The sequence below is a fragment of the Leeuwenhoekiella sp. W20_SRS_FM14 genome (assembly GCF_052119605.1).
Classification (GTDB): domain Bacteria; phylum Bacteroidota; class Bacteroidia; order Flavobacteriales; family Flavobacteriaceae; genus Leeuwenhoekiella.
In genome coordinates this window covers 57672-173014 of the sequence record NZ_JBGQOK010000007.1, presented here as the reverse complement: position 1 = coordinate 173014, position 115343 = coordinate 57672, and the positions used below count along the sequence as shown (strand labels likewise).

General features: G+C 36.2%; 94 protein-coding genes and 2 tRNA genes (2 of these 96 cut by a window edge). 68 read left to right on the top strand and 28 right to left on the bottom strand.

The annotated features are described in order from the left end of the window. On the bottom strand, positions 1 to 1130 hold the 5' portion of the coding sequence (locus ACEN25_RS13385; RefSeq protein ID WP_441803349.1) for a TolC family protein. 250 nt of this gene lie to the left of the window's left edge; 1130 of the gene's 1380 nt are visible here — the first part of the coding sequence; it begins with the start codon at positions 1128 to 1130; the stop codon falls past the left edge of the window. Beyond that, the gene (locus tag ACEN25_RS13380) at positions 1130 to 1735 is read right to left on the bottom strand and encodes a TetR/AcrR family transcriptional regulator (RefSeq protein ID WP_441803348.1); all 606 of its coding nucleotides are present in this window, start codon (positions 1733 to 1735) and stop codon (positions 1130 to 1132) included. Before ACEN25_RS13380 ends, ACEN25_RS13385 begins: the two co-directional genes overlap by 1 nt. 161 nt (positions 1736 to 1896) lie before the next feature. On the opposite strand from ACEN25_RS13380, the gene ACEN25_RS13375 reads away from it, so the two are divergent. Continuing rightward, complete coding sequence (locus tag ACEN25_RS13375; RefSeq protein WP_441803347.1) at positions 1897 to 2871, top strand: polyprenyl synthetase family protein; 975 nt, start codon at positions 1897 to 1899, stop codon at positions 2869 to 2871. Between the two features lie 9 nt (positions 2872 to 2880). Next, positions 2881 to 3222: a hypothetical protein gene (locus tag ACEN25_RS13370; protein WP_441803346.1), complete on the top strand. Its 342-nt coding sequence runs from the start codon at positions 2881 to 2883 to the stop codon at positions 3220 to 3222. On the opposite strand, the gene ACEN25_RS13365 is transcribed toward ACEN25_RS13370, so the two are convergent. After that, positions 3203 to 3718 carry a hypothetical protein gene (locus tag ACEN25_RS13365; RefSeq protein WP_441803345.1) on the bottom strand — a complete coding sequence of 172 codons (516 nt, stop codon included), beginning with the start codon at positions 3716 to 3718 and terminating at the stop codon, positions 3203 to 3205. The genes ACEN25_RS13370 and ACEN25_RS13365 overlap by 20 nt on opposite strands. Positions 3719 to 3883: 165 nt before the next feature. Here ACEN25_RS13365 and ACEN25_RS13360 point away from each other — a divergent pair, with 165 nt between their 5' ends. Both ACEN25_RS13360 and odhB read left to right on the top strand, forming a co-directional pair. Then, the gene (locus ACEN25_RS13360) at positions 3884 to 6658 is read left to right on the top strand and encodes a 2-oxoglutarate dehydrogenase E1 component (RefSeq protein ID WP_441803344.1); all 2775 of its coding nucleotides are present in this window, start codon (positions 3884 to 3886) and stop codon (positions 6656 to 6658) included. 66 nt (positions 6659 to 6724) lie between these two features. After that, positions 6725 to 8020: a 2-oxoglutarate dehydrogenase complex dihydrolipoyllysine-residue succinyltransferase gene (gene odhB / locus ACEN25_RS13355; protein ID WP_441803343.1), complete on the top strand. Its 1296-nt coding sequence runs from the start codon at positions 6725 to 6727 to the stop codon at positions 8018 to 8020. A gap of 65 nt (positions 8021 to 8085) precedes the next feature. Here the strand turns inward: odhB and ACEN25_RS13350 are convergent, their stop codons facing one another. Next, positions 8086 to 8391 (bottom strand): hypothetical protein, encoded by a 306-nt coding sequence (locus tag ACEN25_RS13350; RefSeq protein WP_441803342.1) that lies wholly within the window; start codon positions 8389 to 8391, stop codon positions 8086 to 8088. Between the two features lie 297 nt (positions 8392 to 8688). On the opposite strand from ACEN25_RS13350, the gene polA reads away from it, so the two are divergent. Next, complete coding sequence (gene polA / locus ACEN25_RS13345; RefSeq protein ID WP_441803341.1) at positions 8689 to 11541, top strand: DNA polymerase I; 2853 nt, start codon at positions 8689 to 8691, stop codon at positions 11539 to 11541. 60 nt (positions 11542 to 11601) lie between these two features. Here the strand turns inward: polA and ACEN25_RS13340 are convergent, their stop codons facing one another. From ACEN25_RS13340 to ACEN25_RS13325, 4 genes are all read right to left on the bottom strand, one after another. After that, entirely contained in the window at positions 11602 to 12408 is an 807-nt protein-coding gene (locus tag ACEN25_RS13340; protein ID WP_441803340.1) for a hypothetical protein, read from the bottom strand. 270 nt (positions 12409 to 12678) lie between these two features. Continuing rightward, the gene (locus ACEN25_RS13335; RefSeq protein WP_441803339.1) at positions 12679 to 15312 is read right to left on the bottom strand and encodes a DUF5916 domain-containing protein; all 2634 of its coding nucleotides are present in this window, start codon (positions 15310 to 15312) and stop codon (positions 12679 to 12681) included. 275 nt (positions 15313 to 15587) lie between these two features. After that, positions 15588 to 17072 carry a RagB/SusD family nutrient uptake outer membrane protein gene (locus ACEN25_RS13330; protein ID WP_441803338.1) on the bottom strand — a complete coding sequence of 495 codons (1485 nt, stop codon included), beginning with the start codon at positions 17070 to 17072 and terminating at the stop codon, positions 15588 to 15590. Positions 17073 to 17081: 9 nt separating this feature from the next. After that, on the bottom strand, positions 17082 to 20243 hold the full coding sequence (locus tag ACEN25_RS13325; protein ID WP_441803337.1) for a SusC/RagA family TonB-linked outer membrane protein: 3162 nt from the start codon (positions 20241 to 20243) through the stop codon (positions 17082 to 17084). A gap of 662 nt (positions 20244 to 20905) precedes the next feature. Between ACEN25_RS13325 and rplM the strand changes: the two genes are divergently transcribed. The 15 genes from rplM to ACEN25_RS13250 all read left to right on the top strand — a co-directional run bounded on the left by rplM (position 20906) and on the right by ACEN25_RS13250 (position 36656). Then, positions 20906 to 21361, top strand: coding sequence for a 50S ribosomal protein L13 (gene rplM, locus ACEN25_RS13320; protein WP_028377401.1), 456 nt, complete (start codon positions 20906 to 20908; stop codon positions 21359 to 21361). After that, positions 21362 to 21748, top strand: a complete 387-nt coding sequence (gene rpsI / locus ACEN25_RS13315) for a 30S ribosomal protein S9 (protein ID WP_028377402.1) — start codon at positions 21362 to 21364, stop codon at positions 21746 to 21748. A gap of 199 nt (positions 21749 to 21947) precedes the next feature. Beyond that, positions 21948 to 22742, top strand: coding sequence for a 30S ribosomal protein S2 (rpsB, locus tag ACEN25_RS13310; RefSeq protein WP_028377403.1), 795 nt, complete (start codon positions 21948 to 21950; stop codon positions 22740 to 22742). Positions 22743 to 22839: 97 nt separating this feature from the next. Beyond that, positions 22840 to 23805: a translation elongation factor Ts gene (gene tsf, locus ACEN25_RS13305; protein ID WP_028377404.1), complete on the top strand. Its 966-nt coding sequence runs from the start codon at positions 22840 to 22842 to the stop codon at positions 23803 to 23805. Between the two features lie 120 nt (positions 23806 to 23925). Next, the gene (gene pyrH, locus ACEN25_RS13300; RefSeq protein WP_028377405.1) at positions 23926 to 24633 is read left to right on the top strand and encodes a UMP kinase; all 708 of its coding nucleotides are present in this window, start codon (positions 23926 to 23928) and stop codon (positions 24631 to 24633) included. 47 nt (positions 24634 to 24680) lie between these two features. Further along, on the top strand, positions 24681 to 25244 hold the full coding sequence (gene frr, locus ACEN25_RS13295) for a ribosome recycling factor (RefSeq protein ID WP_028377406.1): 564 nt from the start codon (positions 24681 to 24683) through the stop codon (positions 25242 to 25244). 118 nt (positions 25245 to 25362) lie between these two features. Next, entirely contained in the window at positions 25363 to 27510 is a 2148-nt protein-coding gene (locus ACEN25_RS13290) for a DUF5686 family protein (RefSeq protein ID WP_441803336.1), read from the top strand. A 65-nt stretch (positions 27511 to 27575) separates the two neighbouring features. Beyond that, positions 27576 to 29987: an efflux RND transporter permease subunit gene (locus tag ACEN25_RS13285; protein ID WP_441803335.1), complete on the top strand. Its 2412-nt coding sequence runs from the start codon at positions 27576 to 27578 to the stop codon at positions 29985 to 29987. Between the two features lie 107 nt (positions 29988 to 30094). Next, on the top strand, positions 30095 to 31534 hold the full coding sequence (gene asnS, locus ACEN25_RS13280) for an asparagine--tRNA ligase (protein WP_441803334.1): 1440 nt from the start codon (positions 30095 to 30097) through the stop codon (positions 31532 to 31534). A gap of 167 nt (positions 31535 to 31701) precedes the next feature. After that, on the top strand, positions 31702 to 32349 hold the full coding sequence (locus ACEN25_RS13275) for a hypothetical protein (RefSeq protein WP_441803333.1): 648 nt from the start codon (positions 31702 to 31704) through the stop codon (positions 32347 to 32349). A gap of 11 nt (positions 32350 to 32360) precedes the next feature. Beyond that, positions 32361 to 33080 carry a hypothetical protein gene (locus tag ACEN25_RS13270; RefSeq protein ID WP_125411791.1) on the top strand — a complete coding sequence of 240 codons (720 nt, stop codon included), beginning with the start codon at positions 32361 to 32363 and terminating at the stop codon, positions 33078 to 33080. A 4-nt stretch (positions 33081 to 33084) separates the two neighbouring features. Next, a complete protein-coding gene (locus tag ACEN25_RS13265) occupies positions 33085 to 33843 on the top strand; it encodes a sensor histidine kinase (RefSeq protein WP_028377412.1) in 759 nt (252 codons plus the stop codon). 3 nt (positions 33844 to 33846) lie between these two features. Then, positions 33847 to 34482, top strand: a complete 636-nt coding sequence (locus ACEN25_RS13260) for a response regulator (protein WP_441803332.1) — start codon at positions 33847 to 33849, stop codon at positions 34480 to 34482. Positions 34483 to 34592: 110 nt separating this feature from the next. Continuing rightward, a complete protein-coding gene (gene rpoN, locus ACEN25_RS13255) occupies positions 34593 to 36047 on the top strand; it encodes an RNA polymerase factor sigma-54 (RefSeq protein ID WP_441803331.1) in 1455 nt (484 codons plus the stop codon). Beyond that, positions 36048 to 36656: a hypothetical protein gene (locus ACEN25_RS13250; RefSeq protein ID WP_441803330.1), complete on the top strand. Its 609-nt coding sequence runs from the start codon at positions 36048 to 36050 to the stop codon at positions 36654 to 36656. On the opposite strand, the gene ACEN25_RS13245 is transcribed toward ACEN25_RS13250, so the two are convergent. The 9 genes from ACEN25_RS13245 to ACEN25_RS13205 form a co-directional block, all read right to left on the bottom strand. Next, a complete protein-coding gene (locus tag ACEN25_RS13245) occupies positions 36644 to 37369 on the bottom strand; it encodes a porin family protein (protein WP_441803329.1) in 726 nt (241 codons plus the stop codon). The genes ACEN25_RS13250 and ACEN25_RS13245 overlap by 13 nt on opposite strands. A gap of 140 nt (positions 37370 to 37509) precedes the next feature. After that, positions 37510 to 37989: an ExbD/TolR family protein gene (locus ACEN25_RS13240; protein WP_441803328.1), complete on the bottom strand. Its 480-nt coding sequence runs from the start codon at positions 37987 to 37989 to the stop codon at positions 37510 to 37512. A gap of 28 nt (positions 37990 to 38017) precedes the next feature. Then, complete coding sequence (locus tag ACEN25_RS13235; protein ID WP_441803327.1) at positions 38018 to 38617, bottom strand: ExbD/TolR family protein; 600 nt, start codon at positions 38615 to 38617, stop codon at positions 38018 to 38020. An 8-nt stretch (positions 38618 to 38625) separates the two neighbouring features. After that, entirely contained in the window at positions 38626 to 39066 is a 441-nt protein-coding gene (locus tag ACEN25_RS13230; protein WP_035899950.1) for a hypothetical protein, read from the bottom strand. A 27-nt stretch (positions 39067 to 39093) separates the two neighbouring features. After that, entirely contained in the window at positions 39094 to 39891 is a 798-nt protein-coding gene (locus ACEN25_RS13225; RefSeq protein ID WP_028377420.1) for a MotA/TolQ/ExbB proton channel family protein, read from the bottom strand. A 73-nt stretch (positions 39892 to 39964) separates the two neighbouring features. Then, a tRNA-Ser gene (locus ACEN25_RS13220) sits at positions 39965 to 40052 on the bottom strand. Between the two features lie 96 nt (positions 40053 to 40148). Then, positions 40149 to 41174 (bottom strand): asparaginase, encoded by a 1026-nt coding sequence (locus tag ACEN25_RS13215; protein ID WP_441803326.1) that lies wholly within the window; start codon positions 41172 to 41174, stop codon positions 40149 to 40151. After that, the gene (locus ACEN25_RS13210) at positions 41167 to 42297 is read right to left on the bottom strand and encodes a 1-acyl-sn-glycerol-3-phosphate acyltransferase (protein ID WP_441803325.1); all 1131 of its coding nucleotides are present in this window, start codon (positions 42295 to 42297) and stop codon (positions 41167 to 41169) included. The genes ACEN25_RS13215 and ACEN25_RS13210 overlap by 8 nt, the downstream gene beginning before the upstream one ends. A gap of 46 nt (positions 42298 to 42343) precedes the next feature. After that, the gene (locus ACEN25_RS13205; RefSeq protein ID WP_441803324.1) at positions 42344 to 43114 is read right to left on the bottom strand and encodes a TatD family hydrolase; all 771 of its coding nucleotides are present in this window, start codon (positions 43112 to 43114) and stop codon (positions 42344 to 42346) included. 103 nt (positions 43115 to 43217) lie between these two features. On the opposite strand from ACEN25_RS13205, the gene ACEN25_RS13200 reads away from it, so the two are divergent. Beyond that, positions 43218 to 43655, top strand: coding sequence for a retropepsin-like aspartic protease (locus ACEN25_RS13200; RefSeq protein ID WP_028377423.1), 438 nt, complete (start codon positions 43218 to 43220; stop codon positions 43653 to 43655). Between the two features lie 696 nt (positions 43656 to 44351). On the opposite strand, the gene ACEN25_RS13195 is transcribed toward ACEN25_RS13200, so the two are convergent. Next, complete coding sequence (locus ACEN25_RS13195; protein WP_441803323.1) at positions 44352 to 45350, bottom strand: isoaspartyl peptidase/L-asparaginase family protein; 999 nt, start codon at positions 45348 to 45350, stop codon at positions 44352 to 44354. Between the two features lie 132 nt (positions 45351 to 45482). Here ACEN25_RS13195 and ACEN25_RS13190 point away from each other — a divergent pair, with 132 nt between their 5' ends. The 3 genes from ACEN25_RS13190 (at position 45483) to ACEN25_RS13180 (ending at position 48610) form a co-directional block, all read left to right on the top strand. After that, positions 45483 to 46697: a metallophosphoesterase gene (locus tag ACEN25_RS13190; protein WP_441803322.1), complete on the top strand. Its 1215-nt coding sequence runs from the start codon at positions 45483 to 45485 to the stop codon at positions 46695 to 46697. Positions 46698 to 46811: 114 nt separating this feature from the next. Next, on the top strand, positions 46812 to 48224 hold the full coding sequence (locus ACEN25_RS13185) for a hypothetical protein (RefSeq protein WP_441803321.1): 1413 nt from the start codon (positions 46812 to 46814) through the stop codon (positions 48222 to 48224). An 89-nt stretch (positions 48225 to 48313) separates the two neighbouring features. Further along, positions 48314 to 48610 (top strand): thioredoxin family protein, encoded by a 297-nt coding sequence (locus ACEN25_RS13180; protein ID WP_028377426.1) that lies wholly within the window; start codon positions 48314 to 48316, stop codon positions 48608 to 48610. On the opposite strand, the gene ACEN25_RS13175 is transcribed toward ACEN25_RS13180, so the two are convergent. Beyond that, positions 48607 to 49260 (bottom strand): polysaccharide deacetylase family protein, encoded by a 654-nt coding sequence (locus tag ACEN25_RS13175; protein WP_441803320.1) that lies wholly within the window; start codon positions 49258 to 49260, stop codon positions 48607 to 48609. The genes ACEN25_RS13180 and ACEN25_RS13175 overlap by 4 nt on opposite strands. Then, complete coding sequence (locus tag ACEN25_RS13170; protein ID WP_441803319.1) at positions 49260 to 52541, bottom strand: glycosyltransferase family 117 protein; 3282 nt, start codon at positions 52539 to 52541, stop codon at positions 49260 to 49262. Before ACEN25_RS13170 ends, ACEN25_RS13175 begins: the two co-directional genes overlap by 1 nt. A 200-nt stretch (positions 52542 to 52741) precedes the next feature. Here ACEN25_RS13170 and ACEN25_RS13165 point away from each other — a divergent pair. Further along, positions 52742 to 52814, top strand: a tRNA-Gln gene (locus tag ACEN25_RS13165). Between the two features lie 57 nt (positions 52815 to 52871). Here the strand turns inward: ACEN25_RS13165 and ACEN25_RS13160 are convergent. Then, complete coding sequence (locus ACEN25_RS13160) at positions 52872 to 53207, bottom strand: hypothetical protein (protein ID WP_441803318.1); 336 nt, start codon at positions 53205 to 53207, stop codon at positions 52872 to 52874. A gap of 280 nt (positions 53208 to 53487) precedes the next feature. On the opposite strand from ACEN25_RS13160, the gene rimP reads away from it, so the two are divergent. From rimP to infB, 3 genes are read left to right on the top strand one after another with little or no spacing between them, the layout of a single operon-like run. Continuing rightward, complete coding sequence (gene rimP / locus ACEN25_RS13155) at positions 53488 to 53952, top strand: ribosome assembly cofactor RimP (RefSeq protein ID WP_028377430.1); 465 nt, start codon at positions 53488 to 53490, stop codon at positions 53950 to 53952. A gap of 9 nt (positions 53953 to 53961) precedes the next feature. Beyond that, entirely contained in the window at positions 53962 to 55194 is a 1233-nt protein-coding gene (nusA, locus tag ACEN25_RS13150) for a transcription termination factor NusA (RefSeq protein WP_028377431.1), read from the top strand. Positions 55195 to 55246: 52 nt separating this feature from the next. Beyond that, the gene (infB, locus tag ACEN25_RS13145; RefSeq protein ID WP_441803317.1) at positions 55247 to 58093 is read left to right on the top strand and encodes a translation initiation factor IF-2; all 2847 of its coding nucleotides are present in this window, start codon (positions 55247 to 55249) and stop codon (positions 58091 to 58093) included. An 80-nt stretch (positions 58094 to 58173) separates the two neighbouring features. Here the strand turns inward: infB and ACEN25_RS13140 are convergent, their stop codons facing one another. Further along, positions 58174 to 58560 (bottom strand): SPOR domain-containing protein, encoded by a 387-nt coding sequence (locus ACEN25_RS13140; protein ID WP_028377433.1) that lies wholly within the window; start codon positions 58558 to 58560, stop codon positions 58174 to 58176. Positions 58561 to 58780: 220 nt separating this feature from the next. Between ACEN25_RS13140 and ACEN25_RS13135 the strand changes: the two genes are divergently transcribed. From ACEN25_RS13135 to ACEN25_RS13080, 12 genes are all read left to right on the top strand, one after another. Then, the gene (locus ACEN25_RS13135) at positions 58781 to 60127 is read left to right on the top strand and encodes a c-type cytochrome (protein WP_441803316.1); all 1347 of its coding nucleotides are present in this window, start codon (positions 58781 to 58783) and stop codon (positions 60125 to 60127) included. Between the two features lie 57 nt (positions 60128 to 60184). Continuing rightward, a complete protein-coding gene (locus tag ACEN25_RS13130) occupies positions 60185 to 63277 on the top strand; it encodes a TAT-variant-translocated molybdopterin oxidoreductase (protein WP_441803315.1) in 3093 nt (1030 codons plus the stop codon). A 31-nt stretch (positions 63278 to 63308) separates the two neighbouring features. Further along, positions 63309 to 65096: an NrfD/PsrC family molybdoenzyme membrane anchor subunit gene (gene nrfD / locus ACEN25_RS13125; protein WP_441803314.1), complete on the top strand. Its 1788-nt coding sequence runs from the start codon at positions 63309 to 63311 to the stop codon at positions 65094 to 65096. Positions 65097 to 65099: 3 nt separating this feature from the next. Beyond that, the gene (locus ACEN25_RS13120; protein ID WP_028377436.1) at positions 65100 to 65639 is read left to right on the top strand and encodes a DUF3341 domain-containing protein; all 540 of its coding nucleotides are present in this window, start codon (positions 65100 to 65102) and stop codon (positions 65637 to 65639) included. A gap of 3 nt (positions 65640 to 65642) precedes the next feature. Beyond that, a complete protein-coding gene (locus tag ACEN25_RS13115; protein WP_441803313.1) occupies positions 65643 to 66326 on the top strand; it encodes a c-type cytochrome in 684 nt (227 codons plus the stop codon). Between the two features lie 23 nt (positions 66327 to 66349). After that, the gene (locus tag ACEN25_RS13110) at positions 66350 to 67708 is read left to right on the top strand and encodes a quinol:cytochrome C oxidoreductase (RefSeq protein WP_441803312.1); all 1359 of its coding nucleotides are present in this window, start codon (positions 66350 to 66352) and stop codon (positions 67706 to 67708) included. A 26-nt stretch (positions 67709 to 67734) separates the two neighbouring features. Continuing rightward, complete coding sequence (locus ACEN25_RS13105; protein ID WP_028377438.1) at positions 67735 to 68808, top strand: cytochrome c oxidase subunit II; 1074 nt, start codon at positions 67735 to 67737, stop codon at positions 68806 to 68808. 27 nt (positions 68809 to 68835) lie between these two features. Then, entirely contained in the window at positions 68836 to 70665 is a 1830-nt protein-coding gene (locus ACEN25_RS13100; RefSeq protein WP_028377439.1) for a cytochrome c oxidase subunit I, read from the top strand. A gap of 121 nt (positions 70666 to 70786) precedes the next feature. Beyond that, positions 70787 to 71809: a Holliday junction branch migration DNA helicase RuvB gene (gene ruvB, locus ACEN25_RS13095; RefSeq protein ID WP_441803311.1), complete on the top strand. Its 1023-nt coding sequence runs from the start codon at positions 70787 to 70789 to the stop codon at positions 71807 to 71809. A 12-nt stretch (positions 71810 to 71821) separates the two neighbouring features. Next, the gene (locus ACEN25_RS13090; RefSeq protein WP_441803310.1) at positions 71822 to 73150 is read left to right on the top strand and encodes a cytochrome P450; all 1329 of its coding nucleotides are present in this window, start codon (positions 71822 to 71824) and stop codon (positions 73148 to 73150) included. Further along, positions 73147 to 74076, top strand: coding sequence for a tRNA epoxyqueuosine(34) reductase QueG (queG, locus tag ACEN25_RS13085; RefSeq protein WP_441803309.1), 930 nt, complete (start codon positions 73147 to 73149; stop codon positions 74074 to 74076). Before ACEN25_RS13090 ends, queG begins: the two co-directional genes overlap by 4 nt. 177 nt (positions 74077 to 74253) lie before the next feature. Then, a complete protein-coding gene (locus ACEN25_RS13080; RefSeq protein ID WP_441803308.1) occupies positions 74254 to 75603 on the top strand; it encodes an MFS transporter in 1350 nt (449 codons plus the stop codon). Between the two features lie 7 nt (positions 75604 to 75610). On the opposite strand, the gene ACEN25_RS13075 is transcribed toward ACEN25_RS13080, so the two are convergent. Continuing rightward, positions 75611 to 76642: a LacI family DNA-binding transcriptional regulator gene (locus tag ACEN25_RS13075; RefSeq protein WP_441803307.1), complete on the bottom strand. Its 1032-nt coding sequence runs from the start codon at positions 76640 to 76642 to the stop codon at positions 75611 to 75613. Positions 76643 to 76800: 158 nt separating this feature from the next. Between ACEN25_RS13075 and ACEN25_RS13070 the strand changes: the two genes are divergently transcribed. The 27 genes from ACEN25_RS13070 (at position 76801) to tsaB (ending at position 110755) form a co-directional block, all read left to right on the top strand. After that, complete coding sequence (locus ACEN25_RS13070; protein WP_441803306.1) at positions 76801 to 79431, top strand: TonB-dependent receptor domain-containing protein; 2631 nt, start codon at positions 76801 to 76803, stop codon at positions 79429 to 79431. 93 nt (positions 79432 to 79524) lie between these two features. Beyond that, positions 79525 to 80694, top strand: coding sequence for a glycoside hydrolase 100 family protein (locus ACEN25_RS13065; RefSeq protein WP_441803305.1), 1170 nt, complete (start codon positions 79525 to 79527; stop codon positions 80692 to 80694). After that, entirely contained in the window at positions 80691 to 81620 is a 930-nt protein-coding gene (locus ACEN25_RS13060) for a carbohydrate kinase family protein (RefSeq protein WP_441803304.1), read from the top strand. The genes ACEN25_RS13065 and ACEN25_RS13060 overlap by 4 nt, the downstream gene beginning before the upstream one ends. Positions 81621 to 81692: 72 nt before the next feature. Then, the gene (locus ACEN25_RS13055) at positions 81693 to 83999 is read left to right on the top strand and encodes an NADP-dependent malic enzyme (protein WP_441803303.1); all 2307 of its coding nucleotides are present in this window, start codon (positions 81693 to 81695) and stop codon (positions 83997 to 83999) included. Between the two features lie 71 nt (positions 84000 to 84070). Beyond that, complete coding sequence (gene ruvA, locus ACEN25_RS13050; protein WP_441803302.1) at positions 84071 to 84652, top strand: Holliday junction branch migration protein RuvA; 582 nt, start codon at positions 84071 to 84073, stop codon at positions 84650 to 84652. A 39-nt stretch (positions 84653 to 84691) separates the two neighbouring features. Then, positions 84692 to 91978 (top strand): cell surface protein SprA, encoded by a 7287-nt coding sequence (sprA, locus tag ACEN25_RS13045; RefSeq protein WP_441803388.1) that lies wholly within the window; start codon positions 84692 to 84694, stop codon positions 91976 to 91978. A 13-nt stretch (positions 91979 to 91991) separates the two neighbouring features. Then, positions 91992 to 92372, top strand: coding sequence for a glycine cleavage system protein GcvH (gcvH, locus tag ACEN25_RS13040; protein WP_028377451.1), 381 nt, complete (start codon positions 91992 to 91994; stop codon positions 92370 to 92372). Further along, complete coding sequence (locus ACEN25_RS13035; protein WP_441803301.1) at positions 92365 to 92748, top strand: VanZ family protein; 384 nt, start codon at positions 92365 to 92367, stop codon at positions 92746 to 92748. Before gcvH ends, ACEN25_RS13035 begins: the two co-directional genes overlap by 8 nt. A gap of 55 nt (positions 92749 to 92803) precedes the next feature. After that, a complete protein-coding gene (locus ACEN25_RS13030; protein WP_028377453.1) occupies positions 92804 to 93532 on the top strand; it encodes an energy transducer TonB in 729 nt (242 codons plus the stop codon). Positions 93533 to 93643: 111 nt separating this feature from the next. Next, the gene (locus tag ACEN25_RS13025) at positions 93644 to 94420 is read left to right on the top strand and encodes an energy transducer TonB (RefSeq protein ID WP_441803300.1); all 777 of its coding nucleotides are present in this window, start codon (positions 93644 to 93646) and stop codon (positions 94418 to 94420) included. Positions 94421 to 94574: 154 nt separating this feature from the next. Then, positions 94575 to 96698 (top strand): gliding motility protein RemB, encoded by a 2124-nt coding sequence (locus ACEN25_RS13020; RefSeq protein WP_441803299.1) that lies wholly within the window; start codon positions 94575 to 94577, stop codon positions 96696 to 96698. Positions 96699 to 96702: 4 nt separating this feature from the next. Beyond that, positions 96703 to 97104 carry a Dabb family protein gene (locus tag ACEN25_RS13015; RefSeq protein ID WP_441803298.1) on the top strand — a complete coding sequence of 134 codons (402 nt, stop codon included), beginning with the start codon at positions 96703 to 96705 and terminating at the stop codon, positions 97102 to 97104. Positions 97105 to 97540: 436 nt separating this feature from the next. Continuing rightward, on the top strand, positions 97541 to 98434 hold the full coding sequence (gene cyoE, locus ACEN25_RS13010) for a heme o synthase (RefSeq protein ID WP_441803297.1): 894 nt from the start codon (positions 97541 to 97543) through the stop codon (positions 98432 to 98434). Then, positions 98434 to 99027 (top strand): cytochrome c oxidase subunit 3, encoded by a 594-nt coding sequence (locus tag ACEN25_RS13005; protein WP_441803296.1) that lies wholly within the window; start codon positions 98434 to 98436, stop codon positions 99025 to 99027. The genes cyoE and ACEN25_RS13005 overlap by 1 nt, the downstream gene beginning before the upstream one ends. Positions 99028 to 99158: 131 nt before the next feature. Continuing rightward, positions 99159 to 100139 carry a cytochrome c oxidase subunit 3 gene (locus ACEN25_RS13000; protein WP_441803295.1) on the top strand — a complete coding sequence of 327 codons (981 nt, stop codon included), beginning with the start codon at positions 99159 to 99161 and terminating at the stop codon, positions 100137 to 100139. Between the two features lie 45 nt (positions 100140 to 100184). Further along, complete coding sequence (locus tag ACEN25_RS12995) at positions 100185 to 100544, top strand: cytochrome C oxidase subunit IV family protein (protein WP_028377459.1); 360 nt, start codon at positions 100185 to 100187, stop codon at positions 100542 to 100544. Between the two features lie 127 nt (positions 100545 to 100671). Then, positions 100672 to 101304 carry a hypothetical protein gene (locus tag ACEN25_RS12990; RefSeq protein ID WP_441803294.1) on the top strand — a complete coding sequence of 211 codons (633 nt, stop codon included), beginning with the start codon at positions 100672 to 100674 and terminating at the stop codon, positions 101302 to 101304. A 3-nt stretch (positions 101305 to 101307) separates the two neighbouring features. Then, positions 101308 to 102063, top strand: coding sequence for an SCO family protein (locus ACEN25_RS12985; RefSeq protein ID WP_441803293.1), 756 nt, complete (start codon positions 101308 to 101310; stop codon positions 102061 to 102063). Further along, positions 102064 to 102639 carry a DUF420 domain-containing protein gene (locus ACEN25_RS12980; protein WP_441803292.1) on the top strand — a complete coding sequence of 192 codons (576 nt, stop codon included), beginning with the start codon at positions 102064 to 102066 and terminating at the stop codon, positions 102637 to 102639. A gap of 9 nt (positions 102640 to 102648) precedes the next feature. Beyond that, complete coding sequence (locus tag ACEN25_RS12975) at positions 102649 to 102864, top strand: hypothetical protein (RefSeq protein ID WP_441803291.1); 216 nt, start codon at positions 102649 to 102651, stop codon at positions 102862 to 102864. A gap of 120 nt (positions 102865 to 102984) precedes the next feature. Continuing rightward, entirely contained in the window at positions 102985 to 103686 is a 702-nt protein-coding gene (locus tag ACEN25_RS12970) for an ABC transporter ATP-binding protein (protein WP_396510679.1), read from the top strand. Further along, on the top strand, positions 103679 to 104923 hold the full coding sequence (locus ACEN25_RS12965) for an ABC transporter permease (RefSeq protein ID WP_441803290.1): 1245 nt from the start codon (positions 103679 to 103681) through the stop codon (positions 104921 to 104923). The genes ACEN25_RS12970 and ACEN25_RS12965 overlap by 8 nt, the downstream gene beginning before the upstream one ends. A 14-nt stretch (positions 104924 to 104937) precedes the next feature. Then, entirely contained in the window at positions 104938 to 106197 is a 1260-nt protein-coding gene (locus tag ACEN25_RS12960) for an ABC transporter permease (RefSeq protein WP_441803289.1), read from the top strand. 27 nt (positions 106198 to 106224) lie between these two features. Beyond that, positions 106225 to 107376: an efflux RND transporter periplasmic adaptor subunit gene (locus ACEN25_RS12955; protein ID WP_441803288.1), complete on the top strand. Its 1152-nt coding sequence runs from the start codon at positions 106225 to 106227 to the stop codon at positions 107374 to 107376. A gap of 67 nt (positions 107377 to 107443) precedes the next feature. Then, positions 107444 to 108769, top strand: a complete 1326-nt coding sequence (locus ACEN25_RS12950; protein WP_441803287.1) for a TolC family protein — start codon at positions 107444 to 107446, stop codon at positions 108767 to 108769. Positions 108770 to 108816: 47 nt separating this feature from the next. Continuing rightward, the gene (locus ACEN25_RS12945; RefSeq protein WP_441803286.1) at positions 108817 to 110076 is read left to right on the top strand and encodes an efflux RND transporter periplasmic adaptor subunit; all 1260 of its coding nucleotides are present in this window, start codon (positions 108817 to 108819) and stop codon (positions 110074 to 110076) included. A 4-nt stretch (positions 110077 to 110080) separates the two neighbouring features. Then, the gene (gene tsaB / locus ACEN25_RS12940) at positions 110081 to 110755 is read left to right on the top strand and encodes a tRNA (adenosine(37)-N6)-threonylcarbamoyltransferase complex dimerization subunit type 1 TsaB (protein WP_441803285.1); all 675 of its coding nucleotides are present in this window, start codon (positions 110081 to 110083) and stop codon (positions 110753 to 110755) included. Positions 110756 to 110761: 6 nt separating this feature from the next. On the opposite strand, the gene ACEN25_RS12935 is transcribed toward tsaB, so the two are convergent. From ACEN25_RS12935 to ACEN25_RS12925, 3 genes are all read right to left on the bottom strand, one after another. Beyond that, a complete protein-coding gene (locus ACEN25_RS12935) occupies positions 110762 to 111619 on the bottom strand; it encodes a mechanosensitive ion channel family protein (protein ID WP_028377471.1) in 858 nt (285 codons plus the stop codon). 196 nt (positions 111620 to 111815) lie between these two features. Beyond that, positions 111816 to 112016: a dodecin family protein gene (locus ACEN25_RS12930; protein ID WP_028377472.1), complete on the bottom strand. Its 201-nt coding sequence runs from the start codon at positions 112014 to 112016 to the stop codon at positions 111816 to 111818. 91 nt (positions 112017 to 112107) lie between these two features. After that, a complete protein-coding gene (locus ACEN25_RS12925) occupies positions 112108 to 113013 on the bottom strand; it encodes a NifU family protein (RefSeq protein ID WP_441803284.1) in 906 nt (301 codons plus the stop codon). Positions 113014 to 113155: 142 nt separating this feature from the next. Here ACEN25_RS12925 and ACEN25_RS12920 point away from each other — a divergent pair, with 142 nt between their 5' ends. Beyond that, entirely contained in the window at positions 113156 to 114148 is a 993-nt protein-coding gene (locus tag ACEN25_RS12920) for a PorP/SprF family type IX secretion system membrane protein (RefSeq protein WP_441803283.1), read from the top strand. Here ACEN25_RS12920 and murI read toward each other — a convergent pair. After that, positions 114145 to 114939, bottom strand: coding sequence for a glutamate racemase (gene murI / locus ACEN25_RS12915; RefSeq protein WP_441803282.1), 795 nt, complete (start codon positions 114937 to 114939; stop codon positions 114145 to 114147). The genes ACEN25_RS12920 and murI overlap by 4 nt on opposite strands. A gap of 71 nt (positions 114940 to 115010) precedes the next feature. Further along, positions 115011 to 115343, bottom strand: the 3' portion of a protein-coding gene (locus tag ACEN25_RS12910) for an OmpH family outer membrane protein (RefSeq protein WP_028377476.1). The gene runs 180 nt beyond the window's last position; only the last 333 of its 513 coding nucleotides appear in the window; its start codon lies off the right edge, out of view; its stop codon occupies positions 115011 to 115013.

The window sequence follows — 115343 nt, the reverse complement described above, 5'->3', positions numbered from 1 at the left end:
TTACGCGCAGTAGCCATTTGTAATTTTACCTGATTGCGAGTCTGCTCAAGATCCTCAAGACTTTTCTTGTAGGCCAGTTCTTTTTGAGCGGTTTTTGCTGCACGCATTCCGCTACTAAAAATAGGTACTGTAAGCGATACGCCTACAATAGACTGTTCAAAATAACGCTGCTCATCGCTAAGAAAACTAAAATCATTGCTCGCACCTGAAGCACCATAATTTACATAGGCACTCAGTCTGGGTAAAGCTTTACTTTTTTCTAGTTTAACTTCAGTCTGTGCAAGATTTGTTTGATCTGCGGCAATACGATAATCAATATTATTTTCTGGGTTTATAGACTGGGTAAGTAAGCTTAGATCATAGTATTGCATAGCTAAATCTTCAAGACTATCTGTAACCTGTAGTTTGCTGTCTATTGGGATGCCTAAGGTGAGCTTAAGCATATCATAAGCGATAGCGAGTTGACGTATGGTATTGTTTAATTGAGTTTCAAGACCTAAATAGGTAATTTGTAATTGCTCTACATCTTCCTCTTCCGTAAGGCCATTTTCAAAAATCTTCTGGGTGTCAGATAAATTTTTATCTAATGTTTTTAGGTTTTTCTGAAGTATTATAACACTTTCTTCAGCAAGTAAAACATTACCATAAGCCTCTATAACAGCTTGTTTTACCTCTAAGTCTGTTTTAACCTTTGCATTTTCAGAAATCTGAAGCAAGGTTTTTGAAGACTGAACACCTACAATATAGGAACCGTCAAAAATTAGTTGATTCCAGGTTGCGGTTGCGGCAGCACTTTGTTTTGGGCTAAACTGTACCGGGATAAAGGTTCCTGCAGCTGCATTAGGGTCAAAAAACTGAGCGGGAATAAAAGACGTAGGCTGTATCAACTGGTTTTGATAGGTTACTTCGCCCGTTATTTGGGGAAGTCCCTGTGCTATGATTTCCCATTTTTGTTTAAGGGCAATCTCAACATCTGTCTGTGCATTTTTTGCACTATAACTGTTGTTTAAGCCATAAATTATGGCGTCTTGTAAGCTCAGCGCATACGATTGTACCTCTGTACTGTCTTGTGCATGACTATAATTTAAGAAGCCAAATACACACGCTAAGAGAATTAGGGATTTTCGCATTAGTCTTGATTTGAGTGAATTATTTGATTGAGAATTTTTCGGCCTTCGGGAGTGACAATCCCACGTAAATGATATTCAAGATACATCTCATACAAAGTAGCGTGAGGGAATTTTTCTTGCGGAAAAATACTGTCATCTTTGATGTTAGTCATTCCTATATGATACATTCTGGAAACAAACTCGACATCTAGATTATTACGAAATAAACCCATATTTATGCCTTTAGTTATGTTCTCTTCCATACAGCCTTTCATAAAATCAAATTGCTGAAGTTGGAGCTCATTGAAAATTTTAGGGTAATATTTCAATAGTTGTTGAATAGATGAGGATTTCTCACCTTGTAAATGTTGTATTACATACTTTTTAATCTCATAAAGCTCTTCAATAGGGTTTTTGTGCTTGTTTATAAGTTTAGTTACTGCGGTCTGTACAGTGGTCATCATTTGATGACTTACAGCATAAACTAATTCTGTTTTATGTGAATAGCTGGCATAAATGGTTTTTTTTGAAATGCCCATATGCGTAGCTATATCATCCATAGTGACACTCTTAAAGCCCTGCTTTATAAAAAGTTGTGTGGCGGTATCTAAAATTTCTTGTTTCATATTACGGCGCAAAGATACTTCGGAAACTTTAAAAACGAATTAAGTTTCCTAAGTTTATTGGTGACTTAACGTAATAATAACATTGTGAATATAATTGAGCTTATTTGAGTTTGAGAGTAGAGTTAGAATTTAGAGTGTTATTTTAGCCAAAAATTTGAACTATGTTGCGTATTGATCAATACACAGATGTATTTGTTGACTATTTAAACGAGCGAATTAAAAGTAGAGAACCTAAAAATCTTTATGATCCTATTCTTTACATTTTACAATTGGGCGGTAAGCGTTTACGTCCCGTGTTAACGTTAATGGCTACAGATATCTTTGAGTCAGATTATAAAAAGGCGCTCGATGCTGCACTGGCAGTTGAAGTATTTCATAACTTCTCTTTAGTTCACGATGATATTATGGACGATGCTCCACTACGCAGGGGTAAAGAGACCGTTCACGAAAAGTGGGATATAAATACCGGTATTCTCTCTGGGGACGCCATGCTCATAAATGCCTATCAGCTTTTTGAAAATTACGAGGGAGATACTTTTAGAAATCTGGCAAAACTTTTTAGTAAAACGGCTATAGAGGTTTGTGAGGGGCAGCAATACGATGTTGATTTTGAAACTCGCGACGATGTTACGTTACCGGAGTATCTAAAAATGATCGAATATAAAACTGCTGTTTTAGTAGGTGCTGCTTTAAAAATGGGAGCGATTGTGGCAGCGGCTTCTAAAACTAATTGTGACCTTATTTATGAATTCGGTAGAGATTTAGGAATTGCTTTTCAGCTTCAGGATGATTATTTAGATGCTTTTGGTGACCCTGAAACGTTTGGAAAGCAGGTAGGTGGTGATATCATAGAGAATAAAAAAACCTTCCTGTACTTAACTGCTTTAAAACGTCTCGACCCGGCACACAGTATACAGTTAAGTCATTTGTACAGTATTAGTCCGCAAGATCCTAATGGTAAAATAGAAACCGTTAAGCAGCTCTTTTTAGATTCCGGCGCAGCCGAAGCGATTAAAGAAGAAATTGAAATATATACTAATAAGGCTCTTAAAGTGCTGAATGATCTCGATGTTAAAGAAGAAAACAAGCAACTCCTAAGAGAGTTTGCTCAAGCTTTAATGCGAAGAAAAGTTTAATAACTTTCTATGAAAACGGCTCAGGAAATCTTAAAATTATCAATTGCAAATCAACTTTATGTTGCATTAGTAAATCAATTAAATAAAGATTTTAGGCGAGTTGGGATAGAAGCCTCTTTTGGCCTGGAATTAAAACCTGAAGCCGTCGTTAGAAACCTTACTGCTACAATTTATGAACTTATCGTTTCTGACTTTGAGGCGTATCTAAATTTGCTATATGCTATAGATGTTTCTGAAGCTAAAATAAAAGATTTGCCTGTTCAAGAGGTTCATGAACTTGCAACAGCAGTAACACAATTAATTCTTGAACGTGAATTTTTAAAAGTTTCTTTTAAAAATAAACACGAATAAAGGGTTGGATCGCGCTTGAGTAAACCGCATCACGATCACTGTAAAGAACATTATATCGCGCACCAAGTGTAACAGGGCCATTTCGGTATCCCAATCCTAAAAATAGGGCAGCGTTCCAAAAGTCATCACTAAATGTTCCTCCATCTAAATTTGCCCTTTGAGAAACGTAGAGTTCTTCAAATTCTGCAGACAGCTGTATGATGGGTAGTGGGTTTGCTAAGGCAATTATACTACCTCCTACAATTGAAGATTTTAATGACCTATCTTTTACATATGAGTAACTCAAACCGGGACCCATCGCAAAATACGGATTGAAGTTATAAATGGCACTTGGAGCGATGCTTGCTGCAAAGTATTCTCTTCCAAAATTTAAACCAAAACCGCCACCTACATCTACCTTGTCCCAAAAATCAGAGCCTTGTGATTGTGCCTGTAATGAGATGTTTATTGCTAAAAATAACATCGCAAAACCACAGACTTTTAGTAGTGAATTCATAAACTTAGATTTAAGTGATTAATTGGTGATTTGACAACTTCATAAACACCTCATTTAAAATGTTAATGATAAGCATAAAATTAGTAAACCAAAGGTCTTGTGCCATCGAAAAATTGTACTTTTGACAAATTATTGCTTAAAAAATCGACAGATTTAAATTATAAAATGGATAGATTTTCATTTCTCAATGCAGCAAACACTGCATATTTCGCAGAACTTTACGATAAATACCTACAGCATCCTGATAGTGTGGAGCCTAGTTGGAGAGCATTTTTTCAAGGTTTCGATTTCGGTATGGAAGAGAGTGGTGTACAGCCAGACAGCCCCATATCTGAGGTAAAATCAACAACTACAGTGACTTCTGTTCCTGATAATCTTCAAAAAGAATTTCAGGTAGTAAAGTTAATAGACGGGTATCGTACACGTGGACATTTGTTTACAAAAACAAATCCTGTACGTGAACGCCGCCAGTATACACCCACGCTAGAGTTAAAAAACTTTGGTCTTAGTGAAAACGATTTAGATATCACGTTTTCGGCAGGTGAGATTCTAGGTATAGGTAGTACGACATTACGCGAGATCGTAAGTCACCTTGAAAAAATATACTGTGAGTCTATAGGTGTTGAATATATGTTCATTCGCAAACCTGAAGAAATACAGTGGATTCAGGATAAGCTGAATATCAACGACAATCACCCAAAATTTTCAGCAGATGTTAAGAAGAAAATTTTAAAGAAACTCAATGAGGCTGTTTCTTTTGAGACTTTTCTTCATACAAAATACGTGGGTCAAAAGCGATTCTCTCTCGAAGGAGGTGAAAGCTTTATCCCGGCAGTTGATGCTATTATTGAAGCAGCAGCAGATCGCGGTGTAAAAGAATTTGTAATGGGTATGGCACATAGAGGTCGTTTAAATACCCTTACTAATATCTTTGGTAAAAATGCAAAAGACATCTTTAGCGAATTTGACGGTAAAGATTATGATCAGGAAGTTTTTGATGGTGATGTAAAATACCATTTAGGTTGGACGTCTAGCCGCAAAACAGATAGCGGTAAAGAAATAAATATAAATATAGCACCCAATCCCTCTCACTTAGAGACTGTAGGTGCTGTTGTAGAAGGTATCGCCAGAGCAAAACAAGACTTGCATCATTTTGACCAACCTAACCAGGTATTGCCTATCGTAGTTCACGGGGATGCTGCAATTGCAGGGCAGGGTATTGTTTATGAAATAATACAAATGGCTCAGTTAGATGGCTATACCACAAAGGGTACCATACATATTGTCATAAATAACCAGATTGGTTTTACTACAAATTATCTTGATGCACGTTCTTCTACTTATTGTACAGATGTTGCAAAAACCACACTTTCGCCGGTACTGCACGTTAATGCAGATGATGCAGAGGCTGTAGTTCACGCTTCATTATTTGCATTAGATTTTAGAATGGAGTTTGGTCGTGATGTATTTATAGATCTTTTAGGGTACAGAAAATACGGTCATAACGAAGGTGATGAGCCACGTTTTACCCAGCCTAAATTGTATAAAGCAATAGCAAAACACGATAACGCTCGAGATATCTACGCAGAAAAGTTAAGAGCAGAAGGTGTTATTGATGAGAATTATGTAAAACTTCTTGAAGAAGAATACAAGGAGAAACTAGAAGAAAAATTAGAGAAATCTAGGGAAGAAGATACCACACGTATTACTGCAATTATGCAGGATGAGTGGGAAGGCTTTGAGCAGGCTACTGAGGTAGAAATGATGAACCCTATAGATACTTCTTATGATCTTGAGGCACTTGATGAAATTGCAGACGTAATCACCAGGCTTCCTGAAGATAAAAAGTTTATGCGTAAAATTCTTAAGATTATTGAAGGGCGTCGTACGATGTACTTTGATGATAATAAGATAGATTGGGGTCTTGCAGAGTTACTTGCATACGGTTCTTTACTTAAAGAAGGATTTGATGTACGTATGACAGGTCAGGATGTGGAGCGAGGTACTTTTTCGCACAGGCACGCGGTTACTAAAGTAGAAGATAGTGAAGAAGAAATTGTGCTCTTGAATAACCTAAAAGGCGATCAGGGTCATATGTATATTTTTAACTCTTTATTATCTGAATATGGTGTTGTAGGTTTTGATTACGGTTATGCAATGGCGAGCCCCAAAACACTTCCTATTTGGGAAGCACAGTTTGGTGATTTTAGCAACGGAGCTCAGATTATGTTAGATCAATATATATCTGCCGCAGAAGATAAGTGGAAATTACAAAACGGTCTGGTAATGTTATTGCCACACGGTTATGAAGGCCAGGGTGCAGAACACTCTTCTGCACGTATGGAGCGTTACTTACAGTTGTGTGCTGTAGACAATATGTATGTTGCAGACTGTACCACACCGGCAAACTTTTACCACTTGTTACGTCGCCAGTTAAAAACCAATTTCAGAAAACCGCTCATTGTTTTCACTCCTAAAAGTTTATTAAGACATCCTAAGGTTGTTTCTACAAAAGAAGAACTAGCTAACGGAAGTTTTAAAATGACTATTGATGACGATTCAGTAAAGGCTGAAGCTGTAAGAACATTAGTTTTTGTCACCGGTAAATTTTATTACGATCTTCTGGAGAAGCGTGAAGAATTAGAAAGAGATGACGTTGCTTTAGTGCGTATTGAGCAACTATTTCCACTTCCTAAGAATGAGATTCGCGCAGCTATAGAAAAGTATAAAAATGCAGATGATGTAGTTTGGGCTCAGGAAGAGCCGCGTAACATGGGAGCTTACGGGCACTTGTTAATGCATCTTCCCGAAGCGCAAAAATTCAGAATTTGCAGTCGTAAATTTTACGGTGCTCCTGCTGCAGGAAGTTCTGTTCGTTTTAAAAGAAGACATCAGAAAGTGATTGATGATGTTTTTGATAAAGATTCAAATAACCAATAAAAAATTTGTTTTTGGTTCTACTGAAATAGAAACATTACAAAAGAAAAAAGTTAATAAAATAGAAATATGGCTTTAGAAATGAAAGTCCCTTCTCCGGGAGAATCGATTACAGAAGTTGAAATAGCACAGTGGCTTGTTGAAGATGGCGACTATGTAGAAAAAGACCAGGCGATAGCCGAAGTAGATAGTGATAAAGCTACCTTAGAACTTCCGGCAGAAGCAAGCGGTATTATAACCTTAAAGGCTGAAGAAGGTGATGCTGTAGCAGTAGGGCAGGTAGTGTGCCTTATTGATACCGATGCTCCAAAACCAGGGGGCTCAGATTCTAACAAAGCTTCAGGTGATGAAGGTAGTAGAGGAGATGCTGAAAAAGAATTAGATAAAAAAGATAAGAATACGGCAGATACTAACGAGAAGGCAGAAGCAAAAACAGAAACACCTTCAAAGTCAAGTACTCCTAGCCAATCTCAGGATAAAAAGTCTTATGCAACAGGAACACCGTCTCCTGCAGCTAAGAAAACTTTAGATGAGAAGGGTATAGATGCTAAAGATGTTCAGGGAAGTGGCCGTGATGGTCGCATCACTAAAGAAGATGCTGTTAATGCTAAGCCTTCAATGGGAACTCCAGGTAACGGAAGTCGCGGAGAAAGTCGTTCAAAAATGTCTATGTTACGTCGCAAAGTAGCAGAGCGCTTAGTTAGCGTAAAAAATGAAACGGCAATGCTTACTACGTTTAACGAGGTAGATATGTCTGCTATTTTTGCTTTACGTGATAAATATAAAGAAGACTTTAAATCAAAACATAGTGTTGGGTTAGGCTTTATGTCTTTCTTCACATTAGCTTGTGTACGTGCATTAGAAATGTACCCTGCTGTAAACTCTATGATAGATGGTAAGGAGATGATTACTTATGATTTTAAAGATATTTCTATTGCAGTATCCGGTCCAAAGGGGCTTATGGTTCCTGTAATTAGAAATGCTGAAAATTTAAGTTTTAGAGGTGTTGAGTCTGAAGTGAAGCGTCTAGCACTTAGAGCACGTGATGGTCAGATTACAGTAGATGAGATGACCGGTGGTACATTTACAATTACAAATGGGGGTGTTTTTGGTAGTATGCTTTCTACGCCTATCATCAATCCTCCGCAATCTGCAATCTTAGGAATGCACAATATTGTAGAACGACCTATCGTACGTGATGGAGGTATTGCAATTGCGCCTATTATGTATGTAGCACTTTCTTACGATCACCGTATTATTGATGGTAAAGAATCTGTAGGGTTTCTAGTAGCTGTTAAAGAAGCATTAGAAAATCCTGAAGAGTTATTAATGAACAACAATGTATTAAAAGCACTAGAGCTTTAAGAATATTGGAATATGTATGAAAAGCCTGTTAGTTTTTGCTAACAGGTTTTTTTTATGCCTACAACTTAGCTGCTGCTTATAATTTCAGCAATTAGCAATCTCAATTCTTCATTTAGGGATATAGTCGGAAAAGCTCTCCCAGCCTTATTATACCAGTATTTTGCATTGTAATTATCACCTTCATCGCGGTGCAAGTGTGCGTGAATAAGACTTCCCGTAGAATTCTTAATATCTTGAGCTATTGTATGTGAAGCTTCCCAATTATCATTGGCTTTATACCACAAAGATTGTAAGGTTTCCGGCCAGTCTGGAGGAGGATTGTCACGAGTTAACGTGATTTCAAATTCTTTATAATCCTTCGGAATGCTCATAGTCAATTTTAATTTTGAATGTAGTCCTAAACCTAAGCTGAGGTTGGGATTGAAGATCATTATATAAATCAGATAATCTATTTTTCAACAGAACTTATTTGAGACGTTTTCAGTATTCTGTTTTAAGTTAAAAATTCCTATTGTAATCCTAAAGTAGCTCTGTAGTCGGTACACTTCAATTGATGAAGTGTTTATTATATTTTGCAAATTTAAAAATGGATTAGGTATAAAAACGCATATCAAAAGACTAATTCCTATTTTTGATATTTCAATTCCAGATTAAAACAGATTCCCAATATGTCAACTCAAAAACGCTTATTTCTTTTAGATGCTTACGCACTAATTTTTCGTGGTTATTACGCACTTATAAAAAATCCCAGAGTAAACTCAAAAGGGCAGGATACCTCTGCGGTAATGGGTTTTGTAAATTCACTCTTTGATGTGATTAAACGAGAAAAACCAGATCATTTAGCAGTTGCTTTTGATAAAGGTGGAAGCTCTGAACGCGTAGAAATGTATGAAGAATACAAGGCTAATCGTGATGAAACGCCAGAGGCTATACGTATTGCTGTGCCTATCATTCAGGAGATTTTAAAAGCTATGCACGTACCTTTTGTGCAAATTGAAGGTGTAGAAGCAGATGACTTAATAGGTACACTGGCTAAACAGGCAGAACAAGAGGGTTATCAGGTTTTTATGGTAACACCAGATAAGGATTATGCACAATTGGTTACCGAAAATATATTTATGTACAAGCCTGCCCGTATGGGGAATGGGATTGAGATATGGGGAATTCCTGAAGTACAAAAACGCTTTGAAGTTGAGCGACCAGAACAGGTAATTGATTATCTGGGAATGATGGGAGATGCATCAGACAATATACCCGGTTTACCGGGGGTAGGTGATAAGACTGCCAAGAAATTTATTAAAGAATATGGTGGTCTTGAAGGACTTCTTGCTAATACAGATAAACTTAAAGGCAAGATGAAAGAGAAGGTTATTGAGAGTGCAGAATTAGGGCGCCTGTCTCGAAAGCTTGCTACGATTATGACCGATTGTGATGTGCAGTTTCACGCAGAATCATACGAACTTTCACAACCCGATGCAGATAAGGTACAGGAGATTTTTGATGAACTCGAATTTAGAAGGCTTAAAGACCAGTTTATCAAAATCTTTTCAGGTGAAGCTGATAGTGATACGGGTGCAGCAGTAAGTAGTACGGAAACAGCCAAGAGACTTGTAATTTCTTCAGAGCAGGCAGCAAATGCAGGAGCGGGGCAATACAATTTATTTGGCGGTCCTTCTGAAGGCAATGAGATTGAAGAGCGTAATACACGCAAAACAATTAAAGATACAGAGCATTTTTATCAAAGCGTTGCTCCCGGAATGGCTACAAAACTATTTCTGAAAAATCTTATGAAGCAGGAGTCGGTATGTTTTGATACCGAAACAACATCTCTCGACCCGTTAAAAGCAAATTTAGTGGGCATTGCATTTAGCTGGGAAAAAAGTAAGGGGTATTATATTCCTTTTCCACAGAAACAGGAAGAAGCTCAGCAGTTAATAGAAGAGTTAAAGCCATTTTTTGAAGCAGAAACGATTCAGAAAATAGGTCAAAATTTAAAATACGATATCAAAGTATTAGCAAAATACGGAGTTGAGGTAAAAGGAAAACTTTTTGATACCATGATTGCGCATTATCTCATCAATCCAGATATGCGCCATAATATGGATGTTCTTGCAGAAACGTACCTCAATTACTCACCGGTTTCTATTGAGGAGTTAATAGGTAAAAAAGGAAAAAATCAAAAGTCGATGGCAGATGTCCCGGTTGAGCAACAAACCGAATACGCTGTTGAAGATGCAGATATAACGCTTCAGCTCAAAGAGCATTTTGAAAAAGAAATGGGCGAGGCTAATACACAAAAGCTTTTTGACGAAATCGAAATTCCGTTAGTACAGGTTCTTGCAGATATGGAGCTTGAAGGTATTAATCTTGATAAAGATTTTTTAAACAGCCTTGCTGAAGAGCTTAATTCAGACATTCTTTCATTAGAAGAAAAAATTTACAAAGATGCCGGCGAAGAATTTAATATTGGTTCGCCGAAGCAATTAGGAGAGATTCTATTTGATAAACTCAAACTGGTAGATAAGCCGAAGAAAACACGTACCGGCCAGTATTCTACAGCAGAAGATGTGCTTTCTTATTTAGCTTCAGATCACGAGATCATTCAGAACGTACTAGATTATCGAGGACTGGCAAAATTAAAGAGTACATACGTAGATGCATTGCCTACGCAAGTAGATGAGAACACCGGCCGTGTACATACAGACTATATGCAAACTGTAGCGGCAACGGGGCGTTTGAGCTCTAATAACCCTAACTTACAAAACATTCCTATTCGTACAGAACGTGGTCGTCAGGTACGTAAGGCTTTTGTTCCGCGTAGCGAAGACTATGTTTTACTGGCAGCAGATTATTCGCAGATAGAATTACGAATCATAGCGGCTTTAAGCCAGGAAGAAACCATGATGCAGGCGTTTAAGAATGGTGAAGACATTCACGCTTCTACGGCTGCAAAAGTATTTAATGTAGCCTTAGAAGATGTTACCAGAGAGCAACGCAGCAATGCGAAAACTGTGAATTTTGGTATTATCTATGGAGTTTCGGCATTCGGATTGAGCAATCAAACAGATTTAAGCAGAGGAGAGAGTAAAGATCTTATTGATACCTATTATAAAACCTATCCGAAGCTGCGTAATTACATGAGTGAGCAGGTAGATTTTGCACGCGATAACGGTTATGTTTCTACAGTTTTAGGTCGTCGTCGTTATTTAAAAGACATCAACAGTAGTAATGCTGTTGTGCGTGGTGCAGCAGAGCGCAACGCTGTAAACGCACCTATACAAGGTAGTGCGGCAGATATCATCAAAATCGCGATGATCAATATTCACAAAAAGCTGAAAGCTGAAAATTTAAAGACAAAGATGCTGTTACAGGTTCATGATGAACTTGTTTTTGATGTGTATAAAGCTGAATTAGAACACGTAAAAGCGATGATCAAATCTGAAATGGAAAATGCTTTTAAGATGGATGTTCCGTTAGATGTTGAACTGGGAGTTGGAGAGAATTGGCTTGAGGCTCATTAATATATAGACTAAGGGCTTCCATTTTTGGAAGCCCTTAGTCTTTTTACTTATTTTACTAATTTATCTATAAGCTTTATAAATTATTACCATTTGGTTTGTACGGTTACTGGTTGTTGAGCCAGCCAGAAAGTTGTCAAAATTTAAAGTAAAACCATCATCGTCAAATGACTGTAACGAGGCGCTTATTAAACCGTTTTGACTATCACTTCCAGAATTTGGTGATCCATCATCATGTATAGGTTCTCCATTATTATTCACAAAAAAGGCAGCAATACAATGTGAGATTGAGGAATATGTCCCAATGTTATTAATACTAGAACCACTAAAGCCGTTTGAAATTACCTGTTGATCTATACTGGTGCCATTAATTTGAGCATAACCTGTCGTCATCCCACCTGCCATACGTATATCATTAGTGTTGTTTCCATTGGCCCGGTAAGCGCCAGTATTAAAATCCTGTACCCTGTTAATGGCTACAAATTCTACAGATTTTGGAGAAAATCCTACGCCCGAAACATTTATTACTCCAGAGGCACTTACAAGTATTTTTCCGAAGTGAACTTGCTTTTGGCTAGTTGATGCCAGTTGATTCCATTGACTGTTCTGCCAATAATAATAGCCTGCTGGTGTCAGACCGCCAGTACTGTCATTATAAACGAGTGTACTCGCTGCAATTGTGCCTCCTGTTGGATTGATCACAGTGCTTGCGTCTGTAATGCTAGTTAGAGCAACACGCGGGATAAGTATTCCTGAATTTGTAGAAACGATATCTAATCTGGCTTCAGGATTTACAGTTCCTATTCCTACCTGAGCGATTAAAAATTGAGAAAATGTAAGGACTGCTAGGAAAATTAGGGAATTTTTCATTTTAACGAGTTGGGGTTCTAAAAATAGGTAAAAAAGTTATTTTGTACCAGTACTTTTAAAGAGTTTATCTTATTTTCAGCCAACTGCAGGTAGTATGGTTTGTTTTTTAACCCATAAAATGAATTCCTAACAAATCATTTAAATTTCTTCGATTTGAAAATAGAAAAGGATTTAGCGAAAAGCTTAATAAAAAAATAGAAAGCTAGAATACCTCTGAAATCGAAAATGTATTTAGGGCGATTCTTCGGTTAGAGGCTTGGTTTAATCACTTTATAATAAAAAGCGATAGGTAGCTTTAATTAGAAATGTATTGTTTAATTGCTTGTTTACAATTTGCTGGTCTAAAGCATTAAAAACTGTATTCGCAGGATCGTTATTGCCGTCTGCTCCCTGTGACCAGACAAAAAATAATTCTGAACCCGGTATGTATTCCCAGCGTACCACCAGATTTGTTCTTAGTTGCACCACAGAAAAATCAGGATCTCTAAAACGGTAATCGGTAACGCCATCTAAATTTTCATCAACTGTGTATTCTATATCATTTTTAGAAATTTGATCTGGCGTAAATAAACGTATGCGCTCATTAAGGTCTTTTGCAATTGAATTATCAACACGGTTAAAGTTTGTATAGGTTCCTTTAGAAGCAAAGGGTTGCGCATAATATTGCACGCTTAAATTAGGATTTAAGCTGTAGTTAATTCGTAGGGTGGCGCTTAAGGTTTTCTGATCTATATTCCCTAAGATATATCTGTTTTGACCGTTGTAGTTTGTGGTGCTAACGTACTGCGTTTTGTTAGGGCTAATCTCATATTCGGGATAAAAAGATACACTTAGCGCATCTAAAGGCTGATACTCAAAGCCAGCTTCAACTCTAAAAACTGAAAAGTTATTTTGGGATGCCTGAGAGATTACATACCCGGCACCATAGGTAAATTTTTTTCTGGAGTCTGAGTTAATAAATAAAAATTGAATATTTTCTTCATTAAATCGAAACCGTGGTCCACCTCTCAATTCTGTTGTACTAATTATTCTAGGCTTGTGTATTAAACCAAAATTAGTCTCCCAGGTATTGTTAAATCTAAAAAAGGACTCGAGACTATATTCTATGCGATTATAATTTCCTTCAAAATCAAAAAGACTTTTTTGTTCAAATTCAATATTAATAGTTCTGAATTTTTCGGTAGGGTTTAAAAGCGTGTACTTGAGCGTGCTAAATTGTGTTATTAAATCTGCTTGCCTGAGAAAGCCCACATCATTCAGTTCTAATTCTGGAGATTTCCAGGAAGCTCCTAAACTACCTGTGAAGTTTCCGCCGGAAGCTTTACCTATTTCTAAATTGCCGCCAGTTCCTGTAAGTGCTGTTTTTGTAGTATCTACATTAAGGTGTGTTGCGTCCTGCCTATTGAAGAGGTGCGTTAAGGAACGCTGCGTACGCGTAATGGCCTTTGTACTGCCTTGTACATTACTAATAACTGTATTACCTTGTAAATAATAGTTGCGATCATTCCAGTTATGTTTGAAGTCAATACCTCCAGAAAAGGCATCGCTATGTAGGTTATAAAGCCCGGGTTCTAATTTGCGATGGGTCGCTGTAGCTATTACGCCTATGTACGAATTGCGATTATTAAAATCTTTTTGTGCACGCCCAATAAGGTAGTTTGTTAGTGGCTCTACCAGAATGTTGCGTTGTGAAGAATCATTTCTAAACGTTTGTGCATATTCTTTTGCGGTAAGGCTTTCTAATAGGCCAAGTGTCCACCCGTTTTTTGTTTTTCCACTAAATTTTGCAGCTCCAAGAATGGTTGAATTTTGAGGAGTGTCTGTATAAACAACTTCAGGGTCACGCACCGCTCGCTGCGGACTGCGACCAATGCGTCGTGAATAGAATAAGTTATCTGAAGATTGATCGTCAAGATCATAATCAAATATATTGCTGTTAGCTACAAAAAAGGGACGCTGTTCTTTAAAAAATATTTGAAAACCATCTAGGGCAATTGCCGCGGGATCTGCTTCTACCTGCCCAAAATCTGGATTTAATGTGAGATCTAGTGTAAGGTCATTTGTAATACCTATTTTAGCATCGAGACCTGCATTTATGCGGGAATCACTACCATCCCGATAAGGATTTCCAGCTTGAGATTCGTATGTGTCAAGTTGAGAAACTAAATAAGGTTGTATTTCCAGTTGTTTTTGAGGCGTTAAGTTTTTGAGACCTCTTAATTCGCCAAATTCACTAACATATCCCGGTGCATTGGGTATGATCTCCTGCCAGAGTGAACGCTCCCTATTTCTAAAATAAAAACGTTTTGACTGTAATCCCCAAACTTGATCTTCATCACTATTAAAACGCAATTGACTCAAAGGTATTTTCAACTCAGCTGTCCAGCCTAGCTCATCAATATTGGTTTTAGCATACCAGATGGGATTCCAAGTTTCATCAAAGCGACCGTTATTTGATATGAACTCATCTGCTTTTACACCCGCAGCGGTTAGAGTAAATGAAAATGCCGTACGATCATCATTATAACTGTCAAAGCTTATTTCTACCCAATCTCCTGCAAAACCATCACGTCTTGAAAGGCGTTTTTCAATACCATCAGGATCTTGATCAAGACATCTAAATGCGACATAAATATACCCGTCATCGTAGATGATTTTCATTTTAGTTTGCTCTGTAGGAGCCGCCCCAATATTAGGTTGCAGTTGCGTATAATCTGTAGTAAAGGGTACAAGTTCCCAGGCAGAATCGTTTAAAACTCCATCAATATCAGGTGCATTTTCATTTTCAATCTTTAATGTTGTATACGAGCGTTTATTAATTTTTTCAGTCTTCTGATTTTGACCATAAACTATATCTGGAACTAGTAGTAAGGAGAGTAATACCAGACATAATAAACCGCGCATAAAATAAAAATTAAGCCTTTAGATAGGAGATTAGCAATAACAAGGCAAATATTTTAATTTTTATTGAATTTTAGACTTAAATAGGTTTCAATATTTACAAAATCGAAATAAAAAATTGAAGTTTTAATTTGGAATTGAAATTTTGAAACTTGAAACAGAGCTAAATATGAGTGACTTGAGAAATTGGTGAAAACTGTTTACAGTTACGCAGTCTAACGAAGTTCTTATAAGAATTAAAAAAGCCCGTTTAATATTTCTTAAACGGGCTAAATTAACTAAGAAGGGTTTTGCTCAACTAGTGGATTTGAGTTAATCTCATCTAGTGGTATTTGCCATTGCCATCTATTATCCCCGGCAGGAACTTCAAATAATTGACCCACTAAAGCAGGATCGTGATTTGCGCCTGTTCTGTCTAAAGGTTGGTTCAACCTTTTTAAGTCATAAAATCTAAAACCTTCACCCCACAGTTCTATGCGGCGTTGCGTATAAATTTCATTTTTAAGTGCTGCGCCTGTATTTGCTGAAAGAGTATAGCTTGGATCGCGATTAGAAGCTAAAGCTAGAAGAACTTGTTTTGCTGCGTTTTCATTTGAATAGGATAATGCCTCCGCTTCAATTAAATACATTTCTGCCGCTCTCATATAAGGTACATCCATTCTACTATCTCCTGTACCTGCAGCAATAAACTTTTGACTGGTAAAAGGTTTTCTTGCAAAGTTCGAGGCAAGAGTAACCCCTGCAGGAAGGTTGCTATGAGCTCCTGTTGGATCAAATAGTTTAGCGCGTACGTCTGTTTCAGAAATTAGATTGTAAAGCTTTGAGTTAATAGCTTTAGGGTTTGTTCTAATATTAGTAGAGCTAAAGTTTCTAGATACATATGCTCCAAAATTTGCAAAGAAAATTGTTTGATCTTCCTGAACAAAACTACCCCACATCCATTCTCTGTTTGTGTAAGTATTAAACGAGTTAAAATATTCGTCATTAGACATTAACGTGTATCCTTGTCTAGCTTGATTAGCTAATGTTGCTGCAAGCGGATAGTTTTGTTGCACTAGAGCTACTCTCGCTTTTAATCCTAAGGCCACACTTTTATCAAAATGAGATTTATTAGGACGCTCATATCCATCAAGAAGTGTTATAGCACTATCTAAATCTAAATTTACCTGAGTGTAAACTTCTTCTACAGTTGCTCTGGCAAGAGGATTATTTTCTGTGGTTAGGCGTATAGGAACTCCCAGTTGATTATTAGGTGCTCCTGCTTGATAGCGTTTACCATAAAGTTGAACCAATTGGAAATGACAGTACGCTCTGTATACTAAAGCCTGGCCAAGAGCTGCATCTCTATCTGCTGTAGGACCTGATGCATTTTCAGCTCCATTAATAATAACGTTGGCATTTCTTATCACACGGTATAATACGCGATATGGAAATAAGTCATCTGCATCAGAAGCATTAGTATGATCAACCCATTTATAGGTATTATTAAACCAGCCGTTTCCTGCAGAAGTCATAACAAAATCTTCTCCTAGAACATCTGTTTGAATCATCATAGAACCTATTCCTCCTTCTCCCTGTGAATTGTAGCGCTGATATAAGGAGCGGTGAATACCATTTACAACCAGGAATAAGTTATCTGTGGTGGTCGTTGCAGCTTCAGCAGGCACATCTTCAGTAGGAAATCTATCTAAAAAGTCCTCACTGCAACTACTCATACTTAGTAGAGCAAGAAGTGGAAGTGTGTATTTATATATTTTTTTCATAGTAGTATATTATAGAGATAAGTTAAATCCTAAACTTATAGTTCTGGAGGGAGAAAAGCGGTTTTGTGTGGTTCCGTTAAAGTTTTGACCTACATCAAGACCATCAACCGAAGTCCAAAAATGAATGTTTTCTCCATTCAGATAAATTTTAGCATTAGTTAAGCCAATACGATCGATAAGTTGGGCAGGTAAATTATAGGATAATGAAACCTGACGAAGACCTAAAAAGGTAGAGCTTACCAAATATCTATCTGAAGCTGCTTCAAAAGCAGCACGTTGATCTGTATCTAATCTAGGAATATCTGTGATATCACCCGGCTGTTGCCATCTGTCTAATATACGAGTGCTTAATGCTGCACCGTAATTTCCAGAATGTAAAAGACCTGCAAGATTAGTATCATAAGTGTCTCCTCCTATGCTGTAAGTAAATAGTGTTCTCAATTCTATGCCTTTATAATTCCAAGTACTTGTAAAGCTTCCGAATAAATCGGGGAGCGCTGTGGCTGTAGAATTGTAAAGTGCTTTATTTTGATTAGTAGTTACTAAGTTGCCATTAACAGTTCTTACATCTGCATCTTCGGGAGTACCTAATTCTGGATCAAAGACGTATAGAGCAGAACCGTCTGCTGGGTCTACACCAGAATATTCACGTAGCCAGTAATCAAATATAGAACCGCCTACAACATATTTTTTAGTTCCGTTGATAATTTCTTCCTGCGGAAGTTCTGTAAACTCGTTGTGAATTGTAGAAGCGTTGATATTTAAATTCCAGCTAAAGTTTTCATTTCTCACTAAGCCAAGATTTAAATCTAGCTCCAGACCTCTGTTGAACATATTACCAATGTTTGCTGGGTAGTTGTCTAAACCTGAAGATACAGGAAGTGGTACGTCAAATATGAGTCCGTCTGTAATCTTTTTATAATATGCAAAAGATCCGCTAATTCGATTATTGAAAAAGCCAAAATCAAGACCCAGATCAGTTTGTTTTTGAGTTTCCCATTCTAAAAATTCATTACCGGGAGCACTTATTAAAATACCAGGCTCACCTGCGTTGTTATTACCTAATCCTAATAAAGATTGACTTGCATAAAAACTTAAAGAAGCATTTGACAGGTTAGAGTCGTTTCCTACCTGACCGTAAGAAGCTCTAAGTTTTAAAAAGTTTAGCCAACTCTGATCTTTAAGAAAGTTTTCTTGATCTATTCTCCAGGCCCCACTATATGAGTAGAAATTACCCCAACGTACGTCATTTGCAAAACGAGAAGAACCATCTCTTCTGTATGACCCCGCAGCAAAGTAACGATTGTCATAGTTGTAATTTAATCTTGAAAAATACCCTTCTTTTCCATATTCTCTGCTGTAAGATTCTAAATCTACCGTTGTGGCAAAGTTTATTAATTCGGTATTACCATCTACAACTTGATTTTGTCTGAAACCTGTTAGAAAATTTAAGCTGTAATCAAGACTTTCATGACCTAATAAAGCGGTGATATTGTGGTTTCCGATAGATTTATTCCAATTTAAGAGTTGGTTATAAGTGATTACAGTTGTTGTTTGAGTTGTTCTTCCGGCACGACCATCAGGTGCGCCATCACCTACGATTTTATTATCATAATTTTCATTTTGATAATAATTCTTATCTATACCAGCATTAAATGTGAATGTAAAATCTTTAAGAAAGTAGAACTCAGCATAGGTTCTAGCATTTATTGCAAAACGATCATCCTTGTCAATATTTAACAAGTTTTCTTGTATAGCGTGTCTTCCCGGAGAAGCTCCTGCTGGTCTTACTTCAGTATAATCTCCTGTATCGTAAATTCTGTTTCCGGCATCATCTAGAATAAAGTCTCCGGTTGTAGCGTCGTGTAAAAATACAGGATAAATGGGAGCTATAAATCTTGAGAATCTGAAAGGATTTACAAATGAAGAGCTATTTGCAGCGCCATCTACAGCCTGGTTTGATGTTGAAGTTGCACCAGTAATATTAAAGCCTGTCTTAAACCAATCTTTAATTTTTGAGTTTAAATTTATTCTACCAGTAATACGCTCAAAGTCTGAATTTATTACGTTAGCAGATTGATCTAAGTAGCTTAGTGATGCAAAATAATCAGTTTTCTCGGTTCCACCTTGGTAGGAGAAGTTGATGTTTTGAATAATCCCCGTTCTTTCTAGTGCATCTTGCCAATTTAAATCACCAGGATATTTTAGTGATGCGTTGGGATTTATTGATCCATTATTTAAAACAATTTGATCATTGCTTACATTGTAGGGATTGTATCCTAGCAAATTGGAAATATCTTCTGATGCTTTTATGTTTGCATCATTAGTAGATAAAGGGTTAGAATTTCTAAACGTTAAACTGTTTCTATAAGCCTCCCACATCAATTCATAATATTGAGAAGGGCCTACGCGATCATATTCAGGAATCGAACGTGATGCCATACCTTGGCTCACTTCAAGACTAATTTGATCCTTTCCTTTTTTACCTTTTTTTGTAGTAATTACAACAACCCCGTTTGCACCCTGCGAACCATAAATAGCAGTAGATGCAGCATCTTTAAGAACTGTAAAACTTTCAATATCGTTAGAATTTAAGCTAGCAAAACTTCCTGAGTACACTACACCATCTACTATATAAAGAGGTTCCTGGCTAGAGTTTACAGAGCCAAAACCACGAATACGTATGCTAGGTGCAGAGCCAGGCTGGCCGCTACCAGATGCGATTTGAACTCCAGACGCTGTTCCTTCTAATGCAGAGATGACATTAGTAAGTGGTCTGTTTTCAATTGCATCGCCAGATACAGTGCTTACTGAACCGGTCACTTCACCTCGTGTGGTGGTACCATAGGCAACTACAATTACTTCGTCAAGAGATTCTGTACTTTCAGCAAGAACAACATCAATCTTTGACAGTGTTCCTATTTTTTTCTCTTGATTAATAAAACCTACAAATGAAAAAACTAATGTTTCTTCGGGTTTTGCAGTTAACGAGTACACCCCATCAAAATCTGTTTGTGTCCCCCGATTTGTGGCACCTTTGATAATTACGTTAACTCCCGGTAAAGGAATACCATCAGGTCCTATTACAGTTCCAGAAACGGTTTTTTCTTGAGCATAGGTGCTCATTGCTATCAGGCATAATAGCAAACTAAATAATAGTCTTTTCACCATTTAAATTATGTTTTGGTTATAAAGGTGAAATTTATATTAATTGTTAATTATATTTTTCTAAAATATTAAAATGAAGTGATTATTACTTTTAACACAAAATTCAACAATTATATAGTCTAATATTTAAATTAGACAGAGCTATTTGTAGTAAAAACTAACTATTGAATAATATTTTAACAAAACCAGTTGCGTTAGAATTTAAAACAGAATTTAGAAAAAACGTTTTCAAAATTTTAAGAGAAATTATGATCTGCTTAATGAGTGCATAAGTAATTATAAATTCACTCTTAGAAATACCCAATATGCCTAAAAAATATATCAAAATATTTTTTTGAAGAAAGTTTAAATAGGTGATTTTGATTTATGATGCATTATAAGTTTAAGTGAGAGGGCTCATAAATCTAGATTCTTTTAAATAAATAGCTTTTAGTCTATTAACAAGTAGAAGTCTCTGAGTCTTCAACTATATCTTATTCAGTGAACATTTTTATCTTTTTTTTATTAGAGCTGATTAGTGTATTGATAACCAGTTATTAAAAGCGATAAAAATTATAGTAAGGCTGAGTTTGTCATATTCATTTATAATTGTACATTTGCACCCCTGTTTTCCCGTGTGAACGAGATAGCAGGAAATGGAATGTTTAATAATTAAATAAAACAGTGTGGACACATTAAGTTACAAAACAGTATCTGCCAACAAGAACACCGTTAACAAAGAGTGGGTTGTTATTGATGCTGAAGGACAAACGTTGGGTCGCATGTCTACTATCGTTGCAAAATTTTTGCGCGGAAAGTACAAGCCTAACTACACACCACACGTTGATTGCGGAGACAATGTTATTGTTATCAATGCCTCTCAAATCAACTTAACAGGAAAGAAGTGGGATTCTAAATCTTACATCCGTCATACGGGCTATCCTGGTGGTCAAAGAAGCCTAACTGCAAAAGAATTGTACGGTAAAGACCCTGCGCGTCTTGTCGAAAATGCAGTAAAAGGTATGTTGCCTAAAAACAAATTAGGTAGCGCGATTTATCGCAATTTAAAGGTTTATGCCGGTGCAGATCACGGGCAGGAAGCACAGAAGCCTAAAGTAATCAACATTAACGAACTTAAGTAAATGGAAGTAATTCACAAAATTGGTCGTAGAAAAACGGCTGTTGCTCGTGTTTATTTAGCTCCGGGTTCTGGTAACATCACCATTAACAAGCGTGATGTTAAAGAATATTTCACTACAGGAACTTTACAGTACAAAGTTAATCAGCCATTAGTAATGACTGAAAATGAAAAAAACTTTGACGTTAAAGTAAATGTTTACGGTGGTGGTATTACTGGTCAAGCTGAAGCTGTACGTCTTGCTCTTTCTAGAGCGATGTGCGAATTAGACGCAGAAAACAGACTTATCCTTAAGCCTGAAGGTTTGTTAACGAGAGATCCAAGAATGGTAGAGCGTAAGAAATTCGGTCAGAAGAAAGCGCGTAAGAAATTCCAATTCTCAAAACGTTAACAACTATTGTATTTCAAAAATTCTGTCTTTTATTGGCAGCTCTTTTGAAATCAAAAAGAAATTAATTTTTAATTAAATAGTCCTTGTTTTCGCGAAAGCGGAAAAATTGGTTTAGCATCTAAATAGGTAAGGCGACACGTCAAAGACGGGAACCACTTACATATTGCTACTACAACGGGAACGTAAACTAAATTTAAAAATGGCAAAAACAGAAAATGTAAAGGATTTACTGGATGCAGGTGTACACTTTGGTCACCTTACCAGAAGATGGGATCCAAACATGGCACCATATATCTATATGGAGCGTAATGGTATTCACATCATTAATCTATACAAAACTGCTGCTAAACTTAGCGAAGCTTCAGAAGCTCTAGCTAAAATTGCAGCTTCAGGTAGAAAAATACTTTTTGTAGCTACCAAAAAACAAGCAAAAGAAATTGTTGCTGATCACGCAGGTCGCGCTAAAATGCCTTTCATTACAGAAAGATGGCCAGGTGGTATGTTAACTAACTTCGTAACTATACGTAAAGCGGTTAAGAAAATGCAAACTGTAGATCGTATGAAACAAGACGGTCGTTTTGATAGCTTGTCTAAAAAAGAGCAATTACAAATGAACCGTATGCGTGACAAATTAGAGAAGAACTTAGGTTCTATCGAAGATATGACACGTTTACCGGGTGCTTTATTTGTAGTTGATATTAAGCGTGAACACATTGCGATTAAAGAAGCTCAAAAATTAAACATTCCAATCTTTGCGATGGTTGATACTAACTCTGACCCACGTCAGGTTGATTTCGCTATCCCATCTAATGATGATGCTTCTAAATCTATCGAGAAAATCATAGCTAACGTTGCTGATGCAATTGTTGAAGGTCTTTCTGAGCGTAAAGCTGGTAAAGAGAAAGATAAAGAAGACAAGCCAAAAGCTAAAAAAGCAGACGCTAAGCCAGAAAAGGCAAAAGCTAAAGCTGCAGCTAGCGACGAAGAAGAATAGTATTTAACAATTTGATAATAGCTGAAGTCGTTTAGTATATTGCAATTTTGCACTAAGCTAAACGACTTTTTGTTTTAACTCATAAATTCTAAATAAAATGGCAAAAATAACAGCCGCAGACGTAAATAAATTGAGAAAAGCTACCGGTGCCGGTATGATGGATTGTAAAAATGCATTAGTTGAGGCAGAAGGTGATTTTGACAAAGCGATTACTGTACTTCGTAAAAAAGGACAAAAAATTGCTGAAAAACGTGCAGATCGTGACTCAAGTGAAGGAGTTGTTGTAGCAAAGATTAATGATGCAAACAATAGAGGTGTTGTTTTCTCATTAAACTGTGAGACAGATTTCGTTGCTAAAAACGATACGTATGTTGAGATGGCTAATGAGTTAGGTGATGTTGCCTTAAATTATAACAGCAAAGATGAATTTTTAGCTGCTGATTTTCAGGGAATGACTGTTTCTGAAAAGCTAATTGAGCAGACTGGTGTTATTGGAGAGAAATTAGAAATAGGTGGTTTTGAGGTTTTAGAAGCTCCTTTTGTAGGTGCTTATGTACACGGTAATAAAATAGGTGCTTTAACTGGTCTTTCTAAAGCTACAGAGAATGCAGATGAGGTTGCTAAAAGTGTTTCTATGCAAGTAGCATCAATGGGTGCGACTACATTATCTTACAAAGATTTTGATCCAGAATTTGTTGCGTCAGAAACTGAAGCTCGTATCGCTGCTATCGAAAAAGAAAATGAAGAGCTAGGACGTTTAGGTAAAACACTTAAAAACGTTCCTCAATATATCTCAATGTCTCAGTTAACTCCAGAAGTTATGGCTAAGGCAGAAGCAGATATCAAAGAAGAATTAAAAGCAGAAGGAAAGCCAGAGCAAATCTGGGATCGTATCTTACCAGGTAAATTAGACCGTTACGTAGCTGATAACACAACTATGGATAATGAGAAAGCTTTACTTGATCAAGTATTTATTATGGACGAAAGCACAAACGTTGCTAAGTATGTAGCTAGCAAAGGTGATGCTGAAGTTGTAGGTTTTAAACGTGTAAGCTTAGCTTAATTCGTTTAGAGTATTCTATAGAATTAAAAGGCTGCCAATTGGCAGCCTTTTTTTATGTCTTAAATTCATTTTTTTTCACATACTCATTAACCGTATATTTGCCCAAAATTTATTAAAATCATGCAGTACAAACGTATTCTTCTTAAATTATCTGGTGAGGCATTAATGGGAAACCGCCAGTATGGTATTGATCCCGATAGATTAGCAGAATATGCAGAGGAGATTAAAAAAGTTCTCGATAAAGGTGTAGAAGTAGCTATTGTAATAGGTGGCGGTAACATCTTTAGAGGTGTGGCAGGTGCAAGCCGTGGTATGGATCGTGTTCAGGGTGATCATATGGGGATGCTCGCAACGGTAATAAATGGTCTTGCATTGCAAAGCGCTCTTGAAGAGGCAGGTATACAAACTCGTCTACAGAGTGCAATTCAAATTAACGAAGTAGCAGAGCCCTTCATTCGTAGAAGAGCTATTCGTCATTTAGAGAAAGGACGCGTGGTTATTTTTGGTGGAGGTACAGGGAATCCTTATTTTACTACAGATTCAGCAGCGGTACTTAGAGCAATAGAAATTCACGCAGATGTAATTTTAAAAGGTACTCGTGTAGATGGTATTTATACTAGCGATCCTGAAAAAGATGATAAAGCCGTAAAATTTGACTTTATTAGTTTTGAAGATGTACTTCAAAAAGGTTTAAAGGTGATGGATACTACTGCTTTTACATTAAGTCAGGAGAACGAATTGCCTATTATTGTATTTGATATGAACAAGCAAGGCAATCTCTTAAAGGTTGTTAATGGTGAAGCTATAGGTACAACAGTAAATTTATAATTTAGTATTTTTGACTGTTTTTTAAAAACAGGATAATTTATAATGCTATGAACGAAGACATACAATTTATTTTAGACGGTGCAGAAGAAGCGATGCAAAGTGCTATTACGCATCTTAAAAAACAATTTGCAAACATACGTGCCGGTAAAGCTAGTCCTGCGATGTTGGGGAGTGTAATGGTAGATTATTACGGTAGTCAAACGCCACTTTCTCAAGTCGCAAACGTGAATACGCCAGATGGTAGGACAATTTCTATTCAACCCTGGGAAAAAGCGATGATTCACGAGATTGAAAAGGCAATTATGAATGCTAATCTAGGCTTCAATCCTATGAATAACGGGGAAAGTGTTATCATAAATGTACCGCCACTTACCGAAGAGCGTCGTAAAGATCTTGTTAAGCAGGCAAAAGCAGAAGCAGAAGATGCTAAGGTAGGTGTGCGTAATGATCGTAAAAACGCAAACAACGATATTAAAAAATTAGAGAAAGATGGTCTTGCAGAAGATTTATGCCGTAATGCGGAAGTAGACGTGCAGGATTTAACTGATAGTTATATTAAAAAGATAGATGAGATTCTTGTAGTCAAAGAAAAAGAAATTCTTACTGTTTAATAATGCACTACTTAATTTAGTTAACTGCTTCTTTATTTAGCTAGTTAAACTCATGCTAAGAGCGACCCGAGGGTCGCTTTTTTTATAGTATTTTTAGTCTCTAAGTTCCTTTTTTATAATGGTTAAACCCGTAATATTTATTCTTATTGTGTTCTTCGCTGGGCAGATTAATGGCTTTTCTCAGCAAAAAAATATAGATATTGATTCGTTGATGCAGTCGGCTATTGATCGAGGCATAGTAAATAATCCTCAGGCCGTTTTAAAGCATTACAGCTATACAACCTACGAGAAAACGATAATTACAGATTCTATAGCCAACCAAACAAATTCTCATTCCTTTTTTACCGAGAAGGTTGCATTAAATAATTATAATGAGGCTAATGGTTTTAAGGAAGAAGTACTGGGTATTAACATGGCAGGCTTTAAAGAGCCGCGTTATGAAGTATTAGGTATTACATTGCAGTCAAGATCTTTTTATGATGAAGACTTTGTAATCTTTAATTATCGCTATGCGGGACCGCTCTCAAAACGCGGACTTAAAAATTATAATTATCAGTTTGTAGGAGATACAATAATATTAAATAGGCCGGGCTTCGCGGTGTCTTTTCAGCCCAAGCGACCAGAAACAATTCCTGGATTAGAGGGGATCCTTTATTTAGATGCTGCAACAATGGCGCTTCAGAAGGTACATATTAGCATCAATGATGAGCTTCTTGCACGCATTGAACAGGAGTATGAATACATAGCTGAAAATGAGGTGTATTTACCTAAGTCAAGTAAACTTTATATTGAAAAAGGAGAAAGTTCAAAAAGGCTCTCACTTTTTAGAGGAAAAGTTTCAGTAGGAACAATTGAAAAAAATCCTGTAAAGGAAGCCATACAGGGCAGGTATTTGCTCTCTACATCTTATAACACCAACTTTAACCTTTCTGAAAGTGCCGCTCTTGAACATTCAAACCTGGCCATTGAAGTTATGGAAGATGCTGAAGAGAAGCCTGAATCGTTTTGGGAAAAGTACAGAACACAAGGGCTGTCACAGCGCGATTTAAATAGTTTTGACTATCTTGATAATGTAGTTAAAACCGAAAATATAGAACGTCGTTTAGCGATGATAAATAATTTTGGGATTGGGTACTATACTGTAGATTTCTTTGATTTTGATCTTACCTATCCTTTAAAATTTAACAATTACGAGGGACTGCGCCTGGGTTTAGGTGGAGTTACTAACGCTCGATTTTCTGAAAATTTTAGACTTGAAGGATATACCGCTTATGGCTTTAAGGATAAAGTTTTAAAATATGGTTTTGGAGGTGGTGTGCTATTAAATGAATCTCACGGAGCCTGGTTAAGTTTAAGTTATAGTGATGATTTGCAGGAGACAGGTAGTTTTAATTATCTCACAGATCGCCGGGTATATTCGCTTTTTGAACCACGCTTAGTTAATATTACACAGTTTTTTGATTTTAAAACCTTCCGATTAAATCAGGAATATCAGATCACACCAAAAATTTTATCAGAGTTTCAGTTTGCGAAGACAAATGTGTTGCAAACCCAGGATTATTCATTTGTTTTAGGTGATGACACCTATAGTGAATATGATATTACCGAAGCTACTTTTGGTGTTCGCTGGAGTCCGTCAAGTAAATTTATGCGTTCAGAAAAAGGAACTGTTGAGATTTACGATGGCTATCCTAAAATTACAGCGCAGATATCAAAAGGTATATCTGGTTTACTCAAGGGAGATTTTGATTTTACACGGGTAGGAGCTAAATTTTTCTATCAGGTAGAGCGTTTAAATAAATCAACAACCGAATTTTTGATTGAAGGTAAAATGGCATTTGGCGAGGTACCGCTTACGCATTTATTTCATGCGTATCCTAATGCACCTACTAAAGAAACAATTATGCAACGCTTTTCTGTTGCAGGGGTAAGTAGTTTTGAAACCATGTATTTTGGAGAGTTTTTCTCAGATCGTATTGCTTCACTTCAAATAAAGCATCATTTACGCCCATTTAATTTAGGTGAAAAATTTCAACCAGAAATGGTTTTTATAACCCGTTATGCGATAGGAGACATCTCTAATATTGAGCGTCATCAAGATGTAACATTTGGTAAATTAAACAAAGGGTTTACAGAAAGTGGTTTTGAGATTAATAAAATTCTATTTGGTTTTGGTACCAGCTTAACTTATAGATACGGTGCAAATAGTCTGCCAAATTTTGCCGATAATATCGCATTTAAATTCACCTTTAATCTGCAACTGTAAAATAAGGTTTTCCTAAAGGGAATTCAGTACCAAATAAGTACCTTTGCCGCTCTTAAACTAAGACGATGACCAAGCTTTTGGGTTACGGGTTTTGGAACGGTGTAGCTCGCCTTATTCTTCGTAACAGACTCTTTATTCTTTTTCTTATTGCCGGATTTACGGTGTTTTTGGGAACGCAGTGGAAATATATGCGATTTACCTATACCGAAGCGAATCTCCTGCCAGACGATCACGAAGTAAATCTTGAATACAATGCGTTTTTAAAGCAATTTGGCGAAGAGGGAAACCTAGTTGTTTTCGGGATAAAAGATGACGCGCTTTTTACTCCTGAAATCCTCAATAAGTGGAATGCGCTTTCAGATACCATAAACAGTTTAGATGCAGTTGCGCTTTCGGTTTCTTTAAAAGATTTGAAGCTCTTACAAAAAGAAGACAATCCAAAGCGTTTTGACTTGAAGCCATTTATAGATGGTAATGTCAAAACAGATGCTGAAGCACAAGCGTTAAAGAAAAAATTATTTTCAGATCTTCCGTTCTATGAAGGTCTTATTTACAATAAAAAAACCGGTACGGTGCGTTCTGCAGTATATCTTAAAAAGGATATTGTGAATACAGCTGCGCGAAAAGATTTTGTAGTAGATGACTTAATTCCGCTTATTGAAAATTTTGAGGCAGAAACGGGTATTACAGTTCATACCAGCGGAATGCCCTATATAAGAACTCTTAACAGTAAGACAATAATAGGGGAGATAGGTTGGTTTGTAGGAGGTGCCTTAGTGGTTACTTCATTAATATTCTTTTTCTTTTTTAGGTCATACAGGGCAACATTCATCTCCATGATTACTGTGGTAATTGGCGTGATGTGGGCATTTGGTCTTCTAGGATTACTGGGTTATGAGATAACCGTACTTACCGCTTTAATTCCGCCTTTGATTATTGTTATAGGAATTCCAAACTGTATATTTTTAATAAATAAATACCAGCAGGAATACAAAAATCACGGTAATAAAATAAAAGCTTTACAACGGGTCATTACAAAAGTGGGTAACGCTACGTTGATGACAAATATTACCACGGCTTCTGGTTTTGCTACGTTTATTTTAACCCAAAGCTCGCTACTAAAAGAGTTTGGTATTGTGGCTTCAATAAATATTCTTGCGTTATTTTTATTGAGTTTATTGATTATTCCTATCATTTACAGCTATATGACCCCTCCTAAAGAGCGTCATTTAAAACATTTGGGTAAATCCTGGATTGAAGGTTTTGTAAACTGGGTTGAAAAGATGGTGCGTGATCGTAGAATTACTATTTACATTACCACAATTCTGTTGCTTATTGTAAGTATGATAGGTATTTATAAGATTAAGGTTTCAGGAAGTCTTATTGAAGATATGCCGAAGAATACCGGATTTTATAGAGATATTAAATTTTTTGAGTCTGAGTTTGATGGTATCATGCCGCTCGAAGTTCTAATTGACACCAAGCGTCCTAAAGGAGTAATGAAATTGCCTACTTTAAAGCGAATGGATGAGTTGGCAACTACAATTTCTGAAACACCAGAACTGTCTAAGCCACTGTCAATCGTAAATCTTGTTAAGTATGGTAAACAGGCATTTTATAATGGTGATCCTCAATATTACCAGTTACCCACTTCAAACGAGCGTAATTTTATTTTACCCTATGCCCAGCGTTTTTCTACCGAAGCGAGTTTGCTAGACAGTTATATAGATTCTACCGGTCAATACGCGCGTATGACTACTTTTATGCAAGACATAGGTACAGACCGTATGGAAATCGTAGAGGACAATTTGTACAATAAAATAAATATTCTGTTTCCTAAAGATAAATTTAATGTCACGCTTACCGGTAAAGCGCTGGTCTTTCAAAAAGGAACAACGTATTTAATAAATAATTTAATCATTAGCTTGTCTCTTGCAATTTTATTAATTGCTGTGTTTATGGCGTTTATGTTTAGATCATTCAAAATGATTCTGGTCTCCCTAATTCCTAATTTATTACCCCTGTTAATTACCGCAGGTCTTATGGGGTATTTAGGAGTGCCTATAAAACCATCAACAATTTTGGTGTTTAGTATTGCTTTTGGTATATCGGTAGATGATACCATTCATTTTTTGGCAAAATACCGTCAGGAGTTAAAAAGTAGCGGTTGGAGAATTAAACGATCTGTATATGCTTCGGTTAGAGAAGCAGGTGTGAGTATGTTTTATACATCAATCGTATTATTCTTTGGCTTTTCGGTATTTATGATCAGTAGCTTTGGAGGTACTGTAGCTTTAGGTGGTCTCGTTTCAGTGACACTTATTTTTGCAATGCTTTCAAACTTGTTATTATTACCTTCTTTATTGCTTTCACTTGAGCGAAGTATTGCAAATAAAGAGGATTTTAAAAAGCCGGCTATTCAGATTCTTGATGAAGCTGATGACGAGGAAGAATTAGAAAATTTAGATAAAGAATAAGTTTTATATGTGAATTTCCGCTTTGCGGAGATTAGCTGTAAAATATATATTTGCTAATTATAAAATTGAATTTTTAGCCGTTAATGGCTTATCCTATAGATTAGATTATGAAAAAAACCATTGTACATATTTTAAAAGAAGAGCCAAAGGGGCACGAGATTATTGTAAGAGGATGGGTGCGTAGCTTTAGAGCCAATCGTTTTATTGCTTTAAATGATGGTTCTACCATAAATAATTTACAATGTGTTGTTGACTTTGAAAACACAGATCCTGCGTTACTAAAGCGTATTACAGTAGGTGCGGCAATAATGGTTACTGGTAATTTAATTGAAAGCCAGGGTGGTGGCCAGACGGTAGAAGTAGATGTAAAAGACGTTAAAATTCTGGGCGATGCAGACCCGGAAGAAGTTAAACTTACTATTTTACAACCTAAGCGTCATACCTTAGAAAAACTGAGAGAGCAGGCCCATCTGCGCGTGCGTACAAATACCTTTGGGGCTGTAATGCGCTTGCGTTCAAAATTGAGTTTTGCGGTTCATGAGTACTTTCAGAAAGAAGGTTTTTACTATGTAAATACTCCTATTATTACGGGTAGTGATGCAGAGGGAGCAGGTGAGATGTTTAAGGTAACTGCTCAAGATTTAAAGAACCCAGCAAAAGACAAGGACGGAAATATAGATTACAAGAAAGATTTCTTCGGAAAAGAAACAAATTTGACCGTTTCTGGTCAATTAGAAGCAGAAACCTATGCATTAGGTTTAGGTCAGGTATATACTTTTGGTCCGACTTTTAGAGCAGAAAACTCCAACACAAGTAGACACCTTGCAGAATTCTGGATGATAGAACCTGAGGTAGCTTTTAATGATCTGGATATGAATATGGATCTGGCTGAAGATTTTATCAAGTACGTTATTGAATACGTATTAGAGAATTGTCAGGATGATCTCGAATTTTTAGAAAACAGACTTATACAGGAAGATAAAGCTAAGCCTGAAGCAGATCGTGCACCTATGGCGCTTAGAGACAAACTAAAGTTTGTAACTGAAAACAACTTTAAACGTGTTAGCTATACTGAGGCAATAGATATTTTAAAGAATTCTAAGCCTAATAAAAAGAAGCAATTTAAATACCCAATAGAAGAATGGGGAGCAGATTTACAAAGTGAGCACGAGCGTTTTCTGGTAGAAAAGCATTTTAAATGTCCCGTAATCTTGTTTGATTATCCTGCAAATATCAAAGCGTTTTATATGCGTTTAAATGAGGACGGAAAAACGGTACGTGCTATGGATATACTTTTCCCGGGTATAGGGGAGATTGTAGGAGGTTCGCAGCGAGAAGAACGTCTTGAGGTTTTACAAGAGAAAATGGCAGTTTTAGATATCTCAGAAGAAGAACTGTGGTGGTATTTAGATACGCGTAGATTTGGTACTTGTGTACATAGTGGCTTTGGTCTTGGTTTTGAGCGTTTGGTTCTTTTTGCATCTGGTATGACAAATATTAGAGATGTGATACCTTACCCACGTTTTCCGCAAAATGCTGAATTTTAAAAGAAAAAATAAATATTTACAAAAACCCGATTTGAAGAAGTCGGGTTTTTTAATACATAAAAGTGGGCAACTTTTTAATGAGGAAAAACACCCTTTTTCAAAGGTTATTTTCCTTAAGAATTAAAAGATGTCTATTTTACAGCTATCTAACAAAAACCATTTACCTTATGAATAAAATTACTTTTTTGGCAGTGGCGTTTACTGCTACTTTGTTAATTGTATCCTGTGAAAATAAACCTTGCAATTGCGGAGATCAGGAAACCCCGGTTTTGGGAGCACCAGCTAATATTATTCCGATAGCAGCAGCAGATTCTTTATATCAAAATTATGGCAACAGCCGAGTTCCATTAATTGAGCGTGCAGAAAACATCACCGAAGAAGGAGATACCATACCTAAAGAAGATGTAAACTATAAACAAACAACTCGTTATGTGAGTTTTTCATTTAAGGAGATGAAAAAATATATGGCATATATAGAACAGCAAGCTGATTCTGCTAATATTGAAATATTACAATTGCGCGTTTATCTAGGTAAATACGGTAAAAAAGTTAAAAATAAAGACAAATCTAATAGAGGAACTGTATTTTTTAACCCCGCAGCAGAGTTTGTTTCAGCAGATGGAACGAGAGATACTGTTAGCTTTGCAATTAAGAAAGATGCAAAAGGAAAGTATCAGGCAGTTACGGTAGGTTCTGTACTTGATGGGTCTGCTCTTGATGCTGAAATGGGATCTCAAAATATTGAATCTATGTCTGGAAATATTGGACATTTGGCACCACCACCACCAGTAGGGGGAGGAGATTTTCAATTGTAAATAGAGAACTGTTGGATATTCACGTTTCTTCTGAAAGATTAGGTCATATATTAAACAATCCCTCGTTAATTACGATGGATGCTTTAGAGCTATTTTCTTTTTTAATGGGGCTTTTGTACTGGAGGAAATTTTCTGGAACCCCGGTTATATGGTTTATACTTTTCTTAGGTTACAATTTTGTAAATGAAATGATAAGTGCACTCGTTTATATCACCGAGCTGGTTGATATGAATTTTGTGTTTTATAATATTAGATACTTTATATGCTTTACCGTTTATTATGGTTTGTATTACAAGTTTTTGCAAAAATCCTCATTTAGAAAAGCAACCGTGCTTTTATATGCTATCTGGCTTTTAAGTTATCTGTCATTTATATTAACCAGTGATTTTTTTTCAGAAAAACCCATACTGGCGGCTGTAACAGGAGATTTCTTTTTAATTATTATAATTCTATTTTATCTCGTTGAAACAATTAATAATACAGATTTCAATAAAATTCAGGATTTTATATTGATTTATATAAGCGTTGCACTTTTATTAAGTAGTGTTGTTCAACTTCCAGTAGTAATAATGACGTATGTAGGGTGGGCTCAAATAACTGATGCAACTAATAGCCTTAATACTTTTTTTAGTATTGTAAGAAATGCTAGTTTTTGGGCGTATTGTGTTATGTATATCATTTTTGCTTATGGTTTTTATCGTGCAAAGCGCCCGCAATTGGTAAATATTTAAAGTTATGGATCAAGCTACATTACAGCTCGTAATTCTTGTCGTTTTGTTGATTCTTTTTCTGCTTGCTGTAATTGTATTTGTGCTGTTTTCTGTATTTATGAAGCGTAAAAACAGTTTGCTTCGGGAGCAGATAGAGGCTGAAAAACGTTTTGAAAAGGCAATAGCAGAAACTCAGATTGAAATTAGAGAAGAAACACTGCGTAATATAAGCTGGGAGTTACACGATAATATTGGTCAATTGCTCACCTTAGCTAAAATAAAGGCGCAAAACATAGAAGGTGGGGAAGAAATGCTTGAGGTTGCTGAAACGATTGGAACGGGCTTAAATGAGCTCAGAGCATTGTCAAAATCGATTAATCCTGAAGCTATAAATGGGCAGTCACTTATAAAATCTTTAGAGATGGAAGTTGCCCGTTTTAACCGTCTTAAATTTTTATCTGCGTCTTACGAATTGCTCGGAGATTCTGTAGTTATTGATGCCCAGGCAGAAATTGTTCTTTTTAGAATCGTACAGGAGTTTATAACGAATACGATGAAACATTCTAAGGCTGCAAATTTAAAAGTGCTGGTACATTTTAAAGCAGATTCTTTAGAGATTATTGCGCACGACGACGGTGTAGGATTTGATTCTGATAAACTCGCAGACAAAGGTATAGGGTTGAGTAATATTGATAAGCGCGCAGACCTTATAGGAGCTCAGGTTAAAATAAGTTCAATACCCGGAGCCGGAACACAATTAAAATTAATTTATCCTTTAGATTAAATTATGTATAAAGTTGCATTAGTAGACGATCACACCCTTTTATCTGAAGCCATTGCGGGTTTAGTTCGCCAATTTAAAAATTTTGATGTTGTCAACATTTCTGTCAACGGAAGAGAGCTCATAAATTATTTAGAATCGCCCGGGGCATTACAACCAGATATTGTTTTAATGGATGTAAAAATGCCTGTTATGGGTGGTATTGAAGCGACCAAGTACCTCACAAAGCATTATCCCGATATTAAAGTACTTGCTCTTTCTATTGAAGAAGAGGAGCACGTAGTTATGCAAATGATACGCTCTGGTGCCAAAGGTTATTTACTTAAAGACACCCGCAAAAGTATTTTAGAACAGGCTTTAAATGAGTTGATAAATTTTGGGTTTTATTATACCAACACTGTTGAGCGACTTGTGCATAAATCAGAACATTCATTAGAAGAAGAAATTGTTCTAAAAGAACGCGAAATAGAATTTATAAAGCACGCGTGTACTGAGATGACTTATAAGGAGATTGCAGAAAAGATGTTTTTAAGTCCAAAGACAATAGAGGGTTATAGAGAATCTGTCTTTCATAAATTAGGTCTAAAAAACCGCACAGGTCTGGTTATATACGCAATTAAAAATAATATCTTCACTCCGTAATGGGCTTCCATTTTTCAGCGTAGATTTTTTGATATAAGTCTTAACAAAATATTCTTACTCTTTACTTGGAGCAATTTTCTATTTTTGTAAGAACAGTTTCGTCAATCTATATGCTTAAACAACAACTTAATTTTAAACTTTCACAGAAGCTTTCGCCTCAGCAAATACAGCTGATGAAGCTTATTCAGTTGCCGACCCAGGCATTTGAACAACGGGTAAAGCAAGAGCTCGAAGAAAACCCAGCGCTTGATAGTGGAAAAGAAGAAGCTAAAGATGAGTATGAGGAATTTGACAACAGTGCAGATGACGATTATGAATCTGAAAAGATTGAGACAGATATCAATGTTGATGATTATTTGTCTGATGATGAAGTTCCCAGTTATCGGTTAAATACAAATAACTATAGTAGTGATGACGAAGAGCGACAGGTGCCTTATGCATCAGGAACTTCATTCACACAACATCTTATGGGGCAGTTGCATACCTATAGATTAGATGAGCAACAAATGGAAATTGCTGAATTTCTTATTGGTAGCATTGATGATAGTGGTTATTTACGTCGTGATCTAATTGATCTTTTAGACGATTTAGCATTTACACAGAATATCTACACAGACGAGGCTACCTTAGAAAAAATATTAAAAATAGTTCAGAATTTAGATCCTTCAGGAGTTGGTGCGCGTAGTTTAGAAGAATGTTTGTTAATTCAATTAAAGCGTAAAGAAGAAACTGAGGCTGTTTCACTTGCCATATCCATTTTATCTACGGCCTTTGACCATTTCAGTAAAAAGCATTACCAGAAATTACTTTCTAAATTTGATATTTCTGAAGATCAACTTAGGGCCGCTATTGATGAGATAGAGCATTTAAACCCAAAACCAGGAGGTTCTTACGCTGGAAATACTAAAGTTGTTGAACACGTAATTCCAGATTTTGAAATACGTATACGAGATGGTGAACTAGAACTTAGTTTAAACGGTCGTAATGCTCCTGAAATGCATGTTTCAAGGGAGTATACAAATATGCTTAAAGGTTATAAAGAAGCATCAGCAAAGAGTAAAACTCAAAAAGATGCGGTAATGTTTATAAAGCAAAAATTAGATGCCGCAAAATGGTTTATTGAAGCAATAAAGCAACGTCAACAAACGCTTTTTGTTACTATGAATTCAATTATGAATTACCAGAAAGAATTTTTCTTAACTGGTGATGAGCGTAATCTACGTCCTATGATTTTAAAAGATATTGCAGATGAAATTGGTATGGATGTTTCTACGGTTTCTCGCGTAGCAAATAGTAAGTATGTAGATACACCCTACGGTACAAAATTGATCAAGGAGTTCTTTAGTGAAAGTATGACGAATGATCAGGGTGAAGAGGTTTCTACTCGCGAAATAAAGAAAATCTTAGAGATTACCATTCAGGAAGAAGATAAGCGCCGTCCTCTAACCGACGATAAATTAGCTAAGATTTTAAAAGATAAGGGTTATCCTATTGCAAGGCGAACGGTCGCAAAGTATCGTGAACAATTAGATGTACCAGTAGCCCGATTACGTAAGGAAATCTAAATGAAATTTATACTTCGCAGTTTTTCTTATATTATGCATCCGCTATTTATGCCACTTCTAGGGGTGTGTATTTATTTTGCGATTACGCCCAAGTTTGTTCCAGAATCTTTTATGTATGCTAAGATATTTGCGATTAGTATATTAACACTTGTAGTACCTATCTTATTTTACTTTCTTCTAGAAAGTATAAATCTTGTTTCTTCCAAAGAATTGAGCGATGTTAAGGAACGACGCGTACCACTTATATGCCAGATGGGTGTAACGTTTCTTATTATTAGCGTTATAATAAATGGGTATGAGTTCCCAGAATTATATATGTTTTTTATAGGGATTTTAATAGCTTCAGCTGTTTGTTTGCTTTTGAGTTTTTTTAAATATAAAGCAAGCCTGCATATGGTAGGTGTTAGTGGCGTGCTGGGATTTATTATAGCTTTGAGTATGGTTTATACTACAAACTACCTTCAGATTATTTCCCTATTAGTAATTGCAATAGGTTTAACTGCGGCATCAAGGTTACAGATGAAAGCCCACAATATGCACGAATTAGTAGTAGGTTTAATCGCTGGAGGTCTTCCTCAGCTTGTAGTGTTTTATTTTTATAATATATAAAACATCAGACCTAATTTAAAGCTATTTAGCTCTAAAGGTTGTCCATTTACAAGAGTTCCATCTTTAAAAAACGGATTTAAGTTATAATAAAAGTGGAAATTAAATGTGTCATAACCAAATGTGAATGTAAGTCCTAATCTGTATCTGTCAAATTCAGGAACATCAGTTTGTACAACTTGATTTCCGGTTTCTTCAAAGTTAAATTTGTACGCATAAACGTAGCCAAGTTGCAATCCTGTGTATACCCTCCAAAATTTATAATCTGCCGCTGTAGAAGTACGCCATCGTAGCTGAATTGGAGCTTCTATAAGATAAGTGCTAAGCCAGTTTTTATCGTAGTCATAGCCTGAATCTATTACATTGAAAATTGTAGTATTAGATTGATCCTCTCCAACAAATAAATTTTGATTGTAGGTGTTCATCGAAAATCCAACACCCATACCTATTGCGAGATTGCGTTGTTTATTTATTGGCATATCTCTAATGTAACCAAGATGTAATCCACCACTAAATCCATTTTGAGATAGTTCCTGCGGTTTATTGGTTAGTAGGTTAAAGGTAACTCCTATATAAAATTGATCTTCTCTGTATTTTTGATCAAATTGAACACTATCTATGCTTTTAGTTATGCTGTCTTGCGCATTGCTTTTTGTATATAGTAGTGTAGATAATACAAATAAAAAAACAAGGGTAGATTTAGAAGAATATAGCATTTTAAAGCAACTTAAATTTTACTTGGGATGTGATCAAAATTAGTTTAGAAGCATAGATGATGAATCTAAATTTAATAAAAAAACGCCCTGATATTCAGGGCGTTTTTAACTTTTAAGAATAATGCAATATCTAATGCATCTTAATTGTTTTTAACAGCGTCACCAGACTTAGTAACATAGTTAATTTTAAGAGCATTAGCAGTCCTAAGTTCTTGTTTAATATCAGAAATAAGACCCATTTTACTATCGCCGTCAACTTTAAGAGCAGTAGTTAAATAGTCTACCAATTCTTCACGTTTACTTGCTCTTTCTTGATAAATAAAATCTTGAATATCTTTAACTTCTGCAAATTTATCATTTAACTGAATTTTTGCAGATGTTCCAAATTTTGCTTGATACCTATCTACAGGCTCCCCTGCAAATATGTACATAACAAGATCTTTTTTGTCAAGTTTTTCAATTTGGTTTGCAGTTGGTAAATTGTTTTTAACCATTAAGGTATTTTCACGCATTACAGTAGCAACCATAAAGAAGAATAACAACATGAAAACTATATCTGGCAATGAAGCCGTAGAAATAGCTGGTAGTTCACCTCCTTTTTTCTTATTAAACTTAGACATAGTATGTATTTATTAAGTTTTAGTGGTATTATTTCGGTTCTGCCTCAGAAAGCTTCTCAGGATATAATTCTCTAATAAGTTCAATTTTCGGCTTAAGCTTATCTTTAATTGCCTGAGTAGTTCTCGCGTCATTATAACGTGATTCTAACGAAACAAAAGATTCACCGTATCTACTCATTGCTTCACGATCTCTTAGCTGGTTATAAGCAGCTACAAGTTCATTTTGAACAGCTATATACCTTTTGTAAGATGTGCCTCTATTATTTACTAAAGAAATAATTGCTTTAGTTGGATTAGTAGAGCTATTTTCCGCTTTTGCACCCTGGCAGTAATTACAATCTTCAGCTCCATTATCTAAAAATTCAACTGCTGCCGCTCTCAAATCTTTAAGATCCATCAACTCATCTTCTACCAAAAGTTCGTTATTACTATTTACCACAACAGTAAATAAGTTACGCTCTTTAATAATAGGCGGAGGTGGTTGATCATCCTCTAACTTGGGAGGCAATTTACGGCTTATACCGCTATCTGTTTCAATTGTAGTTGTAACCAGAAAGAAAATAAGAAGTAAGAAGGCAATATCTGCCATCGAACCTGCATTCACTTCTGGAGCTGATCTCTTTGCCATAATTTATTTTATTTAGCTAATTTCTTAACACCTGAGAATACCATTGCACCCACAGCAACTAGAGCTAGAATGTAAAAAGCATAAATACCTGCTTCTACCCATCTTGATGCACTAGCGGAAAGCACTTCACCATCTCTCATTGGAGTTTCTTCACCAGAAGCTAGTAGGAAAGATATAGCTACAACAGCTAAGAAAGCGCCAAGCCCTATTAAAGTTCCTTTTATTGACGAACCACTAGTGAATATATTCTTAATTACAAATACCAGGACGAATACCAGTGCTATTGCAAAAATGAAATAAGCAATGTAAATAAATGGTGTAACCAGGCTATCTTGTAAATCTGCTGAATCTAGTATTGCAGTATCTCCTGCAAGGATGATTCTAACAAGCCATACGGCTCCTAAAATCGACAGGATTAGTGCAACAATTTTTAGAATTTTATGTAACATAATTAAGTTATGTATTTAAAAGGATTATTACTTCTTGTAACGTACAAGCATATCAATCAAAGTGATTGAAGCATCTTCCATATCATTTACAATGCTGTCAATTTTAGCAATGATATAGTTGTAAAAGATTTGAAGTATAATCGCTACGATAAGACCAAATACAGTTGTTAAAAGTGCTACTTTAATACCACCAGCAACAAGTGAAGGTTGCATATCTCCTGCAGCCTCAATTTTATCAAATGCCTGTATCATACCTATTACTGTACCCATGAAACCAAGCATCGGTGCAAGTGCAATAAATAAAGAAACCCAAGATACGTTCTTTTCTAGAAGACCCATCTGTACACCACCGTAAGCTACAACAGCTTTTTCTGCAGCATCAACGCCCTCGTCTACACGATCAAGACCTTGATAATATATAGATGCAACTGGACCTCTTGTATTTCTACAAACGTCTTTTGCAGCTTCAATACCACCACTATTCAATGCATCTTCTACATCTTGAGCTAATTTAGCTGTATTTGTGCTTGCAAGGTTTAAGTAAATAATACGTTCAATTGCAATAGCAAGACCTAAAATAAGACATAAAAGTACGATACCCATAAATCCAGGTCCCCCTTCTATAAAACGTTTTTTTAACTCTTGAGTGAATGATAAAGACTCTTCATCAGTGTCTGCGGCTGCAGCTTCTTCTGGAGCTTCATCTTGAACTGCAGTTAATACTGTTGCGTTAACAGACATTAAAGAGGCAGTATTTGCTTGAACTGTAAGATTGCCTAAAGCGATTACAGCTGTGATTACTAGAATAGAAAATACTCTTTTCATTGCTTTTGATCTTAAAAATTTAGTTAGTAAAGGATAAAGATATAAAATTAATTATTCAAATATTAAAAAATAGCAGAGAGGAAGGGATTCGAACCCTCGATACGCTTTTGGCGTATACACGCTTTCCAGGCGTGCGCCTTCGACCGCTCGGCCACCTCTCTTTAATTTGTTGAGCCGAAGCCTTTGTGACAGGCTGCCAAATAACAAAAAATATGTCAAATCCCAAAAGGAACATCGAAAATAATAATAATTTCTTATCAACTCATTTCTCCCCTTAGTGAAGTTTCAAATATAGTCTTAAAGACCTTTGGAGCCAAATTTTGACTATTGAGATACATCATTTTAGTGATTGCAGCTTCTATTGTTAAGTCTTTTCCTGAAATAACGCCAAGCTCTTTAAGTGCTGTACTGGTCTCATAATTACCCATTTGTACGCTTCCCCATTTACACTGCGTAATGTTAACCAGGGGTATTCCTTTATTGATAATTTTTTTTAATAAATCGATAAACCAACCTTCTGTAGTGCCATTTCCGGCTCCATATGTCATTATAATTACGCCGCTGTAGGTTAATTTTTCAAACATATTGGTTAGTAGATTTTCATTTATACCGGGGTAAAGATGAACTACAAGCACATCTGTTTTTAATTCTTTATGAATTTTCAGCTTTTTTCTGGTGTAGGGAAGCAATTTTTCGTCTTCAATTGTCAAATGAACACCAGAGGTTATTAATGGAGGATAGTTAGGTGATTTAAATGCTTCAAAATGCTCAGCACTTATTTTTGAACTCCGGTTACCACGATATAGCTTGTATTCAAAATAGAGTCCAACTTCTGTAATATAGGATCTTCCTCTTTTCTTAAGTGCCGCAATTTGTATCGCAGTGATTAAATTTTCTTTGGCATCAGTTCGTAAATCCCCTATAGGAAGTTGAGATCCTGTAAGAATAACCGGTTTTGATAAATTTTCTAGCATAAAGCTTAACGCTGAAGCTGTATAACTCATCGTGTCACTACCATGTAGAATTACAAATCCGTCAAAACGGTCATAATGTTTTTCTATGATGGCGCATAAGTCTCCCCAAAGTTTAGGGTTCATATTTGAGCTATCTATAGGTTTCTCGAAGCTTATGGTTTCGATAGTACATTCAATAAGACGTAATTCTGGAATTTTGTCTAAAAGATCATTAAAGTCGAATGATTTTAAGGCTCCCGTTTCAAAGTCTTTAATCATTCCTATCGTTCCACCAGTATAAATCAATAAGATTCTAGATAATTTACTCAATGCTTTTAAGTTTGTTAATTACTGGGTTGGCATACATTAAAAGAAAACTTTCGCGTGCAATCTCTCTGTTAGAATCTATTCTGCGCTCTAGCCTGCGTTCAAAAGCCCTTTTATCTTTTTCAGTATAGGTGTAGCTATACGTGCTGCTGTTGTGATAAAGATCGTAGGCAATGTAATTAGAAGGCCATAGCTTGTAAATTCTATAAATTTCTTTGTCTATATATTTAGCAAGCTCTTGTAATTTATCATTATCAGATAAATCGCGTGAATCAATCTCATTAAATACCGAAGTGTCTAATTTACCGGTCGCGATATGTACTCTTTTTTTATTTCCAAGAGCTCCTCTTAATATACTATTAAAGTCTTCATTATTACTTTTTACATAAGCTGTATCTTCACTTTTAGCAATAAGCTCAGGTACTTTTAAGACATCTGTAGGGTCAAATTCATATGAGATAGCTACAGGTCGAATATTTAAATCTTTTAGAAATGGAATCACCGGCTTATCACCACGTGCCATTCCTATCATTTTAAGAACTCCCTGCTGGGTTTTGTCGCTTCCATCCTTTGTACGCCCCTCGCGCTGCGCCATCCATATAGATTGATTGTTGTTATTTAAGACATGAGCAACGTATTCTGATAGATTTTTAGAGCTTAGTAGCATTTCTCTTGGGGTCAAACTGCGTTGAACAAGAAAGCTTCGATTAAGTCTGGCAAGTGCCATTAAAAATGGTTTTTGAACCAGATTATCACCTATTGCTGATGCAGTCATTACAAGATCATTGTCATAGAGTGCGACATTTATAAAGGAAGTGTCTAAAATAATATCACGATGATTAGACAAATAGAAATACGCTTTTCCCTTCTCTAAATTCTCAAATCCCGAAGTAGAGAACCCATCGGTGCTCTTTTCCATTATTTTTTGAACTGACTTATAGATGATTTTACTCTGAAAGTCAAAAATTGAATGACATTCGTTTATGATTTCTTTTATTTCCCTTAAGGATTTGTCAGGAAATGTAAATTGCAACAAAGCCTGAAACATGGGATGGCGATAATGCGTCTGAAGAGCTTCATGTACTTCAGAATCGTCATAGGGTCTTATGGAGTCAAATTTTGACACAAATTATTTTTTAGTTTGATCGTAAAAGAACAAAATATTTTATTGATCAGTCAAGGTTAAAAATATTTTTGGCATTTTTTGTGGTAATCTCACCTATTTCTGAGAGAGAAATACTGTAAATATCTGAAAGTTTTTGTGCTATTTCAATAAGGTAACTACTTTCGTTACGCTTGCCGCGGTAGGGTGTAGGAGCGAGATAAGGAGCGTCTGTTTCTAATACGATGTGGTTAAGATCAATCTTCTTTAAAAACTGATCTATTTTTCCATTTTTAAATGTGGCAACACCGCCTATTCCCAATTTAAGATTAAAGTCTAAAGCTTGTAAGGCATCTTCTTCAGTTCCTGTAAAACAATGAAAAATACCTCTCAAACGATCATTATTTTCATTTTTGAGAACCTCAAAAACTTCTTTAAAAGCATCTCGGCAATGTATCACAATAGGTAAATCATATTCTTTTGCCCATTGTATTTGTTTAGCAAAAGCTTCTTGCTGAATTTCTTTTGTTGATTGATCCCAATATAAGTCTATACCTATTTCGCCAACAGCGCAATGTTTTTTTGAAGCAAGTTGCTGGGCAACATGTTCTAATTCGCCTTTAAGACTTTCGGGCTTAACGTGTGTAGGGTGTAAGCCTGCCATTACATGCATAGCCTCTGGATATTTCTTTTTTAAATCCCACATTTTTGATGTGTATGTAGAATCTATAGCCGGCAGCATAAAATGTGTTATTGATTTCTGTTGGGCTCTTGCAATCATGGCATCGCGATCCTCATTAAAAGATTCGCTGTAGAGATGGGTATGGGTGTCTATAAACATAGGGGTAAATTTAAAACTTAGCCTTTAGCGTTGGTAAACTTTATTAAAAAATTAAAATTCAAAACGTTTTATTTAATCTAAGTTTGGTCATCTAGCATTTGATATGATTTCACTCTGGCAGTTTTTAAAGAAAAAAAAGTACACTAGAATACCGCTTAAACCTGTAGGTACTGGGCATTTAAAATTTGAGGCTGTTATAAATGGTGTCAAAGGAGACTTTATTTTAGATACAGGTGCGTCTAATACCTGTATAGGTTTTGAAGATCTTGAGCGTTTTAAATTATATGCCAAAGAAAGTGAAGTAAAAGCTGCTGGTGCAGGAGCTATAGATATGTTAACCCAAATTGCTCAAGATAATTTAATCGAAATAGATACTTGGTCTACAAAAAATTTATCGATAGTATTATTTGATCTTTCTCACGTGAATCAAGCATTAATTAATCACGATGCTGATCCTGTAAGTGGTATAATAGGTGCAGATGTTCTCAAAATTGGTAAAGCCGTAATTGATTATCAATATAGCTGTATGTATTTAAGATAAGAATTTATTATAGAATTGTAGCTTCACGTAAACTCGCTCACCACCCCGAAATTTAGTTACAATTAGAAATTTCTGTAATCAGGGAATTTATAAAAATAAGGAAGCCAGCTACAGTGATATTGGTATAACGCTTCGCTTCGGTTTGAAGATTTTAGAGAATTGCAACTACACGAAAACCTCACTCACCACCCCGAAATTTAATTACAACTAAAAATTTCTGTAATCAAGAAATTTATAAAAATAAAGAAAGCCAGCTACAGTGATATTAGTATAACGCTTCGCTTTGGTTTGAAGGTTTTTAGAGGATTGTGGCTTCACGTAAACCTCGCTCACCACCCCGAAATTTAATTACAACTAGAATTTTTATGTATTCATGGAATTTATAAAAATAAATAAAGCCAACTACAGTGATATTGGTATAACGCTTCGCTTCGGTTTGAAGGTTTTTAGAGGATTGTAGCTTCGCGTAAACCTCGCTCACCACCCCGAAATTTAGTTACAATTCGAAATTTCTGTAATCAAGGAATTTATATAAATAAAGAAAGCCAGCTACAAGAGCTGGCTTTCACCCCAAATCATAATTGATTATTACAAGTCAATTACAACAGTCTTAAATATTTTCTGCCTTAAAAAGCGTGAAACAAAACTAAAGTTTTTTTCTGTAAAAAAAAACATTTAAAAAATCTATTCAATTTTCTAAGATTTTAAATAACTACCTGCGACGATTGGCTTGTTTTCTTGATTACTATAGTGCATCATTTTAAAGCCTGGGTGAATGCAATAGCAGCCTGTCTCTCCTTTTTTATTTATAGCAATATAAGCGACTTGAAAATTTATATGATTAGGATTTGAGGTCACAATACGGCGTACAGCTTCTTCACATGCTTCCTGTGGCGTCATTCCATTTCGCATAAGTTCCACAATTAAAAAACTGCCTACCGTTTTAATAACTTCTTCCCCCATTCCTGTAGCAGCAGCACCGCCTATGGTATTGTCTATAAACAACCCACTACCTATTACGGGACTATCGCCTACACGACCTTTCATTTTATATGCCAGACCAGAAGTAGTGCACGCACCTGAAATATTTCCTTCTTTGTCAAGGCCTAGCATTCCTATTGTGTCGTGGTTTTCAATATTAATTATTGGTTTATAGTCTGATGTTTTTAGCCATTCTTTCCATGCTTTTTCAGACTCCTCTGTTAATAGTTTTTCTGAAGTAAAGCCACTTGCGAGGGCTAATTCTTCAGCTCCTTTTCCTACCATAATTACATGCGGTGTATCTTCCATTACTTTACGTGCAAGAGCGGCAACATTAGTTATGTTTTCTACACACATTACAGAACCACAATTCCCGGTATGATCCATCACGCAGGCATCTAAGGTTACATTTCCTTCGCGATCTGGAGAGCCCCCTTTTCCTACAGTTGTATTTTTAATATTTTCTTCTTCAACTGCAACGCCTGCAATTACCGCATCTAATGCAGAATATCCCTGATCTAAAAGTGCACCCGCTGTTGCGTTTGCTTTAGTAAATTCCCATGTGCAAATTGCTACAGCAGTTTCGTTCATTTTAGAGGTAGATAAATCTTGATTGTTTTTAGTTTGAGTTTTAGCTTGAGCAAAACTGTTTATGCCTAGTCCTATAGCTATGGTATTTAAGCTTGTAGTGGTAATAAAATTGCGACGTTTCATGTGGGTTGTTTTGTGCTGAATAGTTATTAGATAGTGAATAGCCTTTTTTAAATAGATTTCTTAAAAATATAAGTTTTAATAAGAATTTTAAACACATTGCTTTATTAATATTGCTGCGTCAAAATTTTAATTATGCGGTGGTTTTTATTTATTGTCTTTTATATTCTTATTGATATATACGCTTTTCAAGCTTTTAGAACTTTTTCTAAGAGTATATGGCTCAATTCAATTTATATAATTGTGTCTTTAACTGTATTGGGTGTTTTAATATATACGCTTTCTACTATGGACAGGTCTAAAGGAATTGAATCGCACGAGATGTATATTTTTGGTTGGTTTCTTGTCTTTTTTGTGCCAAAATTAATCTTGCTCATTATCATGTTTGGTGAAGATCTCATTCGATTATTGGTAGGTTTTATAACTATACTATTTGGAAAGTCAGAATCTTTTGAATTACCGTCAAGGCGTAAATTTATAAGTACACTTGCTCTAGGTATTGCAGCGATACCTTTTGCTTCATTAATCTACGGAATGTACAGGGGTAAGTATAGATATAGGGTACTTTCTTATACGTTAGAGTTTGAGGATCTTCCGGAAGCATTTGATGGATATCGTATAACTCAAATAAGTGATATACACAGTGGGAGTTTTGATGACGAAACTAAAATAGCTTACGGGGTCGATCTTATAAATAAACAAGAAAGTGATCTTATCTTATTCACAGGAGATTTAGTAAATAACTTTGCAAGTGAAATGACTAATTGGTCTCAGCTTTTCTCTACTTTAAAAGCGAAAGATGGAGTGTATTCGGTTTTGGGAAACCATGATTACGGGGATTATGCAGATTGGGAATCCCAGATAGCTAAGCAAGAAAATTTAAACCAGCTAAAAAGTATTGAAGCTCAAATGGGTTGGCAGCTTCTATTAAATGAGCATAGGTTTATAGAGCGAAAAGGCGAGCGTATTGCGTTAGTGGGTGTAGAAAACTGGGGAGCCGGTTTTAAGCAAGCCGGAGATATTGATAAGGCTTCTAAAGGTTTATCTAAAGATGATTTTAAAGTTTTAATGAGTCACGATCCCTCATATTGGGCAGAGCGCATAAAAAAAGACCCTAAAAATTATCAATTAACATTGAGTGGTCATACCTATGGGATGCAATTTGGTATAGAGATTCCGGGCTTTTTAAGATGGAGTCCTGTTCAATACCGATATGAAAACTGGGCAGGTATATATAATGAAAAAAATAGGATTCTTAATGTTAATCGTGGATTTGGATATTTAGGTTATCCCGGTCGAGTAGGAATTTGGCCAGAAGTCACTGTTATTGAATTAAAACGAAAACAATAAAACATTACGGTAATAAAATTCCTACCTAATAAATTTATATTATTAACAAATATCGATAAAAGTTATATTATTTAACTTGAAATACATATATTAGTTTAGATCTAATATGTGATTATGATGTACGTTAAATATATTTTTCTGCTCTTGTTGTTTTTTTTAGGTTTAACCAGCTATGCTCAAGTAGGTATAGGAACAACGACTCCCAACACTTCAGCTTTGCTTGAAATCCATTCTGATACAAAGGGTTTTTTAACTCCTAGAATGACAACAATAAATAGACTTGCCATAAGTAATCCTGCAAACGGACTTTTAGTTTACGATACAGATGAGTCATCTTTTTATTACTTTAAATCTTCCACTTGGTCAAAGGTAGACGGTACCTATAAAAGAGACAATTATGTTTTAGTAAAAAGCCAGGCAGATTTTCCGGCAGTTTCTGCGGGTACAATCACGCTAGATGAGAATGTTTATTATGAGATAAATGGAGAAATAACTTTAACCGCTTCTATAAATCTAAATGGAGCATACGTAGCTGGCTTAGATGCAGGCGAAGATGTTTTGAATTTTCCTGGGGGTGTTATTTTTAAAGGAGCCACAGGCGGAAGTATTCGTAATGTTACACTTAAGGGGGCTAAAGCATTTGAGATAACCGGGCCGGGGATTGCCTCTTCAGAATCTTTATTAATACAAAACACCATTATTAATGGTATGACTACAAGTGTAGGTTCTGTCTCAGGCATTGGATTACTATTTTCAAATATTGTACAGTTTGTAGGTAATAAAAATGGTGTGTCCTATTCTAATATCGGTAATTTATTGCTAAATAATCAAGCCTGGTTAGGAACAAATTTAGGTACATATGAAAAATTTACGGGTAATTTTGGATTGATAGAAAAGGTTAGTGGCTTTAGTACGGTAAACGGTTCTGCTGTAGCTATTGATGTGAGTGCCGATCCTGTATTAGCAGGGAGTGGTGTAATCTTAGGAACGGTTTTTACAGGGACATCAGCTACTTATATTAATAAATACACAACAGGATCATTTGCTGGGTATAATTTCACAAACAATTGGACTGTTAATTGTCCCGGTATACCGGCAGAATCAGATAATGAAGCTACAGGTAATATATATTTTGATTCTGCACCAGTTACTGTATTGGGTTCACTAGCAATAAAACTTCCCGTCACAACATTGTCAACCCGACTTTTTAGAATGGCTAATGGGGGTGTTTCAAATAGGTTGGTTTATCAAGGAAAAAAATCCCGAGCTATTAATATTTTTGGAGCAATATCATTCACAGCCATAGGAGGTATGCGAGTTACCTTTTCAATACGAAAAAATGGCACTATCGTTTCGGGAACCGAAGTTATTTATGATATAATAAACACTAATGACAGGCAAGGATTGTCAATTATAGGTACCGTTGATGTAAATCCTAATGATTACATTGAAATTTATGTAGAAAGAAATATATCTTCTACTCCTAATCAATTTTTAGTTACGAGTTATAATCTTATAGGAAATTAATTAATGAGCGTCTTTTTTATAATGTTTTCTTAAAATAAAGCATTTAAGGCTTTTAGCCTTATATTTAACACTCTAAAAGAGCGTGAACTATGTCAAAATTTGGAGCACTCATTGATTTGCAAATTCCGGTATTGCTTGATTTTTATACAGAATGGAATGAACAATCAACTACCATGCATGCAATCTTGCGTGATGTTGCGGCGGCACTAGGCGATAAAGTTAAAGTTGTAAAAATAGATGTAGATAAAAATCCAGAGCTTGCTGAAGCTTTGCGAATTAAAGGACTTCCTACATTAGTTATCTATAAGAAAGGGGAGATGAAATGGCGTCAAAGCGGGGAGCTTGATGCTAACTCTTTAATTTCGATTGTACAAAAATTTGTTTAAAGACCTTTAAACTCATATCCTAATTCAGAAAAATGCTTTAATACTTTGGGAAGTGTATATCGCATATTCTTTTCTGCTTTAAGGCTGTCATGAAAAACGACAATACTACCATTTACGGTGTTATTTAAAACATTTTTTAAGCACAGCTCTTTTGTAATGTTATGTTCCCAATCGTGGGCTATAACATCATACATAATAATGTCGTAACCTCTAGCAATCAAATTTTCAGCTTGTTTTTTCGTTATTTTTCCATAGGGAGGTCTAAAGATTTTTTGAATTTCTGAACCCTTAGATTCCATTACCGCTTCCGCTTTTAAGAAATTAGAAATATAGGTGGTTGTTTCTGTTTTCCAGCCGTTGAGATGATTGTAGGTGTGATTACCTATGCTATTACCACTTTTTTTTAAGTATTCAAAAGTGGTAGGATTCTTAAAAACATTTTCACCTATACAAAAAAAAGTAGCCTTAGCGTTATACGCTTTAAGAGTATCTATCACCCAAGGAGTAACCTCTGGTATGGGACCATCATCAAAAGTTAGGTAAATAACTTTTTGAGAGTCATTAGTAATTATTTTATCCCATATATACTTACTGTAAAGACGCTTAACTAATTTAGGCGTCTTTACCGGTAAGTTAAATTTTAAAAACATTATCGCGTTGTGTCTTTTGGGATTGCAATAGAAGTATCTCTTAAGTTTTCTGTGGGTTGAGCGGTTTCAGGAGCTGTCTCGTCTTCACCATAAAACTGACTAAACTTACGCAGATACGAGTTGAACTCTTTTGCTTTCTCAGGCAAAATGTCTTGATCCTGATTACGTATTAAAAGATCAACCAGACTTCGGTAGCGTTCAATATCTGTAATGATATCCTGTGCATATTTATATTGCTTGTTGAGATTTACGGTACTCCAGTAATTCAATTTTTCCTGATATTTTTTAGCGACAGAATTCCATAATTCACGTGCTTTTTCCTGTTCACCTACTTGATAATAACCACTAATATAGGGTTCTAATAATGTGTAATATTCAAAAGTTTCTACTGGCATTTTTTCCATAGCCAGGTCGAGAATATTTTTGGCTTTATTAAATTCTTGCTCATTAATTAGCGTTTCGGTTAGACGAGCAAGGTTTCCGCGGTAGGTGATACCATTACGACGGGTTTCGGTATCGTGATAAACATCAGGATCGCCGCTATTACCCCAATACCAATTCATTGCAATATCATAAAATTTATCTGAATCAATGCGGCCCATATCATAAGGAGATTGCGGGTCTATAGGAGTGCGTATGGGTACTAGTTTGTAGCAAACACCATCAAGCTGAAGAAAATCTTTCATCCACAAGTAGTCATCGTCCCCAAAGCTGCCGCCTGTAAAATAAATAGGACGTTCCCAGTTGTTGTTAGCCACGACGTCTAGCATTAGAAGGCGATTTTTATAAAGCACGTCTTCCTTAATGTTAACAACAATATTAGGAACAATTAAATCTGCATCTTTTTGTGCTACAATACCATTTTTTAAAACAGTGTTTTTGTTAACAGGTATGCTCACAAGTTTAGTCGGGTAGGTGTGAACCATTGTCCCGCTTTGCAATTCTTCCATTGTTCTGGGGTCATCACTGGCTATCCAGTTCATCCAGGTTTTAATATCTAAAGTGTCATTTGGTCTTAACTCATTATACCAAATTGCATCTCTGTTTCCGGCTACATATTTATCGTGGGTAAGTTGAGAAGGGATAGGATCACTCTCATAGGCTTTACGCTTCATATCATCTATGTACCATGATGTCTGAAAAAGACTGGTATTTATAATGCGCACGTCTCTTCTATAACCTTCAATCTCTTGAGCATACCATAAAGCAAAGGTGTCATTATCTCCAATTGTAAATAGAATTGCATTCTCATCACAACTGTCTAAATACATTTTTGCCATGGCTAACGCGGTTTTTCGGTTAGAACGGTCGTGATCATCCCAGTTTTGAGCTGCTAAAATTACCGGTGCAGCTAGTAGGCATACTACAGTAACAACAGGTAAAACAACTTTTACGCTAAGTTTATCTTTAAGCATATCATAAAGTGCATATACTCCAAAACCTATCCACATAGCAAATACATAAAACGAACCTACAAGAGCATAGTCTCGTTCCCTAGGTTCAAATGCGCGCTCATTTAAATAAATTTTAAGTGCAATTCCTGTAAATAGAAATAAAACAAGAAGTACCCAAAAACTTTTTTTGTCTTTACTTGCCTGAAAAACCAATCCGAGTAGTCCCAAAATAAGTGGTAAGAAAAAATACATATTTCTTCCTTTATTATTTAAGACATCACTAGGTAAATTATCCTGAGGTCCTAGACGTGCTTCATCTATAAATGAAATTCCACTTAACCAGTTACCGTGTATATCGTCATAATTACCTTGAATATCATCCTGACGTCCTGTGAAATTCCACATAAAATAACGCCAGTACATGTAACCAAATTGAAAATCAAACATATACGCAAGGTTGTCTGAAAATGAAGGAGGATCAACATCTATATATTGTCGTATGCGCATTAAGAAAGCCTGAAAGCCTTCGTTATCAATGCGACCTTGAGCATAATCAGACTTAAATTGTGCAACAGCTTGTTGTAATTCTTGATTATCTGCATATTCTGCCTTCACCTGAAACTGCAATGGCCCTGTGAACTGCATATAGTTTGCCATATGGTCTGTACTCCACATACGTGGTAGGAAAACTTTATGACGATCTTCTGAGTTTTGAACTGCATTTTTCCATTCGTTTACTATGATATACTTACCGCTTTTTTCATCTTTTTCATAGTTAGGTTTGCCGTCAACATATGGGTTTTGAGCATCTAGCCCACCAAAAATTTCGGTGAATTGAGGGCCGTAAAACAAATGCGTTTCGGGATACTGCTCTCTATTGTAGTATGCAAGTAGTTCTCGTGCGTTGTTTGGGTTATTTTCATTTATAGTAGTTCCGGCATTTGCGCGTATAGGAAGCATCAGCCAACTCGAAAACCCAATAAAAATAAATAATATCGAAAGAATTAGCGTGTTTAGCTGGTAGTATGACTTCTTACGCGTAAACTTCAGCAAGAAATAGAAGATTGCAATAAAAGCAATACCGGCTATAATGGTTCCGCTATTAAAAGGGAGTCCGAAGCTGTTTACAAAGAATACTTCGGCATAACCAAAGAAGCTTAAGGTATAGGGTAGCAAGAATTTAAAAATAAACATTAATACTGCCACTACAATTATGTTAGCAACTATAAAGTTCTTTACCGTAATGGTTTTGTAATTTTTAAAGAAATATAAAAATCCTATTGCAGGAATTGTTAGTAGGGCCATAAAGTGAACCCCAAAGGAAAGTCCTATAATAAAACAGATAAGCATAAGCCATCTGTTGCCTCGCGGCTTAAACATATCACGTTCCCATAAAAGGGCTACATAAAAAAGCGCTGATAGCATAAACATGGCCATCGCATATACTTCTGCTTCAACAGCATTAAACCAGAAACTATCTGTAAATGCAAATGCAGTTGATCCTATAAAAGATGCTGCTAAAATTGCCATTTGATCTGTGTCAGTAAGAATTTCTTTATTGCGTTTTAAGAGCTTACGCAATAATAGAGAAATGGACCAGCACATAAATAAGATGGTAAATGCAGAGGCTAAACATGACATGAAATTCACGCAAAGGGCAACGTAAGTGGCATCTGGTGCAAAGATTGAGAAAAATGCGCCTAACATTTGATATAAAGGTGCTCCCGGCGGATGCCCAATTTCTAATTTTGAAGAGGTTGATATATACTCACCGGCATCCCAGAAACTGGCTGTGGGTTCTACTGTTAAGCTGTAAGTGATTAATGCAACAGTAAATGCACACCAACCAACTATTTTATTGTACTTCGGGAAATTGAAGTTTATCATAAGGCAAATTTAGCAAGCAGCGAATTTAAGAATTAATACGGTAATGAATTCTGTTTTACTTAAAACGACGCCAGGAATAAAAATATTTTTTGTTTTGAAAGTTTTTAAAAAAAATATTTGCTGGTCTAAAAGTTTGTTTTAAATTTGCAGCCGCATTCGCAAGTCAGGTGAGTGTTTTCTTTCTTAAAGAAGAAGGTTAATGGCCTATGGTGTAACTGGCAACACGTCTGGTTTTGGTCCAGAAGAGTCTAGGTTCGAGCCCTAGTAGGCCAACAAAAAAAATCCGAATCTTAGATTCGGATTTTTTTTATTTAAAAAGTTTCCACTTATTTAGGCCTTTTTATTTGTAGTTAGGTAGTGAAGCATGTTTGTATAAAAAGTGATTCCTTGTGTGTCTTTTTTTATGCAATCACATAAAAAGGATTTTAGTTGAGATGATTCAATCTCTATTAAAGCTTCCGTGTCTGGGGAATCAGACAAAATCGACTTCAGGCGAATTAATGTAATATCTTCTTTATGTTCTATCACAACTTCAGAGGCTTTGAAAAATTTTTTCAGAATAGCTTTTTGAATGCTTTCAGATTGTGCAGAACGAAGGTTGTTTGTGCAGTTGCGATCAATAATCTGAAATAGATTAACTAAGATCTCTTGAGTGGTTGCTTTCATAAAGACTGGTTTAGATTTTAATTGAATTTAACTCTGTTTTTTAATCTAAAGTTTTAATGAAATGTTATTTAGAATAGTATTAACTATTTTAGGTATAAAAATTAAATTTTGAAGTGTTTTTTAATAGTAGGTATGTGCTATTAAATTGGTTTTTAGTTAATACCTACACAATGCAATTGTATAGGGTTTTTAAAACTTCAAAATTATTACTATATTTGCAGCGTTAATTAAGAAAAAATTAAACGAGGGGGCACTTAAAGTCCCCTCTTTTTATAGGATCATGTTGAAGGAAAAAGTAAAAGCTCTTTTAGTAGAGGCGTTTGAAGAATATGAGTCGCTATTTTTAGTAGACCTTAGTTTTAAAGGAAATAACGAAATTACTGTTGTGATTGATGGTGATGAGGGTGTTACCGTTCAGGATTGTATAAATGTGAGTCGTAAGGTAGAGCATAATCTTGATAGAGAGGAAGAAGATTTTTCTCTTGAAGTGATGTCTTCTGGTGCTACAGAGCCATTAATTAATAAAAGACAGTACAAAAAGAATGTTGGGAGAGATCTTGAAGTAAAACTTCAGGATGGCTCAAAAATTACCGGGTTACTCACTAAGGCCGAAGAAAATACTATCACATTATCTTGGAAAGAACGCGTTCCTAAAGAAGTAGGGAAAGGTAAAATTACGGTTGATAAAGAAGAGGTAATCTCTTTTGATACTATAGAGCAAGCAAAAGTTAAGATAAAATTTTAAGTACATAGCATGGAAAATATTGCGTTAATCGAATCGTTTTCAGAGTTTAAAGATGATAAGCTAATAGATAGAGTAATGCTTATGGCAATACTCGAAGAGGTTTTTAGAAGTACCTTGAAAAAACGTTTTGGAAGTGATGATAATTTTGATATAATTATTAATCCTGACAAAGGGGATTTAGAGATTTGGCGTAATCGTGTTGTTGTTGCAGATGGAGAGGTAGAAGATGAGAATTCTGAAATAAGTTTAACTGAAGCGCGTAAAATTGAACCAGATTTTGAGGTGGGTGAAGATGTATCTCAAGAGGTAAAATTAATAGACTTAGGTCGTAGATCTATTTTAGCGTTACGTCAAAATTTAATCAGTAAGATTCACGAGCACGATAATACAAATATATACAAGCAATTTAAAGATCTTGAAGGAGAGCTTTATAATGCAGAAGTGCATCATATTAGACATCGTGCGATCATTTTACTTGATGATGAGGGTAATGAGATCATAATGCCTAAAGAAAAACAAATACCATCAGATTTTTTCCGCAAAGGAGAAAGTGTAAGAGGTATTATAGAGAGTGTAGAGTTAAAAGGCAATAAGCCTTCTATTATAATGTCCCGTACTTCTCCGTTATTTTTGGAGAAATTGTTTGAGTCAGAAATACCTGAAGTTTTTGATGGTTTGATTACTGTTAAAAAAGTGGTGCGTATTCCTGGTGAGAAAGCAAAAGTAGCAGTAGACTCTTATGACGATCGTATAGATCCTGTAGGTGCCTGTGTGGGGATGAAAGGTTCGCGTATACATGGTATAGTTCGTGAGCTAGGTAATGAGAATATAGATGTAATCAATTACACGTCTAACCTGCAACTTTTTATAACACGAGCATTAAGTCCTGCAAAAATTACTTCAATTAAAATAAATGAAGAGAATAAAACAGCAGAGGTTATGCTTAAGCCTGAAGAGGTTTCAAAAGCAATTGGTAGAGGTGGTCATAACATTCGTTTAGCTGGTCAGCTAACAGGTTATGAGATTGATGTGTACAGAGAAGGAGTGGAAGAGGATGTAGAGCTTTCCGAATTTTCTGATGAAGTTGAAGCTTGGGTAATAGCTGAGTTTTCAAAAATAGGTTTAGATACCGCAAAAAGTATTTTAGAACAAGACGTAGAAGATCTTGTACGCAGAACAGACCTTGAGGAAGAAACCGTATTAGATGTAATGCGTATTCTTCGTGAAGAGTTTGAACAATAACTAGGAGTGTACAGGTTTTTTAGGTTAATTTTATAGCGAATTAAAGCATTTTATGGCAGAAGTAAGAAACATGAGGTTAAATAAGGTATTACGTGAACTTAATATTTCACTTGATCGTGCAGTAGATTTCCTAAAGGAAAAAGGTCACGAAATTGAAGCACGTCCTACTACAAAAATCTCTGCCGAAATCTACGAGGTACTATCTGATCAATTTCAGACAGATGCCAATAAAAAAGTAGCGTCAAAAGAGGTAGCTCAAGAGAAGCAAAAAGAGAAGGAGGCGTTGCGTATAGCTCGTGAAGAAGAAATTGAAGAAAAGCGTCAGACGCGAGAAACTCAGTCTGAGGTTATTCGTGCTAAAAGTAATCTTCAGGGTCCAAAGCAAGTAGGTAAAATAGATCTTGATAAGCCTGGCAAACCTAAAGAAACCCCTGTAGAGCCGGTTAAAGCTGAGCAGCCTGCCGCTCCTAAGGAAGAGATTTCAGAATCTAAAGTTGAAGTTGCTACTAAAGAGGAGGTCCCAGCTGAAGCTAAAGAAGAGGCTAAGAATGTTGAAGAAACTCCTAAGCCTAAGGTTGAAGAAGTTGCTAAAGCAGAGCCAAAGGTTGAAGAAGCTCCTAAAGTAGCTCCTGTTGAGGCAAAGAAGGAAGTTTCTGCTAAAATAGGTGCAAAACCTCAGGAGCAAAAAGCAGAACCTAAGAAAGAAGAGCCTAAACTTGGGGATGATGTTTTAAAAACAGATTATAAAAAATTAGACGGTCCTAACTTTACCGGTCAAAAAATTGATTTATCTCAGTTTAAAAAACCAGAAAAGAAGAAGAAGCCCGTTGTTAATGATGATAAAAAACGCAAGCGTAAGCGCATAAGTAAAGCTCCGGGTGCTCCAGGTGCGAATACTTCAGGTCCTAACGCTAATACACGCGGAAAAAATACACGTAATACATCTGGTAGCGGAAATAGAAGAGGTGCTACTCCTGTAGTTAAGGAGGAGCCTACTGAAGAAGAAGTACAAAAACAAGTACGCGAAACCTTAGAAAAACTTCAAGGTAAATCGAGTAAAGGTAAAGGTGCTAAATACCGTAGAGATAAGAGAGATCAACACCGTCAAAAGAATGAAGACGAGCAAGCTCAACAAGAAGCAGAAAACAAAGTTTTAAAAGTTACCGAATTTGTTACTGTAAGTGAGGTTGCCACGATGATGGATGTTCAGGTTACTAAAGTGATTTCAGCTTGTATGTCATTAGGAATGATGGTTACAATGAATCAGCGTCTAGATGCTGAAACATTATCTATCGTTGCAGATGAATTTGGCTATGAGGTAGATTTTGTAAATGCAGATATTAAAGAATCTGTTGCTATACAGGAAGATGCGCCAGAAGATCTTAAACCAAGAGCTCCTATTGTAACCGTAATGGGTCACGTAGATCACGGTAAAACCTCACTTTTAGATTACATACGTGAAGAGAATGTAATTGCAGGTGAGAGTGGTGGTATTACGCAGCATATTGGTGCTTACGGGGTTACTTTAAAAGATGGTCAAAAAATAGCTTTCTTAGATACACCGGGTCACGAAGCGTTTACCGCAATGCGTGCTCGTGGTGCTCAGGTTACAGATATTGCAATTATTGTAGTTGCGGCAGATGATGATGTGATGCCTCAAACTAAAGAAGCTATCTCTCACGCACAGGCGGCGGGAGTGCCTATTGTATTTGCAATAAACAAAATAGATAAACCTACTTCAAATCCTGAGAAAATTAAAGAGCAATTAGCTCAAATGAATTTACTTGTTGAGGACTGGGGTGGTAAAATACAATCACACGATATATCGGCTAAAACCGGTGTAGGTGTTGCAGAGCTTCTAGAAAAAGTGCTATTAGAGGCCGAAATTCTTGAGCTTAAGGCAAACCCAGATAAGCGTGCAAACGGTACTGTGGTAGAAGCTTTCTTAGATAAAGGAAGGGGTTATGTTTCTACAATTCTGGTAGAAGGAGGAACCTTAAAAATAGGAGACTACGTACTTGCAGGTACTCATAGCGGTAAGATTAAAGCTATGCAAGATGAGCGCGGTAAAGAAGTTAAAGAAGCTGGGCCCTCAACTCCTGTGTCTATTTTAGGATTAGATGGCGCACCGCAAGCAGGTGATAAGTTTAACGTGATGGAAGACGAGCGTGAAGCAAAAGATATTGCTTCTAAACGAACTCAACTGCAAAGAGAGCAGTCTGTGCGTACTCAGAAACACATTACACTTGATGAAATAGGAAGACGTATCGCTTTAGGAGACTTTAAAGAGTTAAATATAATTCTTAAAGGTGATGTTGATGGTTCTGTAGAAGCATTGACAGATAGTTTTGCTAAACTATCTACTGAAGAGATTGTCGTGAATATTATACATAAAGGAGTAGGTGCAATTACTGAAAGTGATGTATTGTTAGCTTCTGCATCAGATGCAATTATAATTGGATTTAATGTTAGACCTGCCGGTAATGCCCGTCAGGTTGCAGATAAAGAAGAAATTGATATCCGTACATATTCTATAATCTACGACGCTATCAACGATCTTAAAGATGCAATGGAGGGTATGCTTTCTCCAGTAATGAAAGAGGAGATTACAGGTAATGCTGAAATTAGAGAGACCTTTAAGATTTCTAAAATAGGAACTATCGCAGGTTGTATGGTAACTTCCGGTAAGATCTTCCGTAATAATGGCGTTCGTTTAATTCGCGATGGTGTAGTGGTTTATACCGGTGAATTAGCATCCTTAAAGCGTTTTAAAGATGATGTGCGTGAGGTGGCTAAAGGTTATGATTGTGGTATGCAGATTAAGAACTACAATGATATACGAGAAGGAGATATTATTGAATCCTATCACCAGGTAGCGGTAAAAAAGAAACTGAAGTAATTCGGTTTAATAAATAAACTAAAAGGCCCCTGAAGAAATATTCTTCAGGGGCTTTTTAAATTTACATATACTTAAGTTTATTAACGCTCAGGCTTCATAACAAAAGCGTTAGGAAATAATTTTTGTACCTGTAGTAGTGCACGGTCAGCTTCTAGTCGATTTCTAAAATTACCTACCCAAACCTTGTAATTGGGGCTTTCGTAAACAATTTTGGGCTCCCATTCATCATAGCGAGACTTGTATTTACTGTGAACGCTATTTGCACCGGTCACAGTGCCGTAATAAAGCTGAATTTTATATCGATCAACTAATTCATCATTATTAGTCATTTTTGATTTAAGTGACAGCAATTCAGGTATTCTATTATCTTGAATAACATTAGATTTGCCACTTTGAGCGTATGTATTTGTAATGAATAACCCGCCAAAAAAAATGTATGCAAGCGGTTTTAAAAGGGTTCTTTTCATAAGAAAAAATGTTTAAGCAAAAGTAATTGTTATAACTCAAAATGGACATATTTTATTATTTAGAACTCGTATAAATTACCTTTTAACGCTTTGCTAACACTTCAAAAATCCACTTCTAAGTCTTACTTTTGCCATCAAATTTGTCGGCATTCTTTTTAGCCTTGAGACCCTTGGAATTCCTAAGATCGATGCCGCGCTAAGATGACAATTCTATCACACTATGAAACAGGGTAAAAACCTTAATTCAGCTTTTCGATTTTCTTTAATCACTTTAGCTTTATTGCTTTCCTTTTCTTCTTTTGTATATGCTCAAGAAGCGGAACAGCCTGCTGATGGTGCTGCTCAATCAGAAACCTCGCCAGCGGTGCAGGGTGGTGATGCGGCTGCCGGAAAAGCTTTATTTAACGCAAATTGCGCAGCTTGTCACAAATTGTACACTCGTGCTACTGGTCCGGCTTTATTTGAAGTTACCGAAAGACGCGACAGAGAGTGGTTGTATCAGTGGATTAAAAATAACCGTGCATTAATTGACGCGGGAGATCCGGAAGCTTTAGAAGTGTATAATGAATACAATCAAACTGCAATGAACTTGTTTCCGCAGTTGACTAATGCGGACATTGATGATATTCTTGCGTACACGAATACGCCTAAGCCTGAAGCTACAGCTCCTGCTGCTGTTGCTGGTGATTCTGCTCAAGGTGGTGGAGGTGGAGTATCTACCACTATAATATTGGGAATTCTTGCTGTAATCCTGGTGATGCTTGTTGCGGTTCTTTTTCTTGTAAACAGCACTTTGAGAAAATTTGCAGTAGCACAAGGGGTAGAGCTTCCGGTTAAGGAAGTCCGTAAGCCTATTTATAAAGCATTTGTTGAAAATCAATTTTTAGTATTGGTTTCTGTTATCGTATTGCTTTTAGGAGGAGCTTACTTTGCTTATGGGTGGATGATGCAGGTAGGAGTTGATCAGGGGTATGAGCCAATTCAGCCTATACATTATTCACACAGAATTCATGCTGGTGAGAATCAAATAGAATGTAAATACTGTCACTCTTCAGCAAGAACAAGTAAGCATTCTGGAATACCTTCTTTGAATGTATGTATGAACTGTCATAAGAGTATAGGCGAGGTTGCTGATAATACTTCAGAATTCTCATCAGTTACTGAAGACTATTCAAAAGAGTTTTACGATAAAGAAATTCAGAAATTATATAAAGCAGCGGGTTGGGATCCTGCGACGCAATCATACACTGGGGAGACTCAGGCTGTAGAATGGGTACGTATTCATAACCTACCAGATTTCGCATATTTCAACCACTCGCAGCACGTTAGTGTTGCTGGGGTTCAGTGTCAAACGTGTCATGGTCCAGTTGAAGAAATGGAGATTATGTATCAATTTGCTCCGTTAACTATGGGGTGGTGTATAAACTGTCATAGAGAGACAAATGTTAAGATAGATGGTAATCCATATTATGAGAAAATTCATGAGGAGCTTTCTAAAAAATATGGTGTTGAGCAATTGACGGCTGCGCAAATGGGAGGTCTTGAATGTGGTAAGTGCCATTATTAATAAAATAGAATACGTGTTGTTTTATCTCGCGTTCCAAAATAAATAACAATAGATTTTATGTCATCAAACAAGAAATACTGGAAAAGTGTTGAAGAGCTAAATGAAAATAGCTCTATTGTTGAGGCGCTTAAACAGAATGAGTTTGCGCAGGAGATTCCTACAGATGAGTTTCTGGGCGACAAGAATTCGTTAGATGCTTCTTCTACCACGCGTCGTGATTTCTTAAAATATGTAGGTTTTTCTACAGCTGCTGCTACATTAGCTGCCTGTGAAGGTCCTGTTGTGAAATCAATACCTTACGTAGTAGCTCCAGAGCGTATAACTGTAGGTAAAGCAGAGTATTATGCGTCTACAATGGCAGATGGTTTTGACTTCGCTAGTGTATTGGTTAAAACTCGTGAGGGAAGACCTATTAAAATTGAGAATAATAAAATGGCCTCTGCTTTAGGAGGTAATAATGCTCGTGTGCACGCTTCTGTATTGTCTATGTACGATACAAAAAGATTGCAAGGGCCAAAAATAAATGGAGAGGATGTTTCGTGGGATGAGCTTGATGAAAATTTAGGTTCTAAACTTAAATCTCTAGGAGGAAAAAGTATTGTGTTGTTGACGCAAACTTTTGCGAGTCCATCAACGTCAAAATTAATTGCAGAATTTTCTGCAGCGTATCCTAATGTTAAGCATGTAACTTATGACACTATAAGTGAGAGTGCAGCATTAGATGCTTTTGAAAGTAAATATGGAATGCGTGCATTACCTGATTACGATTTTTCTAAGGCAGAAGTTATTGTTTCTTTTGGAGCAGATTTCTTAGGAGATTGGCAAGGTGGTGGTTTTGGACCGGGCTACTCAAAAAGTAGAGTTCCTCAAAACGGAAAAATGTCTCGTCACATTCAGTTTGAGGCAAATATGACCTTGTCTGGAGCTAATGCAGATAAGCGTGTGTTAATGACGCCAAGTGAGCAGAAAAAAGCTATAACTGCATTGCAAGGTTTAATTGCTGGCGGTGGGTCTAACACAGGTCTTTCACCAGAACTTGATAAAGCTGTTAAAGCTGCTGCAGCACAATTACGTAATGCTGGTAGCAAAGGTGTTTTTGTTACAGGTATTCAGGATGCAAATGCTCAGCTAGTTGCATTATCTATAAATGAATCTCTTGGTAGTGTTGTTATAGATACACAATATCCTAAAATGACTCGTCAGGGTGATGCTAAGGCTGTTAAGCAATTAGTAGCTGACATGAACTCTGGTTCAGTAGGTGCTTTATTAGTAATGGGTGTTAACCCGGCTTACAGTATGCCTAATGTTGAGGAGTTTAAAGTTGGTTTAGAGAAGGTTGATGTTCGTGTTTCTTTCAATATGAAAGAAGATGAAACCGCTTTATTGTGTAATTATCTTGCACCAACTCCACACTATTTAGAATCTTGGGGTGATGTAGAGATTAAAAAGGGTCAAATTTGTTTGACGCAGCCTACCATAAGACCATTATTTAGTACTAGACAATTTCAGGATTCTTTATTGACCTGGACCGGTAGTACACAGACGTATTATGATTATTTAAAAGCAAATTGGAGTAACTCTTCAACTAGCTTTAATCAAGCTTTGCACGATGGTATCGTGTCTGGCACTATAAACACAGAAGCAACCGCTGTTACTGAAGAAATGAATTCAGTTTCTGAAAATGGATCTTTAACACTAGCGAGTGCATTATCTGCATTAGCTCAGGATGGTGAAACTTCTGGAAATGGTTTTGATTTAACGCTCTATTCCAGTACGGGTATGGGTGATGGTCAGCAAGCTAATAACCCTTGGTTACAAGAATTTCCTGATCCTATTACAAGAACTTCTTGGGATAACTTTCTTACTATGTCAAAAGTTGACGCAGATAAGTTAGGTGTTGAGAATGAGATTACTTCAAAGGGAGAGCTTAATGGTAGCTATGTAACCATAACATTAGATGGTGTTAAACTTGAAAATGTACCAGTATATATTCAGCCAGGTCAGGCTCCAGGGTCTGTAGGACTTGCTTTGGGTTATGGTAAAACTGCTGCTGTACAGGATGAAATGAAAGTAGGTGTTAACGCCTACCCATTATATAAAGATTTTAGTGCAACTCAAAAAGTTGAAATAACTAAAACTAGTGGATGGCATGAGTTTGCCTGCGTTCAGATGCAGAATACAATGGCTGGTCGTGCAGATGATATTATCCGTGAGACTACATTAGAGATCTTTAATACTAAAGATGTTCATGCCTGGAACCCTGTAGCAGAGGTTGATTATAACCACTCTGAGATTGAGGTTAGAGATAAGAATGCAGATATTTGGGAATCTTTTGATGATACTGTAGGGCCACATTTTAATCTTTCTATAGATTTAAATGCGTGTACCGGTTGTGGTGCTTGTGTTATTGCGTGTCACGCTGAGAATAATGTTCCTGTGGTAGGGAAGCAAGAAGTTAGAAATTTTAGAGATATGCATTGGTTGCGTATTGACCGTTACTATTCTTCTGAAGATACCTTTGCTGAAGAAACTAAAACGCTTGAAGAGCTTCCGGCTTTTGACTCGTATTCTGTAGTAGAAGTTCAGTCTTATGATAATCCTGAGGTAGCTTTTCAACCTGTGATGTGTCAGCATTGTAACCACGCTCCTTGTGAAACTGTGTGTCCTGTTGCTGCAATAGGTCACGGTAGACAGGGTCAAAACCAGATGACATATAACCGTTGTGTAGGTACACGATATTGTGCAAACAACTGTCCATATAAAGTACGTCGTTTTAACTGGTTCTTATATAGTGAAAACGATGAGTTTGATTACAATATGAACAATGATTTAGGTCGTATGGTTCTTAATCCAGATGTTACTGTGCGTTCTAGAGGGGTTATGGAGAAATGTTCTTTCTGTATTCAAATGACTCAGAAGACCATTTTAGATGCTAAACGTGAAGGTAGAGTAATTAAAGATGGTGAGTTTGCAACAGCTTGTAGCAATGCTTGTGATAATGGTGCTATTAAGTTTGGGGATGTGAATATTCCAGATTCAGAAATCGTAGAATTGAAAAATGATAAACGCAAGTATTACTTACTTGAAGATATAGGAGTTAAACCTAATGTATTCTATCAGGTAAAAATTAAAAATACTGCTGAAGCTTAAAATTTTTTAAAATAAATATCAATATATTAATATGTCGTCACACTACGAAGCACCCATAAGAGAGCCTTTGATTCTTGGAGAGAAATCTTACCACGATATCAGTGTAGATGTAGGAGCTCCTATATTAGGAAAGGCCAATAAATCTTGGTGGATTGTTTTTTCTATAGCGCTTATCGCATTTTTGTGGGGTTTAGGCTGTATTGTTTATACAGTAACTACCGGAATTGGGGTTTGGGGTCTTAATAAAACAATTGGCTGGGCCTGGGATATTACCAACTTTGTTTGGTGGGTAGGTATTGGTCACGCCGGTACCTTGATCTCCGCAGTACTTTTATTGTTCCGTCAAAAATGGCGTATGGCAATTAACAGGTCTGCAGAAGCGATGACAATTTTTGCTGTTGTTCAAGCTGGTTTATTTCCTATAATTCACATGGGTCGCCCTTGGTTGGCGTATTGGGTATTACCTATTCCTAACCAGTTTGGTTCGTTGTGGGTAAACTTTAATTCACCACTACTTTGGGACGTATTTGCAATATCAACCTATCTATCTGTTTCGCTTGTTTTCTGGTGGACAGGTTTACTTCCAGATTTTGCAATGATTAGAGACCGTACCAAAAGTCCTTTTCAACAAAAGATTTACGGTATATTAAGTTTTGGATGGAGCGGTCGTGCAAAAGACTGGCAACGTTTTGAGGAAGTATCTTTAGTGCTTGCAGGTTTAGCAACACCGTTAGTACTTTCAGTACATACTATTGTATCATTTGACTTTGCTACTTCAGTTGTTCCGGGATGGCACAGTACGATTTTCCCTCCTTACTTTGTTGCTGGTGCAATATTTTCAGGATTTGCTATGGTACAAACATTACTTCTTGTAATGCGTAAAGTTGTAAATCTTGAAAATTACATAACAATTGTTCATATTGAATTTATGAATAAGGTAATACTACTAACAGGTGGTATTGTAACTGTTGCCTACTTAACCGAGTATTTTATTGGTTGGTATTCTGGTGTACCTTATGAGAATTATACCTATTTGTCTTTTGGTGCTGCTACTGGACCTTACTGGTGGGCCTTCTGGGCATTAATTATATGTAACCTAATTGTGCCGCTTACGCTATGGGTTAAAGCTTGGAGAAGAAATATAGTTTGGACCTTTTTTGTTGCCCTTGTTATTAACATAGGTATGTGGTTTGAGCGTTTTGATATTATTGTTCTTTGTTTGAGTAAAGACAGATTAACATCTTCTTGGACAATGTTCTCTCCTACTTTTGTAGATATTGGAGTATTTGTTGGGACTATTGGTTTCTTCTTCGTATTATTCTTATTATATGCTCGTACTTTCCCTGTAATAGCTCAGGCTGAAGTTAAGAGTATCCTTAAGTCGTCAGGAGCTCGTTACAAGAGAATTAGAGAGTCTGGAGAAGATCTTGCAGGAACAGCTGCAGATAGTCGTACTTCTAATTATGCTGAGCGTACAACCTTAGCTTCTGCATCAAATAATGATAAAACATATCTTCAAGCTACAGTTAATGCAGATGCATTATTAAATACTGAAGCTAAAAAAGCAGAGGTTGATTTGATGTTGTCACGAATAGGTATTTACGATCCAGCAACTCAAACGGCAGATGATTTGAAGCTGATAAGTGGTGTGGGTCCTGTACTTGAACAGAAATTACATCAGTTGGGTATTTATACCTACGATCAGGTAAGTAAAATGACAAAAACAGAATATGATTTGTTAGATGAGATCATTGATGCTTTTCCAGGAAGAGCTGAACGTGATGATTGGGCAGGTCAGGCACAAAAACTTAAACAATAAAATATGGCATCAGCAAACGTTTTACATGCGCTTTACAACGATGATGATATTCTCATGAAAGCTGTGAAGGAGTTACGTGCTAAAAAGTATAGAATAATTGAAGTGTACACTCCTTTTCCAGTACACGGTCTAGACAAAGCAATGGGGCTTGCTCCAACGCGTCTAGCAATAACTTCTTTTATTTATGGTCTTATAGGATTGAGTGTGGCAACTTTAATGATGAATTTCATTATGATTGAAGATTGGCCAAGAAATATAGGTGGTAAGCCTAGTTTCTCATACTTACAAAATATGCCCGCTTTTGTACCAATTATGTTTGAGTTGACCGTATTTTTTGCAGCTCACTTAATGGTTATTACATTTTATTTGAGAAGTAAAATATGGCCTTTTCAGAAAGCTGCTAATCCTGATGTAAGAACAACAGATGATCATTTCTTAATTGAAGTAGATGCTGCAAATCACGATCTAGATGCGCTTTCTAAGTTTCTATATGACACGGGAGCTTCAGAAATTAGTTTAATTCATAATGAAGAACACGCTTAACAAATGAGAAATAATATTCAAATATTAGGCTCTTTGATGTTGCTCGTTATTTTGGCATCTTGTCAAAATAAAGACTATCGTAATTATCAATATATGCCTAACATGTACCAGGAAGTAAGTTATGAGGCTTACGGTAATTATGAGGTATTTCCAAATGGAATGGAAGCTATGATACCCGCAGAGGGTTCTGTTTCTCGCGGTTGGATGCCATATGAGTACGAAAATAGTACAGCAGGTTATGAAGCTGCTAAAGCAACATTGGTAAATCCGGTTCCTTACACTGAAGATAATTTAAATGAAGGTAAAGAATTATATACTATTTACTGTGCAATTTGTCACGGTGATAAAGGTGATGGTAAAGGAACTTTAGCCAAGCGTGAAAAGATTTTAGGTGTACCTGCATATAATGATCAGGGAAGAGCAATTACTGAAGGTAGTGTTTATCATGTGACCTATTATGGTATAAATACTATGGGTTCTTACGCTTCTCAAACTACAGAGCGTGAATTATGGTTGATTAATCATTATGTTATAGATCTTAAAAACGAATTAGACGGTAAGCCTAAAAGAGCCTTTGATTCTGATTCTAGTGCAGATGATGAAGCTGTTTTAACTGAAGAAGAAGCAACTGATGAGGGGGCTGCTACTAATGCAGCTGTCACAGAGGAAGCTCATATTGAAGAATAATAAAGCCAGGATATTTCAAAATTATGTATACATTTTCTAGTAAATTAAGACTTTTCGCCATTATTAGTATGGTACTTGGGTTAGTTGGCTTGGTCTATGGCTTTCTTTCTGTTCCGGCTACGGTAGAGGAGGCAAGCGCGGTTTTAGCCTCTCACGATGCCCATCATGAGACTACTGATAATCATGAAGAAGCCAGTTTTATAGATGAAGCTCGTCAGGAGCACGGTTATTCTGAAGCTGCTATGGCTAAAGATAAGGATATGGGACATAATGCTCATGAAGATGAAGAGCATATGGAACATGTTTTACATCAAATGCAAAGTAAACCATGGTCTGCTGCTTTCATAGCTGCATTCTTTTTTATGATGATAGCTTTAGGTACTTTAGTATTTTATGCGATTCAGACAGCAGCTCAGGCAGGATGGTCTCCGGTACTTTTTAGAGTAATGGAGGGTATTACACATTATTTACTTCCTGGATCTATAATTGTTCTACTTATTGTGGTATTCGCAGGTGAGCATTTTTATCCCTGGCAAAATCACGAGTTAGTTGCAGAGGATCAAATATTACAAGATAAGTCAGGTTATTTAAATTTTCCTTTCTGGCTAATACGCTCTATTATTTATGTTGCAGGATGGAATTTATATAGATTCTTTGCAAGAAAAAATAGTCTTGCTATGGATACGGCAGAAGACGATAGGCCTTACAAAAACCTGTTTAAATTCTCAATATACTTTTTAGCCTTTTTCTTATGTACAGAATCTACAATGGCTTGGGATTGGTTCATGTCAATGACTCCACATTGGTACAGCACACTTTTTGCCTGGTATATTTTAGCTGGTATTATGGTATCTGCAGTTACCGTTATAGCTATGGTTACCGTTTCACTAAAGGCAATTGGTAAGCTCGAGTTTGTTAATGACAGTCACCTTCATGATTTAGCCAAGTTTATGTTTGGTTTCAGTATTTTCTGGACTTATTTATGGTTTGGTCAATTTATGTTGATTTGGTATGCAAACATACCGGAAGAAGTAACCTATTTCATTTTAAGAATTCAGGAGTACAATCCTATTTTCTTCGGAATGTTAATATTGAACTTTGTATTTCCTATTATCATATTAATGAATAGTGACTTTAAACGAGTTTCCTGGTTTGTAGTTATAGCTGGTACTATTATACTTGTAGGTCATTACATAGATATATTCTTACTTGTGATGCCATCTACAGTAGGACCATACTGGTCTTTCGGAATTACAGAATTCGCAGCTATATTATTTTTCCTAGGATTATTTATTCTTATGGTGGGCTTAGGCTTATCTAGAGTGTCGTTGAGACCTAAGAATAATCCATTCTTAGTAGAAAGCGAGCATTTTCATTATTAATATCAACGAACAGAAAAAACACAACAATGACCGTTTTTTTAGTACTTATTGTAATTATACTTTTTGCTGTAACATTATGGCAAATGAGTAAGATATATGCACTATCTAAAGGCAAGTCGAAAGATGAGTCTGGTGAAGTTGCAAATGATAAAGACAACAGCGTCAATGCAAAATTGATGGTGATGTTTACAGTTTTCCTTTATTTCTTAATGTTCTATTGTTTCTGGCATTATTCAAAATTTTATTTACCAGAAGCTTCATCTGAGCATGGTAGCAAGTATGATAATCTTATGTTTATCTCTATTGCTTTAATCATGTTTGTACAGATTATAACGCAATTTTTACTTCACTTCTTTTCTTATAAGTATAAAGGTGAAAAAGGAAAACGCGCATTGTTTTATGCCGATAATGATAAGTTAGAATTCATCTGGACCATTATACCTGTAATCGTACTGGCGGGTTTAATTATCTACGGTTTATTTACCTGGTCAGATATAATGAATTTTGAGGAAGACGAAGATGCACTAGTGATTGAATTATATGCCCAACGTTTTAACTGGAAAGCCCGTTACTCTGGTGAGGATAACACATTAGGTAATGCTAACGTTCGTTTTATAGAAGGTATTAATCAATTAGGTATTGATCCTAGCGATGCAGACGGCCAAGATGATATCGTGACGCAAGAATTACACTTACCGGTAGGTAGACAAGTAATTTTTAAATTACGTTCTCAAGATGTATTGCACTCCGCTTACATGCCTCACTTTAGAGCACAGATGAACGTAGTGCCTGGTATGATTACACAATTTTCATTTACACCTACGGTAACTACTGAAGAGATACGTACTACAGATTATATGCAAGATAAAATGCGTACAATTCAGAAAATACGTAATGATAAGAATAAAGAACTTGCTGCTGCTGGTGAACCGGCTCTAGACAATTATGATGAGTTTGATTATTATTTGCTATGTAATAAAATTTGTGGCAAAAGTCACTACAATATGCAAATGAAAATAATAGTAGAGAGTCAGGAAGATTACGAGGCTTGGATTAAACAACAAGAAACGTTTAAAACTAGCATTGCAGGTCAAGAATAAAAAAAATTACTAAAAAGAAATTAGATTATGTCAGCACATTCAAATGCACTGGACCATGCTCACGATGATCACGATTCACATCACGATCATCACCAGACTTTTATAAGTAAATACATTTTTAGTACAGATCATAAAATGATCTCTAAACAGTATTTAATTACTGGTCTTATAATGGGTATTATTGGTATTGCTATGTCTATTTTATTTAGATTGCAATTAGCGTGGCCAGAAAAAAGTTTTACGGTTTTTGAAATATTTTTAGGTAAATGGGCGCCAGAAGGGGTTATGGATCCTAGTATCTACTTATCGCTAGTGACGATTCACGGTACTATAATGGTTTTCTTTGTACTTACCGCCGGTTTGAGTGGTACTTTTAGTAACCTTCTTATTCCGCTTCAAATAGGTGCTCGTGATATGGCTTCAGGATTTTTGAATATGGTCTCTTATTGGCTATTTTTCCTGTCTGCTGTAATTATGTGTTGTTCTTTATTTGTTGAATCTGGACCTGCAGCTGCCGGTTGGACTATTTATCCACCATTAAGTGCATTACCTAATTCAATTTCTGCGGCGGGTACCGGTATGACATTGTGGTTGGTTTCAATGGCTATTTTCATTGCGTCATCACTGTTAGGTTCACTTAATTATGTTGTGACTGTTATTAATTTGCGCACAAAAGGAATGTCTATGACCAGACTTCCACTTACAATCTGGGCGTTTTTTGTAACCGCTATCATTGGTATTGTTTCATTCCCGGTATTATTGTCTGCAGCCTTATTACTTATAATGGATAGAAGTTTTGGTACTTCTTTCTTCTTATCAGATATATATATTGGAGGTGAGGTACTACACAATAGTGGTGGTTCTCCAGTACTTTTTGAACACTTATTCTGGTTCTTAGGTCACCCGGAAGTATATATTGTATTATTGCCTGCATTAGGTATATCTTCAGAGGTTATTGCAACAAACTCGCGTAAACCTATTTTTGGTTACAGAGCGATGATTGCTTCTATTTTAGCTATTGCATTTTTATCTACGATAGTTTGGGGTCACCATATGTTTATTTCAGGTATGAATCCTTTCCTGGGTTCTGTATTTACCTTTACAACTTTGTTGATCGCTATACCCTCAGCAGTAAAGGCATTTAACTACATAACCACTTTATGGAAAGGTAATCTGCAGTTTAACCCAGCGATGTTATTTTCTATTGGTCTTGTTTCTACCTTTATTACGGGTGGTTTAACAGGTATTATCTTAGGAGATAGTACGCTAGATATAAATGTTCACGATACCTATTTTGTAGTAGCTCACTTTCACCTGGTAATGGGTATATCTGCATTGTATGGTTTATTTGCTGGTGTTTACCATTGGTTCCCCAAAATGTTTGAAGGTAAAATGATGAATAAAAATCTTGGTTATGTTCACTTTTGGGTGACGGCTATAGGCTCTTATGCAGTATTTTTCCCAATGCATTTTATTGGTATGGCCGGTTTACCGCGTAGATATTATTCAAATACTGCTTTCCCATATTTTGATGATTTAGCAGATGTAAATATTCTTATTACAATAGCTGCAATAGTTACTGCTGCTGCTCAACTCGTATTTTTATACAACTTTATTGTTTCAATTTTCTACGGTAAGAAAGGAGAATTAAACCCTTGGAAATCAAATACGTTAGAATGGACTACAGGTCACGAACACATTCACGGTAACTGGGCTGGTGCAATACCAAGCGTGTATCGCTGGCCTTATGATTACAGTAAACTCAATGAGGATGAAAGTGATTATGTTATTGCAGGTCAGGATTATGTTCCTCAGACAGTTCCACTTCAACCAAATGAAGAAGAAATGAATCATTAAGATTTAAAATAATTAAATCTAAAAGCCCGCTCATCTAGCGGGCTTTTTTATTGTTAATGATTAATTTAGGCTAATACTTTGTATGTATTTTGCCTGAGTTTTGAATTAGTATATTTACACTATGAATGAGAATTTAGATGCCAGTGGTGAAAGCTTCAGTAGAGAAGAACACGATATAGAACGAGCATTAAGACCCTTAAGTTTTGATGATTTTTCAGGTCAGGAACAGGTTATAGAAAACCTTCAGATATTTGTACAGGCAGCTAATAGGCGAGGAGAAGCATTAGATCATACTCTGTTTCACGGCCCTCCGGGTTTAGGGAAAACCACACTTGCTAATATTTTAGCCAATGAACTTGGTGTGAGTATAAAAATCACCTCGGGTCCGGTTTTAGATAAACCTGGTGATCTTGCCGGTCTTTTAACAAATCTAGAAGAGCGAGACGTTCTTTTCATTGATGAGATACATCGTTTAAGTCCTATTGTAGAGGAATATTTATACTCTGCGATGGAAGATTATAAGATAGATATTATGATCGAAAGTGGGCCAAACGCCCGTACGGTTCAGATTAATCTCAATCCTTTTACATTAATAGGTGCAACTACACGATCTGGGCTTCTTACGGCACCTATGCGAGCTCGGTTTGGTATATCATCACGTTTGCAATATTACGATACCCAATTGCTAACGACCATAGTACAGCGCAGTGCTGAAATATTAAATGTGCCTATAGATATGGAGGCTGCAATTGAAATTGCGGGTAGAAGTAGAGGTACTCCGCGAATAGCAAATGCCTTGCTACGTAGGGTACGTGATTTTGCTCAAATTAAAGGCAATGGTAAAATTGATATTGCTATTGCGCGCTTTAGTTTAAAGGCACTAAATGTTGATGCTCACGGTCTCGATGAGATGGATAATAAAATACTTTCTACAATAATAGATAAGTTTAAGGGAGGGCCTGTAGGTATTACAACATTAGCAACTGCGGTATCAGAAAGTGCAGAAACCATAGAAGAAGTGTATGAACCTTTTCTAATTCAACAAGGATTTATAATGCGTACACCGCGTGGTCGAGAGGTGACCGAAGCGGCCTATAAACACCTGGACAGAATAAAAGGTCCTGTTCAAGGTGGCTTATTTTAATTGTTGAGCACTATGCAAAAAATACCTCAGGTTTCGCGCCTAATGTTTATTAAATCAGCGCGAGCTATTTTAAAGAATCCGCTTCCATTTCATAAAGAAAACTTTAAACTTAAAGGAAATACTTTTCGGTTAAAGTTGGGTATATCTGAAAGTGTTGTATTTTCTAAAGATCCATTATTCGCACAATATGTGCTTCAGAAAAATCAGAAAAATTATAAGAAGTCTCCTATACAGACTAAAGATCTTGCAAAATATCTGGGGCAGGGTTTATTAACTTCAAACGGAACACACTGGGCAAAGCAGCGTAAACTTATTCAACCTGCTTTTCATAAAAAGCAATTAGCCACTTTAATTGATAAGATTGAACAAGCTGTCATTTCTGAAATTGAAAATATCGAAGTAAATAAGCCTTTCGATATTTTTCCCATTTTTAATGATCTTGCTTTCCAGACTGTCGTGAAAGCTTTGTTTAGTAGTGCTGTAGATCAGAAATCTATAAACAGACTGCAATACATTACTGAAACAGCTCAGGAAATGATGGTCAGAGAATTGAGACAACCGTATTTAATATGGTGGTTTAAATTTTCTGGACAGTTAAATAGCACATTAAAACTCACTCAGGAGGCACGGCAAATTCTAAAAGATTTAGTCAAAGAGCGTCAAAACCAAAATAAACGACAGGATGATTTGTTAGATATGCTTCTTGATGCGCGTTACGATGACGGTTCTGCCATGGCAGAAGAGCAGCTTATAGATGAGATTTTAATACTATTTACAGCCGGACACGAGACTACCTCTAATGCATTAACTTTTACTGCAGAATTACTTGCCAGGCATCCAGAAGTTCAGGATAAATTATATGCTGAAATAAGCGAACTAGATAATGAGAATGACCTTTTACTTAAAATCAAAAGTTTGCAGTATGTAGAGCAGGTTGTAAATGAGTCTATGCGACTTTATCCTCCTGCATATTTTATAGATCGAGTAAGTATAGCGGCAGATTCATTTTCAAGTTATGAAATTGCTCAAAATACGAGCTTACTTTTTTCTATTTATGAAATTCACAGAGATGCAAATTTTTGGGAAGACCCTAATAATTTCAACCCCGATCGCTTTATTGAGGACACGAGCATTAAGTATTCACCCTATTACTATCCCTTTGGTGCGGGGCCGCGAATGTGCATAGGCAATAATTTTGCTATGTACGAAATGATTTTGGCAATTGCCGAATTAGTTAAGCGTTTTAAAATTGAGTTTAAAGCCAGTCCTATTGAAATTAATCCTTTAATAACCCTTAAGCCTAAAGACGCAATACTTCAGTTTACAAAACGTGAAAATTGATAGATAACAGGTCAAAACATACCCAACTTATTAAAACTGAGGCGCAACGTCTTGGCTTTATGTCGTGTGGTATTTCAAAAGCAGAGTTTTTAGAACAGGAAGCTCCCCGACTTGAGCGTTGGCTCAAAAAAAATATGCACGGAGAAATGGGCTATATGGAAAGTCATTTTGATAAAAGACTTGATCCTACGTTACTGGTTCCCGGGGCAAAAAGTGTGGTTTCCTTGCTTTTAAATTACTATCCTGAAGCGCATCAACGCAAAGACTCTTATAAAGTTTCTAAATATGCCTACGGGACAGATTATCATTTTGTAATTAAAGACAAACTTAAAGAGCTTTTAGATTATATAACTAAAGAGATTGGTGCTGTAGATGGGAGAGCATTTGTAGATTCTGCGCCTGTTTTAGATAAGGCGTGGGCAGCCAAAAGCGGATTAGGTTGGATAGGTAAACACAGTAATTTGCTCACTAAGCAAGTAGGTTCTTTTTATTTTATTGCAGAACTAATTATAGATATTGATCTTGAGTATGATACACCGGTTACAGATCACTGTGGTTCCTGTACTGCTTGTATAGATGCATGTCCTACTCACGCAATAGTAGATGCTCACGTAGTTGACGGCAGTAAGTGTATTAGTTATTTTACCATCGAACTCAAAAACGAAATACCATCCTATGCGCAGGATAAAATGGATGAATGGATGTTTGGCTGTGATATTTGTCAGGATGTTTGCCCGTGGAATCGATTTTCTAAACCTCATAATCAGCCTTTATTTAGTCCCAATCAGGCAATTTTAGACTATTCTAAAAATGAATGGGAAGAACTTACGCAAGATTTATTTTCAGAAATCTTCAGGAAATCACCGGTAAAACGTACTAAATATGCTGGTTTAATGCGGAATATAAAATTTATAAAGCCAAAATAGGTAATATAGTATCTTAAGGTAATAAATTATAATTTCTTGTTAATATAATAGCATATTCTTGTATATTGACCGCTGTTTTTAGTGATCTAATTCTCGAAAGCGTTTGCGTTTTCTGTATTGCTATTTTAAAACAACTTTCTATTTCTACATTTAATTATAATCTATTAATATTCTTTTATGAATAAGATATTGAGTGCAATTAATAAACCTAAACTTTCATTCTGGCAAATTTTCAATATGAATGTTGGTTTTCTCGGTATTCAGTTCAGTTTTGGACTTCAGCAAACAGCCATAAATCCTATCTTTTTATTTTTAGGTGCTTCAGAAGATATGCTGCCTATCTTAAATATTGCAGGACCCATTACGGGACTTGTGATTCAGCCAATAATTGGTGCTATTTCTGATAAAACCTGGTTGCCAAAATGGGGTGGCCGAAGAAAACCTTTCTTTCTTGTGGGAGCGCTAATAGGAAGTTTGTGTTTATTTGCTTTTCCATACAGTCCGGCACTCTGGTTTGCTGTAGGTTTACTTTGGATCCTTGATGTGGGTAATAACATGGCGATGGAGCCCTATCGTGCTTTCGTGGGAGATAAATTACCCGCTAAGCAATTGAGTTTAGGATATCAAATGCAAAGTCTTTTTGTGGGCGCAGGTATAGTTCTTGCAAACGCTTCAATCTTCCTATTTCAAGATTGGTTTGGTGGAGGCGATGTAGCTGATGCTGCAGGCTCTATACCAAAATGGTTGTATTATTCATTTTTTATAGGAGCTGTACTTTCGGTAGGAACAATTTTGTGGTCTGTTTTAAAAACTCCTGAAATCCCACCTACAGAAGAGGAACTTGAGGAAATTAACCAGCATAGAGCACTTCCATTTTCAAAACGTTTAAAAATACCATTTATTGAGATTGCAAGCACCATTAAAGAAATGCCTCGATTTATGTGGCGTGTTGCAGGAGTGTATTTATTTCAGTGGTATGCATTATTTATTTACTGGCAGTTTACGGTGCCTTTATTTAAAACAACAATGGGCTTCAATACTTCACAGGCAGCTGCACAGGCAGCAAAGATGAGTACGACTTATAATATCACCACTATTGTAGTAGCATTAGCACTAGTGCCGTTAACTTTAAAATTTGGGGGACGTAAAGTGTATTCTTTAAGTCTTTTTGGTTCTGCACTAGCACTGCTTACAATACCCTACATTACAGATCCTATACTAGTATTATTACCTATGATCTTATTCGGAATAGGATGGGCGGCGATGATGGGAATCCCGTACACGATGGTTTCTAAAATTGTTCCTCAGAAAAAAAGAGGTATTTATATGGGTATTTTAAATATGATGATTGTAATCCCAATGGGTATTCAAACAGTCTCTTTTGGTCCTATTTATAAATATTTATTAGGTGGTAATGCAGTAAATGCAATACTTTTTGGTGGTGTATTCTTTATGATCGCAGCAATTTTGGCATTACGACTAAAGCCAAAACATGCAGAGAAAGTATTTGAAGAGACAGCAGAATAATGTATTACTAAATAATTGTATTATTTGTTGAATCACGGGTTATTAAAGCAGTAGGTAAAACTACTGTTTTATGCTTTATAGCGGTTTTTTGTTTACCTGCGTTCAATTCTTTCAGCAATAATTTAAATGCTTTTTTACCCATTTTAAACCCGGGTTGATCTACTGTGCTCAATGTGGGCGTAATTGCAGAAGATACAAACCAATTACTAAATCCTATTAAAGCAATATCCTGTGGCATTTTTATACCCTTTTCATTAAAAACTTTAATGGCGCCTACCGCAACTTGATCTGCACCCGTGAATAAACCATCTATGTCTGTATGATCTTGAAGTAGTTTTTCTGCATTTCTAATGCCGTCTTCAAAATCTACAGCAGGGCATTCGTAAACTATAGATGGGTCGTACGGAATATTGTAATCTTTTAATGCCTGTTTGTACCCTAGGAAACGGTCGATTGCGTTTTGAGGAATAAGTGTTCCTCTAAAATGAGCAATGCGTTTACAGCCATTTTTTAATAAATGAGAGGTAGCCATGTACGCTGCTTTGCGATCATCAATAACAACTTTAGAACAGGGTACAACCTTAGCTATCTTATCAAACATCACTAATGGAATTTTACGTTCTATGACTTCTAAAAGATGCTTAAAATCATCAGTCTTATTTGCGAGCGAAATTATAATACCATCTACACGTTTATCAATAAGAAGATCTATTTGCTTTTTTTCTAACTCATAGGATTCATTAGACTGAAGAACTATTACGAGATATCCTTTTTTTTCTGCAAGTTCTATAATGCCGTTAACAACCGTCGAAAAAAAATGATGTACAACATCAGGAATGATCACACCTATAATTCTAGATTCTTTAGTTCTTAAATTAACAGCAAACGAGTTTGGTTTGTAATTGAGACTTTCAGCGATCTCAAGAACTTTTTTTCTGGTTTTAGGGCTTACATCTTTATAACCTTTCAAGGCTTTTGAAACGGTAGTAATAGAAATGTTTAATTTTTCTGCAATATCTCTTAAGGTCGTCTGTTCCATACTCAAATTTAAACATTGTAGTATTAGCGCAACTATTTAAATGAAAATCGAAAACGTTTTCGGCTAAATCGAAAACGTTTTCGATTATTTTTTAATCATTTCTACTTTATAAGTCTATTTAATTTGAGGGTATCAAGTAATCATTAAATCATATTAAGATGAGATTAAATAGGTTTTCAAACGTTTTCTTACTAGTACTATTTTTAGTAATAGGATCTGGCCTTATGGCACAATCAACTATTTCCGGAACTGTAAAAGATAATGCTGGTATGGCATTGCCGGGAGTAAATGTTATTCTTGAGTCTATGAGTAAAGGCTCTGTTACAGACTTTGATGGGAATTATACTATTACAGATGTTGCTGATGGCACTTATTCAATACTAGTATCTTATGTAGGTTTTAAAACTGAAAAAAGAGCGATCACAATTAACGGAGAAGATGTGGTTTCTAACTTTGATTTACAAACTGACGCACAATCTTTAGATCAGGTAATTGTAACAGGTGTGGCAAACCCAAGATCACGTATAGAATCTAGTGTTTCGGTTACTAGCTTAAAACCAGAAGTGGTTCAGCAATCTGCGCCAAGAAGTACCGCTGAGATTTTTAGAACCATACCGGGTATTCGTTCAGAATCTTCAGGTGGTGAAGGGAATGCGAACATCGCAGTACGTGGGGTGCCTATTTCTTCCGGCGGATCTAAATATGTACAATTACAAGAAGATGGTTTGCCAGTATTATTGTATGGTGATATATCTTTTGGTACAGCAGATATATTTACCCGTTTTGACAGCAATGTAGCTCGTATCGAAGCTATACGTGGGGGTTCTGCATCAACATTATCTTCAAACTCTCCGGGTGGTATTATAAACATCATTAGTAAAACCGGAAAACAAGAAGGCGGTTCTGTAGGAACTACTTTAGGTCTTGATTACAGTAGTTTCCGTACAGATTTTGATTATGGGGGTAAGATAGGTGACGGTTTATATATGCATATGGGTGGTTTTTACCGCGTAGGTGAAGGTGTGCGTCCTGCAGATTTTACTGCAAATAATGGAGGCCAGTTTAAATTTAATATCACTAAGGAATTTGAAAAAGGCTATGTGCGTTTAAGCGCCAAGTATCTCAATGATCGTGCTATCGCTTATCTTCCGGGACCGGTTGCCGTTTCAGGTACTAACGCAAACCCTGAGTTTTCAGATTTAGCTAATTTTGATGCAACTCGCGGAACACTGCATACCCCATTTCTTGAGCAAAATGTAGGTTTTGGTCCTGATGGTGATTTGCGCAGATCTAAAATTTCTGACGGTATGAACCCAGTTAGTACTTCAGTAGGTCTTGAGGCTTCATTTGATTTAGGGAACGATTTTAAGATTAAAACAAACGGAAGATTTAGTATGAATAAAGGAAGATTTGTATCTCCTTTCCCTGCGCAGGTTGCAACTGCTGGTGCGCTACTAGGTGATGATTTTGCTGCCGCTAACAACTGGAGTTCTTTTCAATATGCAAATGGTGATGGCGCCGTAGCCAATGATGCGGTTTTAGCGCGTATTCATCTATTTGATACAGAGCTTAACAACTTCAATAACTTTATGAATGATATTAAGCTTACTAAGAAGTTAAATAACTTAAACGTTACTTTAGGTTTCTTTAAATCTATGCAAAATATCTCAATGTCCTGGTTGTGGAATTCCTATCTGCAAGAAGTATCAGATGATAATGCGCGTTTAGTAAATATAGCTGATGCAGCGGGTAATTCTTTAAGTGAAAACGGACTTTATGCATACGGGACACCATTTTGGGGCAATCTACATCGTAATTATGATACGCGTTATAATGTATCTGCACCCTATGTTAACTTAGGTTTTGAAGCTTCAGAAAAATTAAATTTTGATGCAAGTTTACGTGTTGATTTAGGTAGAGTTGATGGTACATTTACTGGTGGTACTTCAAGACAATTTGATGTAAATAATGATGGTGTTATATCTGTGCCAGAACAAAACGTTTTTGCTGTAGATAATGCTAATGCAACTACTGTTAACTATGATTATGATTATGTATCGTATTCTGTAGGAGCTAATTTATTGCTAACAGATCGTCAGGCGGTATTTGGTAGATATAGCCGTGGTGCTTCTGCAAAAGCAGATCGTATTTTATTCTCAGGTTTAAATTATCTTGATGGTGATGCAATTAATGGTTTAGATTTTATCAACCAGGCAGAATTAGGATATAAAAACAACTTTGAGAAAGGTGCACTTTATGTAACTGCTTTTTACGCTAAAACTATTGAAGAAGGCGGGTTTGAAGCAACTTCTCAAACTATTATAGAAAATGATTACAGATCACTAGGTCTGGAGATTGAAGGTTCTTATTCCTTTGAAGATTTTAGCTTAAGAGGAGCTCTTACTTATACAAATGCGAAGATAGATTCTGGGGCTAATGAAGGAAATAAGCCACGTAGACAGCCTGACTTTATTTTTAACGTAATCCCTACTTACGATTTTGGTGCTGCAAAGCAAAATTCTGTAGGATTAAGTTTTGTAGGTCAAACTAAAGCGTATGCTCAAGATTCAAATGAACTTATTCTACCGGGATTTGTTTTGGTTAACAGTTTTGTTAAAGTAGGTATTACAGAGTCTTTAAGCGCTAATATTTCAGCAAATAACATTTTTGATTCTTTAGGTATTACTGAAGCTGAAGAAGGAAGTATTATAGAAGGACAAACAAATTTTGTTAGAGCAAGAGCTCTAAGCGGTAGATCGTTAAGCCTTTCACTCAACTATTCGTTCTAAACCCCCTTATTATAATTAAATTGTATTGTAGTGGATTAATTCTCAGTAATTAATCCACTACTTATTTAAAAAATAACCAAACAAGTTTTAGTTATGATAGAATACAATAAAGCAAAAGAATTACTTCATAAAGTAGCTTCTCCACAAGGTTTTCTTGCAAGCGCCAACGATATTTCAAATTATAGGAGAGTTTGGGCACGTGATGGTGTTATATGCGGTTTAGCTGGTTTACTTGATGGTGATAAAAAGCTTACTGAAGCTTTTAAACAAACGCTTATCACATTAGCAACACATCAACATAAGCTTGGTAATATTCCTTCAAATGTTCATTTTGCAGAAACAGGTGTTGAAATCAGTTTTGGAGGGCTAGCCGGTCGTGTAGATACAGTTTCCTGGTTTATAATAGGAGTTTGTCAATATGTACATAAAACGGGAGATACCGCTTTTTTAAAATCTATGAGTGAGGCTATAGAAAAGGGGTTTGCATTAATGCATAGTTGGGAGTACAATGATGGAGATTTAATGTATGTACCACGCAGCGGAAACTGGGCTGATGAATATCCTACTCAAGGTTTTATTTTATATGATCAATTACTTCGTGTCTGGGCTATGCGTTCGTATCTAAACCTGGTGGAAGATGCAGATTTAAAGTCTAAAGTAAATACCATTGAAAGTAAACTCGTCAAAAATTATAAGCAGCGTGGTGAGCAAGAAGCTGTTTATCATCCTAAAGCATATTCTAATCTTGATAAAAAACCGTATTGGGTAGCATCATTGGAGCCTGCTGGTTATCAAACGCAGTTTGACGCATTTGCTAACAGCCTTGCACTTATGCTAAAATTAGGAAGTCAAGACGATCAGGATGAGTTACTCGCTTATACAGAAACTACTCGTAAAGAATTAAAAACAAATCTCCTGCCGGCTTTTTGGCCTGTAATTAAAGAAGGAGATGAAGACTGGCGTTTTCTTACAAATAATTGTAAGTATGAGTTTAGAAACTATCCCTATGAATTTCACAATGGGGGAACCTGGCAAATGGTTAATGGTTTTTATGGCCTGGGGCTTGTGCACTTAGGAAAACAAGATATAGCACAAGAGGTGTTAGGTCACATAAATACTTTAAATGCCTATGAAGATTGGTCATTTTACGAAAATTTTAATTCTCAAACAGGGGCGCCTAATGGTGTGCCTTATTGTACCTGGAGCGCAGCTGGTTCTATTTTAATACAACAAGCTTTAAACGGTAATACACTTGCATTATGAAAAAAGATATAGATATTATTTGCGCAGGTGAGATTCTTATAGATTTTATAGGAATGCAGGATGACGTTTCTATAAAAGAGACAACTTCATATTCTAGATATTTAGGAGGAAGCCCAACAAATGTAGCCGTTAATACTTCTCGATTAGGACTTAACCCTCGTATTGTTTGTGCAGTAGGTAATGATGGTTTAGGAGATTTTATGCTTAGTAAACTTGGTGCATATCATTTAGATACTCAAAGTGTAGGTGTTCGGGAGTCGCAACCTACGAGTGTGATTTTAGTTTCTAAAACTACAGGAACTCCAGATTTTATAGCTTATAGGGAGGCTGATAAGGAGATTTATGAAGAGCAACTTTCTCAAGAGCTGCTGCAGCGTTCAAAAGTTTTTCACACCACCTGTTTTGCATTGAGTAAAAAGCCTGCGCAAACAAGTATTATGGCTGCGGCGAAACGCGCTAAAGAATTGGGTTTGAAATTAAGTATAGATGTCAATTTTAGTGAGCGTATCTGGCCAGAACGAGAAGAAGCAGTTGAGGTGATTAAATCTTATTGCAGTTACAATCCTTTAGTTAAAATAAGTGAAGATGATATGTTTCGCTTATTTGAAGTTCACAAATCACATGAAGAGATATTTGATTTTTTCCATAGTAATGGTGTTGATCTGGTTTGCTTAACACTAGGTGCTGCTGGTGTAAAAATAGCCAGAAGGGATGCTGAAATTTTAGAATTCCCAGCTTTAAAAATTGAATTTATAGCAGATGCTACAGGAGCAGGAGATGCTTTTTGGTCTGGTTTTCTATTTGGATATTTATCTGGTTTTAATGATAAAGAAGCAGCTCAAACCGCATTAAAAATGGCTGCTTTAAAACTTCAGTACCTGGGTAGCATTCCCGAAGATGTAGATGTTTTGGCTAAAATAAGCTAAAGGAAAAGAGGTCATTTCTTAGGGTGATTCAATAATAGGTTTACTTTTGTAATACGAGTAAATCATTAAATTATGAGTAAAGAAAGTAAGCGAAGAGAAGCTTTAGTTTATCACGCAAAACCTACTCCTGGGAAAATTGCGGTAGTACCAACCAAGAAATATTCATCACAGCGCGATCTGTCATTAGCCTATTCTCCCGGCGTTGCAGAGCCATGTTTAGAAATTCAAAAAGATATTGAAAATGCCTATAAATACACAGCTAAAGGAAATCTTGTAGCTGTAATTTCTAACGGAACCGCAGTTTTGGGTCTAGGAGATATAGGGCCTGAGGCATCTAAGCCGGTTATGGAAGGTAAAGGATTACTCTTTAAAATATTTGCCGGCATTGATGTTTTTGACATTGAAGTAGGTACAAAAGATGTAGAAGAATTTATTGCAACGGTTAAAAATATCGCTCCCACATTTGGAGGGATTAACCTTGAAGATATAAAAGCTCCTGAAGCATTTGAGATTGAGCGCCGTTTAAAAGCAGAGTTAGATATACCGGTTATGCATGATGACCAGCATGGTACAGCTATAATTTCTGCCGCTGCTTTACTCAATGCGGTGGAGCTTACCGGCAAGAAACTAGAAGATGTGCGCATCGTAATTAGCGGTGCGGGTGCCGCAGCTGTGTCATGTACCCGTTTGTACAAAGCCTTTGGAGCATCACCTCAAAATATTGTGATGTTAGATAGTAAAGGGGTTATACGTAGCGATCGAGATTCTTTATCTGAAGAAAAGGCAGAATTTGCTTCAGATCGTAAAATAGATACCTTAGATGAGGCGATGGTTGATGCAGATGTTTTTATAGGTCTTTCTATAGCAGACATCGTTACACCAGATATGCTGTTGTCTATGGCACCTAACCCTATTGTATTTGCAATGGCAAATCCTAATCCTGAGATTGATTACGAGTTGGCAACAAGTACACGTAAAGACATTATTATGGCTACCGGTCGTTCAGACCACCCTAATCAGGTAAATAATGTTCTTGGTTTTCCCTTCATTTTCCGTGGTGCTTTAGACGTTCGCGCTACTAAGATTAATGAAGAGATGAAAATGGCAGCTGTAAAAGCTCTTGCCGAGTTAGCAAAAGAATCGGTTCCTGAGCAGGTAAATATTGCCTATGGAGAAACCCGTTTAAATTTTGGGACAGATTATATTATTCCAAAACCATTTGACCCACGATTAATTACAAAAGTACCTCCTGCAGTGGCAAAAGCTGCTATGGAAAGTGGTGTGGCACGCGAGCCTATCACAGACTGGCAGAAATATGAAGACGAATTGTTAGATCGAATGGGGTCTGATAATAAGATCGTACGTCTTATACTTAACCGTGCAAAGACAGATCCTAAGCGTGTGGTTTTTGCTGAAGCAGATCAACTCGATGTGATGAAAGCTGCTCAAATAATTTATGATGAGGGTATAGGTACTCCCGTTTTGTTAGGAAATAGAGAGACCATTATTGAGCTTATGGAAGAGCTTGATTTTGAAGCAGATATTGAGATAATAGATCCTAAGACGCCAGAGGAAAAAGTAAATCTTAATAAATATGCTCATATATACTGGCAAGGTCGTAAACGTAAAGGAGTTACACTTTTTGACGCTCAAAAGCTGTTGAGACAACGTAATTATTATGCTGCAATGATGGTAAATGAAGGCGATGCAGATGCAATGATTACCGGTTATAGCAGTAGCTACCCTTCTGCAGTTAAGCCGGTTTTAGAAGTTATAGGAGCAGCGCCTAATGTTCAAAAAGTTGCTGCGGCAAACCTCATGAACACGAGTAGAGGTCCTTTGTTTTTAGCAGATACTTCTATAAATATCGAGCCTACTGCAAAAGAACTGGCTAAAATTGCTTTGATGACTGCGCGTACAGTTAGGTTATTTGGTATGGAGCCGGTTATAGCAATGATTTCGTATTCAAACTTTGGTTCTTCAAAAAACCCACAGGCAGATAAAGTTAGAGAAGCGGTGGCTTATTTACATAAATATTATCCAGATTTAGCCGTTGATGGTGAGGTGCAGGCAGATTTTGCGTTGAATGCAGAGTTGCTAAAAAGTAAATTTCCATTTTCTAAATTAGCAGGTAGAAAAGTCAATACGCTAGTATTCTCAAATATAGACTCAGCTAATATCATGTATAAGATGATTAAGGAGCTCAATAATGCAGATAATATAGGACCTATAATGATGGGTATGAATAAGCCTGTTCACGTACTTCAGTTAGGTGCTAGTGTTGACGAGATAGTAAATATGGCGGCAGTTGCAGTTATAGATGCTCAACAAAAAGGTAAAAAGTTACAAGATGTTCTTTTAGGTCAATCAAAAGTCTAATACACAATCTAACAGGCTTCAATTGTGCTAATTAATTTTAGTACATTTGAAGCCTTAACTTTTTTAGCTAGATGATTACTTTTTTGAAGGGCAAGTTGGTCGAAAAAAACCACACAGATGTCGTTATTGATTGTCAGGGTGTAGGATATTTTGTAAATATTTCGCTACATACCTTTTCACTTTTGCCAGAAGGAGAGCTTATTATGCTCTACACATATCTACATATAAAGGAGGATGCTCATACACTTTATGGCTTTGCTCAAAAGTCAGAACGTGAGATATTTAAACTATTAATATCTGTGAGTGGTGTGGGTACAAGTATTGCACGTACTATGTTATCTTCATTAGATCCTACGCAGGTAAAGCAAGCCATTGCAACGGGAGACGTAAGAACAATTCAGGGTGTAAAAGGAATAGGTGCTAAGACTGCTCAGCGTGTAATTCTTGATTTAAAAGATAAAATTCTTAAAGTTTACGATGTTGATGAAGTTTCGGCGGGAACATGCAATACCAATAAGGATGAAGCGTTATCAGCTTTAGAGACTCTTGGCTTTGTACGTAAACAAGCAGAAAAAGTTTGCGATGTTATCGTGCGTGAAAATCCTGATGCTACTGTTGAAACTATTATAAAATTAGCTCTTAAAAAACTTTAATAGACTTTGGTTACAAAACTACGCTGGTTTTCTTTTAAAATGCTATTAGTTTCAGGCACTTTTTTGTGCTCGATGTCTTTATTTGCCCAGGAGGAAGAAGTTAAGGACTCTACAAAAACAGGTTTTACTTTAGGAAAACTTAGCCTTAAAAATCCCAACTCTATACTTTCAAAATATACCTACGATCCGTTAACAGATAAATATATTTATACGGAAAGTGTAGGTAATTACAACATTAATTATCCACGCATTTTAACTCCAGAAGAGTTTAAAGATCTTGTTCAGAAAGAACAGATGCGCAACTATTTTCAGCAGAAAATTGCCGCTGTAGATGGTAAGACTGAAGAAGGTTTAGAAGATCAAAAGAGTTTACTTCCTAATTTTTATGTAAACTCAGGTTTATTTGAATCTATATTTGGAGGAAATAGTATAGAGTTTATACCTACCGGTAGTGTAGAGATGGATATTGGTGGTCTTTTTACCAAACAGGATAATCCAAGTTTTTCTCCCAGAAACCGTACAAACTTCAGTTTTGATTTTGATCAGCGCATCAGTTTAAGCTTGCTGGGTAAAGTAGGTTCGCGGCTTCAGGTAAATGCAGTTTATGATACCGAAGCTAGTTTCAGTTTTCAAAATCAGATAAAGTTAGAGTACACGCCTAACGAAGACGATATTATACAAAAGATTGAAGTAGGTAACGTAAGTATGCCTCTTAATAGTGCATTAATACAAGGTTCTCAGAGCCTTTTTGGGATTAAAACGCAGCTTCAATTTGGAAAAACAACAATAACAGGTGTTTTTTCAGAACAACAAAGTCAAACCCAGCAAGTATTAGCGCAGGGCGATGGCACCATACAGAATTTTGAAATACAAGCTTTAGAATATGATGAAAACAGGCATTATTTCTTAGCTCAATACTTTAGAGATAACTATAATAGAGCACTGGCTAACTACCCGTTTATAAATTCTAATGTTCAAATTACACGGGTTGAAGTTTGGGTTACAAACCGTACACAGCGTTTTGAAAATACCCGTAATATTGTTGCGATACAAGATATTGGAGAATCTACTCCCACACAAATAGGATTGCCTAGCATACCTACGGGTTTTATTAATCTGCCGGCAGGTAGTTACCCTAGAAACTCAAGTAATGATTTTAACCCTTTTGGTTTATCTGGCAACGGGCAGACTGTTTTAACACCTGCGATTAGAGATGCGGCTACCGTTGGTCAGGGTTTTGGTGGGGTTCAGGTTTCAGATGGGTCTGATTATGCCTCCCTAGAAAATGCACGTCAACTTACACCGTCAGAATATACTTTGAACTCTCAATTAGGATATATATCGCTTAATCAACGTTTGAGTAATGATGAGGTTTTAGGTGTCGCTTTTCAATATACTGTAAACGGGCAGGTATACCAGGTTGGAGAATTTGCTAATGATGGTGTTGATGCTACCAGTGGCGCTTACCCAGATACAGACGGCGATGGCATTCCAGATCTTGTAGATGTTGATGTAGATGGAGATGGGGTTAATGAAAACGGACAGGATGTTGACGGAGATCAAATCGCCGATGGAGCTGACGCCAATGTTAATGGGCAAATACGTGGTGCAGATATAAATAATGATGGAATTTTAGATAGTTTAATTACCCCGGGGCAGGGAGGAACATCTCAAGCCTTAATCGTAAAACTGCTTAAAAGTAATATTACAGATGTTAATGAGCCCATTTGGGATTTGATGATGAAAAACATCTATGGTCTTGGAGTGGGGCAGTTGCAGCCAGATGGCTTTAGGATGAATATTGTTTACACGTCACCATCACCTATAAATTACATTACCGCTGCAGATGGTGGTCCTGCGCTTCCTGAAGATGTGCAGAATACACCTTTGCTTAATGTATTTAATTTAGATAATCTGACCAACTTTGGAGATCCTCAAAATGGGGGTGACGGTTTTTTTGATTTTGTAAATGGCTTGACTGTTAATCAAAGTAATGGAAGCATCATTTTTACTTCGGTAGAGCCTTTTGGAGAATATTTATTTAATAAGCTGCGCAACGCCGGGACAGAGAATTATGATAATGAAGATAGTTATAATGCTAACCAGCGTAAGTATGTATATAACTCGCTATATAATTCTACTAAAACAATAGCGCAGGATAATGCAGATAAAAACCTGTTTCAATTACAGGGTACCTTTAAATCTACGCAGGAAGAAGGTATTCCTATAGGAGGTTTCAATGTTCCGCAAGGGTCTGTTACAGTAACTGCAGGAGGTAGAGTTTTACAGGAAGGTCTCGATTACTCAGTAGATTATCAACGAGGGAGAGTTATAATTCTTGACCAGGCGCTTAAGGGTTCAGGAATTCCTATTCAGGTTTCTACAGAAAATAACACCTTATTTGGGCAGCAGACCAAGCGTTTTACAGGAATAAATGTAGAGCATCAGTTTAATGAAAATTTTATGGTGGGTGGGACGTTGATTAATTTAAATGAGCGCCCGCTTACCCAGAAAGCAACATATAGTTTTGAGCCTATAAACAATACTATTTTTGGTTTCAACGCTAACTTTTCGACTGAAGTTCCGTTTCTCACGCGTCTCGTAAATAAGCTTCCTAATATAGATACAGATGTTCCTTCTAATATTTCATTTAGAGGAGAAGTAGCTTATTTAATGCCAGGTCAACCTAAGGCAACAGAATTTGGAGGGCAGGCTGCCTCATATATAGATGATTTTGAAGGAACACAGACTTCACTAGATATTAGCTCTCCGTTACAATGGAGTCTGGCATCGGCACCGGTAGATTTTGGGGGTGAGTTTGCTAATGGTGATTTAAGAGCCGGTTACCGTAGAGCAAAATTTGCCTGGTACAGTATAGATCCTATTTTTTATACAAACCAGCGCCCAGATGGTATTACAGATGCAGATGTTTCTACCTATGCTACACGTAGAGTTTTTAGAGATGAGATTTTTCCTGAACAAGACATCGTAGCGGGTACAACACAAGCGCTGTTTACGTTAGATATGGCCTATTATCCTCAGGAGCGCGGGCCATATAACTATAGTCTGGATGCACAAGATGGAATTCTTGAAAACCCCGAACAAAATTTTGGAGGCATAATGAGACAATTTGCTTCAACAGATTTTGAGCAGGCAAACGTGGAGTTTATTGAATTCTGGCTTATGGATCCGTTTATTTATGCTGAAAATGCAACAAATACCGGTGGAAGACTTACATTAAATCTCGGAAATATTTCAGAAGATATTTTAAAAGACGGGCGTAAACAATATGAGAACGGGTTGCCACAGGATGGTGGTGTTACAAATACAACACCTACCGTTTGGGGAAAAGTACCTACTAATCAGGCTTTAATTTATGCTTTTGATACTGAGGGTGCTCAGCGTACAAATCAAGATGTAGGTTATGACGGTTTAAGTGATGATGAGGAAGCCGCAAATTTTCCGGCCTTTGCGGGTTTAGAAGATCCTGCAGGAGATAATTATCAATATTTTGTTGCTGCTCAGGGTTCGGTTTTAGATCGCTATAAACAATACAACGGTCTGGAAGGAAACTCTCCTGTAGATGTTAGTCAAACTAATAGGGGTTCTACAACCATACCTGATACCGAAGATATAAACCGTGATTTTACAATGAACACGGTAGATAGTTATTACGAGTATCAACTAGATATTACACGTGCTACTCTTAATGTTGAGAACGAGTTTATAGTAGATCAACGTGATATCGAAGTGACTCTGCAAAATGGAAATACATTACCGGTAACTTGGTATCAGTTTAAAGTGCCTATTAGTGCCTCAACTAATAAACAGGGAGGTATAAATGACTTCAGATCTATTCGTTTTATGCGCATGTTTATGAGTGGTTGGCAACAGCCTACCGTTCTACGTTTAGGTTCGCTAGATTTAGTGCGTGGAGATTACCGTAGATACTTATACACCTTAGATCCTGACAAGTCAGACCCTGCAACAGAAAATACACGATTTGAAGTAACTTCAGTAAATATTGAAGAAAATAACGATCGTAATCCTATTCCGTATGTATTGCCACCGGGAGTTTTTAGAGAAGAGCTTATCAATAATAACAACAACATTCGTCAGAATGAGCAATCTTTATCTCTTGAAGTATGTGACTTAGAAACTCAGGATAGCCGTGCGGTTTACAAGAATTTCAGATTAGATATGCGTCAGTATGAAAATCTGGAAATGTTTATACATCTAGAGTCGTTATTAAATGAAACTGCGGTTCAGGACAACGAAGTTGTTGCGATAGTGCGTATGGGGACAGATTTAACTCAAAACTTTTACCAGATTGAGTTGCCGTTGAGCGTTACTGCTTTTGGAACAACCAGTCCTGATTTAATTTGGCCTGAAGCTAACCGCTTAAAACTTTCATTAGATATTTTACAACGCGTTAAAGCCGTGTTTTTTGGGGGTGAATTCAACACGCTTGCTGATGAAATCACCTATTTTGATGATGAGGCAAATTTTATTGCTGATCCTGCAGGAACACCTTATGAAACCGGAGGAGTGCGGGTAGGTATAAAAGGGAACCCTAGTTTTGGAGATGTACGACTTTTAATGCTAGGTGTTAAAAATGGAAATGACGAAGGCCAAAATACCGTATGTGCAGAAGCCTGGTTTAATGAATTGCGTTTGTCAGGATTGCAAAATCAGGGCGGTTGGGCCGGTGTAGTGAATCTAGATGCTAACCTTGCAGATTTTGCTACCGTATCTGGTACAGCAAGACAATCTACAGTAGGTTTTGGTAATATAGATGCTGGTCCTAATCAACGTAGTAGAGAAGATGTAAAATCTTATGACGTGGTTACTAATGTAAATCTGGGTCAGTTACTTCCTAAAAACTGGGGGATAAAACTTCCATTTAATTATGCGAGCGGTGGTGAGACAATTACACCGCAATACGATCCGCTATTTACAGATATTAAATTAGATCAACGCATTGCTTCTGCCGCTAGTGAGGCAGAACGAGACCGTATTAAAGAAATCGCTATTGAGCGTACAAAGCGACAAAGCATAAATTTCATTGGCGTTAGAAAAGAGCGTACGGGAGAGAAAAAACCAATGCCCTGGGATATAGAGAATTTTACATGGGCATACAGCCATAATCAGGAAGATCATAAAGATTTTGAGATTGAAGAGGCTGTGAGTAAAAATGTGCGGGCAGGAGCAACTTATGGTTATGCTTTTAAGCCAAAGGCATACGAGCCTTTTAAGAAAAACGATTCTTTGTTTGTAAGTAAGTATTGGAAACTACTTAAAGATTTCAATTTTAATTACCTGCCGGCCAGTGTAAATATTACTTCAAATATCACACGCCAATACAGCCAGCAGCGTTTTAGAGATCTTTTAGCTACGGAAGGTTCATTGCCTATTCCTGAATATGTACAACGCAATTACCAGTTTGACCGAAACTTTGCAATTAATTATCCGGTTACAAAATCATTACGCGTAAATCTGGAGCAGTATCAAAACCGAATAGTACGTAATTATTTGAACCCTGATAACACGTTAGATCCTAATGCCGGTGGGGTGTATACCAGCTTTTTTGATGTAGGAACGCCAGACAGGCACAATCAGACGATGCAGGTTAATTATGACTTGCCATTAGATAAGCTACCTTACTTAGACTTTGTGAAGTCTACATATTCTTATAGTACAGATTTTCAATGGACACGAGGTTCATTTCAGCTACAGTCCTTAGAAGGAATACCAGATTTAGGAAATTCGGTTCAAAATGCAAATACGCATTCGTTGCAGACTTCTTTAGATATGAAATCGCTGTACGATGCTTTGGGATTAGTTAAAAAGAAAACCGGTGCGACAACACGATCAGCAAGAAGTAAAGCTGTGCCTACTTTAGGAAATCCCAAGGCTGCTTCTCAAAAGCCTGATGAAGATAGATTAAGTGCCGGTGATAAAGCTAAAAATTCGCTTGTTAATCTGGCTACAGGTATTAAGCGTATTCAGGTAAATTACGAGCAAAACAATGGTACGTTCTTACCGGGTTATCTTCCTGGAGTAGGGTTTTTGGGTACCGTAAGACCATCTACAGGATTTGTATTTGGTAGTCAGGCAGAGATACGTGATTATGCGGCCAGACAAGGTTGGTTAACGCTTTATCAAGAATATAATGAGCAGTATAGTGAAGTTGAAAGCCGTAAGCTAGACATACAGGCGCAGACCAGTTTTATAGAAGACCTCACCCTAGATATAAATATGAACCGTATTTATCAGGAAACTTATAATGAAAATTACAGAGTAAATCCTATAAGTCTCGATTACACGAGTCTTACGGGTAATACGCTTGGCAATTACAGTATTTCGACTTTAATGATAGGGACTGCATTCAACTCAAGTTCACTAGAGTCTTCAGCTAACTTCAATCGGTTTAGAGCTAATAGACTCGTTATTGCAGAACGCCTTGCTAAAGAGTTTTATGGTAATGATCAATATCCCAGAGATGCAAGTGGCTATCCGGTAGGTTTTAGTAGAACTAGCCAGGCCGTGTTGTTACCAGCATTTCTATCTGCATACACTCCGGGAACAGCAGATAATGTTTCTCTAGGAGCATTTAGAAGTTTTCCATTACCAAACTGGAATCTTAAATACACCGGTTTGATGAAGATAGACTGGTTTAAAAAGCGATTCAAGCGATTTTCTGTAAATCATGGGTATCAGGCAGGCTATACTATAAATCAGTTTAGAACTAACTTAAACTATGATAGGGGCTTAAATAATGATGCTTCTGACGCACAGGTTAACCAGGCGGGAGATTTTCTAAATCCGGTTTTATATTCTAATATTAACCTTACTGAATTATTTTCTCCGCTTATACGCCTTGATTTTGAGATGAAAAATTCAGTAAAAATTCTTGCAGAATTGCGTAAAGACCGCACGCTATCCTTAAGTTTTGATAATAATTTACTTACTGAAATTCACGGAAACGAATATATAATAGGTTTAGGATATCGCTTAAAAGATATTAGATTTGCCACGCGAGTGGGAGGTAAGCGTACAATCTTAAAAAGTGATTTAAATTTTAAAGCAGATTTATCACTGAGGCAAAATGAGACGGTAGTGCGCTATTTAGATATAGAAAACAGTCAGATTACAGCAGGACAAGACATTTATGGTCTTACCTTTACAGCAGATTATGCTTTGAGTAAAAATCTAACTGCGATCTTTTATTATGATCACTCATTTGCGACTTATGCCATATCAACTGCATATCCGCAAACAACAATACGTTCAGGTTTAACATTGAGATATAATTTCGGAAATTAATTAAATATAAGTTATGAGTTTACCATCAGATTTAAAATATACAAAAGATCACGAGTGGGTACGCATCGAAGGTGACATTGCAACCGTAGGTATTACAGATTTTGCTCAGGGAGAGCTGGGTGATATCGTATATGTTGAAGTAGAGACCGAAGGAGAGACACTTGATCGCGAAGAAGTTTTTGGTACTGTAGAGGCTGTTAAAACAGTTTCAGATTTATTCTTACCATTAACCGGTGAGATAATAGAATTTAACACTGCATTAGAATCTGAGCCAGAAGCTGTAAATGAAGATCCTTACGGTAAGGGGTGGATGATAAAAATTAAATTTACAGATGCCAGTGAGCTGGACTCGCTTTTAGAAGCAAGTGCGTATCAAGAATTAATAGGTGGGTAAATTTTTAAAGCCTGCTGCATATGCTTATACGCTATTTATAGCGGTAATTTGTTTAATGCCTATGCCGCATGTTTCTAATGCACCAAAGGATAGTGATAAAGTCATTCATCTTTTGGTGTATTTTTTATTTACACTAACTTGGTTTTTATACTATTTTTTAAGAGCAAAAACAGAAAATTTTAAGCAATCATTATTTAAATGTGCGGGATTAGCTCTTATTTATGGTATACTTATTGAAGTAGTACAGGAAGTAGCAACAGTCTCTAGATCAGCAGATTTTAAAGATTTAATAGCGAATTCTATAGGTATTTTAACAGGAGTAATTCTGATAATTGCAATGAAATCGCAGTTTTTACGATTAAAATCAAAATTTTAATTTCGAGTTGAAGCTATTTTTATTTAAATTAGCAATCCTTAATAACTAAAGATTCATGGAACCTAAGAAAAATCCTAAAGCAGATCTAAGTAAAAGAAGTGTACTCTTCTTTCAGTTAGGTCTTATTTTGATACTCGGGCTGAGTTATATGGCCATTGAGTGGAAAACGTATGAGAAAGAGGCCATAGACATCGGTCAATTAAATATGGACGATGTTCTAGAAGAAGATGTGCCAATTACTGAATTGAACACACCTCCACCTCCACCACCACCTCCGCCACCACCACCAGCACCAGAAATCATTGAGGTTGTTGAGGATGATAAAGAGATTGAAGAAACTGTAATCGAATCTACTGAAACAAATCAGGAAGAGAAGATTGTAAAAGTTGAAGAAGTTTCTTTTGCTGAAGAAGAAGTTATTGAAGATGTACCATTTGCAGTTATTGAAAACGTACCGGTTTATCCTGGTTGCGAAGATGAGAAAGGTAACGATGCAAAGAAAAAATGTATGTCTGAAAAGATCAGCCAGTTTGTAAACAGAAAATTTAATACTGAATTAGGTAGTGAATTAGGGTTATCTGGTGTAAATCGTATTTATGTACGTTTTAAAATTGATCAAAAAGGAAATATAGTTGATATAGGTTCTCGAGGTCCTCACCCTAGATTAGAATCTGAAGCAGAGCGTGTAATTAAATTATTACCGCAAATGACTCCAGGTAAGCAAAGAGGTAAGGCTGTAGGGGTGCTTTATTCACTTCCTATTGTGTTCCAGGTTCAGGATTAATCTGAATTTTAATAGAATCAAAAATCCCGTCCGCGTAAGCGAGATGGGATTTTTTTTGTGGCAAGCTTATTGTTAAAGTTTTAAGATATAGTAATCTTTAAAACTTTTATTATGAAAGAATCACAAAAACGCGAAGTTACCGCTCGGCAAAGTGGAAATCGCGCAACAAGCAAGCACGATGTAAATCTACGAAAAAACAGTGTTGTCTATTTTCAGATTGGGCTTATCGTTACCTTAATTCTAGCTATTTTAATTCTTGAAATTAAGTCTCCTGCTGTGAGCTACTCAACAGAACCCTTAAAGGAAGTAGCTACGGTTTCATTAGAAGACTGGAACCAGTCTTTTGTAAAAGAATCCCAACAAAAGCCTTTACCAAAATTACCTGAAGTGTCAAAGATTTTGCCGCCAGAAGTAGTTGATGATAATACCCCGGAAGCAGCTATAATGCCAGATTTTAAAACTATAGATATCTCAAAGGAGTCCATTAATCCCAATGATCTAAGACCAGAGGTTGAGAAAGAAGTAGAAACGTTTAGTGTTATGGGGGTAGAAGTGGTTCCCATCTATCCCGGTTGTGAAGGGCTTGATTCTAATGCAGCGCGTAAAGCTTGTCTCCAGGAAAAATTAAATTCTTTTATAGGCAAGAACTTTGATACTTCATTGGGAGAGCAATATGGCCTTTCCGGAATGAATAAAGTGGATGTACAATTCACTATTGATGAATTTGGTAATGTGGTTAATTTGCAAAGCCGTGCGCCACACAAGGCTTTAGAAGCCGAAGCTAAACGCGTTATGAATAAATTACCCAAAATGAAACCGGGAACACAGCAGGGTAAAAAAGTACGGGTTATTTATTATCAGCCTATAAAATTTAAAGTGCAGAATTAAATGAAAATTACGTTTATCTTCAAAAGCCTGGGTGTACTGCTCAGGCTTTTTTAAAATGGGGAAGTTAAAGGTTGAGTTTTTGTGGTGTTGGCGTATTTAATCTTAAAGATTTCTAAAAAATACTATCTTTCGCTATCCTAAATTTTTTCAACTTATGCTATCTAAACTTTTAGCATTTTGCTTTTTATTTTTCAGTATTAATGTTGCTTACTCACAACTAGTTAAGGGAGACTTTGAGAAATACCCCGTTTTTGAAGAATGCGATTCAGTTTCTGCAGGTGATTTAAAGGTTTGTTTTAATGCAACTTTAATTGCTAAAGTAACTTCAGAATTTAAAATGCCGCAACGGGTTTTAGACGAAAATTATACCGGAGAGCTAATAGTACTCTTTGAAGTTACAAAAGAAGGCAAGTTTGAACTTTTGAACGTAACCGCTATTTATACTGAGCTAAAGGAAGAACTTGAGCGTGTTTTTTTAACGCTGCCAAAGGTTAAACCGGCAACTTATAACGGTAGACCTACCTATATGCAGTTTAGTATGCCTGTTCCTATTCCATTTAGCAAAAATCAAGATGTAAGACCATTAGATAATGTTCCTATAATTAAGGCAAAACCGGTTCAGAAGCTATCTTTTGAAGAGCAAGGTGACTCAGAATATGATGGTATTCAAACATATCCCTTTGAAAACCGTGAATACAATTCGCAACTTTATATTCCGTTTTCTCATCAAACCTATAGCAGATTTGATCAGGAGATGAATCGAGTGGGTACAAATAGCCATACGGCGAGTAAGCCATTTACTTATGCTAGTGTAAATACATATTACAATTTTAAGGAGAAGCAGGAACGTTTGTATAAAGAGAAAAGTTCCTGGTTTGGAAGGAAATTATGGAATGAGCATATGGTGACGCTTCAGGGTGAAGATTACTGGTTCACATTAGATCCTGCAGCAGATTTACAATTAGGTTTTGAAACTGCAGATTCAGAAAATCAAAGTTATACCTATAATAATACTCGTGCTTTAGTATTTCAGGGAGGTCTTGGAAGTATGCTAAATTTTTATACGGTATTTTATGAGAGTCAGGGTAGCTTTGCTGGCTATTATAATCGTTTTGCAAGATCGTTAAGACCAGACGGGGGTAACCCTGCGATTGTACCGGGTAGAGGTGTAGCTGCAGATTTTGGGACAGATGACTTTGATTATCCGGTTGCAGAGGCTTATTTATCGTATTCGCCAAATGAGCATTTTAATTTTCAATTTGGTCACGGAAAAAATTTTATAGGCGATGGTTATCGATCGCTTTTACAGAGTGATAATGCGAGTCCTTATCCTTTTTTTAAATTGAACACTACATTTTGGAAATTTAAATATTCAAATACCTGGATGTCTTTACGTGATGTGCGGCCAGAAGTTGTTGCTGACGGATCGTTTAAGACCAAGTTTATGGCAAATCACTATTTAAGTTTTAATGCTACAAAACGTTTGAATTTAGGACTTTTTGAAAATGTAATTTGGACCAATGATAACGACAGGGGGTTTGATCTTAATTATTTAAATCCGGTTATATTTTACCGGGCAATTGAGTTTTCTACAGGTTCAAGAGGAGGAAATGCTTTAATAGGATTGAGTGCAAAATATAAATTCAGCGATAACTTTAATGCCTATGCACAGGTGGTTATAGATGAATTCTCAACCTCGGCAGTGTTTAGTAACACAAAAAGCTATAAAAATAAACAAGGGGTGCAGGTAGGCTTTAAGTACTATGATGCTTTTAAGATAGATAATCTACAGCTTCAGTTTGAGTTTAATCAGGTGCGTCCTTATGTATATTCAAATAATGAGATTGTGCTTAATTACGGGCATAACAATCAATCTATGGCGCATTTATGGGGTGCAAATTTTAGAGAGCTTATAGGTATTGCGCGCTACGAGAATGATAGATGGTATGGTACTGCAAAACTTATATACGGCGAGCGAGGTTTTGAAGTGGGTGATATTAATACCACCTATTATGGAGGAAGTATTTATGGTAATGATGAGAATATTCCCAGTGAGTTGGGTATTGAGATCGGTCAGGGTAATAAAGCCCAGACGCTTCTTGCAAATGTTGAGCTCGGTTATTTAGTTAACCCGTCTACAAACTTAAAAATTTATACAAATGTGCTTTTTAGAGATCATACAATAGAAGAGGTTGATCCTGTAAATTTTACAGAAAAAACACTTTGGGTTAATTTTGGAATTCGAACAGATTTATTTAATTGGTATTTTGATTATTAGAATTATGAAAGCACATTTTATTTTAGGTTTAACAACACTATTACTTATGTCAAATTCATGTAAAGAAGAAGTTTTCAAAGGGCCGGAGTTTGATTCTAATTTTGCTCATGTGGTGTACTTCTGGCTTAAAAACCCTGAAAATACAGAAGACCGCAAAGCATTTGAAGCATCACTAAAAAAATTCTTAGCTACAAGTGAATACGCTAAGACAAAATTTATAGGAGTTCCTGCTGAAACCCCACGAGATGTTGTTGATAACAGCTGGACTTATTCAATAATTCTAACGTTTCCGTCTAAAGAATCTCAGAATAACTACCAGAATGAACCCGTGCATTTAAAGTTTATCGAAGAGTCTTCTAATCTCTGGGAGCGTGTACAGGTTTACGATTCTGTAGAATTAGAGTAGTTTGATTTTTAGTAGCCAAACGCTTGTAAAAAGGTTTTGTGAATATGTGATCTTATTATTGAAGAGTCTTTAATGAAAAGTATTTTTGACTTGAACAATAGTTCTTTTATATCCTGTGAGGGTTGGGCAAATACATCTTCTATGATCTGTAGCAATGTTAATATTTGGCAGGGCTCTGGTTAACTTATAAATTGCAATCAAAACCAGATCTCGTATTTGCGCTAATTTAAAAATATCATTTTGAGCATTTAAATTACTGATTGTTAGTAGTACAGCGAGCATTAAAATGCTGTGTGTTTTCTTGAGTAAATTAAAGCTTTGAGAATTACTTTACTAAACATAAATCATTAGGGTGTATTAACCTTAGAATAGGTTGTATAGAAGGTGTGCGTGCAGTATCTTTGCACGACTTTTTAAAGCCCTTGAAAACACGCATTTGAGCCTCGCTAAAACCCATACAGCACCAGCATCTATCTGGATAGATTTTAAAGAAATCACTAAGATGCGTCTTGCCATTAGCGTGGTTTTTTCTAGTATGGCCGGTTATCTTCTAGGTGCTTACACCTTAGACTGGTTAACTGTGGTTCTTCTCGCAATAGGTGGCTATTTAATGGTAGGAGCATCTAATGCTTACAATCAAATTATAGAGCGCGATCTTGATGCCTTGATGGATCGTACAAAGAACAGACCTATCCCTGCAGGAAGAATGACTGTGCGTACTGCCTTTATTATTGCTACTACATTTACAATTTTAGGTTTACTTACTTTATATATAATAAACCCAATTACAGCAGTTTTTGGCGGAGTATCTATTTTTCTATATGTATGTGTCTATACGCCATTAAAGACTAAAACTCCTTTGTCTGTTTTTGTAGGTGCTTTTCCAGGTGCAATTCCATTTATGATGGGCTGGGTTGCTGCTACAGGTAATTTTGGCATAGAGGCGGGTACCTTGTTTATGGTTCAGTTTTTTTGGCAATTCCCCCATTTTTGGGCAATAGGCTGGTTCTTGTATGAAGATTATAAAAAAGGAGGATTCTTTATGCTTCCCACAGGTGAGCGCGATCGCGGCACCGCAATACAGGTCATTTTATATACAATCTGGACTATCCTGACTTCTTTAATTCCTGTGTTTGGGGTTACAGGGACGTTGTATTTGACGCCTGTATCTGCTGTACTGGTGGGGATTTGCGGTTTAGGCTTGTTATATTATGCAATACGGCTATACAGGTTCAAAAATAATATTACTGCTAAGCGTTTGATGCTTTCTAGCGTAAGCTATATAACGTTGATACAGATTATATATGTTGCTGATAAATTTTTGAGATAATGGAATATACATCACAATCAGAAGCGGTTAAATTAAAGAGGTCAAAAAAGATGATGCTGTGGTTTGGTATCATTAGTCTTTCAATGATGTTTGCAGGTCTTACCAGTGCCTACATCGTAAGTAGTGAGCGCAGAGACTGGCTTTCTAATTTTGAATTACCACAAGCATTTTATTTAAGTACGGGAATTATTGTACTGAGTAGCCTATCTATGTTTGTTGCAAAGTGGGCGATATTTCAAAATAAAAAGCAACTAGGTACTTTATCTTTATTGGCAACTTTAGGGCTCGGAATTGCCTTTGTGGTGCTTCAGTTTAGGGGTTTTGATGAAATAATCACCAGCGGATATTTTTTTACGGGTAGTGAAAGTACGGTTACAACTTCATTTATATATGCATTTGTAATTACACACGTGGTTCACGTAGTAGCCGGTATATTGGTTTTATTAGTAGTAGTTATTCAGCAATTAAGAGGAAAATATTCTAAAGAGCAATCACTTGGATTTGAGCTGGGTGCTACCTTCTGGCACTTTGTAGATATACTTTGGGTTTATTTGTTTCTGTTCTTTTTATTTGCAGACGATCTTATAAAATAAAAGAGTTCTTTTTAAATGCTAAGAATTCTTTAAAAAATCGTTTTTTTGAATGGTTATAAATACCGATTATTGCTTTGAAAAGCATTTTTAAAATACCTATTTTTGCAACGCTTATAAATTGATATTAAAATATGGACGCTACTGCTGTTAGAACAGGCACAGAAGGCAAAATTTGGGGAGGTGATAACAACCCCCTAAAAGCTAGTTACGGAAAAATGATGATGTGGTTTTTCATCCTTTCTGATGCACTTACTTTCTCCGCATTCCTTGCCGCTTACGGATTTTCGAGATTTAAATACATGGACGAATGGCCTATAGCCGATGAAGTGTTTACTCACTTTCCATTTTTACACGGTGTTGATGCGCCTATGTACTATGTGGCGTTGATGACTTTTATTCTTATTTTCTCATCAGTTACTATGGTTCTTGCTGTTGATGCCGGGCATCATATGAAGAAGAACAGTGTAATCTGGTATATGTTTTTTACCATTATAGGTGGTGTAATCTTCGTAGGTTCTCAAGCTTGGGAGTGGGCAAACTTTATTTCGGGTGAATACGGTGCTGTTGAAACTAAAGCAGGTCGTATTTTACAATTTGTAAATGCTGAAGGGGAGCAGGTAGCTTTAGAGTCATTTGCAGCAAACATACCTACAGATCGTACACTGCTTACCAAAAGTGATGCGCTGTGGTATGAGTCTGAAGATACTATGGCAGACTACGATTTAGCTGAGGTTGTCGCAGGTTTTAAAGCCAATCCAGATTTACTTATACGTACCGAAATTCTAACCGAGTCTAATGAAAAGACAATATTATCTAGAGAAGAGTCTTTAGAGCGTTTAGAGCGTGATGCAATAGGAGTGGTTCAAGGTGCTAATTTGTATCATAATGAATATGGACCTCCGTTATTTGCAGACTTCTTTTTCTTTATCACAGGATTTCACGGTTTTCACGTACTTTCTGGGGTTATTATAAACATCATCATCTTCATAAATGTAATTTTAGGTACTTACGAGCGAAGAGGTAGCTATGAGATGGTTGAGAAAGTAGGTCTTTACTGGCACTTTGTAGATTTAGTATGGGTATTTGTATTTACCTTTTTCTATCTGGTTTAATTATAAAAAGATGTTCGCTTCCGCGGAATAAATAAAAAATATATAATGGCACACGATACAGGACATAATGAATCAGCTACCAAAAGAATTTGGTCAGTTTTTGGGATTTTATCTGTTGTAACAATTGCAGAAGTAATTTTAGGTATTATAAGACCAGAATTCTTAATAGAGACAATGTTTCTAAGAATGCGTTTACTAAACTGGATATTTATAATATTAACACTATATAAAGCCTATTTAATAACCTGGGCGTTTATGCACATGGAGCATGAAGCGAAAGGTTTGAGAAGAGCTGTAGTGTGGACGGGTATTTTTCTTGTTTGTTATTTAGTATTTATATTACTTACCGAAGGTGATTATATCTACGGTGTATATAATAGCGAATATCAAAGTTGGGATTTCTAAGAAATACTTAAATAAGGCATAAAAAAAGACGGTATATACCGTCTTTTTTTATGCCTTATTTTTAAGGAGAACGTTCTGTAGCTTAACTTTACAGTCATTAATAAATGCTAATTAAAGCAGCTGTGTTATGAAGAAATTTTTGGTATTAGGGGTTTTATTTATATTGCCTATTGTAGCCTATCTTTTTTTCGCATCCGGGATACATAACTTTGCAAAACTTCCCATTATAGAAAAAGATATACCTGAATTAAACTTCACTAACGAAGTAAAATTACAGGATAAAATTACGGTTCTTGGTTTTTTAGGAACCACTATAGAACGTGATGGAGGTGATCTTTTTAATCTTAATCAGAAGATATTTAAGTCATTTAGAGATTTTGACGATTTTCAATTTGTGTATTTGGTTCCTAACACCATAGATGATGAAGAGCTTAAAAGTGTTTTAGATGAAATAAGTTTACTTACAGATATATCTAATTGGTATTTTATTAAAACTTCACAAGAAAACATTAATACGACATTTGAAAGCTTAAAATCTCCCTATACATTATCTCAGGATGGTGGTTCTCCTTACATTTTTATACTAGATAAAGATAGAAGCTTAAGAGGGCGCGATGATGATGAGGATTATGGGGTGCTTTATGGTTACGATAGTTCAGACATAGCAGAACTGGCAAATAAAATGAAAGATGACGTTAAAATTATACTTGCAGAATACAGGCTCGCTTTGAAGAAAAATAATGCAGAAAGAAAAAATTAAAAAATGAATAAAAAAAAGACCTATATAGGTATCGCGATTATCGTTCTAATTTTTGGAATAGTTGTTATTCCAAAAATTATAGATCGAGTGATGAGAGGTGAAGTGGTGAAAAATGATAGACTTAATGTTGCAGAGCTAGATACTGTAGATGATTCTAACGCAGAGCTTTCTTATATTAATATAAATGGTAAAGATCGTAAGGTTCCGCATTTTGAGTTCGTAAACCAAAACGGAGACACAATTACCGAAGATTCTTATAAGGGAAAAGTATTTTTAGTAGAATTTTTCTTCACAAGATGTCCTACTATTTGCATCCCTATGAACAAAAATCTCGTACTTATACAAGACGAGTTTAAAGATGATGCAAATTTCGGAATAGCTAGTTTTAGTATTGACCCAGAATATGATCAACCACAAATTCTAAAGGAATATGCAGATCAATATGGTGTTACTGATCCTGATTGGAATTTAATGACGGGAGAGCGTGAGAAAATATATGAACTTGCAAACGTAGGTTTTAATTTATTAGCCCAAGAGAACCCGGAGATTGACGGAAATTTTCAGCATTCAGGTCTTTTTGCTTTAGTTGATCAAAATGGTTTTATACGATCTCGCAAAGATGATTTCGGAAATCCCTTAATTTATTACAGAGGTTTTATTCCGCAGGGAACACCAAAGACTGATGGGGAAGAGACTTCACAAATAGATATTTTGATTGAAGACATACATAAATTACTTAATAAGAATAAGAAAGAGTAGATGGAAGCTATTGAGAAAAAAGAAAAATTATACAATAGATGGATTATTATCTTATCTATTGCAATACCTGTAGCGGTAGCGCTACTTTTTACAGTGCGTATTCCGGGAGTAGCTCGTTTAGGTTTTTTACCTCCTATTTATGCTGCAATAAATGGCTTAACAGCCGTGCTTCTTATTTTTGCAGTAATACAAATTAAGAAAGGAAACCGTATAGCTCACGAGAAAATCATGAAGACCTGCATAGGGTTGTCGGTGGTTTTTTTAGTCTTGTATGTTGTATATCATGCGACATCAGATTCGACCATGTTTGGCGATACTAATCTTGATGGGGTTTTATCTGATGCTGAAAATGCCTCTATAGGTTCTTTTAAATATCTGTACTACTTCATTTTAATCTCACACATTCTACTTTCAATAGGAGTGATCCCATTTGTTCTGGTGACATACGTTAGAGCTACACTGGGTAAATTTAAATTACACCGCAAAATTGCGCGTATTACATTTCCTATATGGTTATATGTTGCAGTAACTGGTGTAGTTGTGTATTTTATGATTTTCCCGTATTACCCCGCCTAAAATTTTGCTATGAAAAAAGTTCTCCTTTCGTTACTATCTATATTAGTTACATTTTCTATAAATGCTCAATGTGCAATGTGTAGAGCTGTTTTAGAAAGTGAGACAGATAATAGTATGGCAGAGGGAGTAAATAATGGGATTGTATATCTTGCCGCAATACCTTATATCTTAATGGGGGGGCTTATTTATCTTATTTACAGAAGTAGAAAAAAAGCAGATCGCTAAATACCAGTTGATTTCAAATAATTTTATAGTTTTTTTGTAACAAACCCCCTACTTTGTGGTCTATTATGAAAGTATAGATTGAGACCTCTCTATTCTATTTTTATTTTAAACCATCACTATATGATTGCTATTAAAGATTTGCATAAGTCCTACACTATGGGAGCTAATTCATTGCATGTACTTAAAGGAATCAATTTTTCGGTAAAAGAGGGAGAGCTTGTTTCAATAATGGGATCATCAGGTTCTGGCAAATCTACATTGCTTAATATTTTGGGAATGCTTGATGAAGCAGACAACGGCTCTTACACGCTCGACAATGTTCCTATTAAAAATCTTAACGAAAAAATAGCAGCCCAGTATCGCAATCGATTTTTGGGTTTTATCTTTCAGTCTTTCAATCTTATTAATTATAAAAGTGCTTTAGATAATGTAGGGATGCCTCTTTACTATCAGGGTATGAAGCGAAAAGAGCGCACTGAAAAAGCGATGAGCTATCTTGAAAAAGTAGGTCTTGCAAACTGGGCACATCATATGCCTAATGAACTTTCTGGAGGTCAGAAGCAGCGTGTTGCAATTGCACGAGCATTAGCAAGTGATCCTAAAGTTTTACTTGCAGATGAGCCTACCGGAGCCTTAGATACAAAGACAAGTTATGAGGTGATGGAGCTTATACAAGGCATCAATGATGAAGGCAAAACCATTCTAATTGTTACGCACGAAGACGATATCGCACACATGACCAAGCGCATTGTGAACCTTAAAGACGGTTTAATTATAGATGACACACTGGTTAATCAAGTAAGGGCTTCATCTCATGTTTAGTTTAGAACGCTGGCAAGAAATATTAGAGACTATCTCAAAAAATAGGTTGCGTACCTTCTTAACAGGTCTTTCTGTAGCTTCAGGTATATTTATTCTGGTAATACTTTTGGGTTTTGGTCAGGGAATGCAAAACGGAATTAGCAAAGAATTTGAGCAGGATGCCTCTAATCGTATTTCTGTATATACGGGTGTTACTTCTGTAGGCTATAAAGGTCTTAATCCCGGAAGATTTGTAGAAATGACTAATGAAGATTATGATTACCTGATAACTAAATATGAGGATGATCTTCAATTTAAATCTTCAGTATATAGAATATGGAGTGGTATTTTAAGCTTTAAAAATGAATCAGGAAGTTATCGTGTTGAAGGGGTGTATCCTGATTATCAATTTTTAGAAAACGCGAGTTTGACTGAAGGTCGTTTTATAAATTACTCTGACCAGGATTCTAAGGCTAAAGTAATTGCAATAGGCAATAAGGTAAAGCAAGATCTTTTTAAAGACAAAAGCCCTATAGGAGAGCAGGTTCAAATAAACGGAATTAATTTTAAAGTTGTAGGTGTTTATACAGACCCGGGGGGAGAACGTGAAGAGACCCGTGTTTTCTTACCGCTTTCCACAGCACAACGCGTTTTTGGCGGAGCAGATAAGGTGAATAATTTAGGGTTTACTTTAACTCCTAAAGGTACTTTTCAAGATGCTTTAGCACAGTCCCTTAGATTTTCTGAAGAAATTGAAGTTTTTCTAAAAGAACGACATTTAATTTCTCCAGATGATACGAGTGCGGTAAATGTGAATAATACGCTCGAGAATGCTAAACGTTTTTATGATCTAATCTGGATGATAAAGACGTTCTTTTGGTTTGTGGGTATCTGTACCCTAATAGCCGGTATTGTAGGGGTAAGTAACATTATGCTTATCATCGTTAAAGAACGTACTAAAGAAATAGGAATACGTAAAGCTCTGGGAGCTCAGCCACTTTCAATCGTAAGTATGATTCTACAAGAGTCTATATTTGTTACAACAATAGCCGGTTTTAGTGGTCTTATTGTAAGTATGGGGTTACTAGAGCTTATAGGTCCCAATTTAGAAATGGATTATATACGGAATCCTTCGGTTAATTTTAATGTGGCGATTACAACTGTATTTATACTGGTAATTGCAGGTGCTCTGGCAGGGTTTATACCGGCTTGGCGCGCTTCAAGAATAAAGCCTATTGCAGCACTAAGAGAAGAATAAATTCAGTTTAAAAAATGTTTAACAGAGATCGTTGGGATGAGATAATTGAAGCACTAAGCCGTAACTGGTTTAGAACAGCTTTGACTGCATTTGGAGTTCTTTGGGGAATATTTATTCTGGTGATTTTACTGGCTGCCGGTAAAGGTCTTGAAAATGGAGTAAAGAAAGATTTTGGTGACATAGCAACCAACAGCATGTTTATGTGGACCCAAACCATCTCAAAATCTTATAAAGGATTACCTAAAGGCCGAAGATTTAATTACAATCTGGGAGATGTTACAGCAATGAAAGAAAACATACCGCAATTGCGCTTTGTTTCGCCTCGTAATCAATTGGGTGGTTTTGGCGGAGCAAATAATGTAACACGTGGTATTAATACCGGTGCTTTTAATGTATATGGTGATTACCCGGAATATATTGAGCAGCAGCCTATGAATATTACTGCCGGCCGATTTGTCAATTACAGCGATATAAAGGCAAACCGTAAGGTAGCAGTAATAGGAGAGGGAGTACGTAACGCGCTATATGATAAAGGCGAAGATTTTATAGGAACCTATATTAAAGTAAACGGTGTAAACTTTATGGTTGTAGGAACCTATTCTATGGTTTCGAGCAATGGAGATGCAGAAGAAGATGAGAAGCAAATCTATGTACCTTTTACCGCGTTTTCTCAAGCATTTAATATGGGAGATACCGTAGGTTGGATGGCTGTAACTGCTAAAGATGGTTATTCTATCACGGCGTTAAAATCTGAAATATTTGAGATTATTAAAAACAGACACAGTATACATCCTGAAGATGATAGAGCTATAGGTAATTTTGATTTATACGAGCAATATCAGAAAGTAGATGGTCTTTTTATTGCTTTAAAAATAGTTGCTTACTTCGTCGGGATTTTGGTTTTACTATCGGGAATTATAGGCATAAGTAACATTATGCTAATTGTAGTTAAAGAGCGCACCAAAGAAATAGGAATACGCAGAGCATTAGGAGCCAGCCCGTGGTCTATACGGGGTCAAATATTAATGGAATCTGTTTTTCTTACTATAATCTCTGGTATGGTAGGCATTTCTCTTGGAGCCGGCGTGATTTATTTGGTAAACAAGGTACTAGATGCTAATGGCCCTGTAGAAATGTTTTCTAATCCCAGTGTAGATCTTGGGACAGTTATAATCGCCTTATTTATCCTTGTATTTTCAGGGTTATTGGCTGGTTTTATACCGGCTCAAAATGCCATAAAAGTTAAACCTATTGACGCTTTGCGTAACGAATAAAAATCATCAAAAACGAACGTTAATCATATGAAAAAATCAGTTACTATTATAATCCTCTCGTTGATAGCCATTGTCTTTGTAGGATCTTTATACTATTTCTACCAAAAGAATCAGGAAGATCCTATTGTTTACGAGACAGAGTCGCCGTCAAAACAAACCATTGTTAAAAAAACGGTAGCAACGGGAAGTATCGTGCCTAAGGAAGAGATCTTGATAAAGCCTAACATTTCGGGAATTATAGGTGAAATCTACGTTGTTGCGGGTCAGATCGTTAACGAAGGTGATCTTATAGCCAAGATAGACGTGGTGCCTAATGCATCATCACTTGTTGGGGCTAAGAATACAATTCAGGGAGCGCGCAACCAATTAGAGACATCAAAACTGGCTTATGAAAACCAGAAAAACATCTACAACAGACAAAAATCTCTATTTGATCGTGGGGTTATTTCAGCAAATGATTTTGATATTAGTCAGCGTGAATACAACCAGGCGGTGCAGGAATGGAGACAGCAGCAGGTAAATTTAAATTCCGCACGACAGAACTATGACATTATTAGAACCGGTACAACTGCAGGATTAGGTAGTGACGCGACAACATCTGTTAAAGCAACAATCACGGGGATGGTTTTAGAAGTTCCTGTTAAAGCGGGCAATCAGGTTATTGAAGCAAATAATTTTAATGACGGAACTACCATAGCATCAATCGCAGATGTCAATAATATGATTTTTGAAGGTAAAGTTGATGAAAGTGAAGTAGGTAAGATTACTGAAAACCTTCCGTTAGAAATTACGGTAGGTGCTATCGAGAACAAAAAATTTGATGCTACTCTAGATTATATCGCGCCAAAGGGTGTTGCCGAAAATGGAGCAATTCAATTTGAAATAAAAGGAACACTTACAAAAACAGATACCACATTTATACGTGCAGGATTAAGTGCTAACGCATCTATTATTTTAGAACGTGCAGATGAAGTGCTTGCCATAAAAGAAGCGCTTGTACAATACGATTCTAAAACACAGGCGCCTTATGTTGAAGTTGAAATAGGTGATCAGAAATTTGAACGTCGCGAGGTAACTCTGGGCGTTAGCGATGGTATCTATGTCGAAATCAAATCTGGAATTCAAATGACAGATAAGATTAAAGTGTGGAATGCTATTAAGCCTGCTGCAAGTTTTTAGATTAAAAAAAACAACTTAGGTGTAACACTTCAATGATTAAGACTACTTATTAAACAGAATTACAATTATGAAAAATATATTACTCTTTGTTTTTATAGTTTTTTCTGCGTTTTCCGGGATGGCGCAACAAAAATGGACGCTGCAGGAATGCATACAGCGTGCATTAGAAGAAAATATACAAATACGTCAGGCAGAGCTTGATAAAGAATCAGCCGCTATAGATAAATCTGATGCTATAGGTAATTTTTTACCTTCTTTAAATGCTAGTGCGACAGTTTCTAAAAACACGGGTCTAAACTTTGACCCTACAAGTAATTTAGCAACAACAACTCAGTTTTTATCTGCGAATGGTGGTATTAATACCGGTTATACCCTGTTTGACGGTTTGCGTAACTTTAAGCAAGTACAGCGTGCTAAATTAACTGCCTTATCAGCTCAATACGGACTAGAAAAATTACAGGATGACATCGCGCTGGTTGTTGCAAATGGTTATTTACAGGTGATTTTAAATAAAGAAAATTTAAAAGTATTAAAATCTCAAAATGAGGTTACCCAGCAACAACTTCAACAAACACAGGATCTCGTAGATGGTGGTGTTTCACCTCGTGGTGATTTATTAGAAGTGCAGGCTCAAAATGCTACTGAAATTCAAAGTATTGTAGCTGCAGAAAATGCAGTTCAGATTTCGCTTATAAGTCTAGCTCAAACCCTTTTAATACGTGATTACAAATCATTTGATATTGCCGAAGGTGATTATGCGATTTACGGCGAGGAAATGCTTTTGTTAGCTCCAGAGAAAATTATAGAGGCTGCTAAAGAAGAGCGAAATGAAGTTAAAATTGCGCAAACTAATCTAGAGATTGCAGAGAAAGATGTTCAAATAGCAAAAGGGGCTCAACTTCCCACAATATCAGCATTCTTTGGGTATAGTACGCGATATTCTGAGCAAGATATATTTAATTCTTTTCAGGATCAGTTATACATCAATGACGGTATTTCTTACGGTCTTCAATTAAATGTACCTATTCTTAATGGGTTTCAGGCTCGTAATAATGTGAAAAGAAGTAAGATATCTGCAGACCGCGCAGCAATTAATCTTGAGCAAACAAAACTTGATTTAGAGTCCAATGTTTATCAGGCTTATTTAGATGCTCAAGGGGCTTTAAAATCGTATGAGGCTGCACAGAAAGCTGTAGAATCTCAGGAGCTTGCTTATTCTTACGGGAAAGATCGTTATGATGTAGGTTTAATCAATGCATTTGACTTTAGCCAGTCAAAGCAACGGTATGACAATGCTCAAATAGATTTAAATCGTGCTAAGTACGATTATATATTTAAAATAAAAGTGCTCGAATTGTACTTTGGTGTGCCTGCAGACCAACTAAAATTTTAATTGATTTTAAGTTCTGTTCCAATAATAGATTTATATAAATACGCAAGATGAAAAAAAAGACGATCCTAATTATATTTGGTGTTGCTGTAGTACTTATTCTAGCCCTTATAGGAGGTAAAAAAGCAGGATGGTTCGGTAAAACTGGTGAGTTTAAAACTGTAGAAACTCAAAAAATAGATCGCATGAATGTGATTGAAACGGTTGCTGCTACCGGAAAAATTCAGCCTGAAGTAGAAGTTAAAATTTCATCTGAAGTTTCGGGAGAAATAATAGAACTTCCCGTTGTTGAAGGGCAACAGGTTGAAAAAGGAGATCTTTTAGTGCGTATCAATCCAGATTTAATTCAATCTGCATTAACTCAGGCACAAGCTTCTTTGCAAAATATTAAAGCCGGTTTGTCACAGGCAGAGGCGACACTTAAAAATGCTAAAGCAAACTATGAGCGTAACAAATCATTATTTGAAAAAGGTGTGATTTCAAAATCTGCTTGGGATCAGTCTATCTCAGATTATGAGGTTGCCCAGGCTAATGTTAAGTCTTCTTATTACAGTGTGCAAAGTGCTGCTGCAAACGTAAATCAATCCCGCGATAATTTATCTAGAACTACAATTTATGCGCCAATTAGTGGTACTATATCTAGTCTTGATGTAGAATTAGGAGAGCGCGTTGTAGGTACGCAACAAATGGCCGGTACAGAGATTATGCGGGTTGCAGATCTTGGTAATATGGAGGTTGAAGTTGATGTAAATGAAAATGATATCGTTAAAATTAATATAGGCGATTCTACCCGTGTTGAAGTAGATGCGTACTTGAAGAAACCTTTTAAGGGGCAGGTAACTGAGATTGCAAATTCTGCCGAAAGTAATCTTACAGCAGATCAGGTAACAAATTTTAAAGTAAAAGTACGTATCCTAGAATCTTCTTATAAAGATTTGATTGAAGGTAAACCGGAAGCATACTCACCCTTTAGACCCGGTATGACGGCTACTGTAGATATTATAACAAATAGCGTTAAAGATGCTATTGCAGTGCCTATAAGTGCAATTGTAATTAAAAATGATACGACTACTTCTGCTTTTGGAGATAATCAATATGAAGCCGTATTTGTAAAAAATGGAGACAAAGCCAGTGTTAAACGCATAAAAACCGGTATTCAAGACGATTCAAATATTGTTGTGACATCAGGGTTAGAGCCGGGTGATGAGGTTATTGTGGGGCCTTATAATACAGTTACAAAATTACTTAAAGAAGGAGATCTTGTTGAGGTGAAAAAAGATGCTAAATTTGGGGCTTCGAAAGAAGACTAGATTTATGGCACTTATACTTTGTATAGAAACTACTACAACAAATTGTTCGGTCGCATTAGCTAATAACGGAGCAGTTATAGCATTTAAGGAAGACATGGGGCTCAATTACTCCCATGCTGAGCGATTACATATTTATATTCAAGAAGTTTTAGAAAAGGCTGGCGTAGCTCAAAATGCATTAGACGCTATTGCGGTGAGTAAAGGTCCTGGTTCCTATACAGGTCTGCGTATAGGAGTAAGTAGTGCTAAGGGCTTATCATTTGCACTTGACATCCCTTTAATTGCTACAAATACGCTCGAAGCTCTCGCAATGCAGGCAAGAGTTAGTGATGCCAAATATATTATACCACTTTTAGATGCACGTAGGATGGAGGTCTATAGCACTATTTATGATGCAAATTTTAATGAATTGCGCGGTATTGAAGCACAAATAATAGATGAGCATTCGTTTAATGATTTTTTAAATGCGGGGATGACCGTATTTATTGGTGACGGTGCAGAAAAGCTACAACGTATTAACAAGCATCCAAATGGAAACTTTGTTTTAGAAGCACTACCATCTGCAAGGGAAATGGCATTATTAGCAGATGCTAAATACAAAATAAGCGACATCGAAGATGTCGCTTATTTTGAACCATTTTATCTTAAAGATTTTCAGATAAATAAGCCTAAAAAATAGCTTTTATTATTTTGCACTAAAAGAGGCACCGCTCTCATTAAATACGTGTACATCACGTTGTGGGAATGGTATAACAATACCTTGTTCTTCTAATCTTCTTTTTCCTTCCTCTAAAACATACCAGTGCAGTGCCCAGTAATCATCATTTGTAGCCCAAAAACGTAGCGATAGATTTACAGAGCTATCTGCTAACTCGGTAACTACAATCATTGGCTCAGGATGTGGATCGTGCAAAACAGTCTCTTGCTCATTCACTAATTTTAGCAAAATATCTTTTGCTAATTTGATATCGCTATCATAAGAAATTCCCCAGGTTTGTGCATTACGACGAATTCCTTGAGATGAAAAATTAATTATATTATCGTTAGAAAGTTTGCCGTTAGGAATCACAGCTTCTTGATTTCCGAAAGTAATCAGTCGTGTATTGAAAATTGAAATTTCTTTTACCGTACCGTCAATTCCCTGTGCAGAAATCCAATCACCTACTTTAAATGGTCTTAATAGTAAAATAAGTACTCCACCTGCAAAATTTGCTAGAGACCCCTGTAAAGCTAAACCTATTGCTAAACCGGCAGCACCTATAACAGCAACGAGGGATGCAGATTCTACGCCAAGTTGAGTGACAACTAAAACAAATAAGAGTATTTTAAGTGTCCAGTTTATTAGATCTGCTATAAATTTTTCTAATGTTAAGTCGTAATCTTTTTTGTCAAAAAACTTTTTTACAAGACGGTTTATGAATTTGATGATATAAAAACCTATTACCAGCATTAACACTGCTGCTATTAGGCTAGGAAGAAAATCGATAATCTTATCTCCAAATTTTTTAATGTAGTCCTCGTAATATTGGGTATTCAATTCCATAAATAACTTTATTTTGAGGCAAAGGTCTTGTATAGCGCAGATATAAAAAAAATACAAGTGTTTAAATATCGTTAATTGTTAAAATGCTAACATAATTCTAATTCAAAATATTTTTTGAGATAATAGATTATTATATAAAATAAAAATCCTGTAACCAAAAATGGAAACAGGACTTCATAATACTTAATTTGAATTTTTATTTTACCTCAAAAGTAATCTTTACGTTTACTCTAAATTCTGAAACTGTATCGCCGGTAACAACTGCACTTTGCTCGTTTACATAAACCGAGCGTATGTTTTTAATTGTTTTTGAAGCTTCTTTAACAGCATTTGCTGTTGCTTGCTCCCAGCTTTTATTTGAACTAGCTAATAATTCTATAACTTTTAAAATTGCCATAATCGTTGATTTTATTATTTATTGTGATTTCTGTTGAATTTACAATATTATGCTCAATTTTTCAGCTATATTTTAACTAATCTATTAGTAATTATCCGTTTATGGCTTCAACACTGTTGATTTTACCCTTCAGCATTTCTTTTAACATATTTTCAATTCCATTTTTTAAAGTAAATGTTGAGGAAGGACAGCCACTACAAGCCCCCTGTAAAACAACTTTTACATTTTTAGTTTCCGGATCGTAATTTTTGAAGAGAATATTTCCACCATCACTTGCTACTGCAGGTTTGACGTATTCTTCAATAATATTGGCTATCTCTTTAGAAATATCGTCTAAATGTTCAAACTGGGCTTCTTTTTCCTGTTCAACAAGTTGAGGCGTCTTTTTAAAGTTTTCAGAAAAGATTTCTTTTCCGTCCTCAATATAGTTTTTGATAAACTCTCTTACTTCCTGAAAAACATCATCCCAGTCTGCGACTTCATATTTATGAATACTAATATAGTTTGAATCCATAAATACCTCCTTTACAAACGGAAAACTAAAAAGCGCAACAGCTAGTGGTGCATTTTTAGCTTCATCAATATTTTTAAATTCAAGAGTCTCTGTAACTAATTTTTTATTAGTTACAAATTTAAGTGCAGCAGGATTAGGCGTACTTTCTGCATATACGGTAACCGGGATTTTTTTAGCGGAAGCAGCATCCTCAATAATAACAATTCCGTTGTCATTAAGAAAGTCTTCAATTTGCTGAGAGAGTTCGTTTTGAACGTCTATCCAGTCAACAATGCTAAACTTTTCTATAGCGATAAAATTTTGTGAGATATAAACCGTTTTCACAAAAGGAAGGTAAAAGAGTTGCTGTGCTAAAGGTGAATTTTTGGCCTCGTCAATATTTTTAAATTCGTAGCTGTTGTGATTAACAAGAAATGAATTTGCCTGAAATTTTTTAATCGCAGGATTTGATGTAGACTCTATAGAGATGCTAAAAGTGCTCATATTATAATTTTGATGCAAATTTAGCTAATTTAGAACTCTTATAATTTATTTTTAGAACTCTTAAACGCAATCTACCTAATAAATTAATTAGATTTACATCTTGCACCCTGTGTGTTAATGACCTAAAATCCATATTGTTATTTTGAAGAGATTTATAGTACTATTTTTTTTGATTTTTGGTCAATTTAGTCAGGCACAAGAAGGCATACCGGTATATTGGGATTATTTGACAGATAACCTGTATTTGTTGCATCCTTCAATGGCGGGCGCTGCTAATTCTAATCAGGTTCGATTAACTGCGCGCCAGCAATGGTTTGATATAGAAGATGCCCCTAATTTATATACAGCAGCCGTAAATGGTAGGATAGGAGATAAAGTGGGTCTTGGAGCTATTCTGTTTTCTGATGAGAATGGTAATTATTCACAACGTGGAGTATATACAACTTTTGCTTATCATTTATTATTATCTAGAAATTATATAGATCTCAATCAATTATCTTTTGGGCTGAGTGTAGGATTGTTACAAAATACCTTAGATGAAAGCTCCTTTGATCAAACTGATTTTGATCCTGTAATTACCGGTGGTAGCCAGACTGATAATTATTTTAATGTAGATCTTGGGATGTCCTATTATTTTCTTGATTTTTATGCACACGCTACAGTCAAAAATATTCTCCCCAGAAACAGAGCAATATTTACACCAGAGTTAGAATCTAGAAACCAGCGTCGTTATCTCGCTTCTGCAGGTTATGTGTTTGGTAAATTTGATAGCCCGTGGAGCTATGAACCTTCTTTAATGTTACAGGCTACAGACGAGACTAAAGAAGTTTCTCTAGATATAAATGGCAAAGTGTATCATAAATTTGATTGGGGAAAACTTTGGGGTGGCTTGTCTTACAGAAGAAACCTTGATGGTGCTCAATATCGTAACGGAGATGGATCTATATCTAATCAAAAATCACAATATTTGAGTCCATTTTTAGGGGTTACTTACGGAAACTTTTTAGTAGCATATACCTATTCATACCAACAAAATGATATTGTAATTTCAAACGGGTTTCACCAGATTACATTAGGTTATGACTTCGGAAAGAGGCGGGAACAGTATGAGTGTAATTGCCCCGCAATAAATTAAAAGTCTAAGAAAGCAACCTCCTTGGTTATTTCTTTTTCAGTATCTGTAAGCTTTTGTAATACTTCAATATTCGCATTGCTATACAAAATATGATTTCCTAAATGTTCACGGGTATTTAAAAGGTTATTTTTTGTTAAAATATTTTTTGTCTGTAAAGCGACGGCTTGCCCAGAATCTATTATTGTTACATCCTGAGGTAAAATTTTACGTAAAACAGGTATTAAGTAGGGGTAGTGACTACATCCTAAAACCAGATAATCTATATTTTGACTAATCATAGGCTGAAGATACTCTTCGAGTAGTTTGTACATTTCTGTAGATTCTATTTTATCTGCTTCAATGAGCTCTACAAGCCCTTTTCCTACCACTTCAATAACATTAAGCTCACTTGCATACAATTCTGATGTTCGGTGAAACAAGGAGCTGCTGAGCGTTCCTTTAGTAGCTAATATACCTATAGATTTGCTTTTTGAAGCAAGTGCAGCCGGCTTTATAGCTGGCTCTATACCTATAATTGGTATGTCATAATTATTTCGAAGAAAATCTATGGCATTAGTCGTGGCAGTATTACATGCTACAACTATTAGTTTGCAATTAAGAGAAATAAGTCTCTGTGTGTTCTTTATTGATAAATCAACAATGTGTTCTGGTGATTTTTCTCCATAAGGGGCGTTTGCAATATCTGCCAGATAGATTGTATCTTCATTAGGAAGCATCCTAATAATTTCTTTCCAGATAGAGGTGCCACCTACACCGCTATCAAATACACCTATTGCTTCTTTATTTCTCATAGTTCAAAAATAAAAAAAAACTGCCCTACCGAAATTAATCGATAGGGCAGTTCATTAATTGTTTGAAGGTATTAGATACCTAAATCTTTTTTAACATCTGCCATAAGATCATAACCGTCTGCTAAGATAAGACCGGTACCGGTTGTGCTATCTAAAACATACTTATAACCTTTAGCACGCGCTACTTTTTGAATAGCTAAACGAGCTTTTTCAACTATAGGCTGTAAAGCTTCAGATTCTTTTTTCTGAAGATCTCTAAGTGCGTTTTGGCGGTACTCCATAATCTTGTTACGAGTTTGCTCTACCTCAGCCTGACGCTGTAAGTTAGTTTCGTCAGTTTGGCTTGTAGCTTCATTTCCGTAACGCTCCATTGTTTTCTTTAGCTCATTAGCCATGTTTGTCAT

Coding starts and splice junctions, on each gene's coding strand:
- ACEN25_RS13380 (WP_441803348.1), bottom strand. CDS start 1,735: ATGAAACAAGAAATTTTAGATACCGCCACACAACTTTTTATAAAGCAG.
- ACEN25_RS13375 (WP_441803347.1), top strand. CDS start 1,897: ATGTTGCGTATTGATCAATACACAGATGTATTTGTTGACTATTTAAAC.
- ACEN25_RS13370 (WP_441803346.1), top strand. CDS start 2,881: ATGAAAACGGCTCAGGAAATCTTAAAATTATCAATTGCAAATCAACTT.
- ACEN25_RS13365 (WP_441803345.1), bottom strand. CDS start 3,718: ATGAATTCACTACTAAAAGTCTGTGGTTTTGCGATGTTATTTTTAGCA.
- ACEN25_RS13360 (WP_441803344.1), top strand. CDS start 3,884: ATGGATAGATTTTCATTTCTCAATGCAGCAAACACTGCATATTTCGCA.
- odhB (WP_441803343.1), top strand. CDS start 6,725: ATGGCTTTAGAAATGAAAGTCCCTTCTCCGGGAGAATCGATTACAGAA.
- ACEN25_RS13350 (WP_441803342.1), bottom strand. CDS start 8,391: ATGAGCATTCCGAAGGATTATAAAGAATTTGAAATCACGTTAACTCGT.
- polA (WP_441803341.1), top strand. CDS start 8,689: ATGTCAACTCAAAAACGCTTATTTCTTTTAGATGCTTACGCACTAATT.
- ACEN25_RS13340 (WP_441803340.1), bottom strand. CDS start 12,408: ATGAAAAATTCCCTAATTTTCCTAGCAGTCCTTACATTTTCTCAATTT.
- ACEN25_RS13335 (WP_441803339.1), bottom strand. CDS start 15,312: ATGCGCGGTTTATTATGTCTGGTATTACTCTCCTTACTACTAGTTCCA.
- ACEN25_RS13330 (WP_441803338.1), bottom strand. CDS start 17,072: ATGAAAAAAATATATAAATACACACTTCCACTTCTTGCTCTACTAAGT.
- ACEN25_RS13325 (WP_441803337.1), bottom strand. CDS start 20,243: ATGGTGAAAAGACTATTATTTAGTTTGCTATTATGCCTGATAGCAATG.
- rpsI (WP_028377402.1), top strand. CDS start 21,362: ATGGAAGTAATTCACAAAATTGGTCGTAGAAAAACGGCTGTTGCTCGT.
- rpsB (WP_028377403.1), top strand. CDS start 21,948: ATGGCAAAAACAGAAAATGTAAAGGATTTACTGGATGCAGGTGTACAC.
- tsf (WP_028377404.1), top strand. CDS start 22,840: ATGGCAAAAATAACAGCCGCAGACGTAAATAAATTGAGAAAAGCTACC.
- pyrH (WP_028377405.1), top strand. CDS start 23,926: ATGCAGTACAAACGTATTCTTCTTAAATTATCTGGTGAGGCATTAATG.
- frr (WP_028377406.1), top strand. CDS start 24,681: ATGAACGAAGACATACAATTTATTTTAGACGGTGCAGAAGAAGCGATG.
- ACEN25_RS13290 (WP_441803336.1), top strand. CDS start 25,363: ATGGTTAAACCCGTAATATTTATTCTTATTGTGTTCTTCGCTGGGCAG.
- ACEN25_RS13285 (WP_441803335.1), top strand. CDS start 27,576: ATGACCAAGCTTTTGGGTTACGGGTTTTGGAACGGTGTAGCTCGCCTT.
- asnS (WP_441803334.1), top strand. CDS start 30,095: ATGAAAAAAACCATTGTACATATTTTAAAAGAAGAGCCAAAGGGGCAC.
- ACEN25_RS13275 (WP_441803333.1), top strand. CDS start 31,702: ATGAATAAAATTACTTTTTTGGCAGTGGCGTTTACTGCTACTTTGTTA.
- ACEN25_RS13265 (WP_028377412.1), top strand. CDS start 33,085: ATGGATCAAGCTACATTACAGCTCGTAATTCTTGTCGTTTTGTTGATT.
- ACEN25_RS13260 (WP_441803332.1), top strand. CDS start 33,847: ATGTATAAAGTTGCATTAGTAGACGATCACACCCTTTTATCTGAAGCC.
- rpoN (WP_441803331.1), top strand. CDS start 34,593: ATGCTTAAACAACAACTTAATTTTAAACTTTCACAGAAGCTTTCGCCT.
- ACEN25_RS13250 (WP_441803330.1), top strand. CDS start 36,048: ATGAAATTTATACTTCGCAGTTTTTCTTATATTATGCATCCGCTATTT.
- ACEN25_RS13245 (WP_441803329.1), bottom strand. CDS start 37,369: ATGCTATATTCTTCTAAATCTACCCTTGTTTTTTTATTTGTATTATCT.
- ACEN25_RS13240 (WP_441803328.1), bottom strand. CDS start 37,989: ATGTCTAAGTTTAATAAGAAAAAAGGAGGTGAACTACCAGCTATTTCT.
- ACEN25_RS13235 (WP_441803327.1), bottom strand. CDS start 38,617: ATGGCAAAGAGATCAGCTCCAGAAGTGAATGCAGGTTCGATGGCAGAT.
- ACEN25_RS13230 (WP_035899950.1), bottom strand. CDS start 39,066: ATGTTACATAAAATTCTAAAAATTGTTGCACTAATCCTGTCGATTTTA.
- ACEN25_RS13225 (WP_028377420.1), bottom strand. CDS start 39,891: ATGAAAAGAGTATTTTCTATTCTAGTAATCACAGCTGTAATCGCTTTA.
- ACEN25_RS13205 (WP_441803324.1), bottom strand. CDS start 43,114: ATGTTTATAGACACCCATACCCATCTCTACAGCGAATCTTTTAATGAG.
- ACEN25_RS13200 (WP_028377423.1), top strand. CDS start 43,218: ATGATTTCACTCTGGCAGTTTTTAAAGAAAAAAAAGTACACTAGAATA.
- ACEN25_RS13195 (WP_441803323.1), bottom strand. CDS start 45,350: ATGAAACGTCGCAATTTTATTACCACTACAAGCTTAAATACCATAGCT.
- ACEN25_RS13190 (WP_441803322.1), top strand. CDS start 45,483: ATGCGGTGGTTTTTATTTATTGTCTTTTATATTCTTATTGATATATAC.
- ACEN25_RS13185 (WP_441803321.1), top strand. CDS start 46,812: ATGATGTACGTTAAATATATTTTTCTGCTCTTGTTGTTTTTTTTAGGT.
- ACEN25_RS13180 (WP_028377426.1), top strand. CDS start 48,314: ATGTCAAAATTTGGAGCACTCATTGATTTGCAAATTCCGGTATTGCTT.
- ACEN25_RS13175 (WP_441803320.1), bottom strand. CDS start 49,260: ATGTTTTTAAAATTTAACTTACCGGTAAAGACGCCTAAATTAGTTAAG.
- ACEN25_RS13170 (WP_441803319.1), bottom strand. CDS start 52,541: ATGATAAACTTCAATTTCCCGAAGTACAATAAAATAGTTGGTTGGTGT.
- ACEN25_RS13160 (WP_441803318.1), bottom strand. CDS start 53,207: ATGAAAGCAACCACTCAAGAGATCTTAGTTAATCTATTTCAGATTATT.
- rimP (WP_028377430.1), top strand. CDS start 53,488: ATGTTGAAGGAAAAAGTAAAAGCTCTTTTAGTAGAGGCGTTTGAAGAA.
- nusA (WP_028377431.1), top strand. CDS start 53,962: ATGGAAAATATTGCGTTAATCGAATCGTTTTCAGAGTTTAAAGATGAT.
- infB (WP_441803317.1), top strand. CDS start 55,247: ATGGCAGAAGTAAGAAACATGAGGTTAAATAAGGTATTACGTGAACTT.
- ACEN25_RS13140 (WP_028377433.1), bottom strand. CDS start 58,560: ATGAAAAGAACCCTTTTAAAACCGCTTGCATACATTTTTTTTGGCGGG.
- ACEN25_RS13135 (WP_441803316.1), top strand. CDS start 58,781: ATGAAACAGGGTAAAAACCTTAATTCAGCTTTTCGATTTTCTTTAATC.
- ACEN25_RS13130 (WP_441803315.1), top strand. CDS start 60,185: ATGTCATCAAACAAGAAATACTGGAAAAGTGTTGAAGAGCTAAATGAA.
- nrfD (WP_441803314.1), top strand. CDS start 63,309: ATGTCGTCACACTACGAAGCACCCATAAGAGAGCCTTTGATTCTTGGA.
- ACEN25_RS13120 (WP_028377436.1), top strand. CDS start 65,100: ATGGCATCAGCAAACGTTTTACATGCGCTTTACAACGATGATGATATT.
- ACEN25_RS13115 (WP_441803313.1), top strand. CDS start 65,643: ATGAGAAATAATATTCAAATATTAGGCTCTTTGATGTTGCTCGTTATT.
- ACEN25_RS13110 (WP_441803312.1), top strand. CDS start 66,350: ATGTATACATTTTCTAGTAAATTAAGACTTTTCGCCATTATTAGTATG.
- ACEN25_RS13105 (WP_028377438.1), top strand. CDS start 67,735: ATGACCGTTTTTTTAGTACTTATTGTAATTATACTTTTTGCTGTAACA.
- ACEN25_RS13100 (WP_028377439.1), top strand. CDS start 68,836: ATGTCAGCACATTCAAATGCACTGGACCATGCTCACGATGATCACGAT.
- ruvB (WP_441803311.1), top strand. CDS start 70,787: ATGAATGAGAATTTAGATGCCAGTGGTGAAAGCTTCAGTAGAGAAGAA.
- ACEN25_RS13090 (WP_441803310.1), top strand. CDS start 71,822: ATGCAAAAAATACCTCAGGTTTCGCGCCTAATGTTTATTAAATCAGCG.
- ACEN25_RS13080 (WP_441803308.1), top strand. CDS start 74,254: ATGAATAAGATATTGAGTGCAATTAATAAACCTAAACTTTCATTCTGG.
- ACEN25_RS13075 (WP_441803307.1), bottom strand. CDS start 76,642: ATGGAACAGACGACCTTAAGAGATATTGCAGAAAAATTAAACATTTCT.
- ACEN25_RS13070 (WP_441803306.1), top strand. CDS start 76,801: ATGAGATTAAATAGGTTTTCAAACGTTTTCTTACTAGTACTATTTTTA.
- ACEN25_RS13065 (WP_441803305.1), top strand. CDS start 79,525: ATGATAGAATACAATAAAGCAAAAGAATTACTTCATAAAGTAGCTTCT.
- ACEN25_RS13060 (WP_441803304.1), top strand. CDS start 80,691: ATGAAAAAAGATATAGATATTATTTGCGCAGGTGAGATTCTTATAGAT.
- ACEN25_RS13055 (WP_441803303.1), top strand. CDS start 81,693: ATGAGTAAAGAAAGTAAGCGAAGAGAAGCTTTAGTTTATCACGCAAAA.
- ruvA (WP_441803302.1), top strand. CDS start 84,071: ATGATTACTTTTTTGAAGGGCAAGTTGGTCGAAAAAAACCACACAGAT.
- sprA (WP_441803388.1), top strand. CDS start 84,692: ATGCTATTAGTTTCAGGCACTTTTTTGTGCTCGATGTCTTTATTTGCC.
- gcvH (WP_028377451.1), top strand. CDS start 91,992: ATGAGTTTACCATCAGATTTAAAATATACAAAAGATCACGAGTGGGTA.
- ACEN25_RS13030 (WP_028377453.1), top strand. CDS start 92,804: ATGGAACCTAAGAAAAATCCTAAAGCAGATCTAAGTAAAAGAAGTGTA.
- ACEN25_RS13025 (WP_441803300.1), top strand. CDS start 93,644: ATGAAAGAATCACAAAAACGCGAAGTTACCGCTCGGCAAAGTGGAAAT.
- ACEN25_RS13020 (WP_441803299.1), top strand. CDS start 94,575: ATGCTATCTAAACTTTTAGCATTTTGCTTTTTATTTTTCAGTATTAAT.
- ACEN25_RS13015 (WP_441803298.1), top strand. CDS start 96,703: ATGAAAGCACATTTTATTTTAGGTTTAACAACACTATTACTTATGTCA.
- ACEN25_RS13005 (WP_441803296.1), top strand. CDS start 98,434: ATGGAATATACATCACAATCAGAAGCGGTTAAATTAAAGAGGTCAAAA.
- ACEN25_RS13000 (WP_441803295.1), top strand. CDS start 99,159: ATGGACGCTACTGCTGTTAGAACAGGCACAGAAGGCAAAATTTGGGGA.
- ACEN25_RS12995 (WP_028377459.1), top strand. CDS start 100,185: ATGGCACACGATACAGGACATAATGAATCAGCTACCAAAAGAATTTGG.
- ACEN25_RS12990 (WP_441803294.1), top strand. CDS start 100,672: ATGAAGAAATTTTTGGTATTAGGGGTTTTATTTATATTGCCTATTGTA.
- ACEN25_RS12985 (WP_441803293.1), top strand. CDS start 101,308: ATGAATAAAAAAAAGACCTATATAGGTATCGCGATTATCGTTCTAATT.
- ACEN25_RS12980 (WP_441803292.1), top strand. CDS start 102,064: ATGGAAGCTATTGAGAAAAAAGAAAAATTATACAATAGATGGATTATT.
- ACEN25_RS12975 (WP_441803291.1), top strand. CDS start 102,649: ATGAAAAAAGTTCTCCTTTCGTTACTATCTATATTAGTTACATTTTCT.
- ACEN25_RS12970 (WP_396510679.1), top strand. CDS start 102,985: ATGATTGCTATTAAAGATTTGCATAAGTCCTACACTATGGGAGCTAAT.
- ACEN25_RS12965 (WP_441803290.1), top strand. CDS start 103,679: ATGTTTAGTTTAGAACGCTGGCAAGAAATATTAGAGACTATCTCAAAA.
- ACEN25_RS12960 (WP_441803289.1), top strand. CDS start 104,938: ATGTTTAACAGAGATCGTTGGGATGAGATAATTGAAGCACTAAGCCGT.
- ACEN25_RS12955 (WP_441803288.1), top strand. CDS start 106,225: ATGAAAAAATCAGTTACTATTATAATCCTCTCGTTGATAGCCATTGTC.
- ACEN25_RS12950 (WP_441803287.1), top strand. CDS start 107,444: ATGAAAAATATATTACTCTTTGTTTTTATAGTTTTTTCTGCGTTTTCC.
- ACEN25_RS12945 (WP_441803286.1), top strand. CDS start 108,817: ATGAAAAAAAAGACGATCCTAATTATATTTGGTGTTGCTGTAGTACTT.
- tsaB (WP_441803285.1), top strand. CDS start 110,081: ATGGCACTTATACTTTGTATAGAAACTACTACAACAAATTGTTCGGTC.
- ACEN25_RS12935 (WP_028377471.1), bottom strand. CDS start 111,619: ATGGAATTGAATACCCAATATTACGAGGACTACATTAAAAAATTTGGA.
- ACEN25_RS12930 (WP_028377472.1), bottom strand. CDS start 112,016: ATGGCAATTTTAAAAGTTATAGAATTATTAGCTAGTTCAAATAAAAGC.
- ACEN25_RS12925 (WP_441803284.1), bottom strand. CDS start 113,013: ATGAGCACTTTTAGCATCTCTATAGAGTCTACATCAAATCCTGCGATT.
- murI (WP_441803282.1), bottom strand. CDS start 114,939: ATGAGAAATAAAGAAGCAATAGGTGTATTTGATAGCGGTGTAGGTGGC.